The sequence below is a fragment of the Fulvivirga imtechensis AK7 genome (assembly GCF_000331535.1).
GTDB classification, from domain to species: domain Bacteria; phylum Bacteroidota; class Bacteroidia; order Cytophagales; family Cyclobacteriaceae; genus Fulvivirga; species Fulvivirga imtechensis.
On sequence record NZ_AMZN01000014.1, the window covers coordinates 1 to 115,343 of the forward strand.

The 115,343-nt window shown below is 42.8% G+C and carries 93 protein-coding genes (1 of these 93 running past the window's edge); 38 read left to right on the forward strand and 55 right to left on the reverse strand.

Annotated features, from left to right (window positions below):
- The first annotated feature begins 209 nt into the window (after positions 1–209).
- Positions 210–467: a hypothetical protein gene (locus C900_RS04465; protein ID WP_009578434.1), complete on the forward strand. Its 258-nt coding sequence runs from the start codon at positions 210–212 to the stop codon at positions 465–467.
- Positions 468–551: 84 nt separating this feature from the next.
- Positions 552–1,700, forward strand: coding sequence for an adenylate/guanylate cyclase domain-containing protein (locus C900_RS04470; RefSeq protein ID WP_051052772.1), 1,149 nt, complete (start codon positions 552–554; stop codon positions 1,698–1,700).
- A 63-nt stretch (positions 1,701–1,763) separates the two neighbouring features.
- Here the strand turns inward: C900_RS04470 and fabF are convergent, their stop codons facing one another.
- The 11 genes from fabF to C900_RS04525 form a co-directional block, all read right to left on the reverse strand.
- Complete coding sequence (gene fabF, locus C900_RS04475; protein WP_009578437.1) at positions 1,764–3,017, reverse strand: beta-ketoacyl-ACP synthase II; 1,254 nt, start codon at positions 3,015–3,017, stop codon at positions 1,764–1,766.
- Position 3,018: 1 nt separating this feature from the next.
- Complete coding sequence (locus C900_RS04480) at positions 3,019–3,573, reverse strand: TetR/AcrR family transcriptional regulator (protein WP_009578438.1); 555 nt, start codon at positions 3,571–3,573, stop codon at positions 3,019–3,021.
- Between the two features lie 56 nt (positions 3,574–3,629).
- The gene (locus C900_RS04485) at positions 3,630–4,037 is read right to left on the reverse strand and encodes a response regulator (RefSeq protein ID WP_009578439.1); all 408 of its coding nucleotides are present in this window, start codon (positions 4,035–4,037) and stop codon (positions 3,630–3,632) included.
- Positions 4,034–5,044, reverse strand: coding sequence for a PAS domain S-box protein (locus C900_RS04490; RefSeq protein WP_009578440.1), 1,011 nt, complete (start codon positions 5,042–5,044; stop codon positions 4,034–4,036). Before C900_RS04490 ends, C900_RS04485 begins: the two co-directional genes overlap by 4 nt.
- Positions 5,045–5,883: 839 nt before the next feature.
- Positions 5,884–8,874 carry an AsmA family protein gene (locus C900_RS04495; RefSeq protein ID WP_009578442.1) on the reverse strand — a complete coding sequence of 997 codons (2,991 nt, stop codon included), beginning with the start codon at positions 8,872–8,874 and terminating at the stop codon, positions 5,884–5,886.
- Positions 8,875–9,284: 410 nt separating this feature from the next.
- Positions 9,285–9,647: a hypothetical protein gene (locus C900_RS04500; protein ID WP_157493893.1), complete on the reverse strand. Its 363-nt coding sequence runs from the start codon at positions 9,645–9,647 to the stop codon at positions 9,285–9,287.
- Between the two features lie 51 nt (positions 9,648–9,698).
- Positions 9,699–11,138 (reverse strand): aldehyde dehydrogenase family protein, encoded by a 1,440-nt coding sequence (locus tag C900_RS04505; protein ID WP_009578444.1) that lies wholly within the window; start codon positions 11,136–11,138, stop codon positions 9,699–9,701.
- A gap of 128 nt (positions 11,139–11,266) precedes the next feature.
- A complete protein-coding gene (locus C900_RS04510; protein ID WP_009578445.1) occupies positions 11,267–11,953 on the reverse strand; it encodes an OmpA family protein in 687 nt (228 codons plus the stop codon).
- A 19-nt stretch (positions 11,954–11,972) separates the two neighbouring features.
- Entirely contained in the window at positions 11,973–13,988 is a 2,016-nt protein-coding gene (locus C900_RS04515; RefSeq protein ID WP_009578446.1) for an OmpA family protein, read from the reverse strand.
- 176 nt (positions 13,989–14,164) lie between these two features.
- A complete protein-coding gene (locus C900_RS04520; RefSeq protein WP_157493894.1) occupies positions 14,165–16,459 on the reverse strand; it encodes a patatin-like phospholipase family protein in 2,295 nt (764 codons plus the stop codon).
- Positions 16,460–16,555: 96 nt separating this feature from the next.
- On the reverse strand, positions 16,556–17,857 hold the full coding sequence (locus C900_RS04525; protein WP_009578448.1) for a peptidoglycan DD-metalloendopeptidase family protein: 1,302 nt from the start codon (positions 17,855–17,857) through the stop codon (positions 16,556–16,558).
- Positions 17,858–18,021: 164 nt separating this feature from the next.
- Here C900_RS04525 and C900_RS04530 point away from each other — a divergent pair, with 164 nt between their 5' ends.
- Positions 18,022–18,813 carry an SDR family oxidoreductase gene (locus tag C900_RS04530; protein WP_040495665.1) on the forward strand — a complete coding sequence of 264 codons (792 nt, stop codon included), beginning with the start codon at positions 18,022–18,024 and terminating at the stop codon, positions 18,811–18,813.
- Between the two features lie 21 nt (positions 18,814–18,834).
- Here the strand turns inward: C900_RS04530 and C900_RS04535 are convergent, their stop codons facing one another.
- From C900_RS04535 to C900_RS04555, 6 genes are all read right to left on the reverse strand, one after another.
- Complete coding sequence (locus tag C900_RS04535; protein ID WP_009578450.1) at positions 18,835–20,946, reverse strand: protein-disulfide reductase DsbD family protein; 2,112 nt, start codon at positions 20,944–20,946, stop codon at positions 18,835–18,837.
- A 222-nt stretch (positions 20,947–21,168) separates the two neighbouring features.
- A complete protein-coding gene (locus tag C900_RS04540; RefSeq protein ID WP_009578451.1) occupies positions 21,169–22,533 on the reverse strand; it encodes a dipeptidase in 1,365 nt (454 codons plus the stop codon).
- A 247-nt stretch (positions 22,534–22,780) separates the two neighbouring features.
- Positions 22,781–25,123: a PAS domain-containing protein gene (locus tag C900_RS28105; RefSeq protein ID WP_009578456.1), complete on the reverse strand. Its 2,343-nt coding sequence runs from the start codon at positions 25,121–25,123 to the stop codon at positions 22,781–22,783.
- Positions 25,124–25,872: 749 nt separating this feature from the next.
- Complete coding sequence (locus tag C900_RS30810) at positions 25,873–26,004, reverse strand: hypothetical protein (protein ID WP_009578457.1); 132 nt, start codon at positions 26,002–26,004, stop codon at positions 25,873–25,875.
- 236 nt (positions 26,005–26,240) lie between these two features.
- Positions 26,241–27,122: a glycosyltransferase family 2 protein gene (locus C900_RS28110; RefSeq protein ID WP_009578459.1), complete on the reverse strand. Its 882-nt coding sequence runs from the start codon at positions 27,120–27,122 to the stop codon at positions 26,241–26,243.
- 86 nt (positions 27,123–27,208) lie between these two features.
- Positions 27,209–28,528, reverse strand: coding sequence for a homoserine dehydrogenase (locus tag C900_RS04555; protein ID WP_009578460.1), 1,320 nt, complete (start codon positions 28,526–28,528; stop codon positions 27,209–27,211).
- A 225-nt stretch (positions 28,529–28,753) separates the two neighbouring features.
- Between C900_RS04555 and C900_RS04560 the strand changes: the two genes are divergently transcribed.
- From C900_RS04560 to C900_RS04570, 3 genes are all read left to right on the forward strand, one after another.
- Positions 28,754–29,866, forward strand: coding sequence for a Gfo/Idh/MocA family protein (locus tag C900_RS04560; RefSeq protein WP_009578461.1), 1,113 nt, complete (start codon positions 28,754–28,756; stop codon positions 29,864–29,866).
- A gap of 183 nt (positions 29,867–30,049) precedes the next feature.
- On the forward strand, positions 30,050–31,303 hold the full coding sequence (locus C900_RS04565) for a 4-hydroxy-3-methylbut-2-enyl diphosphate reductase (RefSeq protein WP_009578463.1): 1,254 nt from the start codon (positions 30,050–30,052) through the stop codon (positions 31,301–31,303).
- Between the two features lie 126 nt (positions 31,304–31,429).
- Positions 31,430–32,170, forward strand: coding sequence for a phosphatase PAP2 family protein (locus tag C900_RS04570; protein ID WP_009578464.1), 741 nt, complete (start codon positions 31,430–31,432; stop codon positions 32,168–32,170).
- Here the strand turns inward: C900_RS04570 and C900_RS04575 are convergent.
- Positions 32,150–34,168 (reverse strand): tetratricopeptide repeat protein, encoded by a 2,019-nt coding sequence (locus C900_RS04575; protein WP_009578465.1) that lies wholly within the window; start codon positions 34,166–34,168, stop codon positions 32,150–32,152. The genes C900_RS04570 and C900_RS04575 overlap by 21 nt on opposite strands.
- A gap of 157 nt (positions 34,169–34,325) precedes the next feature.
- On the opposite strand from C900_RS04575, the gene C900_RS04580 reads away from it, so the two are divergent.
- Entirely contained in the window at positions 34,326–35,732 is a 1,407-nt protein-coding gene (locus C900_RS04580; RefSeq protein WP_009578466.1) for an MATE family efflux transporter, read from the forward strand.
- A gap of 17 nt (positions 35,733–35,749) precedes the next feature.
- Here the strand turns inward: C900_RS04580 and C900_RS04585 are convergent, their stop codons facing one another.
- Positions 35,750–36,505, reverse strand: coding sequence for a LytR/AlgR family response regulator transcription factor (locus C900_RS04585; protein WP_009578467.1), 756 nt, complete (start codon positions 36,503–36,505; stop codon positions 35,750–35,752).
- 10 nt (positions 36,506–36,515) lie between these two features.
- Positions 36,516–37,646 (reverse strand): sensor histidine kinase, encoded by a 1,131-nt coding sequence (locus tag C900_RS04590; protein WP_009578468.1) that lies wholly within the window; start codon positions 37,644–37,646, stop codon positions 36,516–36,518.
- Between the two features lie 63 nt (positions 37,647–37,709).
- Here C900_RS04590 and C900_RS04595 point away from each other — a divergent pair, with 63 nt between their 5' ends.
- The 5 genes from C900_RS04595 (at position 37,710) to C900_RS04615 (ending at position 46,183) form a co-directional block, all read left to right on the forward strand.
- Positions 37,710–38,075: a VOC family protein gene (locus C900_RS04595; protein ID WP_009578469.1), complete on the forward strand. Its 366-nt coding sequence runs from the start codon at positions 37,710–37,712 to the stop codon at positions 38,073–38,075.
- Positions 38,076–38,330: 255 nt separating this feature from the next.
- Positions 38,331–38,759, forward strand: a complete 429-nt coding sequence (locus C900_RS04600) for a DUF1761 domain-containing protein (RefSeq protein ID WP_009578470.1) — start codon at positions 38,331–38,333, stop codon at positions 38,757–38,759.
- Positions 38,760–38,791: 32 nt separating this feature from the next.
- Complete coding sequence (locus tag C900_RS04605) at positions 38,792–39,190, forward strand: DUF1761 domain-containing protein (protein WP_009578471.1); 399 nt, start codon at positions 38,792–38,794, stop codon at positions 39,188–39,190.
- A 221-nt stretch (positions 39,191–39,411) separates the two neighbouring features.
- Positions 39,412–45,000 (forward strand): PKD-like domain-containing protein, encoded by a 5,589-nt coding sequence (locus tag C900_RS04610; RefSeq protein WP_009578472.1) that lies wholly within the window; start codon positions 39,412–39,414, stop codon positions 44,998–45,000.
- On the forward strand, positions 44,990–46,183 hold the full coding sequence (locus C900_RS04615) for a PorP/SprF family type IX secretion system membrane protein (protein WP_040495669.1): 1,194 nt from the start codon (positions 44,990–44,992) through the stop codon (positions 46,181–46,183). The genes C900_RS04610 and C900_RS04615 overlap by 11 nt, the downstream gene beginning before the upstream one ends.
- 286 nt (positions 46,184–46,469) lie before the next feature.
- Here the strand turns inward: C900_RS04615 and C900_RS04620 are convergent, their stop codons facing one another.
- The 4 genes from C900_RS04620 to C900_RS04635 form a co-directional block, all read right to left on the reverse strand.
- On the reverse strand, positions 46,470–47,429 hold the full coding sequence (locus tag C900_RS04620; protein WP_009578474.1) for a calcium/sodium antiporter: 960 nt from the start codon (positions 47,427–47,429) through the stop codon (positions 46,470–46,472).
- Between the two features lie 233 nt (positions 47,430–47,662).
- Positions 47,663–49,012 carry a cell envelope integrity protein CreD gene (gene creD, locus C900_RS04625; RefSeq protein ID WP_009578475.1) on the reverse strand — a complete coding sequence of 450 codons (1,350 nt, stop codon included), beginning with the start codon at positions 49,010–49,012 and terminating at the stop codon, positions 47,663–47,665.
- A gap of 52 nt (positions 49,013–49,064) precedes the next feature.
- Entirely contained in the window at positions 49,065–49,367 is a 303-nt protein-coding gene (locus C900_RS04630) for a winged helix-turn-helix domain-containing protein (protein ID WP_009578476.1), read from the reverse strand.
- Positions 49,364–49,987, reverse strand: a complete 624-nt coding sequence (locus C900_RS04635) for a hypothetical protein (RefSeq protein WP_009578477.1) — start codon at positions 49,985–49,987, stop codon at positions 49,364–49,366. Before C900_RS04635 ends, C900_RS04630 begins: the two co-directional genes overlap by 4 nt.
- A 176-nt stretch (positions 49,988–50,163) precedes the next feature.
- Here C900_RS04635 and C900_RS04640 point away from each other — a divergent pair, with 176 nt between their 5' ends.
- Positions 50,164–51,498 carry a cation:proton antiporter domain-containing protein gene (locus C900_RS04640; protein ID WP_009578478.1) on the forward strand — a complete coding sequence of 445 codons (1,335 nt, stop codon included), beginning with the start codon at positions 50,164–50,166 and terminating at the stop codon, positions 51,496–51,498.
- A gap of 150 nt (positions 51,499–51,648) precedes the next feature.
- Here the strand turns inward: C900_RS04640 and C900_RS04645 are convergent, their stop codons facing one another.
- Both C900_RS04645 and C900_RS04650 read right to left on the reverse strand, forming a co-directional pair.
- Positions 51,649–52,056 carry a hypothetical protein gene (locus C900_RS04645; protein WP_009578479.1) on the reverse strand — a complete coding sequence of 136 codons (408 nt, stop codon included), beginning with the start codon at positions 52,054–52,056 and terminating at the stop codon, positions 51,649–51,651.
- A gap of 161 nt (positions 52,057–52,217) precedes the next feature.
- A complete protein-coding gene (locus tag C900_RS04650) occupies positions 52,218–53,177 on the reverse strand; it encodes a YpdA family putative bacillithiol disulfide reductase (RefSeq protein ID WP_009578481.1) in 960 nt (319 codons plus the stop codon).
- Between the two features lie 145 nt (positions 53,178–53,322).
- Between C900_RS04650 and C900_RS04655 the strand changes: the two genes are divergently transcribed.
- A complete protein-coding gene (locus C900_RS04655) occupies positions 53,323–53,778 on the forward strand; it encodes a GNAT family N-acetyltransferase (protein WP_009578482.1) in 456 nt (151 codons plus the stop codon).
- A gap of 2 nt (positions 53,779–53,780) precedes the next feature.
- Positions 53,781–54,506 (forward strand): MBL fold metallo-hydrolase, encoded by a 726-nt coding sequence (locus C900_RS04660; protein ID WP_009578483.1) that lies wholly within the window; start codon positions 53,781–53,783, stop codon positions 54,504–54,506.
- Positions 54,507–54,686: 180 nt separating this feature from the next.
- On the opposite strand, the gene C900_RS04665 is transcribed toward C900_RS04660, so the two are convergent.
- The 4 genes from C900_RS04665 to C900_RS04680 form a co-directional block, all read right to left on the reverse strand.
- Entirely contained in the window at positions 54,687–55,895 is a 1,209-nt protein-coding gene (locus C900_RS04665) for a serine hydrolase domain-containing protein (protein WP_009578484.1), read from the reverse strand.
- A gap of 10 nt (positions 55,896–55,905) precedes the next feature.
- A complete protein-coding gene (locus tag C900_RS04670) occupies positions 55,906–56,418 on the reverse strand; it encodes a DUF998 domain-containing protein (RefSeq protein WP_009578485.1) in 513 nt (170 codons plus the stop codon).
- A gap of 295 nt (positions 56,419–56,713) precedes the next feature.
- Entirely contained in the window at positions 56,714–57,847 is a 1,134-nt protein-coding gene (locus tag C900_RS04675) for a helix-turn-helix domain-containing protein (protein ID WP_009578486.1), read from the reverse strand.
- Between the two features lie 62 nt (positions 57,848–57,909).
- Positions 57,910–58,425, reverse strand: coding sequence for a RidA family protein (locus C900_RS04680; RefSeq protein ID WP_009578487.1), 516 nt, complete (start codon positions 58,423–58,425; stop codon positions 57,910–57,912).
- 126 nt (positions 58,426–58,551) lie between these two features.
- Here C900_RS04680 and C900_RS04685 point away from each other — a divergent pair, with 126 nt between their 5' ends.
- Positions 58,552–59,121, forward strand: a complete 570-nt coding sequence (locus C900_RS04685; RefSeq protein WP_009578488.1) for a DNA-3-methyladenine glycosylase I — start codon at positions 58,552–58,554, stop codon at positions 59,119–59,121.
- A complete protein-coding gene (locus C900_RS04690) occupies positions 59,118–59,360 on the forward strand; it encodes a Kazal-type serine protease inhibitor family protein (protein WP_009578489.1) in 243 nt (80 codons plus the stop codon). The genes C900_RS04685 and C900_RS04690 overlap by 4 nt, the downstream gene beginning before the upstream one ends.
- A 221-nt stretch (positions 59,361–59,581) precedes the next feature.
- Here C900_RS04690 and C900_RS04695 read toward each other — a convergent pair whose 3' ends face one another.
- On the reverse strand, positions 59,582–60,022 hold the full coding sequence (locus C900_RS04695; RefSeq protein ID WP_157493895.1) for a hypothetical protein: 441 nt from the start codon (positions 60,020–60,022) through the stop codon (positions 59,582–59,584).
- Positions 60,023–60,103: 81 nt separating this feature from the next.
- On the opposite strand from C900_RS04695, the gene prfA reads away from it, so the two are divergent.
- Genes prfA through C900_RS04710 form a run of 3 tightly spaced genes read left to right on the forward strand, consistent with a single transcriptional unit; the run spans position 60,104 to position 63,059 of the window.
- Entirely contained in the window at positions 60,104–61,177 is a 1,074-nt protein-coding gene (gene prfA / locus C900_RS04700) for a peptide chain release factor 1 (RefSeq protein WP_009578491.1), read from the forward strand.
- A 35-nt stretch (positions 61,178–61,212) separates the two neighbouring features.
- On the forward strand, positions 61,213–62,631 hold the full coding sequence (locus C900_RS04705; protein ID WP_009578492.1) for a choice-of-anchor Q domain-containing protein: 1,419 nt from the start codon (positions 61,213–61,215) through the stop codon (positions 62,629–62,631).
- 5 nt (positions 62,632–62,636) lie between these two features.
- Positions 62,637–63,059 (forward strand): secondary thiamine-phosphate synthase enzyme YjbQ, encoded by a 423-nt coding sequence (locus C900_RS04710; RefSeq protein WP_009578493.1) that lies wholly within the window; start codon positions 62,637–62,639, stop codon positions 63,057–63,059.
- 4 nt (positions 63,060–63,063) lie between these two features.
- On the opposite strand, the gene C900_RS04715 is transcribed toward C900_RS04710, so the two are convergent.
- Positions 63,064–63,603, reverse strand: coding sequence for a hypothetical protein (locus C900_RS04715; protein ID WP_009578494.1), 540 nt, complete (start codon positions 63,601–63,603; stop codon positions 63,064–63,066).
- 85 nt (positions 63,604–63,688) lie between these two features.
- Here C900_RS04715 and C900_RS04720 point away from each other — a divergent pair, with 85 nt between their 5' ends.
- Together C900_RS04720 and C900_RS30215 are read left to right on the forward strand one after the other, a co-directional pair.
- Positions 63,689–64,264 (forward strand): LemA family protein, encoded by a 576-nt coding sequence (locus C900_RS04720; protein WP_040495721.1) that lies wholly within the window; start codon positions 63,689–63,691, stop codon positions 64,262–64,264.
- 240 nt (positions 64,265–64,504) lie between these two features.
- Complete coding sequence (locus C900_RS30215; protein ID WP_009578496.1) at positions 64,505–64,723, forward strand: hypothetical protein; 219 nt, start codon at positions 64,505–64,507, stop codon at positions 64,721–64,723.
- A 662-nt stretch (positions 64,724–65,385) separates the two neighbouring features.
- On the opposite strand, the gene C900_RS04735 is transcribed toward C900_RS30215, so the two are convergent.
- The 3 genes from C900_RS04735 to C900_RS04745 are packed head-to-tail and all read right to left on the reverse strand — an operon-like array spanning position 65,386 to position 69,087.
- Positions 65,386–67,821 carry a bifunctional UDP-N-acetylmuramoyl-tripeptide:D-alanyl-D-alanine ligase/alanine racemase gene (locus tag C900_RS04735; RefSeq protein WP_009578497.1) on the reverse strand — a complete coding sequence of 812 codons (2,436 nt, stop codon included), beginning with the start codon at positions 67,819–67,821 and terminating at the stop codon, positions 65,386–65,388.
- A gap of 49 nt (positions 67,822–67,870) precedes the next feature.
- Entirely contained in the window at positions 67,871–68,743 is an 873-nt protein-coding gene (locus tag C900_RS04740; protein ID WP_009578498.1) for a GNAT family N-acetyltransferase, read from the reverse strand.
- 5 nt (positions 68,744–68,748) lie between these two features.
- The gene (locus C900_RS04745) at positions 68,749–69,087 is read right to left on the reverse strand and encodes a tRNA-binding protein (RefSeq protein WP_009578499.1); all 339 of its coding nucleotides are present in this window, start codon (positions 69,085–69,087) and stop codon (positions 68,749–68,751) included.
- Positions 69,088–69,174: 87 nt separating this feature from the next.
- Here C900_RS04745 and C900_RS04750 point away from each other — a divergent pair, with 87 nt between their 5' ends.
- From C900_RS04750 to C900_RS04760, 3 genes are all read left to right on the forward strand, one after another.
- Positions 69,175–69,585 carry a hypothetical protein gene (locus C900_RS04750; RefSeq protein WP_040495679.1) on the forward strand — a complete coding sequence of 137 codons (411 nt, stop codon included), beginning with the start codon at positions 69,175–69,177 and terminating at the stop codon, positions 69,583–69,585.
- Between the two features lie 52 nt (positions 69,586–69,637).
- A complete protein-coding gene (locus C900_RS04755) occupies positions 69,638–72,085 on the forward strand; it encodes a TonB-dependent receptor (protein ID WP_009578501.1) in 2,448 nt (815 codons plus the stop codon).
- An 84-nt stretch (positions 72,086–72,169) separates the two neighbouring features.
- Positions 72,170–72,763 (forward strand): hypothetical protein, encoded by a 594-nt coding sequence (locus C900_RS04760; protein WP_009578502.1) that lies wholly within the window; start codon positions 72,170–72,172, stop codon positions 72,761–72,763.
- Between the two features lie 182 nt (positions 72,764–72,945).
- Here the strand turns inward: C900_RS04760 and C900_RS04765 are convergent, their stop codons facing one another.
- The 7 genes from C900_RS04765 to C900_RS04795 all read right to left on the reverse strand — a co-directional run bounded on the left by C900_RS04765 (position 72,946) and on the right by C900_RS04795 (position 83,006).
- Entirely contained in the window at positions 72,946–73,674 is a 729-nt protein-coding gene (locus tag C900_RS04765; protein ID WP_009578503.1) for a 1-(5-phosphoribosyl)-5-[(5-phosphoribosylamino)methylideneamino]imidazole-4-carboxamide isomerase, read from the reverse strand.
- A gap of 487 nt (positions 73,675–74,161) precedes the next feature.
- Positions 74,162–74,650, reverse strand: coding sequence for a hypothetical protein (locus C900_RS04770; RefSeq protein ID WP_009578504.1), 489 nt, complete (start codon positions 74,648–74,650; stop codon positions 74,162–74,164).
- A gap of 431 nt (positions 74,651–75,081) precedes the next feature.
- On the reverse strand, positions 75,082–77,154 hold the full coding sequence (locus C900_RS04775; protein WP_009578505.1) for an OmpA family protein: 2,073 nt from the start codon (positions 77,152–77,154) through the stop codon (positions 75,082–75,084).
- A gap of 1 nt (position 77,155) precedes the next feature.
- Entirely contained in the window at positions 77,156–78,196 is a 1,041-nt protein-coding gene (locus C900_RS04780) for a PorP/SprF family type IX secretion system membrane protein (protein WP_009578506.1), read from the reverse strand.
- Positions 78,193–79,287 carry a PKD domain-containing protein gene (locus C900_RS04785; RefSeq protein WP_009578507.1) on the reverse strand — a complete coding sequence of 365 codons (1,095 nt, stop codon included), beginning with the start codon at positions 79,285–79,287 and terminating at the stop codon, positions 78,193–78,195. Before C900_RS04785 ends, C900_RS04780 begins: the two co-directional genes overlap by 4 nt.
- Positions 79,288–79,398: 111 nt before the next feature.
- On the reverse strand, positions 79,399–82,137 hold the full coding sequence (locus tag C900_RS04790) for a PKD domain-containing protein (RefSeq protein ID WP_040495682.1): 2,739 nt from the start codon (positions 82,135–82,137) through the stop codon (positions 79,399–79,401).
- A gap of 101 nt (positions 82,138–82,238) precedes the next feature.
- Entirely contained in the window at positions 82,239–83,006 is a 768-nt protein-coding gene (locus C900_RS04795; protein ID WP_040495684.1) for a hypothetical protein, read from the reverse strand.
- Between the two features lie 159 nt (positions 83,007–83,165).
- On the opposite strand from C900_RS04795, the gene lysA reads away from it, so the two are divergent.
- A complete protein-coding gene (lysA, locus tag C900_RS04800; protein ID WP_009578510.1) occupies positions 83,166–84,398 on the forward strand; it encodes a diaminopimelate decarboxylase in 1,233 nt (410 codons plus the stop codon).
- Positions 84,399–84,496: 98 nt separating this feature from the next.
- Here lysA and C900_RS04805 read toward each other — a convergent pair whose 3' ends face one another.
- A complete protein-coding gene (locus C900_RS04805) occupies positions 84,497–85,447 on the reverse strand; it encodes a pyridoxal-phosphate dependent enzyme (protein ID WP_009578511.1) in 951 nt (316 codons plus the stop codon).
- A gap of 329 nt (positions 85,448–85,776) precedes the next feature.
- Positions 85,777–88,572, reverse strand: a complete 2,796-nt coding sequence (polA, locus tag C900_RS04810) for a DNA polymerase I (protein ID WP_040495686.1) — start codon at positions 88,570–88,572, stop codon at positions 85,777–85,779.
- 655 nt (positions 88,573–89,227) lie between these two features.
- Between polA and C900_RS04815 the strand changes: the two genes are divergently transcribed.
- Complete coding sequence (locus tag C900_RS04815) at positions 89,228–90,082, forward strand: DUF4349 domain-containing protein (protein ID WP_009578514.1); 855 nt, start codon at positions 89,228–89,230, stop codon at positions 90,080–90,082.
- Here the strand turns inward: C900_RS04815 and C900_RS04820 are convergent.
- Positions 90,079–91,290, reverse strand: coding sequence for a 7TM diverse intracellular signaling domain-containing protein (locus C900_RS04820; protein ID WP_157493896.1), 1,212 nt, complete (start codon positions 91,288–91,290; stop codon positions 90,079–90,081). The two genes, C900_RS04815 and C900_RS04820, sit on opposite strands and share 4 nt — an antisense overlap.
- 229 nt (positions 91,291–91,519) lie before the next feature.
- Positions 91,520–91,978: a DinB family protein gene (locus C900_RS04825; protein ID WP_009578516.1), complete on the reverse strand. Its 459-nt coding sequence runs from the start codon at positions 91,976–91,978 to the stop codon at positions 91,520–91,522.
- Between the two features lie 72 nt (positions 91,979–92,050).
- Between C900_RS04825 and C900_RS04830 the strand changes: the two genes are divergently transcribed.
- A complete protein-coding gene (locus C900_RS04830; RefSeq protein WP_009578517.1) occupies positions 92,051–93,706 on the forward strand; it encodes an amidase in 1,656 nt (551 codons plus the stop codon).
- 484 nt (positions 93,707–94,190) lie between these two features.
- A complete protein-coding gene (locus tag C900_RS04835; protein ID WP_009578518.1) occupies positions 94,191–94,814 on the forward strand; it encodes a GyrI-like domain-containing protein in 624 nt (207 codons plus the stop codon).
- 38 nt (positions 94,815–94,852) lie between these two features.
- Here the strand turns inward: C900_RS04835 and C900_RS04840 are convergent, their stop codons facing one another.
- Positions 94,853–95,689 carry a helix-turn-helix domain-containing protein gene (locus C900_RS04840; RefSeq protein WP_009578519.1) on the reverse strand — a complete coding sequence of 279 codons (837 nt, stop codon included), beginning with the start codon at positions 95,687–95,689 and terminating at the stop codon, positions 94,853–94,855.
- A gap of 32 nt (positions 95,690–95,721) precedes the next feature.
- Complete coding sequence (locus C900_RS04845) at positions 95,722–97,008, reverse strand: serine hydrolase domain-containing protein (protein WP_040495688.1); 1,287 nt, start codon at positions 97,006–97,008, stop codon at positions 95,722–95,724.
- Between the two features lie 206 nt (positions 97,009–97,214).
- Between C900_RS04845 and C900_RS04850 the strand changes: the two genes are divergently transcribed.
- Positions 97,215–97,757, forward strand: a complete 543-nt coding sequence (locus tag C900_RS04850) for a cysteine hydrolase family protein (RefSeq protein WP_009578521.1) — start codon at positions 97,215–97,217, stop codon at positions 97,755–97,757.
- Between the two features lie 417 nt (positions 97,758–98,174).
- Here C900_RS04850 and C900_RS04855 read toward each other — a convergent pair whose 3' ends face one another.
- On the reverse strand, positions 98,175–98,522 hold the full coding sequence (locus C900_RS04855; protein ID WP_040495690.1) for a DUF3800 domain-containing protein: 348 nt from the start codon (positions 98,520–98,522) through the stop codon (positions 98,175–98,177).
- A gap of 21 nt (positions 98,523–98,543) precedes the next feature.
- Positions 98,544–100,277: a M14 family metallopeptidase gene (locus tag C900_RS04860; RefSeq protein WP_040495723.1), complete on the reverse strand. Its 1,734-nt coding sequence runs from the start codon at positions 100,275–100,277 to the stop codon at positions 98,544–98,546.
- 53 nt (positions 100,278–100,330) lie between these two features.
- On the opposite strand from C900_RS04860, the gene C900_RS04865 reads away from it, so the two are divergent.
- Entirely contained in the window at positions 100,331–100,915 is a 585-nt protein-coding gene (locus C900_RS04865) for a nitroreductase family protein (protein WP_009578524.1), read from the forward strand.
- A 110-nt stretch (positions 100,916–101,025) separates the two neighbouring features.
- On the opposite strand, the gene C900_RS04870 is transcribed toward C900_RS04865, so the two are convergent.
- Positions 101,026–101,571 carry a hypothetical protein gene (locus C900_RS04870; RefSeq protein ID WP_009578525.1) on the reverse strand — a complete coding sequence of 182 codons (546 nt, stop codon included), beginning with the start codon at positions 101,569–101,571 and terminating at the stop codon, positions 101,026–101,028.
- Positions 101,572–101,715: 144 nt separating this feature from the next.
- On the opposite strand from C900_RS04870, the gene C900_RS04875 reads away from it, so the two are divergent.
- From C900_RS04875 to C900_RS04890, 4 genes are all read left to right on the forward strand, one after another.
- Entirely contained in the window at positions 101,716–102,084 is a 369-nt protein-coding gene (locus tag C900_RS04875) for a DoxX family protein (RefSeq protein WP_009578526.1), read from the forward strand.
- Between the two features lie 127 nt (positions 102,085–102,211).
- Positions 102,212–103,606 (forward strand): ATP-binding protein, encoded by a 1,395-nt coding sequence (locus C900_RS04880; RefSeq protein ID WP_009578527.1) that lies wholly within the window; start codon positions 102,212–102,214, stop codon positions 103,604–103,606.
- A gap of 52 nt (positions 103,607–103,658) precedes the next feature.
- A complete protein-coding gene (locus C900_RS04885) occupies positions 103,659–105,320 on the forward strand; it encodes a response regulator (protein ID WP_009578528.1) in 1,662 nt (553 codons plus the stop codon).
- A 98-nt stretch (positions 105,321–105,418) separates the two neighbouring features.
- Complete coding sequence (locus tag C900_RS04890) at positions 105,419–106,189, forward strand: 3-keto-disaccharide hydrolase (protein WP_221408107.1); 771 nt, start codon at positions 105,419–105,421, stop codon at positions 106,187–106,189.
- Positions 106,190–106,244: 55 nt separating this feature from the next.
- On the opposite strand, the gene C900_RS04895 is transcribed toward C900_RS04890, so the two are convergent.
- Complete coding sequence (locus tag C900_RS04895) at positions 106,245–107,801, reverse strand: alkaline phosphatase D family protein (RefSeq protein ID WP_009578530.1); 1,557 nt, start codon at positions 107,799–107,801, stop codon at positions 106,245–106,247.
- 215 nt (positions 107,802–108,016) lie between these two features.
- Here C900_RS04895 and C900_RS04900 point away from each other — a divergent pair, with 215 nt between their 5' ends.
- Positions 108,017–108,214 (forward strand): pinensin family lanthipeptide, encoded by a 198-nt coding sequence (locus C900_RS04900; RefSeq protein ID WP_009578531.1) that lies wholly within the window; start codon positions 108,017–108,019, stop codon positions 108,212–108,214.
- A 240-nt stretch (positions 108,215–108,454) separates the two neighbouring features.
- Positions 108,455–109,087, forward strand: coding sequence for an NAD(P)H:quinone oxidoreductase (wrbA, locus tag C900_RS04905; RefSeq protein WP_040495694.1), 633 nt, complete (start codon positions 108,455–108,457; stop codon positions 109,085–109,087).
- A gap of 545 nt (positions 109,088–109,632) precedes the next feature.
- On the opposite strand, the gene C900_RS04910 is transcribed toward wrbA, so the two are convergent.
- A complete protein-coding gene (locus C900_RS04910) occupies positions 109,633–110,685 on the reverse strand; it encodes a sigma factor-like helix-turn-helix DNA-binding protein (RefSeq protein ID WP_009578533.1) in 1,053 nt (350 codons plus the stop codon).
- Between the two features lie 431 nt (positions 110,686–111,116).
- Here C900_RS04910 and C900_RS04915 point away from each other — a divergent pair, with 431 nt between their 5' ends.
- Positions 111,117–111,647 (forward strand): DUF4136 domain-containing protein, encoded by a 531-nt coding sequence (locus tag C900_RS04915; RefSeq protein ID WP_009578535.1) that lies wholly within the window; start codon positions 111,117–111,119, stop codon positions 111,645–111,647.
- Positions 111,648–111,973: 326 nt separating this feature from the next.
- Here the strand turns inward: C900_RS04915 and C900_RS04920 are convergent, their stop codons facing one another.
- Both C900_RS04920 and C900_RS04925 read right to left on the reverse strand, forming a co-directional pair.
- Positions 111,974–114,361 (reverse strand): ABC transporter permease, encoded by a 2,388-nt coding sequence (locus C900_RS04920; RefSeq protein ID WP_009578536.1) that lies wholly within the window; start codon positions 114,359–114,361, stop codon positions 111,974–111,976.
- A gap of 144 nt (positions 114,362–114,505) precedes the next feature.
- Positions 114,506–115,343 carry the 3' end of an ABC transporter permease gene (locus C900_RS04925; protein ID WP_009578537.1) on the reverse strand. The gene runs 1,535 nt beyond the window's last position, so the window shows 838 of its 2,373 coding nt (coding positions 1,536–2,373); its start codon lies off the right edge, out of view; its stop codon occupies positions 114,506–114,508.

Consider the following 115,343-nt stretch of genomic DNA (forward strand, 5'->3'; position numbering starts at 1 on the left):
CTTCGGGTGTGCTATACAGGCGTCTGACGACTCAAAACCGTCTGGCGCCGGGTTGCTCACAGCAGTTTGGTATTTGGAACAAGAAGTTTGTCTGACCGCCACAATATTTCAGCTCTTGCTTTAGAAAGCACGGGTACCCCGTCAGCACGGCTCAAAGCCGTCTGACGGATATCAACCGAAGGTCGTTCCAAGCAATTGTATCCACATGTATGAGGAAAACCCTCACCGCATTCAAAACAACACGGCATACATATTTTACGCTGAACGGTTTTTACTATATCAAAGAAAATCAGGCAAATAACCTTATAGATCAAGGACAAGAGGCAGCTTCTGATCATCATAGAAACTATAAACATTTGAAAGCTTTACCCGGTGTCAACCCCATGACTAATTATTACCGGAGAGATCAATCCTACGGGGTAGAAACTTACGCCCGGTTTTTGCTTTTATGTACTGGTATCGAATAAATTTCCCGGAAGCCTAAACCAGAGATTACCTGGGTTTTAGAAAATCTGATAGCAACAAAGCCCTGGCGGCCCGAAGTAAAGGATATGAAAAAGCTTATCTCCAATAATTTAAAAATCAGACTACGAACTGTAGTGTTTATCACCATAGGTTGGATCTTTTTGGGGGTCCTGAACATATATTATAATCATCTGGTACGGCTATCGCAGCAAGCCTTCGAATTCAATGATTATGAACTTGAGACGGTGCTGGTTACTAATGCATTCGCTGTATTCATTGGTGGGCTTGTCGGGGGGTCTCTGATGATATTCTTTTTAAAAGATAAGCTTCGCAGATTTCCATTAGGGCTGGTGATCATTATCAATACCCTTTCATTTATCCTGATCATTGCCCTGGTAAGTATCCTTGCTTTTGTTTTTTACTATTGGCTATTAGCAGGACCTTCTTATTTTGACGGAGATCTCTGGTTTAACCTTGAACAGTTCATTTTCAGTTATGCATTCTTGCTTAACCTGATCGTTTGGACGGTAATTTCAACTACAACCATGGTCATTCTGCAAGTCAATGATAAATATGGAAGAGGCATGTTCCTGGACTCCATTTTGGGCCGATATCATACACCAAAACACGAAGAGCGGATATTTATGTTTCTTGATCTGAAGTCTTCTACAACTATTGCCGAACAGTTGGGTCACAAAAAGTACTTCAAATTGCTTAACAGGTTTTTTGATGATGTTACAAAGGGTGTTATAGAAAGCAAAGGAGAAATTTATCAGTACGTGGGTGATGAAATTGTGATCACGTGGAAAATGAATGAAGGCCTGGAAGGCGCCAACTGTGTTAGATGCTTCTTTGAAATTGAGCGCATAATCAATAAAAAGGCCTATAAATATATGGAAAAGTACAAGCTCACCCCTTCTTTTAAAGCAGCCCTGCATGGCGGAGAAGTAACAACGGGAGAGGTGGGTACCTTTAAAAAAGATATAGTGTTTACCGGAGATGTACTGAATACAACCTCGCGTATTGAAGATAAATGTAATGAATTTGGCGCCAAATTACTGGTATCTGCCGATCTTGTAGCACAGCTACAGTTAGACGGGGAGTTTGAGGCAAAAGAAATCGGAAATGTTGAGCTGCGCGGTAAGCAGAACCCTGTAAAAGTATATACCATTTCAAGGTGTTTTGTCGGTGAGGAACAATTAGAAGATACGGAAGGGGCTTTGAACATGGCATAGTACCCAGCCTGTCAGTATTTTAAGCCGGCTTAAAAAAGCCGACTTAAAATAAAACCTGCCTATTTATTTTCCCTCCCATTTTTTAAACAATGCTATTGCATTATGTCCTCCAAAACCGAAGGTGTTGCTCATAGCATAGTTAATTGTTTTTTCTACCGGTTTGCCCAGGGTAAGGTCAATACCTTCAGGCATTTCGGGATCAACATTAACGGTGTTAATTGTAGGTGGAATGATATTTTCCTGCACTGCCTTTACTGCGGCAATAGCTTCGACAGCGCCTGCTGCACCAAGTAAGTGCCCGGTCATTGATTTGGTAGCGCTGACATGAAGCCTGCTCAGATCATCTTTAAATAACCTGGCAATGGCATTAAGCTCTGAAACATCTCCTACGGGAGTGCTGGTAGCGTGAAGGTTGATGTAATCTATTTCCCCAGGCTTAATTTGGGCATCCTCCAGCGCCATCTCCATGGCCAGGATAGCGCCCAGGCCTTCCGGATGTGTGGCAGTAGCATGATATGCATCATTTGACATACCAGCGCCCACTATCTCCGCATAAATAGTAGCACCCCTTGCTTTTGCATGCTCCAACTCCTCCAGGATCAGTGCACCAGCACCCTCACCCATTACAAAGCCATCACGATCTATATCAAAAGGTCTGGAAGCAGTAGCAGGATCATCGTTTCGGGTCGACAAAGCCTTCATGGCTCCGAATCCACCGATACCAGCTCTGGTGATCGGGGCCTCAGAACCACCTGCCAGCATTAAATTGGCCTTCCCCCATTTGATATAGTTAAAGGCATCCATAACAGCGCTTGTGGAAGATGCACATGCTGAGACAGTACAATAGTTTATTCCCCGGGCGCCATACCTAAGCGCAATAGCCCCGGAGGGCGTATCAACCAATATTTTTGGAATAAAAAATGGGGAAAAGCGTGGACCACGATCAGAATGAGCATATTCTATCACCTCCCTTTCAAAAGTATCTATCCCCCCATTTCCCGAGGCCCAGATCACCCCAAATTTATTAAGATCGATCTTCTCCGGATCCAGGTGACTGTCCTTTACAGCCTGCTCTGATGCTATAAGGGCATAAAGGGTGAATGGATCATTTTTTCTTACTTCTTTTCTGTCAAAATGATCTTCAAGATCCAATCCTTTCAGCTCACAGGCAAATTTTGTCTTAAATAGTTCTGTATCAAATTTCGTGATCGCTGCAGCACCATTTTTGCCGGCAATGAGACTGCTCCAAAAGGTATTGGTATCATTCCCGATGGGAGTCAGTGCTCCTAGCCCTGTTATAACTACTCGTCTTGTCATGTCAGTTAATTGTTAGGTCTAATTTTATCTGGTTTTTAATTTTTTGAAACTTCTCCCCGCCCACTACTCGGGCTATTTGCAAGCCGGCTGCAAGGCTGGTAACTACAACGGAAGCTTTATCTTCTGCCGTACCCTCAAAATGGAACGTCTGTGCTTTTCGGCCCTCCTCTAATAGCTGTGTGAGCCAATCCGTAACTTCCTTAACCATGATCCGGAGAGACTGTTGCATGCTTTCCGGAATAGCCATATAGTCACTGGATAGAGAGCCTACCATGCAAATCCTATTGTTCTTTAGATTATTATCATATATTCCGAAAAACTGATCCAGTTGCTCTATATAATCCAAATGCGCTGTGAGCTTGCTCCACTCGCACAGCCGCACCCGCTCCTGGTCAATTACTGCACAACCTAATATCTCTTTAGACGGAAAGTGATAATGAATAGCCGCATTTTTTACCGACAACGGCTTAGAAATATCATTGAAGCTGAAGGCATTATATCCCTTGCACTGTATAAGATCTTTGGCAATGTCCAATATCTTTTCACGGGTGGTCATCAACACAAACTTACTTATTAGTAAGTAAACAACCAAGTACCCTCCTGATCTTGGGACTATTTTTGCAGGAACAACTCCGATAGCGCCGGAATATTCTTTATCCTTTGGCAGTTATCAACAGTTATTGGCTTTTCTATATAGCCAAAAACTCTTTCAAATTCTTTGGCTTTCTCATGATCCGCTCTGTCTACCGAAGATGTTACGATGATAACATATACCTGATCTGCAAACGGTGTCTCATCTAGTGCATTAAGGAATTGCCAACCATTCATAACAGGCATGTTGATATCCAATAGTACCAGGTAAGCCGTATCATTGGTTAGATTTGCCGAAATACACTCCAGAGCTTCCCTGCCATTAATTGCTGTCATCGGTTGAGCGGATAACTCGCTTTCGGCAACTACATTTTCATGTATAAAGGTGATCACCTCATCATCATCCACAATAAGTGTTTTCAAAGTCATTCTTTATAATTTTTTATAACCTCCGATTTTCTAACTATATCTCTCACAATATCATCGAGTTCTCTGGCTGAACTCATTACCAGCTCCAATATCTCTTTAGGCTCCTTTTTTCCTGTTTTCTTCAGAGAAAGCATATTGAGCAACCCCATCATACGCGCAAGAGGGGCTCGTACCACGTGAGACTGTGACCAGGCAATTTCATATAACCGCTCATTTTGTTCCTCAATGGCTTGCATATACCGTACCCTGTCTGTTATATCCAATGAAAGCACCAGACGCGCCCGATTACCCTCAAATTCAATTAAATTACTCTTGATGTCAACATAAATGAGTTCCCCTGTTTTTTTTATATGCCTATATTCTCCCCACGAGAAGATACCCGATTTCTTATTAGCTTTTACAATACTTTCCACCATTTCTATGTCCTCCTCAGGGCGGATATCTTTGATCGTCATATTCAAAAATTCCTCGCGGCTGTATCCATAGTTTCTTATGGCGGCTTCATTTACATTTAAAAATTTAAGGGTATCTACATCAAAAACCCACATAGGGATTGGGCTGAAGCTAAAGAGACTTTGATACCTTTCTTCGGAGTCCCTCAACTTATGGGCTATGCTTTTCTTCTCCAGGTTATATGCTATACTTTTTGTAAGATAAGAGCCGTTCAAATCACTTTTTCGAAGACAATCCGATATCCCAGGAGAAAGTGTTTTGGCTGTAAACTCCTTGTCACTGCCGCTACAAAGTACAATTACAGGTATATCATTTGCCAATTGACCCAGATCGCTGACCTGTTTTCCGGCAGTATTATCCTGTAGTGATACATCAAGTAAAATAACATCGTAGTGGAAGCCTCGTGTTAAACTTTCCCGGGCCTGATCAAACGTTTTTGCATGATGAATGATGGGTTTTATGATCTCTTCTTTGAGAAATTTTATGATCTGCGATGCATCATCGGCACTGTTCTCAACTAATAAAATAGTAAGCTCTCTTTCAATTACATTCATTAAGGAATACTTTTCATGAACTCCCACCCGCAAAAATGGACATTACGTCTGGGCTTATATAAAAAATTAGATTACATGTTTAATATGATCTGTTTAGTCAAGCGGCTTATTAACAAAAGTTGATTGCCGGATTTCGGGTAAACAGAACCAGCATTGCCGCTCTATCTTTTACTTTACAGGAGTTCGACCTAGCAAAAAACCGACTAAAGGCATGCATCCCAGGAAAATCGCCCCAAAACCCTCTGTTTAGGGTCATCCTCAAGAATGGATGACGCCCATTTTCAAGCATTTATCCAGAACTCACGTTACTTTAATTAAAATATTTTCATTTATCCAAAGAAAACAGCCGCACAAGGATTATTGTTAAAAACTACCTCAGATCCTGGTTGATCCCTGCTGTTCGCCAAATACAATTCTTATCCTTTTAGCTACTTGTAGGAGATTTGTTACATAGTTCTTTAAATGAAACATCACCATCTGGCTGATGCTGATAGACCTTCCCCAATGAACACGTTCAAGGTGGGGATTGCTACATTTCCTTCGCCATAATGTTAATTTGTGAATTTTCCTGGAGACACTACATAGCATCAGCATTTATCGTCCAGGGCCAGTACTTTAGCAAAAAAGGGGAATTAATGATCCACAGGAAAATCCAGTCTTGCTTCTTTCTTACATAAATGCTTTTATAAACCAATTTGAATTTGCGCTGAGACATCGCTCAGGAATGAGTTGCTCCTACCAGAATGACCATTAAAAGAAGTAATCCCATTTACCTGGGATGCAATGATGGGATTACTTCTATGCTTTTGCGATGCCGAATTGTTTGAGCGTGTTCTCTTTTAATTTCCGCCCTTCTTTTTCTTTTTAAAGAGATCCTTGATCTTATCCTTTGCTTCTTCCTCCACTTGCTTCTTCAGGTCTCCATCTTCCGTTTTAGTAGTATCTTTCTTATCCCCTCCTAAAATGTTCCCGATCACCTCTTTGGCCTTGTCGTCCTTCACTTCATCCAGCAGATCGGTGGCAGCACCTTTTACCTCTTCTTTTGCTTTCTCCTTCACGGCTGTTTTTACCTCTTGTTTCTGATCGGTCATTAATAGTTTCGGCTGGGGATTATCATAAGTACCCCCTAGTCCAATTGTAACTGGTATGGTGGAATTAGGATCCGTTTTTCCTCCGGTATAGGATGATACAAAGCTACTGAACTGAGACCCCAGCTTACCGGCGGGTACATCCATTTTCAAATCATAGCCAATGCTTCCATCCAGAGCGGTAGCACCTGAAATAGTAGTTTTATAGTTGCCAAGCTTCACATCAAAAGGCTTCACTTTTAGCTTACCATCCTCAATGGTCACTGACATCAGTACGTCCTTCATCGTTACATTATCAGTATCTTCGAGTTTGGTGAGACTTGTAATGCCTTTTACGATCTTAGAATCACTCAGTGTAGCCTGAGCAACTTTCAGAAGGCCTCCACCGGACACTGACTTAAGATCAGGCATCATTTCCTGATCGAGTAGACCTTTTACATTGAAATCTGTTGACACTGTGCCGTTTACATTTTTTGCAATAGGAGCAAAGCCCTGTACTAATGAAAAAGTTTGATAGGCTTTCTGAATGGAGAGATCCTGTATACCAAGCTTGAAATCATACTGCGGCTTTTCAATATCACGGGCATCATAAGCGCCATTCACTACAAAAGCACCGCCAAGAAGGTTGAATTTCAGGTTGCTTAGGTTAGCCACTCCACCCCTAACGATAATATCGCCCGTTGCATTGGTAATCTCCATGTCCATTACCTTCGCTGTCTTAATATTTGATTTAAGTACGAAATCGATATTCTCAGGTACCTGGATCACACCATATGACGCCTCTTCCTGACCTACTGCAGGTGCAGCCTCCTCTTCCTCGGTCATAAACTCATTAAGATCAAGTAAGGTAGAACTGAAGTTCATTGTGCCTTTTATAGTCTGATTTTCGCCAAACATATAGCCAATGTAGTTACTTATGGATCCATTAATGCTCATGTCGCTTTTACCGACAGTACCTTTATAATTGGAAAGTGTCATCTGTCTGGGATCAAAAGAAGCAGTTGCAGAAGTGATAGTCACATCATAGGGTAGTTCCTTATCAGCATATTTAAAATTTTGCACTGTCACTGTACCGCTGGTAGGGAGTTTTTCATAACGCTCCGCATCAAGATCGGACATTCTACCTGCAGTGCTGATATCAGCGTTGATCTTCCCTGCGAGTGTCATGCCCTCAACAGGGAATACTTTGGTGATCTTTTCCAGGTCGATACCTCCTTTGGCAGAAAGATTCCAGGTATAATTGTCGAGGTTTTCGAGTACCAGATTAGCCTTAAATGGTTCGCCATCCATGACCATACTAAAATTGTTAACGATAGCTTTGAAGTCACTCATTTTACCGGTAGGGTCCGTCACCTTTGATTCAAAATTTACATTTTCGAGAGCGTAAGGAAATTCTGATGTTTTTACATAGCCATCTTTCAGGCTCATGGTAGCATCAATTTTGGGAATTACCTGCTTCACGCTATCATAGATCCCCGAAGCTGTCAGATCAATATTGAAGCTTCCCCTCATGTTCATTCCTTCCATCGGGAACATCGTACTGAGTTCACCGAGATTCAGGTTCCCCTTCACTTCGGCATCCATGTCGTAGTTATACAGATTTTTCACTAACATTTTGGCATCAATCGGGTTTTTGCCAAAATCCATGTGAAACTGCTTGAGGTGAACAGTAGTATTGTCAATATTGCCATCCTTATTATCCACAAGCAGGTCCATGTTGATATTTTTTATGGCCGTTGGAAGATCCGGATACTTAAACATAGCCTCATTCACCTGTAAAGCAAGGTTAAATGCGGGCATATTTAAGCTGTCATATTTACCCTTTACCGCTCCATTAAAGGCTAGTGTCCCCTCAGTTTGTATGTCTCCAAAATCTGCAGTATAAACCCCTGGCACCAGGGACAGCAGGCTTTTAAAAGTATTTTCCTGTGTGCCATAGGTGATGTCCATATCCATGCTGCCATCTTCCAGCAAAGCCAGAAATCCATCAAAACTCAGGCTAAAATCATTGACCTTCACTGCATTTTCTTTAAAAGTATATCTGCTGTACTCATCACTTATGCTCAGCACCATGTTTGCTTCTAAGGTTTTGCCGGAGATATACTCGGTACCGTCAAAATTTACATCTACCGAACCAACCTTGGTATAAGTATTCAGATCAAATACATCCTGAGTAAAATCTCCGCTACCACTGTGCTGAAGGTTCTTTAACTCCATTCTGAAAGGTAAGGTCTGATCATCGTACACCACATGACCGTCTTTTATTTCCCAATGATCTATCCCTATGTTATATTTTACGGCTGCTGTGTCTGCTTCCCCTTCATCTGCCGGTGACGAGGCATCTGCGATAGCAATATCATAGTTCGCGGTTCCATCAGGCAGTACCTTGATAAAAACTTCCGGGTGGTTAAGCTTTATACCATTGATCTTGATTTGATCTCCAAACAGGCTAAAAAGATCAACCTCTACCTCAAATTCCTGAACTGCGAAAAGGATCTGCCCTTCGAACGGGGCCCGGTTGATCACTCCAAAGTTATTGAGCCCTGCTGTTACATTCGGAAAATTGGAAAACAGGGAAAGGCGGAAATCATCAGTATCCCAGACAATATCTGCATTTACCGATTCGGCCAATGCTTTATCTATACTGGCCTTTATGTCGTCTTTAAATACTACCGGAATTATAAATGCTGCCGCCAATAATATCACAACGATACTTGCTATGACAATCAGGACTTTTTTCATGTGTATGTAATTTTAATATTGAGATTTAGTATTGAGTATTAAGACCAAAGTAAGCAATCAATCTTATCGGAGGCCTATTATGTTAAGTATTATTCAGTTCGTCTTATATTAACCAAATTTAATAAAGAATAATGCAATATCTAAGTTAGAAATTATTTAACGTGAGTTCGATATAGTAGAACCGATTAAATTGTATTCTTATAACAAAACAGATCTAAAAGCCTTCTTTTTAAGGTCATTCTGCCTGTCCCGAACTTGCCTTCGGGGAGGCACGAAGAACCTTACTAAGCTCAAGGATACCATTAACAACTTAGGAAGATCCTTCTCCGGAACGCCTTCGGGAAAGGATGACTGCCCTTTTTTAAGCATTTTATATCGAACTCACGCTAATTAAAAATATGTTAGAAATACTAATTGCGATACAGTTTTACCATAATATCATCGGCAAATGCAAGCTCCATATAGCGGGGGGTCTTTTTTACTATCCGGTATTTCAACTCTATATTATTATCTAATCTTTTGAGGGTAAGTTCATTATTATTGGCTCTCCAATAAAAGTTAATATTTGTAGGCTCTTTGACCAGCAGGGAGTGGGGCTGCCCATACACCTTGAGCTGCGCGTGATGATCTTTAAAAAAGACAAGATCTCCCTCAATCTCTTCTTCTCCCAATTGCCACAGTACGCTCCACTTATCATATGAGTAGTCTGTCTCGGAATTTTCCGCACACCCTGATATCAAAACACAACACACTAAAGCTAGTCTTTTCATCATTCTCTCGTTTCCTAAAAGATTAACGATAATGAAAGACAAACATTGTATGTGTTAGAAATACTTAGTCAGAAGTTTTACAATACTTTTTACCCTGTTATTGTATGGTGGGTATACCGTTTTCGTTGTGGTGAAGCCAATCCGTTGCCTGAGCACAGGCTTTTCGTTAGAAAATGCCAGAAAACCATACCATCCATGTGATTTTCCCATGCCACTATTGTTCACTCCACCGAAAGGAAGGTTGGGATGATTGAAGTGTAGCACACACTCATTGATACAAACCGCTCCGGAAGAGGTCGCATTCAGGATCGCTCTCTTATTTTTGTTGCTTTGACCAAAATAATACAGGGCTAGTGGTTTTGGTTTATTATTAACAGTTTGTATAACATCTTCAATGCTTGAATACTCTACTACCGGCAATACCGGACCAAAGATCTCTTCTTCCAATATACGGGCATCTTCGGCAACATCCGTAAGGACAGTTGGCGGAATAAATCGATCCTCCGAGACGAGATTACCTCCCATAACAATGTTGGCGCCTTTTTCCACAGCATCCTTTATCAGTCCGTCAAGCCTGTTGAAATGGTTGTTGTTAATGATCCGGGCATAATCCTTTGACTGTTGGAATCCCTGACCGTCATGGTTAAATAAACGCTGAGATGCCAGCTTAAGCTGATCTATAAACGCGCCCTTTACCAGAGGGTGAATAAGCACATAGTCAGGCGCCACACAGGTCTGTCCATTATTTATAAATTTCCCCCAGGCGATCTTCTCCGCAGTATCTTTAATATTGGCAGTTTCATCAACAATGGCAGGGGATTTACCACCCAGCTCCAGCGTTACAGAGGTGAGGTTTTCCGCAGCCGCCCTCATGACGTGCTTGCCAACAGCAGGACTTCCCGTAAAGAAGATATGATCGAATGGCAATTGTAACAAGGCTTGTGATACGTCCACTCCACCATTAAATACCCTCACTTCGTCTTCCGTAAAAATATCACCAATCATGCTATCTATCAACTCTGAAGTATAGCGAGTCATTTCAGACGGCTTCAGGATTACCGTATTGCCGGCTGCCAATGCCGACACAAGCGGACCTACCGCCAGATTAAAAGGAAAATTCCATGGAGCAATGATCAGGCACACACCTTTGGGCTCATACCTGATGAAGGATGTCGTACCCAGCATAGAGACCGGGGCATCTACTTTCTTTGGTTTTGCCCAATTTTTCAGGTGAAGCAGAGCGTGCTTTATCTCAGTAAGTACCGGATATATTTCAGTGATGTTAACTTCCAGAGCTGGTTTCTTAAAATCGCGGTAAACGGCATCCTGTATGGCCTTTTGGTTTTTTTCAATCCACAACTGCAATTTTTTCAGCCTTTTGGTCCTTTCATTGAGCCTCTCTGTGCGTAGGGTGAGAGCTTTGGCCCGCTGTTTTCTAAAGACCTCGCTGTAGGTATCTATAGATGCTTCCTTCTGATGGTTAGGGTCACTCATAGTTTAAAAATACAAAAAAGAATGATGTCATACGATATCATTCCCTGAAGATTTCAAACGCGTGAATGAAGATTTTGAGGTAGTTGTAAAAGATCTTTCGATCTGGTAAAAATCAGAAGCAAACTTTACTAATTGGATAAAATTCTTACCTCTACCCTTCGGTTGCTTCTTCTGGATTCGTTGTCATCTCCACGGCTAAGCGGCTGAGTTCCTCCAAATGCCCTTGTCTTAATTCTTTTTTTATCTATTCCTTTACCTACGAGATATTCTTTTACAGCTTCCACTCTCTCTTCGGAGAGCTTCATGTTTTGTTTGGCATTGCCACGAAAGTCGGTATGCCCCTCAAGCTGTATGGTAATATTCTCATTCTGTTTGAGCATTTCCACCAATTCATCGAGCTCCTGATGGGAGGCATCAGTAATTTCTGCTCTTCCAAGAGCAAAGATAAGCTTCTCAAGCCGGATAAGCTTGTTTACTCCTGTTGGCTTAAGCTCAATAGTCTTAAAAATCCTTCTGTCGGTAGCATCAGAAGCCTTTATGGTTTCCGAATATGGAGAATAACCGTCTGCTGTGATCATCACAGCATAGTCACTACCATTTTCTATGTTAAAAGAAAACGAATTGCCGGAGAATACGCCAATCTTACTCCCATAGGGCAAGCTTTCATATTTAATCTTTGCCTTAACAGGTTCCCTGGTATCTGCATCTATAATATCCGCCTTCACCATTACCAACGTAGTGTCTTCATTCTGTGCTGCGGCTCCGAAGCAAATACATACGGCAACCAATACACCAAACATTCTATTAAAGCCCATAGACCCTCCTTGTTATTACTTATTCATTGACGATTTGGAATTCTACTCTTCTGTTTTTCCTTCTTCCTTCTGCTGTCGTATTCGGAGCTGTTGGTTTTGTTTCTCCAAAATATTTTATAGCCAGCCGGGCATCATCAGCTCCTTGTTTTACCAGGTAATCACGCACCGAACGTGCTCTGCGCTCTGAAAGCCCCAGGTTGTATGCTTCCGGTCCGGTGCTGTCTGTATGGCCTGAAATGATGATATTCAAGCCCTTGCGCTCCTTGAGCAATCCGGCAACGCGATTTAGCTCAGGAAAAGACTCCTGTTTTAGCGATGCCTTGTCAAATTCAAAGAATACATTATTAAGCACCACTGTAGATTCTTTTTCGATCGGCACCAGGAACAGGCTCATTTCGTCCATTTTGTGTTCAGCGTCTTTTTCATAATTTCTCAAATCGATATTCTGGCTTTCAGCTACAAACCCCTCGGCTTCTGCACGTATGCCGTATATTTCTCCTGCCGGAAGCAAAATTTCAAAAACTCCTGTTTCAGCGTTTGATTCAGCTATACCAATTTCCTTGCCATCTGATAATCTTTCATAGATAATTTTCGCTCCTATGGGCTTATTTGTCTTGGAGTCCAGTAATTTTCCCTTCACTAATATTACCGGCTCAGGTTGTTTAAATACAGGAAGTGCAACCCTGAAAATATCCATATCTTCTTCGCTCACTCCTTGGGAGTAATAAGCAAATTCGCTGTTGCCGGGGATATTAAAAAACAAGTCCTCATATTGTGAGTTGATAGTGGGGCCTAGGTTTTCAGGCTCCGACCAGTTGGTCCAGGTGTCATCGAGCCGCTTGGTAACGAAAATATCACTAGCGCCAAAGCCACTATAACCATTTGAGGAGAAATAGAGAGTTTTGTCATCTGCTGCCAGAAAAGGAGAGGACTCTTCGCCAGCGGTATTGACCTTGTTGGAAATATTCATTGGCTCGCTCCATGAACTATCTTTTTGTAAAAAGCTGACATAGAGATCGCGTCCACCGTAGGAATCTTCCCGCATAACAGACATAAGCAGCACTTTACGATTATTGGCCAGGAAAAAATTAGCCTTTTCAGAATAGTTATAATCATTAATAATATTAAGCGCCACCGGCCTTGACCAGACGCCACTTGCATTGGAACTAACCGATACGCCAGCGGCCATCTTTCCCTTATCCAGGTATTGATTACCGAGTACCAGCAAAACAGATTTGCCATCAGGAGTAACGGAGCTTACAAAGTTAGGACCGGCATTATTTAAGCCTTCACCCATATTCTGCGCCAGCTTCCACTCACCATTCTCATCCAGTTCAGAATACCAGATATCTTCGGGGTCGTCTTCCCCTCCCACATTCTCAGGGTGGTTTTTTCTTGAGAAGTACAAGGTTTTACCATCAGGGGAAAGCAGCGGCTTGAATTCTTTATAGGTACTGTTTACATTCTCGCTTAATCTTTCTTTCAGAATTTCAGGATTGATGAATTCCGGAATACTGATCTCGGGAATAATAGGAATATCTGAGTCCGTGATAGCAATAGCATCTATGCTGTAGTATTCTGGCACTGCGGCTCCATCCATTTCAAGTTTCACCGCCTTTACCTTATAGGGTGTTTCTTCAATAAATACATTGAGCATTCTGCCTTTAAGAGGCACGGCCCTGGGGCTAAAGGTATTTACCAGGTACTCTGTGTCATTTTCGTCATATACAAACACCCTGAAGATAGCGCTCGGATTATACGATTCTGCGATGGCTATCTGCCTGATTTGCAAGGGAGTTTCAAAGCCAACTTTTATAAATTCTTTCTTGTTGGCCCGTTCGGGTGTCCAGGCGTTAGGATTTTCACCGCCTGCCGGGAGCACATTTGGCTTACCCAGAATTTGGCTTGCTGAATATTGAACGGGTGTTAACTCTGATGAAAAGTCAATTACCTCTGAAGCCCATTGTACAGTTTGCGCCTGAGTGTTTAAAAAAGCAATAAATATTAATAGAAGGAGGGGTAGAAATTTTTGCATATGTAGGTAAGAACTGTTTCAAGTATAAATTATCCCGCGGTAAACATAATTAAATTTTTACTTTGTTTCCAAGCACATTGGAGTAAAAGGCCGAAAGTCTACCTCAATTATGGAAATTGTACAAACCTTACATGCAAATGAAGGGGGGTCGATTATTTATGAACAGATGAACAACGTTAATCCATTGATTTGTCATGAAACAGGAGAAAACCTACATGAAGCAATACACCAAATTTGGTTTCTGCATCATCATAATAGTTCATGCTGAGGTTAATAGGACCAATAGGGCTGTGCAGGGTTAATGCGGCCGTACCTGTAAAATAGATGCTATCAATAAAATCATCATAGCCTGACCTGCTCTCATTGGCTGTTGTTATTGATTCCAGGGCCTTAAAAGCATAACCCTCTATACGAAAGTTCAGGTTTGGTCTGATACTATAAACACTTCTCAAGCCCACAGTCAGGTAATTATGCGCCCTGAAGTTCTGCAGCAGCAGTGTTCGGCTATCCTGAAGTGGTTCAAGGGCGGGGGCATTGATCAATGAAGCATAGTAGTTGCTAAAAAAAGGCTGATTGGAGAATACACTCTCCAGGAAATACCCGGTACTATGGTTCCCTGTTTTGAAATATTGCTCCACAGTGGCTTTGGCTCTAAACCACTGATGGCCTTGTTTCTGGGTGGCCTCAATTGCGGACGTGGATCCCGGCTTATACCTCTCTTCCATATTGAAGTAGTCCAGGCTAAGTTTAAAAGCCTTACCTTCGTTAGCATACTGCTTGCGGTTCAGGCTGTTGCGGGATATATAGATCCCCGCACGAAGTCCATTGAGGTCCAGTCTGTCAAGGGTATCAGCGGAGGTAAATGATGAGGTATTGGCAAATCGATCAGTATTGTTTACCCAGGCCGAATTAATAACCCCTTTGAAGTGAGACCCTACCGGAAAGCCAAGATTAATACCATATTTTCTATCAGTCCTTACCAGCAAGGTGGGCGCCCTCTCTTTGATCAGTATGTCATCCGAATCGATATAGTCCCAGCTATTATATGTCAGCTCCGGTTCAATGTAAAACTGGTTAAGTGCGGACAGATCCAGGCGCGACCTCAATTGTGCAGATTTATAAAAGCTGCCGGTATAAAAATTAATACTATTTTTAAGCAGATAATTATCAAAGTAATAGTACTCCATGCCCAGGTAGATCTGACTGATGTTCCTGGTAGCTATAGTTCCGCCTATCTCCACATTGAAATTATTTCTTGGCCTGCCATATATTTCTAACTGGTATGATTCTGTTTCCGCATTAAAAGATATGTCGGGATAGATTGTCCTGAAGAATTTTTCAGATACCAGCCGATAATACCCTGTTTTAATATCTTCGATATAAAGAGGCTCATTTTTATGGAAGTTAAATATCCTGGAAATGTACTTTCGCTGTTTCGAATTAAAGCCATGGAAATGTATAGTATCGAATTTCAACGGCTTGTTTTTGGCCTGGAACTTATTGCGTTTCTCCGCCACAGAGTCACAGGAGGAGGAGCGAGCAACTTTGGCCTTTATTTCATCCATATGGTTCATAGCCCATACATAGCCACTATCTATTAAATTTTGTGCCTTTCCAAAGTCGAAAGATGTATAGCCTCGAAGATCGGGCTCTATATACACTCCTGACCCTGGAATGAGGTCGGGATTTGACTTGTCAAGAAGCATATACAACAAAGACTTGTCTAGCAGACGATCATCTTTTTCAAAGGGGTAATCATTAAAGATCTTAGAAGATACGTTAACACCAATGATCACATCGGGATCAAATTCCTTAATAGCTACATCAACCGGGAAATTGTTGTAAATGCCTCCATCAAAAAGATATTTGCCATCAAGCCTGATCGGTTTGTAAAAGAAAGGTACGGAAAGGGTAGTGCGCAAAGCATGGCTAAGCGAGCCACTATTCAACACTACTTCATTTTGTGTGAAAATGTCAGCGGCTACTATTCTTACAGGCACAAAAAGACTATCAAAGTTATATCCTGCATTAGCCGATGGTTGGGCGAAGGTTTCTGCAAGAGCATAGTTGAGGGAAAGGTCACTGGCAATACTGGAGGTTAATGAAGCGTTAAACGTAGAATCCAGTGAAAGCTTAATAGATAGAAATGCAGCATTAGGTTCTTCCTTACTATAGAAATAGTTATAGCCCTTTTCCAGATCGCCATTTACCCACTTCATGAACTCTGGTGAGGTCATTATTTTCTCGATCTCATCCGCCGGGTAACCGGCTGCATAACAACCCGCTACTATGCCTCCCATGGAGGTACCAACCAGATAGTCGACAGGAATATTATTTTCTTCCAGCGCCTTTAATACTCCCACATGCGCAATGCCTTTGGCGCCTCCTCCGCTTAGGACAAGCGCAACTTTTTGACCATAGCCCGATGTGGCCATGCCAAGAAGTGCCGTCAAAAGAAGGATCTTTGCCAACTGCATATCTTTTTATACAAATTTTGCTTTAAATGTAAACAAAAAAAGCAAGGTAATATTGCCCTGCTTTTTGAATTTTATGCTAAGTAATTCTCTTTATTTCATGCTTGCCATCACTGGCTCTTTTTCTGCAAACTCGATTTGATCCAGCTTGTTGATAAGTACATTTCTTTTAACAATGAAATCTACCATTTTATCTTTAACAACAGGCTCAGAAGGAGGGAGGTCTACCGCCAGAGCATCGATCTGTACTCCGTTTTTCCAAAATCTGTAGCAAAGGTGATTGCCCGTGGCCAGGCCGGTGCTTCCTACATAACCGATAGTTTGGTTCTGTCTTACTCTTGTGCCTGGCTTGATACCGGAAGCGATTTTAGACATGTGCAGATATTGCGTAGTATAAGTAGCATTATGTCTGATCTTCACATAGTTGCCATTGTGCTTGCCAAACTGAGCCTCCACAACAATGCCATCACCAACAGATCTTATCGGGGTGCCTTTAGGCGCAGCAAAATCAGTTCCTCGGTGCGCTTTCCACCTCTTTTGTACCGGATGATATCTGTTACCGGAGTATCTCGAGCTTATGCGGGTGAATTCGAGCGGGTATCGTTGCAATGCCTTTCTAAGGCTGTTCCCTTTTTCGTCAAAATAATCGATGCCGGTACCCTGGTCGTAGTTAAATGCATAGTAGTCATTACCGAAATGCTGAAAGTAAATGGCTTTGATAGCACCAATACCTACTGATACACCATCAACCAACTTGTCCTCATAAATCACTTTGAATTTATCGCCTTTTTGAAGACGGAAGAAGTCAAGCTGCCAGGCAAAAACATCTACAAAGTCATTGGTTAGCTGGTGAGAGAGGCCAAGTTCACTCATGGTAAGTGACAGGTTCGACTCAATAACGCCAGAAACTCCTTTTTCCACAATTTTAACTTCTCTCTGCTTTTTCTCAACAGAAATAGAGTCGCGCAGGTTAAAGATAACATATTCAACAGGGTTGTGTTCGTACACCAGGGCTTTGGCTGTATTAAGAGAATCCTGTTCACATATCAGTGTGTACTTTTTATTAGCCGCAATTTTTCTAACATCAAAGACCTCCTTTGAGATACTGGCCAGCTTAAATATGGCTTCGTTAGAAATGTTATGCTTTGTGAGTATTTCGGAGATATTTTGATTTCTCTTGATCTTATCCTCTATTACAACCATAGAGTCTATCACCAGACCATATAAGGTTTTTGGTTCTACCGGTTCTGGCAGCACCTGATCTGTGTCTGGTTCGGGGGCAACAGCTACCTCACTTTCAGCGGTTTGCTGTGAAACATTAAGCGCGGGAATTAAAAAATAGAATCCAATTGAAAAAAGGGCCAAGATTAGAAGCCCGAAATACTTCTTTGACATGCTGGTTTTAAGTTTAAAAAATTTATGGTAATTGGATGCAAATAAGCACAAATTAGCACGAATTATAAGAAATAAGTAAGAAAAAAGCTAAAATTAGCTTAACATTTTAATCAATTTCTTTTAGTGAATATATGTTATTGCCTGAAAATCAAGTGTTTGTATAAATGAGAACATCAATTAGTATTCTGGGATGCGGATGGTTAGGATTGCCGTTGGGTAAGGTTTTAGCGGATTATGCACATGAAGTAAAAGGCGCCACGACCAGCATTAATAAATTGCCGGTAATTAACAGTGCGGGCATGGAAGCTTTTCTGCTAAAAGGCCCGGGGATAGATACGGATATGGATTTTTTCAAAACGGATGTTTTGATCATTACACTACCTCCCTCTATCCCCGGATATCTGCAAATAGTAGATGAGGTGAGAGAAAGGCTTGTTGTATCCGGCATCAAAAAGGTGATTTTTATAAGCTCGACCTCTGTATATCCAAACACCAATAGCATAGTGGTAGAAAAAGATGCCATAAATGTAGCCTCGGCACATTCCGGTGTCGCGCTATTGGAAGTTGAGGAGGGGTTTAGACAAAGTAAAAACTTTGATACAACTATCCTCAGACTGGCAGGTCTTTATGGTCCCGGCCGGGAACCCGGCAGATTTTTGGCAGGAAAGAAAGGCCTAAGCGGAGCGGATAATCCTGTAAACCTGGTGCATCAGGAAGATTGTATTGGTGTGATTAAAGCAGTAATAGAGCAGGGATTTTGGAACAAGACATTCAATGTGTGCGCTCCTTCACACCCTACGCGGAAACAATTTTACACACTGGCCTGCAAGAAAATGAACCTTGAGCCACCAACCTTTTCAGGGGAGAAGGCACCCTATAAGATGGTGAGTGCTGAAAGGCTTTTAAGAGAAACCGGCTATAAATTTCAGCGCCCGGATCCACTACAGGATTTGTAACCCGACCAATGGATGTGAAAATCAATTATTGTAAATCTGGTCGTACTTCTCTTTGCCCTTATTGAGAAATTTAATGAAGTTCCGGGCGCTCCTGTCATAGGTTACCGGCTCCACCAGCACCTTTTCATCTTTACCCACCAGCACGTAAAAGGGCTGTGCATTATTTTTCAGGTTAGTGATCTGCAAATCTGCATTTTGCTTGCCAATAGTCTTTTTCACTTTTCCGTCATAGCCGGAGGTGTACCATGCTGATTCCGGCAGTTCAGTTTTATCATCGACATACAATGCTACAATAACATAATCTTCTTTTAACCTGCGCAATACCTCGGGGTCGGACCACACCACGGCCTCCATTTCCCGGCAGTTGGTACAACCATGCCCTGTAAAATCAATAAAAAGTGGCTTGTTTTGTTGCCTGGCACACGCTATCGCCTGGTCATAGTCGAAGTAGCCCCTGAGCCCGTGAGGCAGGTGCAGAAAATCGCCATACTTTGGTTCGCCACAGGCTGCATATTCAGCCTCATCTGTCTGTCGCGTCATACTTATCAGATCAAAATCATGAGTATACATTGGTGGCAGGTAACCCGCCAGCGCCTTTAAAGGAGCTCCCCACATGCCTGGGATCAGATAAAGCACAAATGCAAAGGTACCAATGGCCATCATCAGCCTGGGCACGCTGATCACTTCCAGCTTACTATCATGTGGAAGCCTGATCTTACCCAATAAGTAGAATCCCATCAAAGTGAAAATAACGATCCAGATGGCTATATTCACTTCGCGGTCCAAAATGCCCCAGTGAAAGGCCTGATCAGCAATGCTCAAAAATTTAAAGGCCAGGGCCAGTTCTATAAACCCAAGCACAACTTTTACTGAGTTTAACCATCCTCCTGATTTTGGTAAGTTGCTAAGCCAGCCAGGGAAAATGGCAAAAAGGGTGAATGGTATGGCAAAAGCCAACGAAAAAGCAAACATCCCGAGGATCGGCTTGAGTACCTCGCCCCCGGCTGAACCTACCAAAATGCTTCCCACAATAGGGCCGGTACATGAAAAAGATACTAGCACGAGTGTAAATGCCATAAAGAAGACTCCCAACAACCCTCCTCTATCCGCTTTTCTGTCCATTTTGTTAACAAAAGAGCTTGGCAATGTAATATCAAACAACCCAAAAAACGAAAGTGCAAAAATGATAAATACGGCAAAGAAGATCAGGTTGGGCAACCATTCTGTGCTCAAATGGTTGGCCGTCTCGGGCCCCATAAGTGGCGCTATGGCAGATCCGATGATAGTGTAAATTATGATAATTGAGAACCCGTAAATAAAGGCCTGGCCGGCCCCCCTTCCTTTTCCGGTAAAGTAGGTAACGGTCATCGGGATCATCGGAAAAACGCATGGGGTTAGCAATGCAGCCAGCCCTGCTACAAACGCGAAGATCATAAACCAGATAATCGATTTGTCTTTGTCAGTTTTCACTACCAGGGATTCATCCAGCACAGGCCCTGTATTTTCTCCGGATGAATAGCTATCTGCAGGCTCAGTTTTTTTTGGGCTGGGTTCGTCAATTTTATTTTCTTCTTTCTCTGGAACAGTAGTTTTTTCAGCGCTTTTCTGTTCCGCCTGCTGCCGTGGTTCTTCATTTTCCGGCAGGTTTTCTTTTGGCTGAGTTTTGATGACCTGGAAATCATCAAAAACAAAATCATGATCAAAAGGGATACATTTGCCATCTATATCGGAGCAAACCTGAAATTCATAGTTCCCTTCCACTGTAAGATCAGGGCTTAACACCCTTATCCTTTGCCGGAATTCACCGGTATTTTTAAAGATCCTGACGGTACATTCAAATACATCGTCATACTTTTCTGTGGGATTAATGGCGCGAAGATCTCCTATCAATTCATAGGTATCATTTGGTTTAAATGTAAACGTAGTAACCATTGGGCCACAATCGGGATCAAAGTCTGATGAATACAGGTACCAGTTTTTGTCAATCTTTGCTTTAAAGATCAGTTCAATCTCATCACCAACCTTAACCTCTTTTCGGCTAACCTCCGTATTCCATGAAGATGGCTCCAGTATTTGTGAAAAAGCAGCCACGGAGGCAGCACAAAAGGCCAATAAAAAAAATATCTTCTTCATTTTATATTCTATAAATTTTATTCTTCCATCCTTACGTCAATGCTATAAGGGTGGATCTGAATCCGGGCATGTCTAAAGCTTACGCACATTACAGCAAGTCAAATATGCAAAAGAATCTTGAAGTTAAGTACGCAGGTTCAGAGAGATTGGTTCGTTGAGCTCTAAAATTTCCTTGAACGGTACTGCCATAGCCGTAGAGTTATGGCTATGGCAGTCCTTTATCTATTTCGCCTTAGCGAAGTGCTTGTAAAATAAGGTGATAGTTTCTATCCCTTTGAAGTAGTTAAAAAGGCCATAATGCTCGTTGGGCGAATGGATAGCATCCGAATCGAGCCCAAAGCCCATCAGCACTGTATCCAGTCCCAGTTCTTTTTTGAACAGCGACACTATGGGAATGCTGCCTCCATCTCTGGTCGGAATAGGTGTTTTTCCAAATGCCTCCTCAAAGGCAGCGCTGGCAGCCGCATAGGCCGGTGAATCCGTTGGTGTAACAGCGGGCTCACCACCGTGGTGTGGAGTTACCTTCACTTTCACCGACTTAGGAGCAATGGCACTGAAGTGTTTGGAGAAGAGCTCGGTGATTTCCTTTGAACTTTGGTCCGGCACCAACCGCATGGATATTTTAGCATAAGCTTTGGAGGGCAGTACCGTTTTGGCCCCTTCACCGATATAACCTCCCCATATGCCATTTACATCCAACGTAGGACGGATACCTGTCCGCTCAATTGTAGTGTATCCTTTTTCGCCTTTGATATCGTTAATGTCCAGGTCCCTTTTATATCCGTCCAGATCGAAAGGCGCATCATTCAGGGCCTTCCTCTCTTCAGCAGACAACTCTGCTACTTTGTCATAAAATCCAGGAATAGTAATGTGGTCGTTCTCATCTTTGAGCGATGTTATCATTTCACAAAGTACGTTAATAGGGTTGGCCACAGCTCCACCATAAACACCCGAATGGAGGTCGCGATTCGGCCCTGTAACCTCTACCTGGAGATAGCTCAATCCGCGCAGACCAACGGTAAGTGATGGCGTGTCGTTAGCGATCATAGATGTATCTGAGATGAGAATAATATCTGCAGCCAGCTTTTGTCTGTTCTCTTTTACAAATATTCCCAAATTATCAGATCCGACCTCTTCTTCGCCTTCGATCATGAACTTCACATTACAGGTAAGGGAACCGGTAGCCATCATAGTTTCAAAGGCCTTTACATGCATATACATCTGCCCTTTGTCATCACAGGCCCCACGTGCATATATTTTTTCATTTTTGATGACAGGCTCAAATGGAGGTGAGTCCCATAGCTCATAAGGGTCTGCCGGCTGCACATCGTAATGCCCGTAAACAAGTACTGTCGGTAAATCCTTGTCTACAATCTTTTCTCCGTACACAATGGGGTGCCCTGCTGTTTCACAGATCTCTGCCTTGTCTACACCTGCCTTTTCCAGGCTGTTTTTAACGAACTCGGCTGTTTTACGGACATCACCTTTAAACTTGCTATCAGCGCTGACTGATGGTATACGCAGCAGATCTAATAGCTCATCAAGAAATTTTTGCTTATTGTTTTCTATGTATTCGTGGGTATTCATGGATCTATTGTTTTTGAGGCTGTAAAGGTACTGGAAATGGTTAAATTAGCCAATCGAATACCTGTCGAAGCGAGACAGCCTAAAAAGCTCATCCTGTAAATACTTATGGCCTCCGCTAATGGCTTCGGCCGTCAGCGAAACACCATTTCCTCAAGGCCGTTCAGGCAACTGTCATTATCCATGAAATCAACTAAAAAGTTGTTGGCTACTTCGGAATGATGATAAGTTGTGAATTTTCTTAAAGACACTATTTAATAGAAGGAATGATGATTTTAAATGTGGTTCCCTTTCCAATTTTACTACTTACACTGATCTTGCCACCAAGCTGATTTACCGACTGCTTAACAATATACATCCCCAAGCCTGAACCTTCTGATATTTCCGTGGCTCTGTAAAACATATCAAAGATCTTGTCGAGTTGGCTTTTATGTATTCCTATACCATTATCTTCAAAAGTAGTGGTCAGCTTTGAAGCGGTAAGCTTGGCGTCTATTTTCAGGTAGCTCAATTCTACATTGGGATTAATATATTTATAGGCGTTGGAAATAATATTACTGAAAATAATCTTTAATCTCAGGGGGTCACTGATCAATGCTTTGTCTTTGCCTTCAATCTTTATAGTGGTTTTCACCTTGATGAAATTATCCAAGTACTCCAGGTCCCTCACACAGCTTTCTATTAATTCTTTAAGGGCGAGCTTTTGAATTTTTACTGATGTCCTGCTGGCTTTGGCATAGTTAAGCATAGACCTCACAAATTCATCCAGTCTCAGGATGCTCTTTTCAATACGCCCGAGGTATTCTGTCTGGTGTTCCGGATGACGGTCCAATTTGGCAATATTTACCAGACCTAAAATTGAGGTAAGAGGAGACCTGAGATCATGCGAGGTTTTGTATACCAGTTGGTCAAGTTCAAAATTACGATCGGAAAGCTCTTTTAGCGCCAGATTAAGCTCCTCTTCACGCGTTGCCAGGGCCATGTTCTGCTTGCGCAGTTCTTCATTAAGCTGTGTGAGCTTATCTTCAGTCTGTTTTATTTCGGTAATATCTCTTACAGCGCCATCGAATACATCCTGCCCTTCAATACCCTTTGTCAATGAGCAACTATACAAGCCCCAGAAAATCTGCCCATTCTTTTTCTGCAGCTTCACTTCCTTATTTCTAACGAACCCGTCCTTTATTATTGAATTAATGATCTCCTGCCGTGACCCCACATCGGCATAAAGCTGATTAGGGTCAATGTTGACCATCTCTTCTTCAGAGTCGTAACCAAAAATATCCACCAGCGCTTCGTTGGCAAAAACAATACCTCCCTGTATGGTAGTTCTGAAAATACCCTCTGTTATGTTTTGACTAATGGACGCCAGCAGTTGTTCACTATGCTTCGATTTCGCTTCTGCTATTTTTTGAATGGTGATATCCCTTATCGCACCATCAAAGTAATGTTCTTTGTCAACAGTTTCTATTAATGTGCTACTCATCAGTCCCCAGAATTCAGACCCATCGCTTCTTTTGAATTTTACTTCAATATTGTTTATTGCTTTATTTTCAAGTATCGTTTTATGAACTTCCCTTCGCTGATTTTGATCTACATAAAGGGTGGCTGATCTTACTTTGTTCAGTTCCTCCATGGAACCAAACCCGAACATTTTAAGGAAAGCGTTATTTACGTACTTAAATTTTTGGCCGGGAATACTCCGGTATATCCCTTCATTGATGTTTTGATTGATATTTTGGAGCAACTGATTATTTTCCTTCAGTTGGTCTTCTGCTATTTTTTGCTTAGTGATGTCCTTAAAATTAGAGATGATCCCCTGTACATCCGGCTTATGCAACAGGTTGGTGAGGGTGGCTTCAGACCATAAATAGTGCCCTTTTACATGTTTGAGACGAAAGCGATGGCTTACACTTTTCCCGGGTTTACTCAGTACTTCTTTAAATTTTTCCCGGGTGGCTTCAAATTCCTCCGGGTGAATAAAATCCGTACCAAGCTTGCCCACAAGATCTTCCTCTTTGTAACCTGCTATATTTTTTATCGAGGGGCTTGCATAAATGAGTACCCCCTGGTCATCATATAACACTATACCTTCATGCGCATTTTCGATCAATGCCCGGAATTTTTTCTCGCTGGACTCCAGGCGGTTTTGATAGTCAATTTTTTCCGTAAGGTCTTTTGACGAATACAACAGGTGAGTACAGTTGCCATCATTATCAAGTATGGGCGTAATTATCGATGAATAATGATGCATTTTGCCTTTGTACATAATTTCCTCTGTAAAGGCATGTTCCTTTCGGGTTTTGATCACCAGCTTATAGTGGCTTAAAATTTCCCCTGCCTGCTGCTGAGTCAGGTGATAATCATTAATAATTATATCCCGTATCTCCTTGCCGATAAATTTCCTGGCATTCAGTTTTGGATCGAATGCCCTGGCGGCACGATTATAAGAAGGGTTGACAGCGAGGATGTAAAGCTTAGTCTTTTTACGGACTTCGAGCAAACAAATCAGGTCGGAGGAGTTTTGAAAGATTAGTGAAAGATACCTGTTTTCATCACCTAAATTATGGGCTAATTTGTTGTCAGGTAATTTCATTCGTAAAAAAATAATACAACACTAAAGCTACAGATTATATGTCGGCCGATACAACAATATACAAAGTAATATTCAAAAATTACAGTGTTGAGCTGGCAAGAGTCATAAAGACCCCAATTAATTTGAATTAAAAATCCCACAAGCGGTATTCCTTCTGGGCTTGTGGATAAGTTTGTGATTATCAGTCAACCTTTGTGTATAAATACCTGCTTTTGACCTTAAAATATTGTGGAAAAGTTGTGGGAAACAATGTATGGATTTTTTTTGCAGGCAAAGATATAATACCGACCTTAGATGTACCAAGTAAGAGATAAACGGCAGGCACAAAAGAGTGCCAGGTAAGTATTGCAAAATTCGCGAAGTGTGGTTTCCACGAGTTACGGTCTGGTACTGATAATTTGAAATGGCTAAAGTCACAGAGAAACAGCTTCATAGAATGGTCTGGTCTGTTCTATTCTACTATAGAATAGCAGCATCAGATTTGGAAAGGCTCAACTGAAGGGGTCCCGGCTTAGCCGGATGGCCTGAAATTGCTTTAGCTGCAGAAGGTTACTTTTCCGAGTATGGATCCTCCATATCATTTGAGAGTTTGCCGGAAAGCCAGAACCTGAACTTATGCTACGCAATGTTCGCAGGGAAAGCCGGTAACTGTAGCTTGGCATGTACCATAACTCCGGTTATGAAAAGCATGAAATGGGGGTTTTTCCAAGAGAAAGGCTCCCATTTTTGTTTTATTGAATGTTGAAATCTTAGATCCAGGGATCAGGCCCCCGGCTTGAAGTGATCAGCAAGTAATTCTCAATATGCCTGCGCCACCTCACCCACCAAAAATCCTGTACTTCTACTACTATCTGTGCTTCCCTCTCCTTTCTCGCCTTCACGAAGCTTTTCAGCGGAGCAAGGGAGGAGAAGGCGATTCTGCCGCGCTAGTGATGGATTAGGTGTAAAACAGACCTGGCTATTTCGCAGACCAAACTTTTGACTTTTCAGGTCCCTAACTTTTCCGCCTTATCCGAAGTCAGGCTTATATATCTGTTGGGGGGATCCTGAATACTTTCTCCGCTCTGCGAAAACTTCACAATGATGGTGGTAATTTAAGAAATCAAATTCCCTGTTTTTAGCCATCAAGTTGATGCTGTTTTCTCCATATTTCGATCTGTGAACCCTTTCTCCGCCAGAATTTCAATCGCGCCGGGGCCATATTCAACCGAACCATTATTTCTCTTATTTTATCAAAAATTTGAAGCTGGAACCGCGATAAAGTTATTGGTTTTCCTAATTCCTCATGAGCGCGGATAAGCATGCCCGATAACTCCCGGTTAATAAACGCCGGATCTTCCTTTATCTTTTTGAAATAGAGTTCCTGGGGTCCCTTATCATGATAGTTTTCCTCATCCCAGAGAAATTTCAAAGAGGTAAGAGAAGGTACTATTTCAAATCTTAAATTTTGTCTATATGCACTTCTGAAAAAATCCACACGGGGGTCTTCATAAGTTTCATAAAAATCTTTCCAGTAGCCAATCTTATTGATCACCTCGCGTTTATGTACCACGGCAATGGTTTCGGGAAGTCTTGGCATAGTAGGCAATATAGGAATATCTGGTTCTGATAATTTGAATGAATAGATCCATTCTATAATGGCGAAAACAATGTCTGCATTCGAATTTTCAATATGGTTGACACAATCACTAAGATGATTGGGTAACCATATATCATCATGATTCAGATAGGAAATGTATTTCCCGCTTCCTCTTCTGATGGCTTCATTATTAGGCCGGGACTGATAGCCGGAATTTTTCGGCAGATTATACCAGTTAACCCTCGGGTCCTTTAAATAGGGCTGAAGAACCTCTTCAGTATTATCAGTACATTTATCCCCGATCACCCATAACTCAAAATTTTCATAGGTTTGCCACAATACACTTTCAACAGCATACTTCAAGGTCTCCGGTCTGTTATATGTGGCTATTGCCACAGTAACCAAAGGTTCATTTTTCATTCGTTTACACACTTTTAATATTTAGTACTTCATAACACACTTTAAAAACTCAGTTCTGACTTAAAATCAATGTTGTAGCGTCATTTTTAATATAGGACCTCCTGCGATGCAAATGGGTACTCCATTTTTATATCTCCTTTAATTTTCAATGTTTCAAAATAAAGCTCAAAAGCTTCACTCTGACTTTGAAAATCAACGTCCTTCATCAGTATTCTTTCGTCCTTTTTATAATCCTTTTTTAATACAACATCTTCTGCAATGCAGATGGGTACACCATCCTCACCGAAATCTTCCAGATTTTCGATTAATCCATAACAAGCGAAACCGCCAGCGCCATCAATTTTATCTCCTTGCTTCAAATTCTCCTTTGCATAGCAAAACACATTCGTTTTTATCCCATATTTTGGTTTAAGCCGTGAATTTCCATATAGAATAGCTTCAGCAACACATTTTAAAGCTTCTATATGGCGCAAATGATAGGGTCTGTAAAATAAATAGTATGGCCCTGAGCCCATATCAACAGGGAACCAGTCGAGTGTAAATTGTTGATATTCCTTATCCGTATATCCGACAGCAAAAACTCCCCCTTTTGGCTGTGCGCCAAGGATGTAATCGACCACCGGTTTTTTATCCTCATATAAGGAATCAAAGTCGTAATGCTTGAAAATATCGTTGATATGATCCATCCGGTGACCATACATTCCCGGTACAGGCGTCCGAAGATCTAAGGCATTGGCTATTACCGACATTTCAACACAAAGTTTGGAGCCATCGGTAAATGACGAGGTCATTTTATGGTCTAATGACCGCTTATCGGCTTCAGGTGCTATTTTGGCCGGGTTGGTATACCGGTCAAGATACCCTTTGATGTTTCCCGCCATCACTAAGTCAAAGCCATAAAAAGCAAGGTCATCGATCAGTATTTTCATCGATGCCGGCTGATCACCATCCGCCACGGTATATATCAGGCCTTTTTCTTCAGCTTTTTTCATTATTAATGGACCATACATCACCTCCGCTTCATGGTTCATCATTACAATATGTTGGTTGTATTCAATTGCTTTTAAGGCATGTTTTGCGCCCGCCAATGGATCATTTGTAGATTCAATCAACACATCGATCTCTTCACTGGAGCAGACCAAAGAGCAGTCATCACAAACAGCAAGGACTTTTCGTGCAATAGCAGAATTTAATTCAGAAACGGTATCAACAATTTCATATGTAACACCCAGCCATTTTGCACACCCTTCCGCCTTTGCCAGGTTTCTGTTTGAGATGGCTGCAGGCCTGAATCCGGGTGTTATATGACATTGAAATGCCAATCCTTTTCCCATAGAGCCAATACCCGTAATGCCAACTTTAATCTCTTCGGGCAATGCTTTTAACTGAGTTATTATTGTCTCCATTAATTATTATTTATTACAGATCAGCATATGTGAAGAAAAACACCTGACGTAAAGGAATGTTCAACACTCTGGTATTCATAACCTTCAGATTTAACTTCATAGCCTGCACAACAGTTGAAAATATAAGAAACTCCGGTTGACAGCTATGGTGAGCCCGATGGCACAAACGACTCGATAAGGCATGGCCCATTGTGCTGTTTCGTAGTTTATTACTAACTTTTGCGGATGAAGTACTTTTTTATACCTCTTTTTCTCTGTATCATTTTCTTCTATAAAACAGAGGGAGCGACAAGGAGCCAAAACGGTCCCGTTCGAATAGGCATTATTGGCTTGACGCACACACATGTTCATTGGATCTTCAATAGTGCAAACAAGGGTGAAATAGAGATTGTTGGAATTGTTGAGCCCGATGAACAACTGGCCATGCGCTATGCTGAACAATATAAATTTCCGATGGGGAAATTATATAAGACTATTGCTGATATGCTGCAACATGAAAACCCTGAAGGGGTAACTGCATTTGGCACTATTGCCGAACACCTGAAAGTAGTCGAAGTGTGTGCCCCCAGAGGGATCCATGTTATGGTTGAAAAACCTCTGGCAATCGACATGCAACAGGCAAGGAAAATGCAAGCTCTGGCAATAAAACATAATATCCACCTTTTGGTAAACTATGAAACATCCTGGTACCCTACAGTCCAAAAGGCTAAAACCTTGTTAGCATCGGACAGTATCGGCAGTTTGGTACAATTAATCATACGAGATGGGCATAGGGGGCCTAAAAATATAGGGGTCAATAGTGAGTTTCTGAATTGGTTAACAGACCCCAGGCAGAATGGTGGAGGAGCTATCATGGATTTTGGGTGCTACGGGGCTAATATCGCCACCTGGATACTTAATGGCAAGCGCCCACAGGCGGTTACGGCAGTGACACAACAACTGCAAAAGGAAAATAACCCTTTAGTAGATGATGAGAGTACCATAATACTTACATACGACAACTGCAAGGTTACTATACAGGCTTCATGGAACTGGCCAATTGGCCGTAAAGACATGGAGGTGTATGGGAGAAAGGGTGTGATCTATGCCGACAACCGGAATAATTTAAGAGTAAGGATTGCCAAAGGTTATGACGGATACGATGAAACTGCTGCAGTATTGGAAGAAATGGATGCTCCTCATGATGATCCGTTTACATTTTTTGCAGCCGTGATCAGGAAAAAAATGAGCATTCCCGATTATGACCTGTCGTCTCTTGAAAATAGTTTACTGGTTCAGGAAATATTAGATGCAGCTCGACTTTCCGCTGAAACAGGAAAAACTATACCACTAAAATAACGGTATAACATTTTGGAAAGCTAAACTATTGAGATACCAGGAGGTGGTAGCGAACTACACCTACTCCCTCTACTGGCTTGCTTACTTCCTTTACAAAGGCAAATTTTAATGGCCTGAAAATACTGATCCGGTCACAAAATCTCTTCGCTTCTCTCCCATTTGTTAACCCGCAAATCATTATTTTTGCACCGCAACAAAACATTAAGTGCTATTAAAAAATTTGATATCCCTGAATACTACCGGTCGTCTATAACCGGGAAAATAAAGGAGGCCAGACGTGTAGCTGACCCTCGTAAAAAGGATTTTGCACCAACCGAATTGGATTTTGGACCTGTTAAATTCTACATAGCGAGACATTTCGGTTTTTGCTATGGCGTAGAAAATGCCATTGAGATCAGTTACAAAGCGCTGGAGGAAAATCCTGACAAAAGGGTATTCCTTCTGAGCCAAATGATCCATAATCAGGAGGTGAACAAAGACCTGCAAAGCAGGGGTATTGAATTTATTATGGATACCGATGGCACACAGTTTATTCCCTGGAATGAGCTAAAACCTGAAGATATAGTAATCATTCCTGCCTTTGGCACTACGCTGGAAATAGAAGAAATACTAAAGGAAACCGGCATAGAGGTACAACGCTATAACACCACCTGCCCCTTCGTGGAAAAGGTATGGAAGCGCTCTGAAAAACTGGGGAAAGAGCATCATACAATAATCATTCATGGAAAGCACAACCATGAAGAAACCAGAGCCACCTTCTCACATAGTTCACAAACTGCTCCTTCAGTGATCGTAAAGGATATGGCTGAGGCAAAAATGTTGGGAGAAGCAATAAAAGGCAATATTTCAAAGGCCGAATTCTTCAAGCTCTTTGAAGGCAAGTATTCGCAGGGATTTGACCCGGACAAGCATTTTGACAAACTGGGAGTAGTGAATCAAACTACCATGCTGGCTACTGAAACACAGGAAATTGCAGATTACATAAAACAGGTCATCATCGAAATGCATGGTGAGAATAGCTATAAGCACCACTTTGCCGATACACGAGATACCTTGTGTTATGCCACTAATGACAACCAGGATGCCACCTATGGCCTGCTTGAAGAAGACGCTGACCTGGCCATAGTGGTGGGCGGGTACAATAGCTCCAATACCTCACATATTGTGGAGCTGTGCGAAAGGAAGTTTCCGACTTTTTTTATCAACTCAGAAAGAGAGATCATTTCAAATGATGAGATACACCACTACGACTACCACAATAAAAAGAAGGTTGAAACTATTGGCTGGCTTCCCGCAAAACCGGAGGTGAAAATTATATTGACCAGTGGCGCCTCCTGCCCTGACACTTTGGTGGATCAGGTGATGCTCAAAATTGTAAGCTTTTTCCCGGGAGCACGTGGTCTCGAAGGTGTAATGGATGCGCTACAGATCCGCTGAAGAGCTAAACAACCAACGATCTTCCTATGTTAGATAATGCAAGGGAGGGATGACTGACCTTTTGAGCCATACTTAGCTTCATTGGGCAAAAAGCAGTAAAGGCTTCAGTTAAAAAATTAAAGATTTATGATAACTGCAGTTCGTAGATTCGTACGTGAGCTTAAATGGCACAAAAATGAATATGTGCTTTTTATTGTTTCGCTGATCATCCCGGGGATTATTTGCCTGTTTGCGCTCAATGCGTTCCTGGAGATCACAGAGAGGCTGCAGGCACAGCAATTAGTGAAATTTGACGACCTTATAACTGAATTTGTCTATACCTTCCGCAGCGATACCACCACGAGTATTGTTAAATTCATCACAGACGTTGGTGATGTACAGGCATATGCGATCATCATACCCTGTGTTGCAGTACTGCTTTACTACCGGGGTCATCATCGATGGAAATTATCCCTCCAGGCTACTATTGTTTTATTATCAGCCACCTTTCTCAATATTGGGATCAAAAGCCTGATCAGCCGGCCACGCCCTGTTGAAGACATGCGTTTGGTGATAGCCCATTCATATAGCTTCCCCAGCGGACATGCAATGAGTGCAATCGCTTTTTACGGCTTTCTTATCTATCTCACTTATAAATATGTGCCTAATATGGTCCTTAAAATAGGGCTTATTCTTATTCAGTTATCTCTAATATTAGGTATCGGCCTGAGTAGGGTATATTTAGGCGTGCATTTTCCGACTGACGTGGTTGCCGGTTTTGTGGCCGGACTATTCTGGCTGATCATTTGTATAATTGTCTTTAACTTCATCAATTTTTACAGGACCAGACGCGCCAGAAAACAGGGGCTAAATCCGGACACCAATTAACAAAATGTCATCTGTTTGTTCATTGTTACCCTGCCATCTTCTTATCTCAGCTTCTACCATTTTTAGCTGCTCAGACATGGGTTGATGAGCAATGCTTTTTAACAGCCCTCTGAAGCGGGGATACATAAATTTTTTATTGGCCTCACCCCCGAACTGATCCACTATACCATCAGTAAACAGGTATATCGTGTCCTTAGGTTTCAGCTCAAGCTCATGCTGCCTGTACTCGCGCTTTTCGTCAAACATCATTCCCCCAACAGGGTAGTAGTCACCTTTTACAATATTAAGCTCGTGATTGTGAAAGTAATACAATGGTCTTTTGGCCCCTGCAAACGAAAGTTTTTTCGTTGTTCGATCAAACAAGCAAATGCCTATGTCCATACCATCGTAAGTCTTGCTCTGCAGGTGATTATATTTCAGGTTTTTAAATATCCGCTGGTTTAATTCTTTTAGTATAATGGCGGGTTCCAGCATTTTTTCTTCATTTACTATCTGGTTAAGAAGAGAATTTCCCATAACATTAAGAAACGCAGCAGGAACACCATGCCCCGTACAATCTACTGCTGCTATTATCACCTGGTTTTGTTCCTCTGCAAACCAATAAAAATCCCCGTTGACGACATCTCTAGCTTTTGTGAGCACAAATGCATCTTGAAAAACGGATTTAAGCCTTTCATTTTCGGGCAGGATAGCCTCCTGTATGTTCTTCGCGTACAGAATACTATCCATAATGTTTCTGTTCTTCTCGATGATTTCCCGGTTTTTCTGCTTGAGTATCCTGTTAGTCCGGTTTTTATATACATTTTTTCTGTACTGCATCACTACTATGAACAGACCCATTGCCAGTATACCCCCAAGAAAGTATAGCAGCAACTCGCTGTTATTAAGCCTAAGATCTTTGATCTCAGACTCCTTTTTAAGTAATTCTATTTCATTTTGAGAGCTCTTTATCTTATAGTTGCTCTCTACTTCAGCAATTTTTCTGCTTTGATCATCATTAAATATCTGCTGATCTACCTTGTTATACAATTTATGATACCGAAGGGCCTGCTTATAGTCACCCAGCGAATCATAAATAGTAGACAGGCCCTGGTAATTTTTTTTCAGTATAAGCCTGGCATCAGCTTCTTTGGCCATTTCTATGCTCATGGAATGTTTTTCAATGGCCCGGTCGTACTGACCAAGGGCGCTGTTGAGGCAGGCAAAGTCATAAAGAAATGCAGCTTTCATATACCGGTCATCCGTTTTATCTATAAGCATTACAGCCTGATTGTAGTAATGTTGAGCTGAGTCCAGGTTGCCTATTTTATAGTGGTAGTGACCAATACTTCCCAATGAGATGAAGATACCATAATAATCCTTATGTTGACGGTCAAGTACGAGCGCCTTTCTATAATAATTGATGGCTGTGCTGTGATCGTTTAGTCCTTCACTGTAAGCGGCTCCCAAATTGTTATATGAAGATGAAAGCGTGCTCAGATCATTGTGCTTTAGTTTCAGGGCTACAGATCTTTCCAAAAAACCAATACTTTCGCTATAGCGATTAAGCTCCTTGAGTAGCAACCCCATGTTATTATATATACGGGAGAGCGCCACCTCATCACCACGTGACTCATGAAAGGCCATTACTTTGTAAAAACAACTGAGTGTCTTCTCATAATTGCCCATGCCATAATATATGATCCCCAATGAATTGGTGGCATCAGTCTGAAGTAGTTCATAGCCACCCGCCTTTGACAACTCTATAGCTTCCTCTACCACTTTTATCGCCTCTACCACATCATAATCACTCAGTCGCACCCCGAGGGCTCTCATAGCTTCTATTCTCAGGGAGTCATCTTCCGCAACTTCTACCACCCCCCGAAGGCTGTCAATGGCCGGTGTCTGCGCATGCAAAAGGTTAGTAAAACAAAAAAAACCAGCTATTGCGACATAAAAAATGACGGTTTGGAACAAATTATCGGTTATTATTTTGTTTTTTAATTTTTTAAGGGTCATAATTGCCAGGCAATATAAGTCTTTTCCTAAAAAAAGACCCAAATTTTAAAGCCCATGAACAGCGTACCGGCCTTCATTTTTTAAGAAGATGTTTTTCAGAAGATCGATCTTTTTAAGTCAATTTTAGTCTTATCTATCATTCTTTTAAACCGGTACTATGTATTCCTTTCAAAAATTTTTGAGGAAATTTATTTCTTCTTTCCTAATTGCCATTAAGGGCTCCGAAAAAAATTTCACTTCGGGCAGTATCAATAAAGCCATATTCATGCTTTCGATCCCAATGATCCTGGAAATGGTGATGGAATCGCTATTCGCTGTGGTAGATATCTTTTTTGTGGGTAAGGTAAGCGTCAATGCCATTGCCACTGTAGCGCTCACCGAGTCGGTGATCATGATCGTATATGCCATATCCATAGGTTTGAGTATGGCAGCTACCGCTATGGTAGCCAGACGTATAGGGGAAAATAAGCCTGAAGAAGCTTCAGTTGCCGCTGCTCAGGCTATTTTTCTTACCATTGGCATTTCTATAGTTTTTAGCCTGGCAGGATTGCTTTTTCCAAAGCAGATATTGACACTGATGGGTGGTGAAAAAGACCTGGTGGAGGAGGGTTATCGCTATACAATGATCATGCTGGCAGGCAATATCACCATTATGCTTCTTTTCCTGATCAATGCCATATTTCGGGGGGCTGGTGATGCCTCTATAGCTATGCGGGTACTCTGGGTATCCAATGGTCTTAATATTATCCTGGATCCGATTTTGATCTTTGGCCTTGGTCCGATTCCGGCTTTTGGTGTGGAAGGCGCTGCTATCGCCACTACCATAGGACGTGGCATTGGGGTGCTTTTTCAGTTGGCATCCATTACAGGAGCAAAAAGTATAGTGAGGCTGAAAATGAAACACTTACGCGCTCAGTGGGATATTATCCGGAGGATAGTTAAAGTTTCGGCAGGTGGTATAGGACAGTATATGATAGGAACGCTCAGTTGGCTATTTATGGTGAGAATAAGTGCTGTCTTTGGAGCAGAAGTACTCGCTGGCTACGCCATCGCCTTCAGAATTATTATGTTCACCATTTTACCATCGTGGGGCCTGAGCAATGCTGCTGCCACACTTGTAGGTCAGAACCTTGGTGCCAGCCAGCCTGAGCGCGCAGAGCGTTCCGTTTGGAAGTGTGCTTTTTATAATATGATATTTTTGGGGTTGATCTCAGTGGTGTTCATCGTATGGGCAGAGGAGTTTGTGGGTATATTTTCATCAGAGACTGAAGTGGTTAAATACGGAGCCCTGGCGCTGAGGATCATCTGCTGCGGATATATCTTCTTTGCCTATGGCATGGTAATAGGTCAGGCTTTTAATGGCGCTGGCGATACAAAAACGCCAACTGTCATCAATTTCTTTTGCATGTGGCTTTTTGAACTGCCATTGGCCTACCTGCTGGCTGTAACAGCGGGCTTCGGCCCTCAGGGCATATTTCTGGCCATAGCCATCGCGTCTACATTACTGGCGGTAGTGAGTGTACTGGTGTTTAAAAGGGGAAAATGGAAACTTGTGGAGGTGTAAAACCTCAAAAGTAGCCATCAGAAAGTTTCTATCCAATACCGGAAGTTGGGGGCATTTTCCTTGCTCACACACACTTCCTCCCGGGTAGGCGGGTGGAGCTGTAGCAACACTTTGCCACTGTCTGACTTAAACTTCTCAATGGCATCAATATGTACAAGGTATTTGCGGTTGGCCCGGAAAAAATATTCCGGGTCCAACTCCTCCTCCAGCTCCGTCAACGTTTTGTCAATAATGTATTTTTCACTGCTTTTACTCATCAGAAAAACGAGCTTATGTTCTGTGAAGAAGTATGCAATATTTTTTATGGAAACAGAAACATAATCAATACCACGCTTAACAAGCAGTCGTTTCTTTGACGATTTATTCTTTCCCATGCTTTCTTCAAAGAGCTTATTGAACTTATATTGCACGAAGTGGGACTCCAGCTTTCTCACCTTTTCCAGCGCCTTCTGCAGGCGATCTTCCTGCAGTGGTTTTAGCAGATAGTCAATAGAATTATGCTCCAACGCCTCCAATATGTATTGGTCGTATGCGGTGGTAAAAATAATGGGAAACTGTACCTCGACATGATTGAAGATCTCAAAAGACACATCATCAGCTAACTGCACATCTACAAAAGCCAGATCGGGTGTTGTATTGGTACGAAGCCAATGGACCGCTTCTTCAACGCTCTGAATGGTATCCAGAACAGTAATTTCGCTATCTGTTTTAAGCAACATGTCAGTGAGCTTCTGGGCAGCCGTTGGTTCGTCTTCGATGATTAAAACACGCATAAGTTCATTTTCAATTAGATATTGGGAGCATGGGCAATTGCAGTTCGAAGTTGTCAGCACTTACTACCTTATTGACACCCATGCCCGTAATAATTTTAAACCGTTCATCGAGGTTGGTCAAGCCTATCTTCGATGAATGCTGGAGCGTCTTTTTAGGTTTTATTTTATTGGCAATGCGTAAATAATTCTCCAGCAGGTTTACCTCTACCTGCATCGGGCTCCTTTGTGAGATCTCATTGTGCTTCACTACGTTTTCGAGGGCTATAAAGATGGATATCGGAGGAATCAGGTAAGCGCTTCTGGAACTTTCTTCAATATTAAAAAGGACTTGAAGATTTTTGTCAAATCTGAGGTATAAAAGGGAGAGATATTTGTCCAGAAAAAGCAACTCATCCTGCAGTATTACCAGCCGCTGATCTTTATTTGACAGGATGTAGCGGTATACTTCTGCCAGGCTTTGGGTAAACTCTTTTGCTCTTGAAGGGTCTGTGTCGATAAGATATGAAAGGCTGTTGAGCGAATTGAACATAAAATGAGGGTCTATCTGGTTTTTTAGAGCCTCCAGCTCTGCCTGCACCCTGGCTCTTTCAAGCTTTTCCCCTTTTATTTTATCCGATTCCCGTTGCTTGATCAGGAAAACCGTCTCATAAATATGAGTGATAAAAATAACGCATATTACGCAAACAACCGCTGTTATTTTAATTACACCCCAGTCAACCAGGCCTCCTGTTAACCTGTACCATCCTAAAAGCATAAACACCACCAGTGGCGCGGTGTAGAAAACATTGGCCCCTAATATCATGATTATCTTTTGAGCGGGGTTGATAAACCAGTTGTACCGCTCCTCCAGTCTGAAAAGCAGCCAGCGGTTACCCTGCCAAATAAAAAAAGAGATAAGTATGAAGTAACCATATGCCAGCATCAGGTAGGTTATTGACCGGTCATTGCTCGTAACCAACCCGGTGGCATTCGGTATTACCACACCAAAAAACTGGATGCCAATGATCCGTACCAGTTTATCGTTAATGTTAATTTTATCATCCACCGCTTTAATGCAAAAGTTTTCCTTTTCAACAGACAGTTTTTCCGCTTCAGGTTTAAAGGCCGGTTTGCCATTGTTAAAAATACTATTTTCAATCATCAGTTCACAGCAGAGGGCTTTTAGTTTTCAGTGATGAAACTATGACAATCAAATATATTATGTATGGCACGAGTAGTACACTTCGAAATTCCTGCGGCAGATCCGGAGGTTTCGGTTCGATTTTATAAAAATGTTTTTGGTTGGGAATTCAGCAAATGGGGAGATGAGGAATACTGGCTGGCCAAGACAGGGGAGGATGATCTTCCTGGTATTAACGGAGCTATCATGAAGCAGCGCGATCCTGCTCAGCCTGTTGTAAATACCGTTGAAGTTCCCGATCTTGAAAAGGCCATTGAAGCGATTGAAAAGCACAAGGGGCAAATAGTGGCACCAAAGATGGCTGTTCCCACAGTGGGCTGGCTCGCCTACTTCAAGGATCCGGGTGGCTACATTAGTGGAATCATGCAGATGGATGCTAATGCTAAGTAGTGCCTCTAAGAAAACGCTAATGTCTGCGTTACGCTCGTCCCAAAAATGCTCACGTACCTCAGTACGCTCCGCTTTTTGGAACTTCGCAAGCCTTGACCTTGACGTTTTCTTAAAGCCACTTGGCGTTTTCTTAGAGGCACTAAGTACAATGCTCTGCCGAAGGATACTATGCAAAGACGAGCTTGACCTTGATGCTTTCTTCAAGCCTCCTGGAATTTTCTTACAAAACACTAAATAACCAAAGTAAAAACAGAAATGACTAAAAAATTACGAATCAATCATGCAGCCGTTTGGGTGGCGGCTGTTCTTGCCCAGTTTGTCCCTCCACTTATTTATTCCGAGTTGTTTTTTGGTATTCGTTGGGCAGAATTAAATAAAATTACTGAAGATGATTTTCAGAGCTTTGACATGGCGACAGGGCTTATTCTGGCACTGGCCGCAGCCGTGGTCACTATTTATGTAATGGCCTGGCTATTTACAAAGATCAAAGTAGAGTCCGGTCTTGAAGGTTTAAAAATTGCCTTGCTGATATGGCTGGCATTTGTATTTGTGGAAGTGGGCATTCAAAATCACTTTTCATTGCGACCCTTTGAGCTGACGCTGATTGATGAAGTAGTGGTATTGGTAAGGTATGAAATTGCAGGGGTGCTACTCGGTGTGTGGAGAAAGTATTCGGAAGTTTAATTTTTATGGAACAACTTAAACACTAAATAATCATGGAAGAAGTATCAATTAACTGGCTGGCCGTTTTGGTGGCCACACTCTCAACCTTTGTTATCGGAGCCATCTGGTATGGGCCGGTCTTCGGGAAAAGATGGATGAAGGAAAACGGCTATACCGAAGAAGATCTCAAAGATGCCAATATGGGGAAAATATACGGGACAGCCTTTGTTCTGGAGCTATTCATGGCCATCAACCTGGCCTTTTTCCTCAACGGCCTGAGCATTCAGGAAGGTGCTCTGTACGGTTTTCTGACCGGCTTTGGCTGGATAGCAATGGCACAGGGTGTTAACTATTTATTTTCAAGAAAAACAATAACCCTCTGGTTTATCGACAGTTTTTACTTTGTGGTAACCTTTACATTAATGGGGGTGATATTGACAGCCTGGAAATAGCCTGGTGTCTATATTTATCAGATAATGCTTGCCCTGACGATCTGCGATGATTGGTCAGGGCAAAATTTTTTCTTAGAATTCCTGATCCACATATCAGCCGCGTGCAATAACAGTTCGCTCCGAACGGGTATTTTTCCCCTTTATACCTACCGCGGTTACTAAAACACTGATTTTCATATAAAATGATATTCAGTTTTACTATATTCAAGCCAATTTTTGTGATGAAACCAATAACTATTTCAGGACGTTCTCTGTTTCTGCTTTTTGTTGCTATGGCTTTGGCAACAATTGAAACCTTTGGCCAGCGCGTATATTGGACCCAAGGCACTCAGATAAGGAGTGCAAACCTCGATGGTTCCATGGTCATAACTCACTACACCCACCCGGATCAGCCTCATAAAATATCAATAGATCACACTAATAATATTGCTTTCTTCCTAACCTTACCGGGACAAGGTGATCTTTACCGGATCCCGTTGTCTACATTTACAGGCCCTACATTAATATACAGTTGGGGAGCCATGACAGCAGGGCTAAACATAGCTCATCACCCTGGCGATGCTAATGTTTATATAAGCTCATTTGTAGATAGTGATCCCGGACTAATAGAATATAGCGCATACACTGATCAGGACTGCTGCCAATTTCCCACCACATTGAACATTGGATCATATAGTGGCGATGTCTTTCATGATATAAAAATAGATACCGATGGTGAAAACGTGTATGTGTCAAATGAATTTGATGGCGTAATTTATAGTGTAGGAACATTTGGCGGACCATTAACGACTGTTATACCTTCCGGAGCCGGAGAGGCTTTCGATTTCGATTTTGGCGCAAACGAGATTATTTATGAAAATCCAACCAACGATCAAATTTTAGCTGCTGATAAGGATTCGGGTACCGGAGGTTATACCAAGATCAGCAGTGGTCTTTCAGACATCAAGGCCATAGCTGTACACCCAGACGGGCGTCTTATTATATTAGATGCCAATACCATCAAAACGGCTAACAGCGATGGTTCTAATCTATTTCAGATTTTGACCGGCCTTACAGGCGCTACAGACCTTTCTCTCTCCGAATGCTCCGACCCTACCATTCAGGCATCGGCCGTTTCTGCTAACAGCACCACTCCTACATCAATTGATCTGAGCTGGACGAATGGAAATGGTGACGAAGTATTGGTTGTAGGTAAACAAGGGACAGCGGTTAGTAGTGGACCTAGAGATGGCATATTGCACGCTCACAGTTCAGTATTCGGTTCGGGGGATCATTTAGGACTCAGCAACTATGTAATATATCGTGGTACCGGAAATAGTGTGTCCGTAACCAATCTCGACCCGTCAACTACCTATCATTTTGCGGTTTATAGCTTAAATACCTTCGGAGCATGCTACCGCACGCCAGGAGCGACAGCCTCTACCACTACTTTAGCTCCTCCATCACCCCAAAATGTCAGTTCTGCACTCACTGACGATTCTTATCCTGCAGGTTCGACCATTTCTGTAGAAGTCACTTTTGACCAGGCGGTTGATGTAGGTGGCACGCCAAGGATATTACTTGAAACCGGCACAACAGACAGGCATGCGACCTATGTGGGTGGCTCCGGCACTACCACATTGACGTTCCAATATGTAGTACAAGCAGGCGATGAATCCACAGATCTTGAGTATGTGAGTGCAAGCGCATTAGGGCTCAACGGAGGTACGATTGTCGCTGCATCTGACAACACCACAGCAACGCTAACGCTACCTACACCGGGCACTGCAGGCTCCTTAGGCACCAATAAAGATATTATAATAGATGGTGTGTTACCTACTGTTTCATCCATTGCTGCATCTCCAAATCCTGTCACCGATGCCGATGCTGGAACTGGAACATTTACTCTTGCCATAGTTTTCATCGAGAATATGGATGCAAGTGTGTCACCATCTATCACGTTCCCCACAGAAGACCCATCTGCAACATTAACATTCAATTCGGGAAGCTGGTCAAGCGGCACTACTTATGAAGCAGTATACGATGTTGCAGACGCGGAGGAAATTATTGCAGATATTGATATAGTCATCACCTCTGCTCGGGACCTTGCGGGAAATATAATGAATCCACATAGTCAGGCTGATGTTTTTTCCATTGACATGTGTACTCTGCCGGTTATTACACTGCAACCAACTGATAAGACCACCTGTGCAAATATCGCCACAGGCTTTTCAGTGACTGCCACAGGCACCTCACTAACTTATCAATGGGAAATGGATGATGGCGCAGGTGGTGTTTTCAATGCTATATCCGATGGCTCCCAATTTCAAAATACCACAACAGATCAGGTAGATATCCTGGACCCGTCAGCACTGGACGGCTATAGATTCCAATGCGTAATAACAGAGAGTGGCAACTGCTCCACTACTTCAAATATTGTCACGCTTAACGTTGATCCGCTGCCATCAACCTCCAATGCCGGAGCAAATGATGCTGTTTGTGGTACCAGCTATACCCTGAGCGCTACTACTCCGGCAATTGGAACCGGTACCTGGTCAGTGGTCAGTGTTCCCGGTGGTTCTCCGGGAGTGACTTTTAGTGATGTTACAGCTAACAATGCAACGGTCGATCTTAATACCTCATTTGTATATGGCGCTTATGAATTTCAATGGGAGGTGACTTCAGGAATTTGTGCGTCATCCATCAGTACGGTGCAAATTACCTTTAGTGAAGCCGGTACATCAAATGCCGGAACAGATTTTACCGCCTGCGGAAGCACCGACTTTGCCCTTTCAGGCACGATAGGAGGCTCAGCAACAAGTGGCCATTGGCGTGTAGTTACAGGAGCAGGTACGCTTACCAGCTCTGGATCAGCTACCGGATCATCCATTTCAGGCCCTGCGATCAATGACAGTTATACTCCGGGGACCGCCGATTATGGTACGACCGTTTCTTTTGAACTAATAGCTGAAGACCCGGACGGAGCAGGAGCTTGTATAGACGTAGTAAGTCCTTTAAACGTCAATATAATTGAGCCTCCGGTTATAGTACCACAGACGGTAACGGTATGTAGCGGGACAAATACCGGGGTTACACTTTCAGCCTCTCCAGGTACTATCAGTTCTTATGAGATAGTTGATATCGTAGCAGATGCAGGACTAAACGCTGCTACGGGAAATGTTACCGTTGGCTCCGGATATTCCTCTGGCGCTATTCAAAATGATGTATTTACAAACACAACAACCGGCACTTTGGTTGTGCGCTATGACATTCGAGCCACAGCAAGTGGCCCGCCTGCCTGCGTTGGACCGGTACAAACAATTACTGTTAATATAAACCCACAGCCTGTAGTAGACCCGAATCTGTCTACATCTGCTTGTTCAAATACCCCGACGGGACTCGTACTGAGCACCGCTCCAGGGTCAGTGGCTGCTGGCGGAGGTTATCATTTGATAAATGTGGCGATACCTGGTGGTGTAACAGCTAATGCCGGTAATGCCACAATAGACTCCGGGCTTCCGGCAAACGCCCTAAGCAATGATTCTTTTTCAAACGGCACTTTATCTTCTCAGGTAGTACAGTACACCGTAGCGCCGATAAGCACTAACGGATGTGAGGGAGATGCTGTGGTAATAAATGTTACTATTGACCCTGCACCACAAATGAATACAGCCTTATCCACAGTATCAGCTTGTACCGGTAGCCCGCTAGGTGTTACGCTCTCCACCGCCGGGACGTCAATAAGTGCATCAAATTATGACATTACAGGTATTTCGGTGGATGCCACCCTAACGCCAGGAGGTAGCAATGCTACAATTGGAACCGGGAAAGCCTCCAGCGCTATTGCCAATGATGTGTTTACCAACAGTTCTTCCAGCATTGCCAGCGTTGTATATACCGTAGAGCCTGTAGGTGCCAATGGGTGTCACGGTGATCCGTTTGTCATTACAGCGCAGATAAGCCCCGCCAATACCGGTGCCATCGCCACCCCTGCAACTCAAACTATTTGCAGTGGTGAGACTACAGCGATTTCGCTATCAGGCGCTGATTCCTATAGCTGGACAGTAACTGCTCCTTCCGGTATATCAGGAGCATCTTCTGGAAATGGCAACACAATTGCACAAACGCTCCAAAACAATAACACTTCTACGGCAACCGTGACTTATACAATTACCCCTGTGGAAAATGGTTGTGCCGGCAATTCATTTACAGCAACAATTGCTGTTAACCCGCTGCCTCAGGTATTTCAGCTTTCAGGTGGAGGAAATATTTGCACCGGAGAAACTGCCAGCATTACACTGAGCGGTTCGCAAACCGGTACTACATACACTTTGTTGAGAAATGGTTCTACCGTAGTCGAAACGATGACAGGTACGGCTGGCGCCATCAATTTTACTGCCCAGTCAGCAGCCGGAAATTATACCGTACAGGCAGAAAATAGTAGCACAAGCTGTATTAGTAATATGACAGGAACTGCTACCATAACAGTAAGCACTCCCCCATCAGCCGCAGTGCTGAGCGGTAGCACTGCCATTTGTCAGGGAAGCGCTGCTCAACTCACATTAAATATCACAGGAGGCACGGCCCCATACACTATCGATATACAAAATCTTGGGGTAATCAATTTCACGGGCGCCCCAATAAGTGTAAGCCCGACAGTTACCACCAACTATTCACTCAATTCAGTTGTGGATGCTAATAATTGTAACGCCACAAGCATTGATAACACTGTTGTAACGGTGCAGGTAGACAACCCACCTACTACCGCGACTGTGGGTGCTGATGTTGAAGTTTGTGATGCTACATTTGCTAATTTGGGAGGTAATAACCCTTCAGTTGGAACAGGTCAGTGGAGTGTTGTTAGCGGAACAGGGTCAATTAATAATATAAACTCCCCGAACTCAGGGGTGACAGGGTTGGGCCTTGGCGTCAACGTATTTCAATGGACAATCTCCAATGGTACTTGCTCTTCATCCAGTGCGACCATAACCATTACCAGGAATGAAGGCCCATCCGGTAGGGGGATTGTATCTTCCGGTACCGGAGGTGCCCGTTTTTGCCAGAACGACCAGAATATAACGTTCAGTGTCTCCGGGATCAGCAATGCCACTTCCTATATCTGGAGTTTGCCGGCAGGTGTTATTCCTGTGTCAGGTACTGTTGAAACTTCCTCTCCTTCAATAACGGTTAACCTGAATAATGCTCAAAGTGGGCCGGTTGAGGTAATCGGCAAGAATATGTGCGGCAGCAGTCCTGTTTCAAGCCCTTTGAATATAATCATACTGGCAAACCCTGACGTTACGATAGTTAACGAACCTGAAATAATTAGTGGGCGCACTACAACCTTTAATATTGAGGGGGGAACAGACATTACACAGGTTTTATGGCAGTTTGGTGATGGCGGCAGTTCTTCGGAGCTAAGTCCTGAACACACCTACAGCACACCAGGAGGCTATACTGTAGTGCTGGAACTTGTCAATGATCAAGGATGTAGCAGCTCTATTGAAAAGCCTATTACCGTTAATGGCTTGGAACCGATAAGTATTAATAGTATTAAAAATGCTATTACACCAAATGGTGATGGCGCCAATGACCATTTGATTATCGAGAATATTGAAAACTACCCTGACAATACTGTAACCGTTTTGGATCGATGGGGGGTTGAGATCATCAGGCTTGAAGGATATAAAAATGATTGGGACCTGGCTGTGGGAGGAAAAATAATTCCGGCAGGTAACTATTTGTGCATTGTGCAAATACGGGAAGGAGACAATACGGAGCGTAAGGTGGTAACCCGTACAATAACAGTAGTAAAAGGAAATGTTGAATAATTTGACCAGAGCTTTACTTTACACACTTACTGGTTTCTGTCTATTGATCTGCAACACATCGAGGTCACAGGATATTCCTTTGTATAGCCAAAAGCTTACTAATTCATTATTATATAACCCTGCCACTGCAGGAAGCGATTTTGGCTCTCTTACTTTTTCGCATAGAAAGTTTTGGTCCGGCATCGATGAAGCGCCTTCTTCTAACCTGCTTAGCCTGCATACTCCGTTTGCATACCATAAATTCGGGGTGGGGGTCAATCTTTTTAGTGAGAAGCTGGGGATCTATGATCGACTGACCGCCACAGGAGCTTTTGCTTACCATATCAATTTTACGGATGAAACTGCCCTGTCTATGGGTGTTTCAGCGGAGTATAACAGCCTGAAAGTCAGTACGGCCAGGCTGGATGTGCTTGATCAGACTGACCAATTGCTTTTTGGAGAGGACTTCAATACCAACAGTATTGATTTTTCCTTTGGGCTAAACCTGAAAACAAAATATTTCAATATTGGTGGGGCTGCCAACCGCATTAGCACCGGACTGGGCTTATCGGAAGAATCTAACCAACTGTCGCCATTCTATAGCAGCTATATTAATTTCAAGCTGCCTCTTGCCGGAGAAAGGGACCTGCTCGAACCTATTTTAACCTTTCGGCAGCTTTCTACCAAGTCTAATCAGTATGACCTGGGACTTTACTATACTTTCAAAAACCTGATTACGTTGGGAGGAGGCTACAGATCCAGTTTTGTTTCCAATACCTCGCCCCAATTAAGCGCTACTGCTGCTTTAAGAATAAAAAACAAGATAATAATCGGGTACACCTACGAGACATTCAGCGGGCAATACAATTCGAACCTGGGAAACAGCAGTGAGATCACACTAAGATTTGACTTCAGGGATCAGGGCTACAGCAAGAATTATAAAAACTCGCGGCAAATCATGAACAATTCTTTGGCCTTTAGAAGGAAAACCCTTACGCAGTCAGCCTCAACAGCCAGGAAAAAAGCGAAAAATCATTCTAAAAAGCTCGAAAAAAGATTAAAGAAAAACTACCTGAAGTCACCTAACTTCAGGATGAACAGTAGTAAAAAGTTGCATACCAAGAAGGTGAAAAAGGTACAGAAGAAGCGTTACAGCAAAAAGAAGCATCGCTATAAGCGAAGCAAGAAAAAAGGATTCAGATAGGAGATAAGTTTTTTGAATTTAAGTAACGTGAGTTCGATATAGTAGAACCGATTAAAGGTGTGCATACTGAAAACAGAGCAAACAAGCCTCTATTAAGATCACTCTGAATGAAGAATCTTACTAAGTTCATGAGACTAGAGTATCTCATTTTGTAGTTCGTATTGACGCTCTTCTACTCAATACTTACGACTCCGTACTCATGACTTTTTTGTCAATTGCCGGCTAATAAAGCTTTTAGGGATGGGATGGGATGGCCGAGAGTTTTATCATGAACTTACATTAAGTACTATCCCCGTTCAATCAGAAAGGTAATATACCACCCATAGGCAATAAGAAAAAAGAATCCTTCCCACCGGCTAATGATGGGCCGTCTACCTATTACCACTGCCAGAATAAGGGCTGTACTGGCCGCAATGATCATAAATATGTCCGAATTACTAATAACATCATAAGGTATGGGTTTGATAGAAGCACTAAGGCCCAAAATCCATAAGAGATTAAATATATTAGAGCCCACCACGTTGCCCACGGCTATATCCGTATCCCTTTTAAAGGCTGCCACCACGGACGTAACCAACTCCGGCAAAGAGGTGCCTATGGCAATAATAGTTAATCCAATAAAAGATTCACTCATACCAAATAGCCTTGCCAGGTCCACAGCGCCATCCACCACCCATAAACCACCAAAATAAAGGCCTACACAACCGAGAATGATGTAAATGAAGGACTTAACAACCGGCATTTCCTCAAACTGTTCACCAGAAAGCTCGCTCTTTCTCTGTTTTGAAACGATGTACACGTACCCCATAAAAAGAGCAAAAAAGAAGAGTAGGATCACCCCATCATACTGACTGATCCTGTAATCATTGGTCTTTCCAAAAAGAGAGGCATTTGCCAAAAAGCCTACCAATAACGCGGCTGTCAGGGAAAAAGGCACCTCTATAAAATAGGTGTTTTTAGTGATGGGTAGCGGGTTGATCAATGCAGAAATGCCTAATATCAGTAGTATATTGGCTACATTACTGCCCAGCACATTGCCTACGCCAATATCAGGGGTATTATTGTAGCTGGCAATAAGGTTGACCAGCAATTCGGGAAGCGAGGTACCAAAGGAGACTATTGTCAATCCTATCACCATACTGGAAATATTCATCTTCCTGCCAATGGAGGTCGCCCCCTCTACCAGCAGATCCGCTCCTTTGATTAAAAATATAAAGCCAACAATGAAAAGGATGTAAACCAACATAGGATATGTCTAAAAACGAGCTTCTAAAAATAGCACATTTTTTATGTCTTGGGTAAATATCACAGTCTTTTTTCCTGAAATGGTAAGGGAGAGGGTTGAGTGGAGAGCAAAATTGTTTAGACTAAGCCAATCTTTCTGAGTCTAAATTTAATCGCGGAAAGTTACAGTAGGCAGAAGCAGTGGGTAAAATGTAGAAAGGGCCAGTTCAGTAACTATTGAACTGGCCCTTTTTATTATATAGAGGTTTCCGAAGAAGACCTATAACTCAACTGATACCAATTAATATTCCTTGATAAGTACATTAGTGACGCCAGAGTCAGGAATAATCCAAGGCTGCCTACCAACAGAGCAAAATCCTGCAACTGCAATATCACAAATATGAAGAAGTAGATCACGGTAAGCAGAGAAGCCACCAGAACAGTCAGTTTGGTAGTCTTGAATACCCCCGCGACATAAATGGTAATTAACCCTACTACCAGTATTGAAGAGATCAGGTACGCAATGTTAAAGCCAAAATGCTCCGAAATTGATAGTAGAAGAGTGTAAAAAAGCACGATAGTGAGTCCGATCATAATATATTGAAAGGGGTGAAACTTCTTTTTATTTAATATTTCAATAAGAAAAAAGATGATGAACGACAGCGCAACGACCAGGAGGGCGTATTTAGCAGATCGCATGTTCTTTTGATACTCATCCACGGGCAAAATAAGATCTACCCCAAAAGCGGAGCCGGCAATACCCTGAGCATTTCCCTGCCACTGCTGAGGATAATTTCTGTTCACGTCCAATACCTCCCACTCGGCTGTGAAGCCATTATCGGTAATTTGACGATCGTCTGGTAAAAATTTGCCGCTGAAGCTGGGATTGCCCCATGAGGAGGAAAGCTTCACCAGTGTTTCTTTGCCTACAGGTATAAAACTTAGCTGCTTACTACCATTAAGGTCTATATCAAATTTGAATTTGTAGCTCTTCGAAGAGGAGATATTGGTGCGACTGGACAACCCGGAAGACAGCACATCATGATCAGGTATACCGGCTTCTATGGGGATTTTCTCATCATTCCAACGCAGCGTCATATTTTTCTGTATCCCTGACATATCCGGTATACCGATGGAAATATAAGCCTCTTCCCAAAGCACATCTTCATCTGCTATATTCCAGATAGAGAAATTCGGTCTGTCAAAGCTTCCTGAAGCATTAAGTTTCGTATTGTAAAGCACTACTTCATAAATTCCCCGCTTTCTCTGCTCAGGATTGATAGCTCCCGTTATGTTCAACAGTCTGGGAAGAAAATGAGCCCTGTGGACAGAATATTTCAATTCCTCATTCTTGGTTTTGTAATACACCTTGTAAGGAACGGTGAGCACCGGTCCTGAAATCGTCTGTTGGCCTCCCCATTTGCTGCTGACCTCTTCTATGGCGGCTTCACGGTTAAGCTGGCGCTCAAATATCAGGGATTCAATACTGGATGCCGGAATAAGCAGCATCAACGCTATAATACCAATAGATATAAGCTTGACCATGATGGAATTCCTGATACCATCACCGATCTTCGAAAGGACATTTTTGTCTGTATTTTCCATTGTGATTAATTTAAAAGTACTTTGTATTTCAAAGTTAGTTATTAAAATTTTTTTATTTAAGTTGTTCTTTGATCAATTCCTCCAGAGCCGCCAGATGTTTTTCAAATGCTCGTTTACCAATCTCGGTAGCGCGGTACCTCGTGTTTGGCTTTCGGCCGACAAAAGTTTTGTTCATCTCGATAAACTTTTCCTTTTCCAGAGCTTTCAGGTGACTGGCAAGGTTACCGTCTGTCACCTCCAGCAGATCCTTAAATGCATTAAACTCAACATAATCATTGGCCATCAGTGCTGACATGATGCCAAGCCTGATACGGTTTTCAAAAGCTTTATGAAATTGATTGAGATACTGCTTCACTTTTCGTACTTAAAATACATAATCGAACCATACACAATATGCATTACTCCAAAACCTATAGCCCAAAACACCAGGCCATAGCCTATGAAGTAGCTGCTCGCTAACCCCAGTGCTATTTCACAGAATCCTAAATATCTAATATCAGTATAGGTGTATTTACTGGCGTTTATCAGGGCCAGTCCATAAAATATAAGAGTGACCGGAGCAATTAGTCCAATTACGCCTTTGCTGAAGAGAATCAGTATAAAAATTCCACCTGTTACGAGTGGGATAAACAGATTGACCACCATACGCCTGGCAGTAGCGTCCCATATTTTATGGTTATTCTTCTTGGCTTTAAGATATGAAAACCAAATGGCCGTTCCGATGGCGAGTATAAGAATGACACAAGCCAGTATGATCAACTTAAACACATTGGAAGAAAGCATACTCTCTGAGATGCTCTTATAGATCAACTCATCAGAAAAATAAAAGATCTTGTACGCAATATATGCTCCAATCAGGGCATAAACGCCTGCCAAAATACCCGAAACCCCGCTCAGTGACATAAATCGAGACGATCGCTCCATGATATTTCTGATCTGGGAGATATCTTCAATATAATTTGATCCTTTATTCATCTGCTTAGATGGTTAAAATTATGTAATTTTCACGTTCGGTCGTTATATGATCTGCCAATCGTAGCCTAAACACGAAGGTATAAAAAGCACTTTGAATTACAAAGTAGAACGAAATTTATCTTTCATCGGTTACGTAAAATCAATCTTTTATTATAATTGGGGTTCAATTTTAATATATGGAAATTTTTAATTCATACACTGCGGTGATCACTATTTCGGTAATTGTGATCATGTCTTACTTTTTTAATATCATCTCTGAAAAGACAAACATTCCCAGTGTATTGCTGCTCATTTTATCAGGGGTGCTTATCAAATTGGGGCTAACCTACTTTGGTATCGCTACAGGGGACTCACTTTTCAACATACTGGAAATACTGGGCATTATTGGTTTGATCATGATCGTGTTAGAGGCCTCGCTGGACCTCGAGCTAACACGGGAAAAATGGCCGTTGATCTGGCAATCTTTTACGGTAGCATTACTGTCTCTGCTGGTCTGCTCATTTGCCATTGGCTGGCTGATCAACTACCTGCTTATCGACAGCTTCTTTATTTCATTAATATATGCGCTACCATTGTCTGTTATGAGCAGTGCCATAGTTATTCCATCGGTAGGAGAGCTCCTTAATGAAAAAAAGGAGTTTATGGTGTATGAAAGTACCTTTTCCGACATCCTCGGCATTATGTATTTCTACTTTCTTATCGGAAATGCCGATAGCGATAGTGTCCGAACCGTAGTTTGGGATGTTTTCTCCAACATTTTTATCACCATTGTGCTGTCTGTAGCTATCAGCTATGCCCTGGTGTTTATTTTTCAGAAAGTCAGAACCCAGGTTAAGCTATTTCTATTAATTGCAGTACTGCTGCTACTTTACTCTATTGGTAAGTTGTTCCATTTGTCTTCGCTTCTGATCATACTTATTTTTGGGCTTGTGCTTCATAATCACAAAATATTTTTCCAGGGTAAGCTTAAAAAGCTTATTCACATCCCCTCGGTCAAAGGTATATTGAATAATTTCCACCTCATCACTATAGAATCTGCATTTGTAGTGAGAACCTTTTTCTTTGTCATATTCGGCATCACTATTAGTCTGGGGACCTTGCTGAACTGGGAGGTATTGTTTATTAGTCTGACTATTGTAGTAATTCTCTTCGCAATACGTGCCATTTTTTTACGACTGCTCAGAGGCAAATCGATAGCTCCTGAGGTATTGATAGCCCCAAGGGGATTAATAACCATATTATTATTCTTCGCCATACCTGATGAATTGCAAGTCAATACGTTCAGTGCAGGTATTTTGCTTTACACGATATTAATTTCAAGTGTTATCATGGCCATGGCGCTGATAGCCAGCGGTAAACATATAGAGCCGGTAGATGCCATCCAGATGGCGTACTGGAAGGAGGTAGACAAAGAGATAGAATCCATTCCTGAATCAGAAAAGAATAAGTCAGTTGAAGAAAAGGTAAAAGAAAAACAAGATCAGGAGACCAGTGAACAACAAGTAGGTTAAAATTATTGCGGTGCTTTTGGTTCTGCTACTGCTCATCCGGCTACCAGGCTGGACTGGTAAGATATCTTTGAAATGAAGGTGTCTCAAAAGACCAGTCACTAGAATGACTTTCGGTTTTGAGTTTGGTCTTTTGAGACAGCCCCGCAAGCATTATGCTTTCAAAAGCTTTTTAGCTTTATCAATTTTTATCTGCAAATCATCTGTATTGGCATAAAAATCTTTTTCTTTAAGTGTAAGCATACTCTTTACGTAGTTGGCAATGGCTTTGTCATACAACTTATTCACCATATAATAATCGCCTGCCACTTCCAGTCCTAATGCGCTTTCCTTAATTGAAAGTGAGGTATCAAGCCATCCCTTTGCTTCGGTAAGATTCACATTTTTTTTTATGCACATATGTGCCGCTTTTGCCCGTGCTTCCCAATCATCCGGAGCTGCATTAGTTACTGTAGCTCTAGCCTTCTCGATTGTCTTTTCTCCCGTATCTGCAAACAGCAGAGGTGCCGATAGCGCCATTCCAAGGACAACCAGCGCAGAAATTTTCATTAAAGTCTTCATGAGTTTTTGATTTTAATTTGTTGTTATTCCAAAAGAGATACATCATCTGTGCCAGGATAAAGTTCAGGCTCCAAAGCGCCAAAAACGCATAAAAACAAATCAAAAACCAATTTGGGGGAATAGAAAAGATACACCTGGTGTGCGCCAGCGACCACTCTCCTTTAGCGCTTTGTTATCAAAGCATCCATAATAATCTCCGCATGTACCCTGGAGTTTTCTATAAACCACTTATTAGTTTTCAATCCTCCACAAACGACTCCCGCTAAAAACAGGTTGGGTACATTAGTCTCGTTCGTGTTTTCATTATATACCGGAGTGCGCATCTCATCTTCGTTAAATTGAATGCCCAGGTTTTCCATAAATTCAAAGTTCGGTTTATAACCGGTCATGGCCAGAACAAAGTCATTTTCCAAGGTTTTGGGCCCCTCAGGAGTGATAATTTTCACCTCATGTTGTCTGATTTCGGTGATCTCAGCATTGAAATAGGCTTTTATTGAACCTTCTTTTATCCGGTTTTCAATGTCAGGCTTCACCCAATATTTTACAGAATCTAACAGTGCCGGTTCGCGCACTACCATAGTTACATCTGCTCCTTTTCGGTACGTTTCCAGCGCTACATCCACCGCGGAATTGGCAGCACCTACTACAATAATTTTTTGCCTGAAGTAGGGGTGGGGCTCATCGTAATAATGTTTTACCTTCGAAAGGCCCTCTCCGGGTACCCCCATTAAAAAAGGAAGGTCGTAAAACCCTATGGCTAACACAATGGCCTTAGTCCGGTATTCATTCCTTGATGTGCGTACTAAAAAATCTTCCCCATCTTTCTTAGCATCCTCCACAGGTTCATATAGCCTGACATTTAATTCCCAATGTATGGCCACTCTCCGGTAATACTCTAATGCTTCAAACCTATTGGGCTTGTTGCCATGCGATATAAAAGGCACATCTCCAATCTCCAGCCGCTCAGATGTAGAAAAGAAAGTCATGTTTAGTGGATAGTTGTAGATGGAGTTTACCAGACAACCTTTGTCCACAATGAGGTAGCTCAGATTTCGCTTTTTAGCTTCTATGCCACAAGCTAATCCTATAGGGCCTGCGCCGATAATCAAAACATCATACATATCTGTAACCTTTTATATTTTCCCAAGTATTCTATACAACAATAATAGGTCAAAAGGTTATAAAACTCATGGTAAATAGGAACTGCTGAGTTGAAAGCGTCTCTTCGGGGTCGCTTTTTTATTTTTTAGGTGCTATCTTTATTAAATGATCACAGTAAGAGCTGCTAAATATAAAGAACTGGACACCATAGTCAATTTTCAGGTGAAAATGGCACGAGAAACAGAAGGTCTGGAATTGGATCAAAAGCAGCTAAAAAAAGGTGTAGAAGCAGTTTTTGAAGATTTCAATAAAGGCGCCTACTATGTTGCCGAGGACAGTGACCGAATAGTGGCATGCCTCCTGACCACCCCCGAATGGAGTGAATGGAGGAATGGCACCGTGCTATGGATCCAATCGGTATATGTGATCGAAGATTACCGGGGGCAGGGTGTTTTCAGAACAATGTATGAGCATATTAAGGCAATGGTAGAGCACGATGATGATATGAAAGGGATCAGGCTTTATGTTGAAAAAAACAATCTTAGCGCGCAAAAGGTATATAAAGCCATTGGAATGAACGGTGATCACTATCAGTTTTTTGAATGGATGAAAACCTTTTGACTATGAAAAATATATGCACTTGTTTACTTGTCTTTCTATGCTTTGATGCCTATAGCCAGGATTTTGAAAGGGATGTAATTGAGACCACCAAAGGACCTTTAACCATCACTTTCATAGGCCATGGCTCATTGATGATGGAATACCTGGGTGACATCATCCACATTGACCCTTCGTCAAGAGAAGCCGAGTATGCCGAACTACCTGACGCTGACCTTGTGCTGATCACCCACCACCATGGCGACCATTGCGACCCGATAGCTTTTGAACCTATAGAAAAGAAAAACACTACAACATTTCTTACCGCCTTGGCAAAAGAGAAGCTGGGTAAAGGAACTATCGTAAATAATGGTGAAACAGCCACATACAAAGACATTAACATAGAGGCCATACCGGCTTATAACCTGGTACACAAGCGTGACAATGGAGAATTCTTCCATCCAAAAGGCTGCTGCAATAGCTATGTGCTTACCATTGGCGGCAAACGTATTTTTATTGGTGGCGACACGGAAAATACTCCCGAAATGAAAGCGCTAAAGAACATCGACATTGCCTTTTTGCCTATGAACCTGCCTTACACCATGACCCCGGAAATGGTAGCCGATGCAGCAAAAGCTTTCAGACCTAAAATTCTATATCCTTATCACTATGGGAAAACAGATACTTCCATTATTGTTGATCTGTTAAAAAATGAAAAGGATATAGAAATCAGGATCCGTAAGATGTCTTAATCAATGTCTGTAAGAAAACACAACTTATCGTCATTGCGAACGAAGTGCGGCAATCCCCTCTTCCTTGGCGTGCTTTAATAGGGGATCGCTTCGATTCCTCCCCGTGGCAAGCCCGGGGACAGGCGCGATGACGGCGAGAGTTTTCTTAGCACTAATTAGTCGGCTTAGCAAGCCGACCTGCTAGTCTGATTCCCGAAGAAAAGCTTCTGCGATTGAAAAAGCATATTTTGAAAAACTACTATACTCGGGAGGCTTATTCCTGTTCATCGCTAGCGCTACCACCATATTGTATTCAGGAAATAGCACGAGGAAGGCTGTGGAACCCATGGCTACACCACCATGATGAGCCACAGGGGTAAGTTTTTTTCCGTCAAACAGCGAATGTTCAGGTTCTACCCTCCAGCCTAACGCATAGCCTTCTTCATTGATGCTTCCATCATTCAGCTTTTGAGGTGTGAATAATATGTCTATCGTACTTTTTTTCAGAATTTCGTCATTCAACAGAGCATTTCCCAACCTGACCAGATCGGAAGGACTGGAAACGAAGCCTCCGCCAGCCCATTTGTTGCTGTTGTTTACAGGAAAGGCAACTTTGTACTGACCTTTTTCCACATCATAGAAAGTAGCTCTTTCATCGATTTGCATGGAGACATGGTCTGCAGCAGTATGTTTCATGCCAATAGGAGTAAATATCTCACGATCTACATAATTAAGAAAAGGAATGCCGGCCGCTTCTTCCAAGGCTGCACTGAGCAAAGTATAGTTATAACTACTGTAGCTATACCGACTTCCCGGCTCAAACAATAGGTCATCATGCTGAAAGACATCAACACTTTCTTCAATACTTTCATATTCCTTATTGTTATAGTATTCAAATGCCGGAAAGCAGAGGCACAAGCCATAATTTCTTATTCCGGAAGTATGAGAGGCTAGTTGCCGGATGGTAATGGGTGTCTCCATAGAAACATAGGATGCATAATACTGCACAGGTTTATCGAGTTGCAGCTTCTGTTGTTCGAGGAGTTTGCCAAGCGCGACTGAGGTAATGGCCTTGGAAACGCTTCCAATCCTGAATACGGTCTTGATATCCGCCGGGTCCTGTTTGTCTATGTCTTTATAGCCTTTTGCTCGCGCCCAAACCAGTTTATTGCCGATACCCACTGCTACCGAAATGGCAGGAGCCTGTAACTCTTTGCGGGCTTCGGCTAGCATTTTATTGGCCCCATCAACTGCGGACACAAAGGCACTGTCCATCACGTGACTTTCTGCGTCAGTTACTTCATTTGGTAACGGTTGCCAACCGACATTGTAGGTAAAAATGGGTTCAAAGAAGAAGTAAACAAGCATTATGATCATGGGGATCATGCCCCACAGTAATAATTTTTTCATTTCGTTAAAATTAGAATGTTAGATGTATTAGGATTCCAAACAGCAAAAGCTCCGCTATACGTTGAGCAACCCCTCTGGCCGGGTTTTGAGGAAAAGAAATAAAGATCAGACAGATAAAAATGATACCGGCAACTAGCGAGTAATCCTGTCCCTGAAATAAGAAATAGATGCCACCGGCATATTGTACAAAACCTGCCAGGTTGTGAATATGCTGCCTCCAGCTACCTTCTATGGGAGACCCGGGGTCGCAAGGGAAAAAAGCTGCCAGTGCGTAGCCAATACTCAGGCAGATTGAGAGCCCCTGCAGTACTTCATTTTTACTGGCTATCAACGCGAACAGCATCAAACTCAAACCCACCGGGAGGAAAAGACCGTAATTGGCAAGCTTGAAAACCACAGAGCCTCTTTCACCCAATTCACTGATGGTATGTTTGAGGTGGTTATAGCTTTGTTTTTTACTACCCAGGTACACTACGCCCAACAGCAGGTATACACTCATTGAAATTGAAACCAATGTTGCCATCTTTCGCATTTTTGGAAACACAAAAATCTATCGAATGATACCGTAAAGCGTTCGAACCTATTGGATTGAACCTTTTTTGGCTGCTTTTTACTAATTAATTAAACTGAGTTCGATAGAAAATGCTTAAAAAAGGGCGGTCATCCTATCCCGAAAGCTTTCGGGAGAAGGATCTTCCTAAGTTGTTAACGGTATCCTTGAACTTAGTAAGATTCTTCGTGCCTCCTTAAAAAGAGGTTTTTTAGGTTTGTTTTGGATACGAATACAATTTAATCGGTTCTACTATGTCGAACTCACGTCAACTACTAACCGACTTATAATATTGTGAGGGCGTTTGACCGGTAAATTTCTTGAATATAGTATTGAAAGAAGTTTTGGAGTTAAATCCGCATTCAAATGCGATGCCCAGTAGTGTAAGCTGCCTGAAGGCAGGGTCGTGCATTTTTTGTTTTACTTCAGCTACACGATAGCTGTTTACAAAATCAAAGAAATTTTGATTTTGTCTCTTGCTAAGTATCTCGGAAAGGTGATTAATCGATATGTCCAGTTCCCTGGCCAGATCGCGGGCGCTGAGTTCTCCATTCAGGTACGGCTTGCTCTTAGTCATCAACTGCAGTAGTTTTTGATGATAAGTTGCTGCCTGTTCGGGAGTAAGGCCGGACCTCTCGTAAGCACCGGTTTTTTTTACATGATCGGGAGTTTTCCATTCCAGGTTGGAAAAGACAGCGGTCTGTTTAAAGCCAAAGTAGCCCATGACAAAAATGAATGCCAAATTAGCGAGGGCAATGGCCGTTTCAAGATGCTGCACCGGCATCCGGTCACTCCCGATGCTGAGTATGCTTAAAGGAATTAGCACCGCCGCGGGTAACACCCAAATGTAAAACAATACATTAAGCCATCGTAGGTTAATGTGTTCAACTGATGAAACATTATCATGCGTTCTTTTGCTATAATCACGCAGTAAAATGTAAAACCATACCATGAAAAACGGCTCGATGAGCAGAAATAAAACCACAAAAATAGCCCAGGGAATAGATAGCTCATGGTCGATGTAAAGCCATCCTGTTTCAGCAGAAATATGACGCCCCTCAAAGCCGATAAAATAATAGTACAGGAACATTAGCACATACCCTAGAAAGGGGGTGAATATCCATAGCACTTTTTTGCGAGACAATGGTCTGCCTTTTGTGAGTGCATAGATGTACAAAAAAAAGACGGGAGCATGGAGTAAGTAAGTGCTTTTCGTTAGCAATAGCCATACCGAGTGCCGAAAGAGGTCGAGGGAGTTTAAATAAAAATAAACCTGAGAAGTCAGTGAAAAAAGAAGGTAAAAGATCAGAAATCGATCTGCCTCAAGCTTACTTTTTTTGCTAAGCATCAGGCTCAGCAATAAGGTGGTCAGAACAATTCCTGAAATGATTAAAGCTCCCATTAGCCTGCAATATTATAGTTTGCCGGATAAATTATGGGTATTGCGATATAACTTTTTCCCTTTTACTCCACCTCCACCACCATATCAATCTCCACCGTAATATTTGAAGGCAACGATACCATGCCAACCGCAGCTCTGGCGTGCCGTCCTTTATCCCCAAATACTTCTACGAGCAGGTCGGAACAACCATTGATCACCTTGGGCTGATCATAAAAGTCGGGTGTGCAATTGACCATGCCAGTCACTTTTACTATTCGCACCACTTTATTTAGGTCACCAATCTCTGCCCTGAGCGTGGAAAGCAAAGAGATGGCGGCCAGTCGTGCTGCTTCCCTGCCCTCTTCCAGACCCAGGTCTGCTCCTACTTTACCTTTTACACTTGTACCATCTGCCTTTGAGGGACCGTGGCCGGAGAGAAATACGAGGTTGCCCGTTCGCACAGCTTTTACATAGTTGGCGATGGGTTTGGTAGGCTCTATCAGTTCTATACCTAATTTATTCAACTTTTGCTCAGGATTTTGGGCCAGGGTTGTGCCCACAAGCAGCAGGCATCCGATAATAATAATGGTGTGTCTCATATTTTTGAAGGAATTATTATAAGATTGAATTTAGTGATTTTTTTAAAAGAGTTAAAAATCTTATAACCACCGGGCCGTTTCAACGTAATAATCTCAATACTCAAATCTAATATTACTACTAATCCTATGAAAACACGCTGCGGGTGGGCTCATGGCCAATTTGATGAATATGTAAAATATCACGATGAAGAATGGGGCGTGCCAGTGCATGATGATCGTGTACATTTTGAATTTTTAATACTGGAAGGAGCACAGGCCGGCCTTAGCTGGGCAACTGTTTTGAAAAAACGGGAAGGCTACAGACAGGCTTTTGCCGACTTTGATCCGCTAAAAGTGGCTGCATATAATGAAGATAAGATCCAGGAACTGCTTAATTTTCCTGGAATAATAAGAAATAAACTAAAGGTGCGCGGAGCTGTTAATAATGCACAGCGCTTCCTGGAAGTTCAGCAGGAGTTTGGCAGCTTCGATAATTATATCTGGCAGTTTGTTGGTGGTTCTCCCATCGTTAATCAAAGAAAAAATATGTCAGAGGTACCGGCTACCACAAAAGAGTCCGATGAGCTGAGCAAAGACCTTCAGAAGAGGGGGTTCAAATTCGTAGGAAGTACAGTCATTTATGCCCATATGCAAGCTTGCGGGCTTGTAAATGACCACGCTGTGGATTGTTTCAGGTATAAAGAGCTAGTACAATGAAGAATTTATTGATTATTGCTATCGTTTTTATCGCTTTTGGTTGCGCTGGCAGCAAAAAGGCTGAGGAGTGTATCGATATATCCAAAATTGACCCTGAGGCTGTTTGCACCATGCAATATGACCCTGTCTGCGGCTGCGACAATAAAACCTACGGCAACGAATGCGAAGCAAAAAAAGCGGGGGTCATCTCATGGACAAAAGGTGAATGCGAACACGAAGAGAATGTGAGTGAGAGGTAGAGAAGTCGGAAGTCCGAAGTAGGAATCAGCGAAAGCGGAGAATGAAGGAACCGGAATGAAAAGTTGGCAACCGGCAGCAGTGCGTAAAAGGTTTTTTGGTGCTCGCTAATCGGTGGGGTGGCTCCACTTTCATCGGATGAAAGTCCTCACAATTGCAAGTCTCATCGAATGAGTGAAGTCCGAAGCTAACTGTCAAACTGAGACCTCAGGACTCAGAACTGCTATAGCGCCAGGACCACATTTTTCTTTGGAATATCGATAAGCCACACGCCTTTCAACTGCTCTTCTTCTATCACAGGAACGGAATAGATCAACGTATCCCCGTTTTGTTGAACGTTATCTTCCAACTGCGTACCTGCCGGTGCATGGATGTATGCTTCCCAAATGCCTTTGTATTTTTCAGGCAGTTCGGCATTATTGCTATCTGCAAAGCGAACCCTGACATTATTCTTTTTAGCAACAGCGCCACTGTTGGTGCTTCTCAACTGTTTTACATATTCTCTCCCCAACTGATATGCTTTTTCAAAGAGCTCCTCTTCCGATACCTTTTTTATTTCCCTGTTCTCCATCTCCTTTTTCAGGGCTTTGCGTTGTTCATCAGACAGGGAGCCTCCACAACCGGTTATCAACAAAATCAGACAAAAGACTACAATTCTCATCATTCTGGAGCCATTCATTAATATTTTACAAAGCTACAATTAATCGCCCCTATTTATTAATTTTGTTGAATAATATTGACAGGTATGATTCAAAAACTTGAGGAAATAAAACATCGGTTTGAGGAAGTTGGACAGTTGATCGTGCAGCCAGACGCCATGGCTGACATGAAAAAGTACTCTCAGTTAAGTAAGGAGTACAAAGACCTTCAAAAGATAGTGGCAAAATACGATGAATATAAAGATGTTCTTTCAAATATAGACAATGCCAAACAGGTGATCAGAACTGAAAAGGATGAGGAATTCAGAGAGATGGCCAAGATGGAGCTGGACGACCTGGACCCAAAAAAAGAAGAGCTCGAAGAGCAGTTAAAAAAGATGCTGATCCCAAAAGATCCTAATGATGATAAAGATGCTATCCTGGAGATCAGGGCCGGAACAGGTGGTGATGAAGCAGCTATTTTTGCGGGAGACCTTTTTAGGATGTACCAAAGGTTTTGTGAGCGCGTAGGCCTTAAGCTTACTGTGCTTGACCTCACAGAAGGGACCAGTGGTGGATATAAAGAAATTGTAAGTACCGTATCAGGAGAAAACGCATATGGCACCTTGAAATTTGAGTCTGGCGTTCACAGGGTACAGCGAGTGCCGCAAACAGAAACCCAGGGGAGGGTACATACCTCCGCAGCCACTGTAGCTGTGCTGCCCGAAATGGATGAGGTGGAAGTGGATGTTGATATGAATGATGTCAGAAAAGATACATTCTGCTCATCTGGTCCAGGAGGTCAGTCGGTGAACACTACCTACTCAGCGGTGAGGCTTACACACATTCCATCGGGCATAGTGGTATCGTGTCAGGACCAAAAATCCCAGATCAAGAACTTTGAGAAAGCCTTGAACGTACTACGTTCAAGGCTGTATGAAAGAGAGCTGGCAAAGCATAACGAAGCTGTAGGCGCTCAAAGAAAGTCTATGGTAGGCAGCGGTGACCGATCTGACAAGATCAGGACCTACAACTATCCCCAAAGTCGTGTTACGGACCACCGGATTAACTATAGTCAGCATAACCTGCCCGCTGTAATGGATGGTGAAATTGATGAGTTCATCGAGCAACTCCACCTGGCTGAAAGCGCGGAAAAAATGAAGGAACGTGCCGGAGAATAAAATTTCTACATCCAAATAGTGTTAAAATTTTCTACGTGAAACACTTGTCTGCTGTCATATTACTCTTAGCCGCATTTTGGGCCTGTACGCCCGAGGAGGAAAAACTGACATACGACAGCAGTGCTTTTTTACGGTTTTCAACGGATACCGTGTACTTCGATACAGTGTTTACTACAGTAAATCAAGATATAAAAAACATCACCAGAAGGCTGAAAGTGTACAACGATAGCAAGAATGCCCTGAAAATAGAGCATATATCGCTGCGTAAACCTACTTCTCCATATACCATTTATGTTAATGGTAAAACATCCGGTGAGTTCGAATCTGTCAGGCTGCTTGGAAAGGATAGCCTCTTGATATTGGTACAGGTAGCCATTAATCCCAAGGATACAAACCAGCCTTTCATTGTTACAGATGAGATCACATTCCTGACCAATGGTAACAAGCAGGATGTTAAACTGGTGGCCTGGGGGCAGGATGCTCATTTTCTGAAGGATTCAGTGCTTGCCTGTAATACCACCTGGACCAATGACAAACCTTATGTCATTTTTAACTCCGTACTCGTAGATACTTTATGCTCGCTTACAATAGAGCCAGGTGCAAAAATATACTCTCACCTCGGCTCTTACGTATTTGTAAAAGGAACAATAGATGTGCAGGGAGAAGCGAATAACCGCGTACTGTTCAGCAACGACAGGCTGGACCTTAAAAATGCTCCCGGTCAATGGGGAGGGATTATATTCTTGCCGGGAAGTAAAGCCAATCTTATCGAATATGCAGATATTCGAAATGCGGAGGTAGGCATCTACCTGGGAACGCCGGATGATGATACTGATCCTGACCTTATCATAGGCAACTCCACAATAGAGAATATTGGGGGTAACGACAAAATTGCCGTTAACGGAGGGTTGGTTTTACCCGGCTATGGCCTGCTGGCCATTACGTCAGATCTCTATGCATACAACACACTGATTAACAATTGCGCCATTAACACGGTGGGAAACTATGCGGGTGGCAATTATCGCTATGAACACTGCACTTTTGCCAATTTTTCCTATGACTTTTTTCGTGAAGATCCTGCCGCGGTTTTTTCTGACAATCTGGTAATCAATAACGATGCTTTGTTGGTTAGTGATATACGTGTAGACTTGGTAAATACAATTATTTGGGGAAACCTCAGGGATGAAATTTTGTTAAGCAATGGAGGTGAGGCGGCATTTACGTTAAACATGACCAATAATTTACTCAAGTCAACGAATGCGGAATTTGATATGAACAATAATATCCTTAATAAGGATCCTAAATTTTTTGATTCCAGAGAGTATCAATACATACTGGATACCTTATCTCCGGCCAAAGACGCTGGGATCGACATAGGTGTTGCCACTGACCATAACGGTAGCCCCAGGGATGCTCAGCCAGATATAGGTGCATTTGAAAGAATTGAAAATTAAGGGGTATGAAATTCTTCCAAAAGGAAATTACGCTTACTGCCCGTCCACGGGGCTTTCATCTGATCACAGGTATCATTGAAGAATCAATACCGGAAATCAGACGCATTAATGCGGGAATGCTTCAGGTTTTCATTAAGCACACATCGGCTGGACTCACCATCAACGAGAATGCCGACCCGACGGTACGGGCGGATTTTGAAAGTCACTTCAATAAGATGGTGCCTGAAAATGCCCCTTACTACAAACACACCCTTGAGGGACCGGATGATATGCCCGCCCATTTGAAGGCTGCTCTGCTTGGGAGCTCAGTAAATATACCCATTACCGAAGGACGCCTCAATGTCGGCACCTGGCAGGGGATATATTTATGTGAGCATCGCAATTCAGGTGGCAAGCGTGAACTGGTGATTACTGCTTTTGGCGAATGACATCTTAATAGATGCGCGTAAGGCGATAGTAATCCGCAACTGTGATACGAAAAGCTTCCCTTTCGGTGGGATCTTGTAAAACAGGTACTTTCGCTCCATGGATTTCAACTTTGAACCCGGCCCTTTTCAGCATCGCCTCGTAGACCTGTGAGGCAAACTCCAGCATTCCTTCCCGGTTATAGTTTTCCAAAATGATTTCACCTTGTTGATTTTGTTCAGCTTTCCAAAATATTTTCACTTTGTCCTGGTCGCGCAACATTTCATTGGGCTCAACCAGCAAATAGGCTTCATCGCGGGTATAGTTTACGACAATGGCAAGATTCAGCAGGGGGTGTCCGGCTTCTTTTATTCTGTCCTCATAGCGAAAGACATTCATCTTAGCTACTTTGTTTTCTTCCAGATCATAATAAGATTGGCGTACATTTTTAAAGAAAAGCTCAGTGTCATCTCCTGTTTTGAAGCTAAACTTCTCCCTGTCGACAGTTTTGTCACGATCTAATTTGCAGGAGGTCATCAGGATCAAAAGAAAAGCAAAATACTTCATTAAATTCTTTTTAATTGTAAACTTACAAAGTTGTTGATAAGTTTGATTTAGTTTACTTTTAACATTGATACTGAAGATGAGCAATATGAAAAAATATATTCCATGGATAATAATAGCCGTTGTGATTATATGGCTATTCTCTGCATATAATGGTCTGGTTAACAAAGAGGAAAATACCGAGGCTGCCTGGGCACAGGTTGAAAATGTTTACCAGCGAAGAGCTGATCTTATCCCGAACCTGGTAAATACTGTAAAAGGTGCGGCTGATTTTGAAAAAGGAACACTTACAGACGTGATTGAAGCACGTGCAAAAGCCACGTCCATTAATGTTGATCCTTCCAATCTTTCACCTGAAGCGATCCAACAGTTCCAACAAGCGCAGGATGGCTTGTCCTCAGCCTTGGCAAGGTTGATGGTCGTGGTAGAGCGCTATCCCGAGCTAAAAGCAACGGAAAACTTCAGTCAGCTACAGGCCCAACTGGAAGGAACCGAAAATAGAATTGCTGTTGAGAGAAGAAGATTTAATGAAGTAGTCAGGGAGTACAACACCTCCATACGCAGGGTGCCCGGAAATATTCTGGCCGGAATCTTTGGCTTCGAAAGAAAAGGCTATTTTGAAGCAGAAGAAGGATCCGAGAAGGCACCTGAAGTGAAGTTTTAACTAGTGTCTCTAAGAAAACGTCAATGTCTGTGTTACGCTCGCCCCAATAATACTCACGTACCTCAGTACGCTCCGCTTTTTGGGACTTCGTCCCGCCCTTTGGCGGGAACGTTTTCTGAAAGCCACTTAGGGTTTTCTTATAGACACTAATTAAATTGTTTAAAAAAACTTTGTATTTCAGTTAAACTTCCTTGACAATTGAATTTGTTTTTAAGTTAAATAAATTCCTTATATTGTAATATGAAGCAGTTTAAGATACATAGTAAGTCTAATGGTAAATTGTACATTAAACCATCAGAAATTTTTAACAACGATGATGGTAAGGCTATGGTAAAAAGGCTAAGAAACTCTTCGATTTACAAATCAATTAAAAAGCTTAAAGGAGGGTCAGCCGCAGCCCAGTGCATGCCATTTAATCTGTTAATATTTCCGTTAATAGGTGGGGCTATTGTTTTTTGATACTTTCTCGTTTCACAAAGTAACAAAGTATCATCACCAACGAATAGACAGGCAAAAGCTACTATTCAATTCTATAATCGCCGGGAGTCTTTTTACTAATCGCTGCAACAACAGTTACAGGTACAGCTACACATTATTTTCCCAGCGTAAGTTTTAAGGCCAAATCTATATTTCCCCTGGATCTACCTTATCTTGGTACTACTTTTCTGGCATTATTTTAGGCATAATACTGGCTGTACTTAGTAACGTTTTTAAAAATGAAGCGAAATCGATCATTAATGCCATCGACAATTTTGGTAATGAACTTGAGCTTCTTACTAAAGCGTCCTGGGAACATGGTATACTTCTAAATATATCCCTTAAGTCTGGAAAAGCTATGTCGGTTGGGTTACTACGTTGCAGAAGCCTTCAAAATCAACTTATATCACACTTCTTCCTGCGTTTAGTGGATATAGAAGTTCTGAAACCAAAGAATTAACTTTTACCCCCCAGTATCTTGACTTGTATGCGGAATTCATCAAATCTGGAAAATATCAAAGCCTAAATGACATGAATTTTCAGATAGTAATTAACACAGATGAAATCATATCAACAAGTATATTTGACATAGAGGTGTATGAATTATTTAATAGTGATAAACGGAAGGTTAACTAGCCTAAATTTTACCCTGTGAAATAAACTCTCTTCACCCTTTGACTAACGTTAGTCAGTATCTCATAAGGGATAGTATTTATCTTCCTGGCCACTTCCATAATCGTCAAATGCTCTCCAAAAATTTCCACTTCATCTCCTTCCCGGGCATCGATACCGGTAATATCGATCATGGTCATATCCATACATATATTGCCTATCACTGGCGCTCGTCTTCCTTTTAGCCATACTTCACCCACTCCATTGCTGAAGGCTCTGCTAAAACCATCTGCATATCCAATGGCAATGGTGGCGAGTTTCATATCATTTTCGGCTACACCTCTTCTTCCATAGCCAATTGTTTCTCCCTTTTTTACCTCTTTTACCTGCGAAATGATCGTTTTTAACCTACTGATAGACTGTAATTGATCCTGCTGCTGGTTGGTGGCTTCAAGACCATATAGACCTATCCCCAAACGGACCATATCGTAATGATATGCAGGGAAGCGAATGATGCCGGGTGAGTTGAGCAGATGACGAAGGGGATCAATGGCCGCACCGTTAATAACCTGCGTTGACATGGCGTCAAACTTCTGAGCCTGTCTTTCGGAAAATTCGTTATGAGTAGCTTCGTCAGAACCAGCCAAATGACTAAATATACTCCTGACATCAATATTTTTGTTCTGTTGCAATATGTCTACCAACTGTTCGATATCCCCTTCTTCAAAACCAAGTCTATGCATACCTGTATCCAGTTTAATATGCACGGCCACTGCTCGACCGTTCAAAAAACGGATCAGTTTATTGAGTATATTGAAGTTATAGACCTCCGGCTCCAGCTTGTACTGCAGTAGCTTATCAAAGCTGTCTTCACTGGGATTCATGACCATTATAGGAAGGTGGATACCATTGGTCCTAAGTATGACGCCTTCATCTGCATAGGCAACACCCAGGTAGTCCACACGATGAAACTGAAGCAGGTTGGCCACTTCAAGACTACCACTGCCATAGGCAAATGCTTTTACCATTACCATCAGCCTGGTATCCGGCTTAAGTTTAGACCGGTAAAAATTCAAGTTGCTGGTCAGGGCATCCAGGTTAATTTCCAGTTGTGTCCCGTGTATCTTTTCCTCCAGAGCATTTACAATATGCTCAAACGCAAATATTCGGGCTCCTTTTACCAGAATAATCTCGCGGTGGAAGGAGTTCAGATCATGTTTTTTTAGAAATTCTTCTGTCGTTTCATAAAAACGAGCCTCCATGTGGAACAAGTGCTTGTATCGAGAAAGTGAGGGTCCAATGGCTATCAATTTTTGAATGTCGGCTGCAGTCAGCAGGTCACTCACATTTTGATAAAGTGCTTCCTCAGGAAGACCGGATTGCAAAATGTCAGATAATATAATTGACCTGCCGACCTGTTGTTTTTGGTGCGATAAAAATTCCAATGCTACCTGTAGTCCACCCAGATCATTGTTGTAAGCATCATCCACCAGGTAGCAATTATTGATGGCCCGCTTAAGCTCAAGCCTCATACGCACCTGCAAAAGCTGGTTCAATCCTTCCTGGATACGATCGACATCATAACCAAGATATACCATAAATGCTATGCAGTGCAGGCTGTTTTCTATAGAGGCCTGATCTACAAAAGGGAGCGTGTACTTCAGGGTCTTTCCTTCGTATTTCAGTAGCACGTTGGTATCTAATTCCCTGATCTGAAGGTTCTCTATTCTAATATTACTACCGGGGTGATGTCCCCAGGTAAAGCCTTTTTCATAGAGCACACGATCTATCTCCAGGTAGTCTTTGCAATAAATAACTATCGGTGTATTCTTAAACAGCAGCGCTTTTTCTTTCACTTTTTCTGTTATAGACGAAAAGCCCGAATCGTGGGCCGATCCGATGTTGGAAAATATGCCTATTGATGGTTTAATTATGGCTTCCAGCCGCTCCATCTCTCCGGGCCTGGAAATGCCCGCTTCAAAAATTCCTACCTCATGCCTGCTTTCAATATGCCAAACAGACAATGGCACACCTATCTGCGAATTGTAGCTATGCGGATTTTTAATCGTTCTTTTAAAAGGAGCAATAAGCTGAGAAAGCCACTCTTTTATGATGGTTTTACCATTACTCCCGGTGATTCCTACCACAATTAAGCCAAACTGACCTCTGTGGAAGCGTGCCAGTGCCTGCAGTGCCGCCAGGCTGCTCGGGACCTTCATAAAATTAGCGTCTTTAAATTTCTCCAGCGATATATCCTGTTCTACCACAAATTGCCGCACCCCCTGGTCATAGAGAGATAAAATATATTGATGACCATCATGTCTTTCTCCCTTTATGGCAAAAAAAACACCTCCTGCGGCAAAAAAGGACTTTCTGCTATCAGTAATCAGGTATTTAATTTCGCTATTCTCGTTTAACGACAGAATTTCACCCCCTGTAATACCGGGGAGGTCTTTAAAGTGGACCATAAGCTAAAATTATAATGCCTTTAAATTAAAGAAAGAATTTGATAAGCTATTATTCCAGCGGAAGGATCATTTCATACTGATCTATTTGATTGAGAAAGCCCAGATTCAAAAAGAAATCTTGTGTGACAGATGCATTCTTCTCTACATTGATAACCGTCAGATGCTTTTGCTGGCAAGTGGCGAATATGTACTGAATGATATTAGCGCCCACCCCTTTGCCACGCATCTCCGGCGACACACCCACCTGGCTGATCCGTCCGAAGGCCGGCTGATATATAGCATATCCAATACATCTTCCATTGTGATGGGCCTCTATGATCGTTTCATTGGCAAGGTTATCATTGATCATCAATGACGAATCAAGAAAGGATGGTTTCTGCTCAGCAAAAGATTCGTACACATCCCAGTTGGGCAGTTTAACACTAAATATCTCCAAAGGTATGACAGGAGGGCGCACTTTAAAATGTTTGTTTTCCAGCTTAAAGCAGCGATAATACTTAGTTTTTTGAAAACCGATGGCGCTGTAGGAATTTATCGCTCGTTTATTATGCGTTAGCACTTCCAATACACACTGTTTGATCTTTCTTTCCTTAAACATAGGTATTAGGAAATCATACATTTGCGCAGTTGCTTTATGGCCCCGATAAGCAGGACGCACGCCTGTTCCTCCATTATAGGCGGTAAGCTTATTATCATAATAGTTGATCGTGGTAAAAATAAAGCCGGCAAGAGTATCATCATAGGCAAAGGCTCCGGCAGACAATGTAAAGTTGATCCTTAACTTTTCGACAAATTTGCGCACAAACTGCTCCTTGGTAAGCCTGAAGGGTATAGCATAATCTGAAAATGCATCCAGAAAGGCAATATACATTTCAGTAAGATCGACCGGTTTAAGGCTTCTTATATACAGCGATTTTGCCATAGTTATTAATGCAATTTAGCACCATTAGGTATCCGTTTCTCCGGTACGGCCAGTATGATATCCCCATTTTCATCCGAAAAACCAGTGATCAACACTTCTGACAAAAACGGTCCGATCTGCTTTTTAGGAAAGTTCACCACACAGATCACCTGTCTGTCAAGCAGACCCTCTTTGGTATAATGATGCGTAATCTGAGCGCTGGATTTACGAATTCCGAGTTCGGCCCCCAGATCTACCCATACTTTATAGGCAGGTTTACGTGCTTCCGGGAACTCCTCCACATGGGTAATTGTTCCAACCCGGAGGTCAACTTTTTCAAAATCATTCCAGTTGATCGTCTGCATGAGACAAATATAGGATAACACCCTGAGACAAATTTCAAACGTTGTAACCTTTTAAAAATATTTGCGTATATTAGGACACCTTAAGCCATGAAAGTACGGGCACTAAAATATTTCGTTATAGCATCTATCGCTGGCGTCTGTTATAGCAATCCACTATCAGCGCAGGAGGGAGGCTTTATGTTTGACGATGACGGTCAGCAAGAAAAAATAGAAACACTGGCTACTCCCGGCTCCGAGCGTGTTTATAAGCCCAATACAGGTGGCTCCGGCAACAACACCGTGAAAAAATCAGCCGGGCAAAATGAAGTCCCTTCCCAACAAAAAGAATCGACAACTACCACAAAAACAGAGGCAAAAAAGCCTGTTACAAAAGAACCTGCTTCCAATCCTGCCATAGATACTACAAACAAAGAGGAAGATCCTGACTCAATACTTTCCTTTAATTTTTTGCACTACATTATTCAGCGGTATAAATTTTCAGACGTCATCGACCAATAAAAAATCTTCACTTCTTGAGAATTTTTAAATTCGTATTTGCAACTTTGTTGCAATGATACCCCAAGTTAACTTTTCGACTAACCTTTTCCTGGCTACTCTGTCCATTGGATTATTGTTGACCGGCCAGTTGCAAGCTCAGCACGAATGCGAAAAAGACTGTAGCTGCTCCATATCGGGCCTGGTAGTGGATGTATCCACCGGAGAGCCCATTCCATATGCTACAATACAGGTCAGCAACGGCAATCAAAAAGGAGGCCTGACAGATCAAAATGGGAGATTTCTTATCGATGGATTATGTCATGCCGAATATGACATTACAATTTCTCATGTTGGATATAAAAGTGTAATCCACCACCACGATATCTACCACCCCAATCTGGAAGTAAAAATGGCCACCAACGAGATGATCCTTGAAAGTATTATTGTTGAAGGCGAAGCGATGGAGACAGGGTTGGAATCATTGTCGATATCTAAACTTTCCGGGAAAGACCTTGATCGGTTGAAAACTGAAAAGCTTGGAGAAGCCTTGGCAAATATTACCGGTGTTTCTACCTTAAAAACCGGACAAAATATAGTAAAGCCGGTAATCCACGGATTGCATAGCAATAGGGTATTGATCATTAACAATGGAATAAGGCATGAAAGTCAGAGCTGGGGACAGGAGCATGCTCCCGAAATAGATCCGGCTATGGCGGATAACATCAGTTTGGTCAAAGGAGCTGCGGCAGTGAAATACGGACCAGATGCGATGGGTGGGGTGATCATTATTAATCCTCCAAAAATGGAATTATCTACGGGTCACTTGCATGGTGAAGCAGGTATAACGTCAGCCAGCAATGGCCGCTCGCTAAATGCCGATCTGTTGTTGCAGGAGGGATATAAAAACTTCGCCTGGATGGCTCAGGTATCAGGACTTTACCAGGGCGACCTGTCAGCTCCGGATTATCTACTTACAAATACCGGAGCAAGGGAGTTAAGCTATATGTTAGGCGGACACTACCATAAAAGAAATCTTGATATCAATATTTACTACAGCCATGTACGGCAGCGGCTTGGCATTTTGCGGGGTTCGGTAGTAGGTAATTTGAATGATCTGCAGTTGGCCGTGGATGCTGATGAGCCGTTTTACACCCGCTCTTTTAGCTACGATATTAATACGCCCTACCAGGAGGTTAGCCACGATCTGATTAAGGCTGAAGGATCGTACATTCTGCCCACGAGCAAAATAAACTTTCAATATGGTTTCCAGGTCAATAAACGTCAGGAATTTGATGTAAGAAGAGGGGCTAACAACGAACGTCCGTCTATTGACCTCGAATTGATGACACACTCTCTAGATATTGACTGGCTTCATCCTGAGTTAGGAGACTGGTCGGGAAAAATAGGAGGGCAGATGCTGTACCAGGATAACAATAACATTCCCGGAACCAATACCATTCCTTTTGTTCCTAACTATAACAATAGCAGGGTTGGAGTCTATGTAGTAGAATCGAAGTATTTCAGAGCGCTCCATTTTGAGGCAGGTTTAAGATATGACTACCAAAGTACTTCTGCGAGAGGCAGGAATACCAATAATGATATTTACAGTAATAATTTCAGCTACCACAGCCTGACAGGTCTGGTGGGTATCAGTACCCCGTGGGGACGTCATACAAATCTCCAGATGAATATTGGTTCGGCATGGAGGCCTCCAAATATCGCTGAGCTGTATAGTTTCGGCAAACATGAATACACCATCGAGTACGGTCTTTGGAGATCAGAAATAGATGAATTGGGTCGTCCGGTAAGCTCCGATGTTGTTTATAGTCAAGATACAAAGCCGGTTGATAATGAATTGGGATTTAAATGGATAACTACAGTTAATCGCTCCATGGGAAAGAGCAGCCTGGAGGCATCGGTATACGCTAATTACCTAAAAAATTATATTTTCACAAAGCCTGGGGGTGTGACCTCAACAGTACGTGGGCCATTTCCCTACTATGTTTATCTGCAAACGGATGCCTTCTTCTATGGGTTAGATGCCAGTGTTATCATGCAACATCCCAACAGGTGGAAATCCCGAATAACAGGCTCATACTTAAACGCCAGGGATATTGAAAATGACGATTATTTTGTTGGCATACCGTCTAACAGGCTTAGTTATGAGATCTCCCACCAAAAGAAAATATTTGGATTAGAGTTTGACGGAAGTATAGAAACCCGGTACGTTTTTAGGCAGTATAATGCCCCAAGAACCATATCAATACAAGAGATTATCTATGCTGATGCCAGCAACATCAATCTTTTTGAAGCGGATGACTCCAGCTTTGATTTTCTGGATGCCCCCAATGGATACCTGCTACTCAATACACACCTGGACATTACCATCCGTCAACTGGTGTTGGGCATCCAGGTCAATAATATACTTAATGCCAGCTACAGGGAATACACCAATTTGCTCCGGTACTTTGCTGATGAACCGGGAATCAACTTCAAATTTTCCGCTCGTTACAAATTTTAATGTAAATTAAACATAATTGCATTTGCATCGTTGTTGCATTTGTATATATTTGTATAAGCAAAAAATTTTAAACCTTATAACCAAATGAAGTCAACAAAGTATTTTCTAAGTGTATTTATTTTATCCGCTCTTTTCATTCTGGCCGGCTGTGGAGATGATGACGCCCCCGAGGCGGAAAATGAAGAAGAAGTTATCAATGAAGTGTCGTTAGTTTTCACCCCTGTAGATGGTGGCACTACTTTAACATTTAACTATGTTGATCCTGATGGGGAAGGTACTGCTGCACCAACACAGGATAAAATTACTCTTGCTGCAAATACAGAATACACCCTAAATGTTTTTCTTAAAAATACCGTAGGTGATGCTGATGAAGATATAACTGAAGAGGTAAGTGAAGAGGGAGAAGAGCACATGCTATTTTACGGGTGGACAGAAGGCTTGTTCGCAACTCCTGCAGGAAACGGCAATATAGATAATCGTTCCGACAACGTGGCGTATGTTGATTTTGATGTAAATGGACTGCCTGTTGGTTTGGAAACCAAGTGGAAAACAGGAGATGCCGCTACGGGAAGTTTTCGCCTGGTGCTTAAACATCAGCCTGATGTAAAGTCAGCCACCTCCACTGTCAGCGATGGAGAATCCGATATAGACCTGGATTGGGAAATTGAAATACAATAAAGCTGACTTATAGCAACTTTTGGTTTAGGTTGAAAATAGTCAGTCAAAGGCCGCTCCTTAAAGGAGCGGTTTTTTTTTGAAAAGATATGAAGTTCTGCTTGCAGGGCGAGCAAAACAGATGCGCGCAGAAATGCTACTTACAGGATATACTTTAACCCTCCAACAATAACTACAACAAACGATCAGGCTTTTACAAGAAATTCCTCCAATTCTTTGAGCTTAATCCTTCCCTCATAATAGGCCCTTCCGAAGATTACGGCAAATACGCCCATGTCATTAAGGCGTTTGATGTCATCCACATTTCTGACTCCACCGCTGGCTAATACGCAAATGTCCGGAAATTTATCCTGAATACTTTTGTACAGGTCGAAGGCAGGCCCCTGCATAACACCATCTTTATCAACGTCCGTAGTTTTTACGTATTTCAAGCCTCTGGAATAGAAATAGTCGATGTGTTCAAAAATGTCTATCTCAGTGCTTTTTTGCCAACCTCTAATGGCTATTTTTCCGTTAATGGCATCAGCGCCAAGCGTGATTTTTTCGCGACCATAGGAAATGATCCACGATGAGAAGAGTTCTTTACGGCTCACAGCAATGCTGGCCGCAGTTATGTAGCTGGCACCATATTCATACGCCTTGCTTATATCACCGTCAGTGTGAATACCTCCCGTGAAATCAACTTTCAAATTGGTATGCCCTGCTATAGCCTCCAGAATATGATAATTCACAGGTTGCCCCCTTCTCGCACCATCCAGATCAACCAGGTGAACTACCTCAATACCATGATCTTCAAAATTCTTGGCCAGGTCTACCGGACTTTGATCATACACCTTCTCTTTAGAAAAGTCTCCCTGCTGTAGTTTGATTACTTTTCCGCCATTTATAACAATAGAAGGTATTATCTGGATCATAAGGTTCTGCTTTTTTAGATGTTGGTTTACTCCACAATATTACGTATTCCCGAACATGTTCGGAATAGTCAATTATTAATAAATCTGTAATAAATCCCCTGCGTTTCTTTACAATAGCACTTATATGGTTTCCAAAAGGGGGGAGTTGTTAATATACTGAAAAAAATTAAGGTTTACAAGCGTAACCCTAAGATCCGGCTACCTGCATTTGTAAGTTTTTAGGCTTTTAAGGTGTCTTTTCAGGCAAGATGCTGCATAGCTGACACTATAGATATGAAACCTGGCGAGCTTCTAAAGAAGACTCAGGCATAAGGGTAAGAACCAGATAACTCCCTTCTTTTTCCGAACGAAAATATTGGTTTTGGCCTTCCATTTTTTCAAGTTAATATTACAAAGGGAGCTGCTCTAATGTCTGGGTTATCCCAGTCTGAAATCCTATCAATTAAATTTCCACATATTTGACAGCCCCCAATATATGATGACTTATTTATTGCTGCAGGCATGCCGGTGCCACACCGCAGATTATTCCTATACAACTGCCAACCGGATAATCATCGCAAGTTGTCGGACACACCGGGAGTGGATTACCGTTGCCTTTCCTGCAGTACGTAGTAGATGCTGAAACATTTATATGGGAGAAGTCAATATATGAATAGATCTCCTTTTCTACATCCTCCTCTTCTACTTTTAATAATTCAATTTTTTGAACGCCCTTCAAAGTGCCCATAACCAAATAATAGTATCCATTCCTTTCGGAATACTGAACATTTACGGCATCAACTTCGTCAAACAAATTGAAGAATTTCGTCTGGATGTCCGCTCTCAGATCACTGTTTTCTGTCGTACGGATAAATTCCTTATCCAGAAATGCTGTCACCTCTTCTGACAAACCTTCCGGATATTTTGATGCACGCTCTGTCAACACAAAAGAAAAGGCCGTAAAGGCCACTACGGTTAATAAAATTAGATTTTTCATTCTTTGTTGGTTTTAGTTAATGAAAATTTAAAATAATACCCTACACGGATAATTTACCAGAATATACACATTATTCTTAAACAATTATCGATTAAGTACTATTTATTTAAGAATTACATTCTTTGACGCAATAGAAATATGAAATCCATTATAGCTACTTACCCTTAAACAGATTCGCCAGATAAGTGAGGGACAAAACGGAAGAAGAGAATAATTTATAAGTAGTGTTTGTAAGAAAACTCACAACTTATCGTCATCGGTAACGAAATGCAAAAATCCCTCCCCCTAAGTGTGCCATAAGATCGCTGGGATTACTACAGATGACAATAAGAGTTCGGTTCTATTACTATATAATTTAGAGATCCACAGATCAAATGTGAATTGGGAAAAGCTCATAATCTGTCGACTGCCTCCTGTCTTATTACTTCGACCTACTCCTCCAAAAAAACAACTTCTGTCCTTCTATTCAACCTACGTCCCTCAGGGTTATCTGAGCCGTCAGGGTTTTCATTGGGTGCGATGGGCCTGTCTTCACCATAACCGACTGCCACCAGCCGCTTGGCATTAATGCCCTTGTTGATTAGATGTTGACGTATGGCCTCTGCCCTGCGTTGAGAAAGGTCGTGGTTGTGCTGTGCATCACCTTTACTATCTGTATGACCTGCTATTTCTATGTGAGTAGTAGGGTGACGCCTCAGGTAGCTTTCCAACAGGTTCAGGTCCTGATGTGCTTCCGGTTTGACCTCTGCCCGGTTGAAATCAAAATATATGTGCTCCAGCACTAGTACCGTACCTTTTTTGACCTCCATTGCCAGCGATTCTTTCGACAAAACTTCCAGCTCCTGGTGGCCTATTTTATCCAGTTTTTCCCTCCACTTCATACTCCTTTCCATGGCAATTACAATGGTGTCGGCTTGGTTACCAGAATCATTTACAACATCTTTGTAGCTGGTTTCCAAACCTTCTCTGACTCCTGCCAGCTTCAATTGCTCATCCAGTTTAAATTTGATAGTGAAATGACCATCAGCATCACTCATGGTTACCCAGCGAATGCTGTCGGTATCTTCCCCTTCCGAAGATAATACATGGCCGATGTTCACATGGGAAAGACGCACATGTATAGAATCTGCCAATACTACAATACCCGGGCGCTCGTAGACCGGCTGTTTCTCAACCATGAATATATCATCACAGCAATTGCTGCCAAATACAGAGACTGCACCATCGCGATTAGAGACCAGTGAGCCGTCAATTTCCGGTATCCTCCAGGAAAAATAGGTGTCATCAAAGCCTGAATTGACCCCAATGCCCATATTCACCGGATTTTTCCAGCTTTTCATTCCTCCATATGCTTTGAAAACATCATAACCACCTAGCCCAAAATGATAATCTGAACTGAAGTAAAGCTCTGAGGTCTCGCTATGAAAATAAGGTGTCACTTCGTTGCCTGAGGTATTGATAGCGCTGCCACAGTTGATGGGTGTATCCCATTCTCCTTTATTGTTTTTAACACTATACCAAATGTCCATTCCACCACGACCGCCATGACGGTTAGAAACAAAATACAGCACCTCGGTGACATATCCCTTTCTTTTTATTTCCCCCAACGAAGGCTGTGTACTGGTTGACGAAACATGATTAATTCCATTTTTAAGTTTTTCCGGTTCACTCCACCTGTCTCCATTCTTTTTTGCCATGTACAATGCGCACCTGATCTCATGAGACGGGCTCTCCTGACAGACACTATAAATAAATTCTTTTCCATCGGCTGAAAAACTGCCATTTGCTGCATGGTAAAGCTCGTGATTGAAATGCTCAAACTGCTCAGGTGCCTGCCATTGGGTATTCTCCTGCCTGGCTATATACAGCCTGCTCAGGTGCGGATGCAGCTCAGACCCGTCAGACTTCAGGAGTGTATCGGACTGCATGGAGGTATATAGCAAAGTGTGAGGGTCGATCCAAACGGGGCCAAAATCCGAATATGCGCTGTTAATCTGGTTCGGCATTCGCACGGTAGAGTATTCGTTTGGGTAAGATGCTGCTATCATCTCCTTAGCCAACTGACATGATTTTATGTTAGCATTGGCCATCCGTTTGAGCTCCCTGTAGTCAGCATGTAAAGGCTTTAATCTCAAAAAATCCAGGAATACTTTACGTGCAGCATCATATTTTCCAATTGCCATCAGGCTATTGCCCAGATTAAAGAAGGCTTTATAATGGCTATTTCGTTGTCCCTTTTCTTTCTCGAGCAATTTCAACAGCTTTTCGTAAGCATCCACAGCCTGGTAGTGATCACGTACATGATAGACCGCGTTTCCCAAATGATGCCAGGCTTTGATATTCTTCGGATCGTGTTTTACTACCTGTTGATATAATGGTATGGCTGCATAAAGATCTCCCTTGTTGTAACTTAACTCAGCCTCCTTCATCATATCTGACACCTGCGCCAACACAGGGAAAAAACCGAAAATACTGCTAAGGAATATGAGAACTATTCTTTTCATACTAGAAAATTCTGCAAGGGACTATGTAAGAAGCTGTACTTTTCCTTTTGTTACCCCTGTAAACAAGTGAAATCTCAAAAACTCCCGGTTTTCCGGAAGCGCCTTCCTGTACGGAAGCTATATTTGTTAATCCTGCAATGGAAAGATCATAGCTGGCATGGATCTCCAGGTTTTTAATGCCGGCTCCTGCATAAAAAGTCACGTATTCTTTCCATTGACCGAGTACGCCTATATTAAGCTGTACTTGTTTTTGCGGAGAAACGAGATATTCGGTAACTACTCCGCTGCTGACTTCGGTATTGTTTCGCTGGTTGTTGATCAACCACCGGGGCACCAGTGATACGCGGTCATTAAGTTTGTATCGAACCCATCCCGAAACCACACCCCGGTTCAGTGCACGGGCAGAGGCCGAATCGAGCAGGAAATTCTCTTGTGGCGCTATCAGGTTAAGTGCGGACACGGAAACTGATGTCTGCCATTTTCTGTTGATAAAAAATTTGTAAGACACTCCACCTCCGGCATCATAGTTGGCTGCGTTATCACTGCTAAATGACTCTCCATTAGGGGCTTGAATATCAGGCATGAATCCATCAAACTGGCTTTCAAACAGCAGCTTCTCTATGTTAACTGCACTAAACGCATAGCTGAATACGCCTCCAATCGAGATAAGGTGGCGTCCATGAAAATCCAGAGGATGGTGATAGGCCAGCGAAAGACCCACTTTTTGATGTTGCATCAGGTTGTCTCCTAAATGATCATCCACCGCATAGATCCCTACACCCCAGAAATCTCCTGGCATCAAACCTCTTGAAAACTTCATGTCTCCCGAAATACCAAAGGTGGTGAACTCAGCATTGATGCTATTCCACTGTTGCCGGTAAATGCCTGCCACCCTGTAATCCTGAGCAAAATTTCCGGTAGCTGCCGGGTTGAGGTAAAGGGGAAAGTTAAAGAACTGAGAAAATTTTACTTCCTGCACCTGGCTATGACCTTGTGAAAAGGAAAGTAATACAACTACAACTATGGAAAAGCCTGCTCTCATCTCAATAGTGTTACATTTCTTTTGAAATTGAACTCTTTGCCGTAAGCGCCTAAGGCTTTTACATGGGCCACATAAACTCCCTGCGGTTGCGAGCGTCCATTATAGGTGCCATCCCAGGCAGCATCCACATCTCCTTCCGCACTAAAAACCTCCTGCCCATACCTGTTGTACAATTTGTAGGTATAAAGCTGCTTTATCCCCTGGTGAAGTAGCTTTAGTTGATCGTTTTTGTCATCATTATTAGGACTAAATGCCGTAGGCAGATCGAGGTAAACGTTAAGGTCGAGCATTAGTTGCAGGGTATCGGAACAGCCAATGGTATTCATTACAGCATGTTTCAAAGGATACCGGTCTATTTTATCATAGGTATGAATTGGATCCTTCTCTTCAGTGACATTTCCATCACCGAAATCCCAAAAATAGGATACAATATCCCCTTCCGAAGCATCATACATCTGCACTGGAATAAAAGCCTCTACAAATGGCACTGGAATTTCCACTCCCGCAGTAGGCGCTTGCTTGATCAAAACCTTTTGGGTCAGTGTGTCGCGACATCCCAAAGAAGAAATTGATATCAGGCTTACCGGGAAAACACCCGATTCTTCAAAGAAATAACTGGCATCCGCAGCATCATCTGTTGACCCATCCGGAAAAACCCATGTATAACCTGCTATGGCGCCGTCACCGGGGGTGGTAAGGTTCCTAAAATGCATAGTGGTACGGGCACAAATGGTGTCAAAGTCGAAATTGATCTGGGGCGGAGAGATGATGTCAACATTCCTGGTTACGGATCGTTCACAACCGGAAAAACTGTTGATCACTGTCAAAGTAACAGGGTAAGTCCCTCCTTTATTAAAAGCATGGGTGATCATAGGTATGGGTACCTGTCCCTCTTCAATAGTTCCATCTCCAAAGTCCCAACGATAGTCGGTAATATTCTCCAATGTATCTCTGAACGCCTCGTTAAATGTCAGGTATTCCTTGGCACATACTTTACCAAATTCAAAATCTGGTGTTGCTACTCTGTCCGCAAAGCCTTCGATTGCATCAAAATCAATACACCCATTAATATCCCTTGCGGTAAGAGCCACACGGTAGTTCGTTCTCTCTTGAAAGATGTGATTGATGCTAAAATCAGTATATGTGGTACTGTTTCCCGTCTTTTTGTTAGTAATGCGCCATTCAACGGATTCTATGTCATCCTATGAATCGAAGGTGAATGTCGTTTTCTCTCCCTGGCAAAACCTGTTTGTTGAAGAGACAATCGATACTGTCGGCCTTGCGTTGACCTGTATTTGCTCATTAAAATCGACAATACAATCAGAGGTAGCAAGGGGATTATTATTGTAGATAACCTGGAGCGCGATATGATATTCTCCTGTAGCGGTGTAATTGTGGTACACGTGCTGTACTGAATCGGTCGATCCGTCTCCAAAGTCCCACACATAGCTATTAATATGTGCTCCGTTAGGTCCATTTCCTGAAATCCCCGAGCCGAGACATATAGAATTTTCGGGAAGCACCTCAAATTGATTATCGATAGAAGTGTTATACACAGGCCAGGAGAAAGTGTTTTGACATCCATCAGAATCTTCTATACTCAGGCGTACAAGATAGTCCCGCTCACTTGAAAAATGATGTGCTGGCTCTGCAATTGATGATGTATTGTCGGCTCCTGATCCCGGATCATCAAAATTCCACGCATAGCTGGTGATGGTATTGGTGTGTGCCACTGAAGTATCATGAAACTTAACGATATCTCCCGTTTCGCAATAAGGATCATACTGAAATTGGGCAGCAAGAGGATAAATCACTGCGATCCCATCAGAATAGCTACAGCCAATATCATCTGTTGCTGTTACCACATAGGTATTCGCTTCACTAATGGTGATGTTCTCAGTAGTTTCCCCGGTGTTCCAGTAGTAGCTGATAGCGCCTGTGCCACCTTCCAGAATTTCAGTGGCCAGCAATGAATCCGGGTTGCTACATATCAGGAAAAAGCTCTCGGGTATGATGTTCACCCTGGGGCTTGGGAATATTTCCAGCGTTTCCGTAACGCTATTAGCACAACCATTGGTGTTGATACCGGTAACAACAATATCATATGAACCCGCCACATAATACACATGCCTGTTGGTATAACAGTCTGGGTTTGTTAGTGGATTACAACCGTAAGAAGTACCATCGCCAAAATCGTAAAGAATAGAATCCAGCCTGTTGCATAACTCCGCGTCAGGCAGGGTTACCTGAATTTCAATATTATTATAGGTACAATAGCCCTCAATATTAATGCTATACTGAGGTGGATCGCAAATGGTGATAATTTGAGTGGTTTCGTTTTCGCATGGAGGAGAATCATCGTCTGACACCGTAAGACTAACCTCATAATCTCCGGATGCAGAGTAGGTATGTTTGGGATTTTGCTCTGTTGACTTAGCGCCATCGCCAAAATCCCACAGCCAGTTGGTGATATTATTGGTGTTTGATGAATGAGTAGAGCGATCGGTAAATTCTACGGGGGTTCCAATGCATAGAGGGCTGGCCGTAAAAGCGGCAGCTATCTCTCCTGAAAAAGTAATAACATCCGTGAAAGAACACCCTGTACCATCTGTTACGGTGAGGCTATGAATACCGATTCCCACCTCTAGAGATGTCCCGGTAGAGCCATCACTCCACATGTAGGTATAATTGCCGTCACCTCCCGTTACCGTTGGTGTCAACGTTATTGTTTCATTACATCCCAAATCCTGACTGGCGCCAAGATCAAAACTTGGAGTGGCTCTTACTTCTATGGTGTATGTTTTTGTTGCAATTCCGGGTTGCGGGCACACATTATCACTCACCTGCACCACAAATTGGCGGGTACCAACATCACTCTGAGTTGGAGTCCAGGTGATCTGTCCTGTGGGAGACGTAGAATTATTGTGATCTACATGAAATGTTGCCGAAGGCCCTTCGAGCAATGTTATCGTCAGGTTGTCATTATCAGCGTCTGTAGCATCAAAGGTCACATCCACGAACTCTCCCGCACACACACTTATTTTATCCGAATTAATGCCGTTAAAATCAGACAGCACGGGAAGTGTATTGCTACAATCAATACTGGTAAATTGAATGCCTCTTTTTACCCAACTTATCAACTGGCCATTGCGATATTCCTCCACCTTAAAGTCGGTGATCCCCACCTCCAGCATCGTGGGATTGAAGGTCAGGTCACCACTACTGACATCCAATGTGGCGTCATTGGCAAAAGTCATGAAACTTGAGGCGTCATATCCGCTGGCAAAAACTACTTCGGTTTCAAAGTTGCTCTTAGGCGCAACGAGAGAGTAACGTAGCTCGTCCCCATCGGGATCTACGGCCACGTTATTGAAGGTCTGCTCCTGATTGATACACACCGTAGCCACCGGTGAGCCATCAAAAACAACTGATTGGTTACATGGCGCTACCTTGCTGTTCATGGAAGCCTCTATGAAAAAATCTTCAGCCTCTGGTACTACCAAAGTCGTGATCACTTCGCTTCTTGCGGGACGTTGCCAGAAAAATCGCCAGTCTTCACTGGCACCATAACTGCTGAGGTTGACCGTTCCTTTGTAAACAACCCGCTCTACACCTCTGCGTGAGCCGCCCGAGCAGTCTGTGGTCACAGCATCACAAAAAAGCTTTACTTCGGTTGTGGAGTGTTTATTTACATTAAAACTCAGTGGGCTCTCCGGAACAATAGAAAGGTCAGTAGCATAGTATTTGATAGGATAGTAGCTTTCCAATATGGCCTGCGAACCACACTCGCTATACACCGTTAATGTGATCTCATACCTGCCAGAGCCCAAACACCTGTAACTGATATCACCGCCAATAATGTGCGTAGCGTAAGCCTCCCCAAGGAAAAGGAAACAAATAAACAGGAAAAGCGTCCTTTTGATAATCTTAGTTGCCACCATCAACTACAATTGAGGGCGCAATTAAGGAATAATTAATGATAATTGTAATTTTTTTAGCAAAAAATTTACATTGATAGTGTTTTGGGCCGGGTTTTCATATATTACCCACAATCAATATCTTCAAAGGAGGAGCTCCAACAGCGCGGTAAATCGTCCAGATAATGTGTGGGTTCAATGATAGAGCCATTCTTCTTTTCCAAATGCCATTCAATAGTTACCGGTTGCTTATTCGCTTCTATGTTATAATAAGCACTAAACGGCTCTTCTCCGGTAAATACATATTGAATGAAGTCACCCTTATTTACCACATATTTCATGTCAGTTATTTCACCATCACCGTTGCTCTTCCAGTGTATGTGTAGAGCTGGGGCATTGTTTTCCGGGTTGTCATAAATGGTCCACTGGCCAGATTTCAAATCGTGAGAAGATACTCCTTCCATCCACATAAAGCCCTCAAAATTTCCAGGTTGCGAAATAAACATTTTCCACGCCTGATCCGCTGTATCTGCCTCCACCGCATGAATTTCTGCCTGATAGGTTTCGCTATTTGTATTATATTCATAAGACCAGACCCATTCTCCGTTTGTATATTCTGCTTTTTTCCCATCTGAAGCCAGAAAAGCATTTACCGGAATTGCCAGATCCATAGTCAGAATATTTTTCCAGGAGGCAACATGGGTACCAGCCCTGTGCGCATGACCTAATGAGTAAGTTCGTCCATCTGCAGCCGAAAAGGTCTCAAAGTTCATCATCACAGTAGTGCCCGCTGGCAACTCAGGAGCCGGCCCTGATTCGGGGTCATCATCCGAACACGAAAAGATTCCAAAAGCAGCCAACACGACAATGATTCTACATGAAATACTTTTCATCCATCATTTTTTGGTTCTTTAACACCTGGGCCCTTATCTTGTTTATCTCAAAAACCTGAACATCAGGTGAATGAAACTATTCTCCTTTAAATGGTTGATTTCTCCCGTTTTTGGGTGTGATGCTTTTGTTTTTATATATTTGGCGAATATTTTTAAACAATGGATATAAAAAACAACACCTATCAGGTACAGGGTCTGGATCTGGTTAAGGTTGTCAAAGAGTTTGACAGCCCCTTGTATGTTTATGACGCTGATAAAATTGTAAGCCAGCTTCAGAAATTGAAGAATGCTTTCAGCAATCAGAAGATACGGGTGAAGTATGCCGTAAAAGCGTTGTCTAACATATCCATTCTCAAATTACTAAAAAAACACGGTGCCGGTGTTGACGTGGTTTCTGTCCAGGAAGCCAAGTTGGCCTTAAAAGCCGGATTTGAACCTGGTGATATCCTGTTTACACCTAATTGTGTCTCTTTTGAAGAGATACAACAAGGAGTGGATATGGGGCTGATGATCAATATTGACAATATTTCGATACTTGAACAATTCGGTCATAAGTACAGAAACTCTGTCCCCTGCTGTGTGCGATTGAACCCACACATCATGGCCGGTGGGAATACCAAGATCTCTACTGGTCACGTGGATTCAAAATTCGGCATCTCTATCTACCAGCTACCGCACTTGCTTAGAGTTATCAAGACCACCAACATTGATGTCATAGGTTTGCACATGCATACAGGTTCAGACATACTCGATGCAGATGTTTTCCTCAAAGTGGCTGAGATCTTGTATGGAGTGGCCCGTGAGTTTCCTAATCTTGAATTTGTTGATTTCGGAAGTGGTTTTAAAGTGGGTTACAAGGAAAACGATATTACTACCAATGTTTATGACCTTGGAGTGAAATTGGGTAAATCCTTCGATGATTTTTGTGAAACCTATGGCCGAAAATTAGAAATGTGGTTTGAGCCCGGCAAATATTTGGTGAGCGAATCCGGCTATTTCCTTGTTCGAGCCAACGTGATCAAAACTACTCCCGCTACAGTTTTTGTGGGTGTAGATTCCGGCATGAATCATCTTCTGCGGCCAATGATGTATGATGCCTATCACGAGATCATTAATATTTCCAATCCAAAAGGCATTCAGCGAGTTTATAGCATTGTAGGCTATATCTGCGAAACAGATACTTTCGGCTGGGACCGAAAGCTGAACGAAGTTCGGGAAGGCGATATTCTGGCGATAAAGAATGCGGGTGCCTATGGCTTTAGCATGTCTTCCAATTATAACTCCAGGTACAGGCCTGCCGAAGTACTGATCTATGAGGGCAAAGCACACCTGATCCGCGAACGGGAAACGATGGAGGATATTCTGAGAAATCAGGTGGAGATTGATCTATAATTGGAAGTAGGCAACAGGCAGAAGCAGTGGACAAATTAAGCGTCAGACGGTCTGGAACCGTTCAGACGCTTAACATAATCCGAAAACATACACCCCCACTAAAAAGGCAGTTTATTCACGTCCACATTACCCCCGCTGATGATTATGCCCACATTTTTGCCCTGAAAGCGATCTTTATTCTTCAAAAGAGCAGCAAATGGTACTGCTGATGAGGACTCAATGATAATTTTCATTCGCTCCCAGATCATTTGCATACCAGCAATGATCTCTTTGTCTTCTGCAAGGACAATATCCCCCACGTACTTTTTTATGATCTCAAAAGGCTTTTTGCCGAGAGAGGTTCTCAGCCCATCTGCTATTGTAGTCGGGTTAGTCTGAGGTATCAGTTCCCCTGATTTAAATGAGCGGTAAGCATCGTCAGCCCCCGCAGGCTCGCAGCCTATAACGCTGGTGGTTGGGGACAAGTAATGTGCCGCCAGTGACGTGCCGCTCAATAATCCACCACCTCCAACAGGAGCTAGCAAATAGTCAAAGATCACGTCAGTATCTTCAATAAGCTCTTTAGCAGCCGTGGCCTGTCCTTCAATGATACGATAGTCGTCATAAGGATGGATCAGAATAGCGCCTGTTTCTTCGATCACCCGTTGTAAAGTATCTTCCCTGGCCTGTAATGTCGGTTCGCATTCAATTAATTCTGCGCCATACCCCAAAACAGCGGCTTTCTTTACTTCAGCGGAATTAGAAGGCATCACAATAAAAGCTGGAATACCATTTTCCCGGGCCGCCAGGGCCACCGCCTGCGCATGGTTGCCGGAAGAGTGGGTGGCTACACCTTTACTACGCTCAGCAGCGCTCAGCGATAAAACGGCATTCATACCTCCTCTGGCTTTAAATGCGCCTATCTTCTGAAAATTCTCACATTTAAAATAGAGGTTTGCTCCTGCAACGGCGTTTAGGCTCTTACAAGAAAAAACCGGTGTCCGGTGAATGAAAGGGCTTACTCTTTCATGGGCTTCGGAAATGGAGCTGAGATCAGGAATAGCAGACATGCAGCGAAAATAGTCGTAATTTTTAACACTTCCGAGCTTTTCCAGCCTCTTCAGGGAAAACGCCTATACACTATCCGAGCATGACGAGGATCAGTACAGCTATGGCAATCCCAAGAAATAACAAACCCACCTGTGATGTCTTCTTCATAACCTTCACTGTTTTTCAAAACAAAGGTCGTAACAGATCTTTTCAGGTAAAAGTGAAATGGAGTGAACGGTGGTAAAACCGAACTGAAACGGCAAAATTGCCGACTGAAGCCGGGCAAGCAAGTTCCCCACCACCCGGAAACCTTCTTTGAAGCAGGATTTTGGCGCGGAACGTAAATACTCTAGTGTGCCTTCAGCCAGTTTTCTCCTATGCCCGCCTCAACCTCCATGGGCACCTCCAGGTCTACCGCAGACTTCATCAGTCTTATCACGTTCTCCCTAACCAGATCAGCCTCCTCTTTCGGAACGTCAAAAACCAATTCGTCATGTACCTGCATGATCATTCGGGCCCCCAGCTTTTGCTCTTCAAGCCATTGATGGATGTTCACCATGGCAATTTTAATGATATCAGCAGCGCTGCCCTGAATAGGCGCATTGATAGCATTACGTTCAGCATACCCCCGCATGGTGGCATTTCTCGAGTTGATGTCTCTAAGGTATCGTCTCCTTCCGAGAATTGTTTCTACATATTCATTTTCCTTAGCCTTATTGATGGAATCATCCATGTATCGCTTGATCGCGGGAAATTCCTTGAAGTATGCTTTTATAATATCGCTGGCTTCAGAGCGGGCAATGTTAAGGTTCTGTGCCAGGCCAAAAGCTGAAATCCCGTAGATGATACCGAAGTTCACCTCTTTGGCTTTCCTTCTCATATTAGCGTCTACTTCATCGACCTGTACATTAAATACCTTGGCGGCTGTGGTAGCGTGAATATCACGTCCACTTCTGAAGGCCTCGATCATATCCTTATCCTGAGCAAAGGAGGCCGCTATACGCAGTTCGATCTGCGAGTAGTCAGCAGAAAGCAACACATGGTTTTCATCTCTCGGAACGAATGCCTTCCTTATTTCCCTGCCCTTTTCTGTCCGTATCGGGATATTCTGCAGGTTAGGATTATTAGAGCTCAATCGGCCGGTTGCTGCAACAGCTTGACCATAGTCGGTATGTACCCTGCCATCTCTCCGGCTGATCATCTTAGGAAGCGCATCAACATAAGTAGATTTGAGCTTCTGGTATTCTCTGAACTCAAGGATCTTACGCGCTATCTCATGTTCGGCAGCAAGGCGGCTCAATATTTCCTCACCGGTAGCATACTGCCCCGACTTCGTCTTTTTAGGCTTTTCGATCAGCTTCAACCGATCAAAAAGTATCTCTCCCAACTGTTTTGGCGATGCAATATTAAACTCGCATTTAGCCATGGCAAATATCTCTTCCTGTGCTTTTAGACACGCTTCCTGAAGCTCCCCGGACATTTGTTCCAGCGCATTTTGGTCTATCCGTACCCCTTCGTGCTCCATGCTTGCCAGCACATAAACGAGCGGGTGCTCTACTTTATCCAAAAGTTTATTCAGGCCCTCTTCATTGATCTTTTTAGAAAGTACGTGCTTAAGCTGCAATGCCATGTCTGCGTCCTCTCCCGCATACTCAACTATGCTCGCAGGACTAATGTCTCGCATGTTTTTCTGCCTTCTTCCCTGCGGCCCGAGCACTGCCGTAATAGGCACAGTCATATAATTAAGATATTGCTCAGCCATCATATCGAGGCTGTGCTTTGTTTCCGGCTCGATGATGTAGTGCGCTAACATAGTGTCAAAAAGCCGTCCCTGAACACAAATGCCATATTTCCTTAGTGCCAGAATATCGTATTTCAGGTTTTGCCCTACTTTTTTGATATCTTTATTTTCCAGAACATGTTTAAATTCCTGTAAAACACTGGCTGCCTCATCAAAGTCTTCGGGAATAGCAACATAGTGCGCTTCTCCTTTGATGTACGAAAAAGCAATTCCTACTATTTCTGCCTCTACAGCATCAATATTAGTGGTTTCGGTATCAAAGCATATCTCCTCCTGTAGCTCCAGGAATTCGATCAGCGCTTTCCTTTTTTCAGGTGTATCTATGAGGTGATAATCATGGTCAACGGTTTTTATAGTATCCTTTTCTATTATTACGGTCTCAGAAACCTCGATAGCTGCTTTGCTTTCCTCACTGAACATTGATAGCTGGCCGGTAGTGGACGCTACTTTTTTACCTGAGGCCTCCTCACCGAAGATACGTTTAATGACCGTTCTGAATTCCAGCTCCTCACAAATCGTGCGCACCTTTACCTCATCAGGTCCTTCGTACAGGAGCGCCCTTTCGTCAAACTCTATAGGCACATCGGTGTGAATAGTGGCCAGCCTTTTAGAAAGAATACCCTGATCTCCGTAGGTTTCAACATTTTCTCTAAGCTTTCCTTTAAGCTGGTCTGCATTCTTTACCAGTTCCTCTACAGAACCAAAGTCTCTGATGAGCTTTGAAGCCGTTTTAGGCCCTACTCCAGGAATACCGGGAATGTTATCAGAAGCATCGCCCTGAAGCCCCAGCATGTCGGTTACCTGGTGTACATTTTCTATGTCCCATTTCTCACAAACCTCCTTTGGCCCCAGTATATCAACAGCATTGCCCATGTAAGCGGGTTTGTACAGGTATACATGCTCTTCAACCAACTGTCCGAAATCTTTATCGGGGGTCATCATATACACCTCAAACCCACTTTTGGATGCTTGTTTAGCGAGTGTGCCAATAATATCATCAGCTTCATATCCATCACACTCGATCACGGGAATATTAAAAGCTCTGACGATGTCTTTTACCACCGGGATCCCCGTCTTGATGTCCTCAGGAGTCTCTTGCCGCGTAGCCTTATAAGCTTCAAATTCCTCGTGTCTAAAAGTAGGAGCAGAAGTATCAAAAGCCACCGCAATATGGGTGGGTTTCTGTTTTTGAAGCACTTCAAGCAGGGTGTTTAAAAAACCGAACATAACCCCTGTGTTTACGCCTTTTGAGCTTATTCGGGGACTTTTACTAAAAGCAAAGTGTGCACGGTAAATGAGCGCATATGCGTCAAGAAGAAACAGTTTTTTTTCGGGCTTACTCATAACCGGTAAAGTTAATTAATTGCAGTTACCTATAACAAGTTTAGACGTAATTAGTCCGTAATTAGTGTTTGTAAGAAAACTCTAAGTGGCTTTAAGAAAAGGTTCCCGCCAAAGGGCCATAGCCGTTAACTTAAGAGAATAACGAGCCCCCAGAGGGGGTAAATCTTTGTAGCCCGGGGTGAAGCCCCGGGTTTAAACGAGAAGTTGAGTGTGCCATAGGAAGGCCCAACCATGGAACACAGGCTTCCTTGGCACACATGGCAGGAATGAGTTCGAAGCATTTACCTTAGTAAGCATGGATGCGCCAAAATAGCCTTCTCATCTTCCCAAGCTTGAATGTGGCGCATAAAAAAATCTAATCCTATCCCGGGGCTTCACCCCGGGCTACCAATATTGCATCCCTACCGGGATGCTTAAGTTAACGGCTATGGCCAAAGGGCGGGACGAAGTCCCAAAAAGCGGAGCGTACTGAGGTACGAGAGCATTTTTGGGACAAGCGTAACGCAGACATTGGCGTTTTCTTAGAGACACTAATTAAACTGGGCTTTAGTGCTGTTGAAAACCGGCTAACCAAAAAAAATGTGACTTTTTTACGACCGGTGATTATGGAATCATAAGATCTTCAGCATCATGTCAGAAACAAATAATCAAAACTATGAAAAAGATACTCTATTTTCTCTTCATTATGCCTGTAGCCATTGCTTGTAATAAATCTACTGAGGGTGATATAGCCGCTGACAGCTATGATATAGAAATGATGGAATCTGTTCCCGAAAAAATTTATGCTGCTGGTGCAGCGAAAGATGTCCGATTTGCAAGCAACCCTCAACAGATAGAGCGAAAGGTGATCAAAACGGCTAATCTGAATATACAGGTAGCCAACCTGGATTCAGCGAAAACCAACATTGATCGTATTGTGCGGGAATATAATGCGTATGTAAGCGCTGACAATCGCGATAATAATAATTACCGGTTTACATTGAATATGACGATCAGGGTACAACAGGATCAGATGGAAAAAATGGTCCAGAAAATAGAGGAACAAGCTTCTTATGTCCACTATAACAATATCAACGCACAAGATGTAACTGAAGAATTTGTCGACCTCAACATCCGGTTGAAGAATAAAAAGGCAGTGGAAGAGCAATATGTGAAGCTACTACAAAGGGCTAATAAGGTGGAAGACATCTTAAAGATCGAAAATGAACTTCGCGTAATCAGGGAAGAAATTGAGGCTAAGGAAGGGCGACTGAAATATTTGGAAAGCCAGGTGACCATGTCTACTATTCATTTGACCGCTTATCAGGATGTATATCATGTGGAAAGGGCTCCAGCAAAAAGCTTTTTGCTTAAAATAGGAGATGGACTGAGCGGCGGATGGGACCTGCTAAAAAATATTGTAGTGGGGCTTGCTTACATATGGCCGATATGGATAGTTGGCGGGTTGTTGACATTTATGGCAGTAAAGAGGATCAGGAGGTACAGAATGAAAAGGACTAAAGTTGTTTAAGCCCGTCTTAGCCTTCGCTCGAAGCTGCTGGCTTTTTCCTTTTCCAACACGTGTACTTGCTTATATGCGCCTACAAAATGATAAGCCAGTACCAGGGAGTTCAGGAAAAATATCATTAAATATCCCAAATTAAGGAACACAAGGTTGATCTTAACAACAAGCGCATAGGCCGTAAGCTCATAAGCAAAAAGGCCTATGCCTATTATTATACTTGCAGCGCTAAACCATGCTTCAAACTGCTTTTCATAAATAGCACGACTAATGACAACCACAGCATAAAGCAAATTAACTGCTATGAAAAACTGGTACGCAGGCAGCAGTTGGGTAAAAAATACAGGAGGCAAGATAACCGTAAGAGAAATAATACAGTAATTGATAGTGATCAGGATGTATTTGTACAGGGCTTTCATCCCATTAGGGAAAACACTACTGATAAATAGCATTCCCCAGAGCATGCTCAGGTAAAGAGATATATACTCTACGCGCACCGCCAGCCCCCAGCTCGTACTCTCAAAAAAAGATGTAACGAGATAAATGTTTGAAAACAGAGACCTGATACCCCAAAACAGGCATAAGGCCCCAAAATACATGGTAGCTCTTTGTCCTTTTCTTATCAGAAAGAATACCAGGAAAAATGCCCCCAGGATCAACAGCCCGCCAACCAGCAACATATTGGCAACTACTGCCGTTTCCCGGTCTTTGCTGATGGCCTCCGGTGTACCCAGCTTCAGACTCTTGTGCACGCCTCCTCGAGCATGATGAAAGTTTGACACCTGTAAAATGATCTCAATGGTCTCTCCCGAAGCTTCAAATGTTTTTATCACAGGCTCCCACTGTGGTTTTGCCAGGGAGGCTTCTGTACCCACATTACCATTTGATGAAAGGATAACTCCATTTATCCACAGCTTATAATTTGTATATACATTAGGAATGGAAAGGCTCAAAAGCTGTCGCTCTGAATCATTCCTTAATAGCAACAAACGATAAGTGGCATATCCTTCAGGGGCAAGCTCTTGTAGTCCGGCATATTTATTATTCCAAACTTCTGGTACAGCGAAATAATGAGGATCGGGGTCTGCAAAGGCTTTGAAATCATCCGGGGCAAGAAGTTGCTTCCAGTAAAATTCCCATTCGCCATCTAAACTGACTAAACCTGCCTGATTGAAATCAACCAATGATATATCCAGCTTTCCTTTGCGGGCTGGCATAGTTTGCTCTGCCTCTGCCATATTGGTGAAGAAAAGGACAAGGAAAAAGCCGGCTGCTAACCTTGTGATGAATGGTACGGGGGGACACATTTCACAAAAATTTCAGTTAACCACCGCGCAAGCTAATACAAGTTGTGGTTTTATCCTACTCAAAAACACGATAAATGGTACATGAACTAACTCCCTCTAATCCAGCACCTTTTGAGAAATGTGAGAGATTTGTCATTGTTTATTTCTGTCGGGCATAGGCAATATAATCCGTCACGGGCGGTTCTATGCCTTCTTCCTTCAGCAAGGAAGCTATTTGCCCCCGATGGTAGGAGCTATGGTTGATCACCTGATTGATAATTTCTCTTATCGTATTTTCGAATTTCCTGCCATTTGAGTTTTTATAAAAGACCATCTCCTCGAAAGTCTCAAATTTATGGGTGTCGAGGTAGTTAAGCCAGTTGCTGGAGCTCTCTTCCGTCATGCTCCTCAACTCTCTAAGTTTATATTGTTCCCATATGGGAAAAGGGGAGGTGGGAATATCCTTGATCCTGTTGAGCCAAACGATCTGCGCTGACAGCAAATGACTAAAAAGAAGCAGGAGCTTTTCATTTTTAAAATCACTTTGTTCCAGTGTGATCAAAACCCTTTGGTTAGCCCAGTCATTGTATTGAAACAAGTCACGAAAATGTTTTTTCATCGGTCGGTGGTTATATTGGAATGATGCCTTTAAAAATATAAATTGGATTGTTTTTAATTCCCGTACTAAAATATGAAAAATCCGATTCTTTTTGCAGCCATAGCTTTTTTGTTGTTATCATGTGTAAAGCAGGAAAAAGAGCCTGCAGAGGGTGCCATTGATTCTCTGGCTTACGTGGAACCCTACCTGGGGTTGTCTTTTACGCAGTCCAAGAGAGATTCTCTCAGAGAAGGACTGCGAGAGACAGTAAGCGATATTCGAAAAATACATGCCTACTCGCTGGAAAACAGTACTCCTCCGGCTATCAGCTTTAATCCTATTCCTGTGGGGTTTCAGATCAATCAACTGCAGCTCCCCATAAACTGGCGGCTCCCTTCGGATGTAAAATTTCCTGTCAATGAGAATGAGCTTGCGTTTTATACCGTTGCTGAACTTTCCGTGTTGATAAGAACCGGTCAGATCTCTTCGGAGGACTTAACCCTATTCTTTCTCGGCAGATTAAAACAGTACGGTGATACATTGCAGTGTGTTGTTACTTTAACCGAAGAGCTTGCCCTTGAGCAGGCTAAACGTGCCGATGCTGAATTGGCCAATGGCAAATACCGTGGGCCCCTGCATGGAATACCTTATGGAATAAAGGACTTGCTGGCCGTTGAAGGTTATAATACCACCTGGGGGGCTACACCTTATAAAAACCAACAGATCGATGGAACCGCTGCGGTCGTTAAAAAGCTGGAGGAAGAAGGAGCCGTATTAGTTGCAAAACTTACGTTGGGAGCCCTTGCCATGGGCGACATCTGGTATGGAGGAGTGACAAAAAATCCGTGGGACCTGAAGCAGGGCTCCAGTGGCTCTTCGGCTGGTTCCGCTGCCGCGACCGCTGCCGGATTGGTACCTTTTGCCATAGGTTCTGAAACATGGGGCTCTATTATTTCCCCCTCAACGAGATGTGGGACGACCGGTCTCAGGCCAACCTTCGGCAGGGTAAGCCGCACCGGGGCCATGGCGCTAAGCTGGACAATGGATAAGCTTGGCCCTATCTGCCGCTCAGCCAAAGATTGCGCACTTGTATTCGAGGTAATCAGAGGCAGTGATGGTATTGATCAATCAGTGATAGATGCAGCTTTTAATTTTAATGCCGCTACACCTGCGCATCAGCTAAAGGTAGGATATCTGAAAACGCTCTTTGAGCAGCAATACCCCAACAGCGCCAATGACAGCATTTCACTGGCTGTCTTTCGGGATATGGGTCTGCAGCTACATGAAGTTGAACTACCAGAAGACATCCCTGTTAATGCGCTTAGTATTATCCTTGCTGCCGAGGCCGCAGCCGCCTTTGACGAACTGACCCGTTCAGGCCGCGACAGCCTGCTGGTGAACCAGAAAAAGAGTGCCTGGCCCAACTATTTCCGCACAGCCCGGTTCATTTCAGCGGTAGATTATATCAACGCAAACAGAATCCGGTACGAACTGATACAAAAAATGAATGAAGTTTTAAAAGAATATGATGCCATCATCGCCCCAAGTTTTGGCGGAAATCAGCTTCTCATGACAAATCTGACGGGCCACCCGTGCGTTGTTTTCCCGAATGGGTTCAATGCAGAGGGAAAGCCGGCAAGTATATCCATTATCGGAAATCTTTTTGATGAAGCGAAGCTCTTGCAGTTGGCAGAAGCCTACCAGGCAGCTACCGGGGTAGATGAAATGCACCCGGAGATGTTTAAGTAAAAATTTGCGGACGCAGGCAGTACTCCTCAATAAAAATGAGCCCCCGTTCGAAAGGTTAACTAATGTGAGTTCGGTCATTCTGCCTGTCCCGAACTTGCTTAACTTGCCTCGGGAAAGCACGAAGAATCTTACTAAGTTCAAGGATGGCTGAGGAGATTTCTCGAGGGCCATAGCCGTTAACTTATAAGTATTCCCTTTGAGTTTATCACCTCACCCCTGAACAGGCTGAAGTATAAGCACAGTAGAACCGCCCTCTCCTCCGAGGAGAGGGAATTGCAGACTGCAGTAAAAGCACAGGCTTTTGATGGGTGAGGTGTGAAATTCGGGGCAACGGGAAAGCTATCGAATAAGGCAATGCCGAAGGGTTATTTGAGCTACAGCGTCTGTGTTTCCTATTATTGAAGCATAGCGTCAGGCTCTACTGCCATAGGGTTGTCAGTGGCGTAGTTTTAATTGCAGTCAGCAACTAAAACAACTCAACCAAATGGATAAACTGGACCTTACCAAAAGATACAAAAGCTATTATACGGCTAAAGCCAAGCCTGAAATTACAGAGATCGAGCCCGCCAAATTTCTTTCTATACAAGGAGTAGGCGACCCTTCGGGAAGTGATTTTGCTGACAATGTTCAAGCGCTTTATGCCACTGCTTATGCTATAAAATTTGTTTGTAAAGCTCTGAATAAAGATTTTGTCGTGTCCAAATTGGAGGGATTATGGTGGTTTGATGAACAGAAGTATAAAGGCTACACCATGGAAGAAGCGCCCGTGAAGATACCAAGGAGCGAGTGGGGATACAGGCTCCTGATCAGAATGCCTGAATATGTTACTGAACAAATAGTGCAGGAAGCTATTGCTTCGACCGTTGAGAAAAAAGAATTACCACTTGCCCGGGAAATCGAATTGTACCCTATGACGGAAGGAAAGGTAGTGCAGATGCTGCATGTGGGCCCTTTCAACAAGGAAACCGAGACGCTACTACAGATGAACGAATTCATACAGGAAAATAATTTCGACAGGAATGGCCTCCACCATGAAATTTACCTGTCTGATTTCAGAAAAACTGCGCCTGAAAAGTTAAAAACGATTTTAAGGGAGCCGGTAAAGTAATAAATAGTAACGGTAGAGTTACTTTTAAAACTCTGCCGTCAACTAAACTCAGACATTACAAATTCATGGCCTTTAAACAAAAGGATTATTTCCAAAATTGTGGCCGGTATCAATAAGGCAAAGGCTACCGGGGTTAGAATTACACTAATAAAGCAAACCCCTAAAACAATCTCGATTCCCCCGGCATATCCTGATATTGTACCCATACTATCTCTAAGCTTTAGAAGCGCCACACCAAAGGATAAACTCGCAAAACCGGCAATCAGCGATTGGGCGCTACCAATAATAATCGTCAGGTGTTCATCCCCCTCCAAAAATATTTTAAATATGTCTATTATTCCGATTATGACCATTGCACAGATCATAATATAAGAGATAATCTTAAGGAAGTAGTTTTCAAAAATTTTTCCCAAAGCAACAAAACCCAGCATGTAAAGACAGAATGAAATAAGCACCCAAAATTTTACGACCATATAAACAACCTTTCCTGAAAATGTCAGTGAAATGCTTGAATATAGCCAATAATCAAAGAAGCCCTCGCCAATGAGCATGATAAAATACGCCAATCCCGCTATCCAGGAAGTCTGCGTGGCCATCAACAGCTTTTCATTATTTACTTTCCCAATAAGAAAAAACGTATGCAAGGGGTTGCCCATCGGTGCCTTCTTATGCGAGTGCGCGATTAGCTGTTGATAGTCATACCCTAATGTTTTCAGCAACAGCCGAATAGTAGACGTTCGGGGCAGCACCTGCCCCGACTCAATGCGCTGAATTGTGCGCACACCAACATGGCTCATCTCAGCTAATTCGTTCTGGGTCAGATTTCTATTCTTTCGTAACTGAGATATTTTCTCACCAAGTTCGGGCTGCTTCATTTGCTATTGGTTGAACAATTCATTTAAACTAATTAAAATAAATGAATACCCTTCCTTACCGTCCTTCCTCGTTTGATATATATTATCATCAAAAGAAACATCACAATCCAACCTATACCAATTAAACTCAACATTTGAGTTGTTAGAAAAGTAAACATTAGTGTATCTACATTTCCCGTTTTCCAAAACACCCACTGGCTTGCCAGCTTACTAGCCAAAAGTGGATTGCCGGTTTCCAAAATGATTATTCCATCGCCAGTTAAGGGGTCTAAACGTGCAGCAGTGTTTATAGCGGGTTCATTTTTGCCATCATGCCCTATTATGTAAGTGCCTTTGTTGTTACTTGCAAATAGCATAGTACCCAGTCCCCAGATTTCGACTCCCATATAAATGCCGTGTGCTTCTCTCATCTTTTCCACCGTTTCTGGTTTAAGTACCCTCCGGCCAATTGGTTCACTATTTATACCAACCACATGTGCCTGTAAAAACAACTCCAGATCGGATAACGAAGTATACAACGAGCTGGCGGCTAATGATGTAAAACGATAGTGTTCTGCTTCTGTAGAATCTACATCGTAAAAAGCCGCTAGCTGTAACCCTGAAGAATCATTCCATTGATAGGTAGAATGTGTCATGCCTAATGGCTCGAAAACTTTGTTTGTCATGAAAGACGAAAAGGATTGCCCCGTAACTTCTTCTATCAAAAGTTGAAGTAAAGTATATCCGCCCCCAGAGTACTGCCACTTACTTCCCGGCTCATATCCAACTCGTACAGCTCCTCCAGTGCCACGAGAAGCGTCTGAGGCCTTTGTTAACGAAGATTCCAAAGCCTGAGCAGGTCTGCCCTGTGGAAAGCCAGCATACCCCAACCCATCTGTAAGCCCGGCCGTATGACTTAGCAGCCTGCGTACTGTCACGCCATCATTGTCGAAGTCACCAGGAGGAAGTTGCCAGCGGGTGAGGTACTTCGATACAGGCGTATCCAGTGCCAGTTTGCCTTCTTCTACGAGCTTCATAACACCCCAGGCGGATACCCATTTGCTGAGCGATGCCACCTGAAATACTGTATTTCGATCTACCGGTTCGCCAATTGAGTAAAAATATTCGTCATGGACAAAACCGTTTTCAATTAAAGCCATAGTTACATTTCCAATAGAGCCACGGCTGATCTCTTCCTTAGCCGCTTTCATGAAATCTTGCGGAGAACGACTTTCTGTTAAGGGAGCGTGCCACCAACCCTCCACCGTTCCGCAAAAGATAAGTAGGGTCCAGCAAAGAGCTAAGGATAATGTAAGTAAAATGACTTTTAGTATTCGCATTTGTTTTTTAGAAGCAATGCTAGTTTTTGATTCGGATCAAATCAAAAAAACCGGTCGCCACTCGTCCGCCATTTATGCGCCATTCGCATTTGAAGGAGATAAAATGATTTTTTTTAAAAATTTTTGGCAGATTTCCGGCAGCATAACTGACTGCAAAACTTCCCGATTTTATTTAAGTTTATGATACTGAACCATCAACACAGGAAATGCAACATAAAAAAGCCCTGCTCATCATCGACATGCAGAAAGGTTCTTTTACACCTGTCACACCACGTTATGATACAGCCGGTGTTGTTAAAAGAATAAACTTGCTGGCACAATTATTTCGAAAAAACGACCTGCCCGTTATTTTTGTCCAGCATGATGGGACTAAAGGGGGTGCATTTATTCCAAATACTACCGAGTGGGAGCTGCTTGCAGAATTAGATGTGAAAGCCAACGACATCATTGTGAGCAAAGAAGCTAATGATGCCTTTTATCGAACAAATCTTGAAAAGCTGCTCCATGAATTGGAGGTGAACCACCTTGTGGTAACGGGTTGTGCAACAGACTTTTGTGTGGAGTCCACAATACAGTCTGCGCTAACCAAAAATTTTGATATCACCGTAGTCAGCAACGGGCATACCACTGGCGAAAGACCAAGTTTGAGTGCCGAAAAGGTGATCCAACATTATAATTGGATTTGGAAAAATATGATCCCAACAGAAGGGAAAATAGTAGTTGTGGATTTTGACGAGATAGAAGTATAGCATCCTGGTTTGTATTTCATTAGTCGATGAAATCGGCAAAATCTCAAAGTTCCATTAAATCCTAATTCCGGCCAAACAAGCTTTTGATCGGAATGAATAGATACGCCTTTAAGTTCGTTGGGAGCTGGATGTTCAAAAATAAGGAATAAATGGATTACAATTATTGTTATAAATGTGGATAACTAATGTGGATATCGGTTGAATATTGTTGATAAGGTTTATTTACTTTGTTACCAAGTCGACCGGGCAAGTTCCGCTTTAACTTGTCGGGCCGCAAAGAATCCTCGGTTTATGAACCGGGGTTTTTAATTTTGTAACCAGTCAATTTCTGACGATTCCTAACTCATCATTTTTAGAGGCTTCTTTAAGTAGAATAGGCTCAATTCTATTAAATAAATGCTCTACTCCACATTTTTTTTAAACTTCCTTTAGGAAACTCATGCCGATAAAGACAGTGAGAATATTGATTACCTTAGCCGTATCAAAAATAATCAGTATTTGGCTACAAAAATCTCGCAAAATATTTATCCTCTCTGTTTTCCCAATATTCCGATATTCGGTAAGCTTATTTATCCTTATAAGTTCTGAGGCATGAATTTCTGTTCTTTGATTCAATCCATATGTGTTTTTCAAAGACTTTCTAAATTTTTTTAAACGAACAAGATTTTCCTTCCAATCATCCTCAGAAATGATTAAGCCTGAAAGAATATAATGCAGAGAACTATAGGCGTCTATACCCGGGTCTCCACTTTCATCAACATACATCAAATGCATTCTTAGTTTTTCTTATTCCACTAACCTATACACCGGGTACTGTAAATGAGCATTTTCATAATAAGGAGAGCGCTTAAAAATAAAATCCAGTTGGGCATACCAGCTCTCAGAAAACTCTTTATTCTCCTTTTTCTTTGCTTCAAAAGCCTGTTTGAGCTCGGGGTCGTTTTGTAACAGGTCCCAGGCAGCCTCTTCAAAGACATATGGTGAAAAGTGTTCTTTTTGCTGTAAAATAGTATCAAAGAAATTCCAGTTGAAGAAAGAATCCGTGGCCTCCGGCTCAAGTGTTTCCACAAGATACCGGCCACCCGGCTGATCGATGTGAAAAATGTAATCTCCCTTACTGAAAGACATTGTTTTTGTCTCCTTGCTCACCTCGGTACTATTATGAGGATAATGCCCTTCATAGGCAGAAGAGGAAGTATTATACTTTTCAATACGGTATGCTTCTACATTTATTGTCGTATCTCTGCTCAGCAGCGTATATTTCAACCCATTCCATTTTAGCCTGTCGATCACCGCATGCCATCCCTGGGGCACAACATAGCCAACAGGTAAGGTCACTTCCCGGGCAGGTACATAGGTGTTGTAATACGGGATAGTTTTGCTAAACGGTTTATTCCGGTCATAATACAGGCGCTGTTGGCCAGTGACCTTGCTTTCAACCATCGCACCTTCATACCCTTTGAAAGGAATTTCCTTATGCTGTCCGCGGTCAAGCTTCCAGGCTATGGGGTGCCTCTCGCCTGGCTTCATCTTATTGGCCTTGCGTATTCTTTGTATCTCTTTACCTTCCTTTCCGGCTATGTCAATTACAGCCTCCAGAAAATCATAGGTGGCCATTACCCGCACATTAAATGGCTTGAGCATGTGTGTTTCGATCATAAAGCCGAGGGTATTGAACAAAGCCGTGTAGCCTGTAGAGTACGTGGGGTGATCCATAAATTGTGTAATGCCCTCTGCATCAGGTGTATTGTTGAATACATTTACATAAGGCGTAATTTCACTTCCTTTCTTCTTGATCAGCGCTTCAAGCTTTGGTGTAAACTGGTTATCAATGTATCGGCCCATTTCGCTGTTAAGTTTATTGTGTTGTGTAGCCAGATGTGTAATGCTGTATTGATAATCCGCGCCATTGCTCACATGGGTATCAATAAAAATATCAGGTTGTGTTAAGTGAAATATTTCATAAAAAGAACGGGTGTTCTTAGCGTCCGCTTTGATGAAGTCTCTGTTCAGGTCATAGTTACGAGCATTGCCTCTGAACCCATATTCCTTGGGACCATTCTGGTTGGCCCGGGAATGTGAGTTCCTATTCAGCGCCCCTCCTATATTGTAAACCGGAATTACCGCCAGCACTATATCCTTCAGCGCTGCCCGCCTTTCCTTGTGGAAGGCGAAATCGCGCAGCAACATTTGTGAAGCCTCTATTCCATCTGCTTCCCCGGGGTGGATACCGTTATTGATCAGAATAACAGTCTTTCCTTTTTCTCTGGACCTCTCCAGGTCAAAATCTCTGTCCGCATCCAGGATCACAAGATGTAAGGGCAACCCACTGTCCGTTTCGCCCATTTTTCTTATTTGTATATCCGGTGAAGATTGCGCCAGCTTCTCATAAAATGCTATTACCTCTGTATGAGTGCCGGTTTCCTGGCCATTAGATTGTTCAAAAACAGTTTTAATGTCGTTTTGTGCCAACGCAACTACCTGAGATATGAAAAGGATGAGGGTTAGAAGTCGTTTCATTGTTATAAATTTATGGGCGTCATAAAAATAGGAAATCAAAACATTATTCATCTATGGAATTTACAAAAGCGGTCAATGAAATGATCAGGACCAGAAGGTCTATATATACGAATATGTTTTCAGGTGAAGTGGTGGATGACAACATCATTGATGAGATGCTTGAAAATGCCAATTGGGCTCCTACACATAAACTAACTGAACCCTGGAGATTTGTTGTGTTCACAGGTAAAGGTCTAAAGAAGCTAAGCGAATTTCAGGGAGAGCTGTATAAAGCCAGGAATCAGGACCATTTCAAGGAGGATGTATATAATAAATTCAAAAGTAAGCCGTTGGAATGTTCTCATGTCATTGCCATCGGCATGCACCGCGATGAAGAACACAGTTTGCCGGAGGTTGAAGAGGTATGCGCAACCGCCTGTGCCGTACAGAACATGTGGCTCACTGCTTCGGCCCACAGGATCGGGTGCTATTGGAGCACCGGAGGGGTTACTTTTTATGAAGAGGCGAAACCATTCTTCGGCCTTGGTGAAGAGGATCTTCTGCTTGGCTTTTTATACATCGGTGTGCCCAAAACAGGGGCCTGGCCGCAAGGGAGGAGAAAACCTGCTGAGGATAAGGTAAAATGGGTGAAAGGGTAATTGCCGGGTGCTTGTTCCTGGTTACTGGGCGCTGGTTTCGAACTGGAAAATGGTCAATAGTCAAAGTGTCACCTATTGGCCATTGACCAACGACCAATTCACCAGCTAAGCTACTCCAACACGTCCTCTATTTCAGACATTTTTTTGTCAGTAAACTTTCCTGAAGTAGCATAGATGATTTTTCCATATGCATCCAGAACGAAGAAATAGGGAACATCTTTTTTCTCAAACTCAAGAGCATCTTTGTAAGGCTTTAACTTGCCTTTATAAAAAAGGATATAAGGCAATAGTTTGGCATCAATGTTTTTCAAGGCTTTATTCTTGGCAGTACCTGTTGCTGCAGCATTAATCCCCGTAAACATAGGTATGAAGTATACATTTACATCATGCCCGAAACCCGAAAACAAGCCTCCACCTTCGCGAATGAATTTATTGTACACCGGGCTGAACCAGGAGTTGAGATCATCTTCCGATTTCTTTGAATAAGCAAGACCCAGCAAAGTGAATTTGCCTTTGGTAGCTTCAGGAAGCACCACCACCTCATCTTCAACAGTTTCCGCCTCAAGCTCAGGAAAATCGTTTCCAACAACTTGTGCCTCAGACACATAACAAACAGCCAACAACAGAAATAGAACAACAATAATCTTCTGATTCATAGTTTATGATTAAAATGATTCCAATAAAATTACGAAAAATCATGCCAACAATAAAACTGTCGCTCGCACGACTATACAACTAAAACGATACAACCTTTGATGCATTGTTTCGTTAAATTTAATGTTTAAACATTAATTAAAATTATGACAGCAAAAACCAAAAACATTATTGGCTGGGTCCTTGTAGGCCTGCTTTCTCTTTTCATGTTCTTCAGCGCCTACAACAAACTTTCAGGCAACTTTACAGACATGATGGTTTCCTGGGGTTTTTCAGAATCGGAAGTATTTCTAATTGCCGCGGGAGAAATTTTATCAGTACTATTATTCCTGATACCAAGAACGTCATTATTTGGTCTGCTTCTGCTAAGCTCCTATTTGGGTGGCGCTATAGCTACACATATGCAGGCTGCACCTCCGGCAGATAGCTATCTTGTGCCTGCCATTATTCTCGTATTATTCTGGATAGCCGGTTTTTTAAGGATCCCGAAAATTTTATCATTATTTGCCTCTTAATCAAATAAACCCGAAGCTTTGTTTCGGGTTTTATTGTTGTTCCTGCAACACGGTGTCTCTAAGAAAAACACCACATAGTTGAAAGTCAACCTTGATTGATTAATTTAATGGAGAATTTGTTCAGTTTATGGTATATCAAATAATAGAACGACTTCTGGAGATAGACCAATTAAAAGAGGTCCCTCGTAATCAGCTAGAGTGGCTGGTGGAGAAGAGCGATTGTAGAAGCGTAAAGCAGGGCGACTATTTATTTAAAAAAGGCGCCCCAATAGATAAGATGTACATTATTTTGCATGGGCACTTCATACTCAAGATCCAGCAAAACAACCAGTTTAGGGTTATCGGAAGCCTGGAAGAAAAAGCCATCACGGGGGCATTACCTTATTCCCGGGCCAGCATAGCCACAGGCATTGCCGAGGCCGCTGAAAATGCAGAAGTATTAGCCCTTGATAAGACCTATTTTAAAGAGATGATCACAGACTATCATGAACTGACAACGGCTTTTGTCCATGTTATGAGCACGCGAATTCGTCATTTTACCAAATTGCAGCAGCAAAACGACAAAATGATGGCCCTTGGTAAACTCTCTGCCGGTCTTGCTCATGAACTTAATAATCCCTCCGGGGCGGTAATACGTTCTGCCAGAATGCTGCGGAAACACCTGGCCCTGCTACCTGAAGAGTTTAAGAAAGTCATAAAAATAAAAATAGACGATCAGCAGCTTGATATCGTAACAGATTTGTTGTTTGACAAAATAAAGGATGGCGTTCAGCATATTCCATTGATGGAAAAAACTGACCGGGAAGACAGTATTGCCAGTTGGCTTGAAGAGCATGACTTTAATGACGGTTATGAGGCAGCGGAAAATTTTGTCGACTTCAATTTTACCGAAGAAGATATGGATACCATTGCCGAACAGGTGAATGGAAAGGACCTTGTGCCGGTGGTCAACTGGCTTAACCAGGTATTAGCCACGGAAAAGCTTGTAAACGAGATAGAAGATGCATCACAGCGCATCAACGATCTGGTGAAATCGGTAAAAAGTTATACACACATGGACCAGGCACCGGAAAAGCAGCCTGCAAACATTCATACAGGTATAGACAATACGCTGACAATGCTTAACCACAAGCTTAAGAAAGCACACATCAACGTGATAAAAAAATACCAGGAGGATCTGCCAAAGCCGATGATCTACATCAGTGAGCTCAACCAGGTGTGGACCAACCTAATCGACAATGCTATAGATGCTCTGGAAGATGCGGAGCATAAAAACCTGGAAATTCAGACGAAACAAGATGGTTCGTTTGTCAAAATAAATATTGTTGATTCCGGCAAGGGGATACCTGACGAAGTGAAAGATCAGATCTTTGATCCTTTTTTTACCACAAAAGCTATTGGCAAAGGCACCGGATTGGGGTTGGATATTGTGCAACAAATCATCAGCCAGCATAATGGCACTATCGATGTGGATTCAAAGCCCGGACGAACAGAATTTAAGATATGTATACCCATTGCGTAATTCACGAATACTGCTGCTCAGCCTAAAGCTGAAGGCAAAATGCGATTAACGAATGAAAAAACCGATAATATTTGTTCTGGATGATGATACTTCCGTACTGCGGGCGGTGGTTCGAGACCTGAGGGAAGCGTACAAGAAGGAGTATCGCATACTAGCCACAGAATCCGCCCAGGATGCGCTTGTATCTGTAAAAGAACTAAAGAATAAAGGTGAAACGATCGCCCTTTTCCTGTGCGACCAGCGTATGCCAGAAATGCTTGGGGTAGAGTTTTTGGAGGAGGCCAAACAAATATATCCGGAAGCCAAAAGGATATTGCTAACTGCTTATTCTGATACAGAGGCCGCTATCAGGGCCATCAATGAAGTACAACTGGATTATTATCTTATGAAACCTTGGGACCCACCCGAAGAAAGACTTTATCCGGTGATTACTGATCATCTCGATGAATGGCAGAGTGCATACCGGCCTGAATTTCAGGGGATAAAAATTGTAGGCTACCAATGGTCGCCACGCTCCCATATGGTGAAAGACTTTCTTTCGGGCAACCTCATCCCATATCAATGGCTCGACATGGAAACCAATGAAAAAGCAGAGCCACTGATCAAATTTAATGGCCTCGACTCCAAGGACCTACCAGTTGTGATCTTCGAGGATGGGAGTGTGCTGAAAAACCCCGATCTGCCCGCAGTAGGAGAAAAAATGGGCATGCAGGGCATTGCGCAACAGAAGATGTACGATGTGACCATTATAGGAGCAGGACCAGCCGGTTTGGCTGCTGCGGTATATGGTGGTTCAGAAGGACTAAACACGCTACTCATTGAAAAACGTGCTCCCGGGGGCCAGGCTGGTACAAGCTCAAGAATAGAGAATTACCTGGGTTTTCCGAAAGGATTGAGTGGTGCTGAACTCTCCAGAAGAGCCATTACCCAGGCCACCCGGTTTGGAATCGAATTTCTTTCCCCGCAGGAGGTGGTTGACATTTCTTTAAAAGACAATTACAAGATTGTCAAGCTGGCCAACGGCAACGAAATCAACACAAAAAGTATAATTATTACGACTGGAGTAGACTATCGTCAGCTTGAAGCAGAAGGCGTCAATGATTTCACAGGCGCTGGTATCTATTATGGTGCGGCTACCACTGAAGCCAATGCCTGTAAAGATGAGGAAGTATATGTGGTTGGTGGCGGCAATTCAGCCGGGCAGGCTGCCATGTATCTCTCAAATTTTGCAAGAAGGGTCTACATGCTTATCAGAAAGCCGGATCTTAAGTCGAGCATGTCGCAGTACCTGATCGATCAGATAGCCGCCACTGAAAATATAGAAGTGACGGGCCATACTGAGGTTGTCAGGGCGCATGGTACCGACCGACTTAAAGAATTAACGCTGAAGGATGTAAAGACAGGGGAAGAAAGAACAGTTCCGGCCGGAGCATTGCTGATATTCATTGGAGCAAAACCTATAACCGCATGGCTGGGTCTGAATATTGTGAAAGATGAGAAAGGATTCATCGAAACCGGCAACTCACTACACAAGTATGAGACGTTTAAAAAATCATGGAAATTGGATAGAGAGCCATTCCTTCTGGAAACTTGCAGCCCCGGAATATTCGCTGCCGGTGATGTGCGTGCAGGGGCTATGAATCGCGTGGCCAGTGCGGTAGGCGAAGGCGCTATGGCCATTAAATTTATCCATGAGTATCTGGCTGAGATTTAAGGGAACCAGTCAAATGCGATTGTTTATAACCTTTTAAATATCTTTATTGAAAGCAGGACCGGTTTTTGACCTTTCAATATACTAAGACGACAACGCTTATGGACGTACAACTTCTATTTATGCTGAAAACGGCTATTGTAACTATGCTATTTGGCATTGCTGCTTATTCATCGCATGCTCAGGACTCCAAAAAACCTGCAGAAATGACTCCCGAGATGACCGAGCAGTGGGAGCCTGAACCTCAGGTAGTTACTCCCGGAACAAATAACGCTGCAGCACCTTCCGATGCCATTATTCTTTTCGATGGCAAGGACCTTTCAAAGTGGAAGTCTAAAAATGGTGAAGGCGATGCTGCCTGGCCAGTAAATGACGGTTATTTCACGGTGGGTAAAGGTGATATCTCTACGAAACAGGGATTCAGAGACTTTCAGTTGCACCTGGAATGGAGCGCTCCCGAAAAAGTAGAGGGCGAAGGACAGGGTAGGGGCAACAGCGGAGTATTCTTACAAGACCGGTATGAAGTACAGATCCTGGATTCTCATAATAATCGCACCTACTCCAACGGACAGGCGGGCAGTATCTACAAGCAGTATCCTCCTCTGGTGAATGCCATGAGAAAGCCGGGTGAATGGAATTCGTATGATATCATTTACACCGCGCCTCGTTTTAATGAAGATGGTTCACTATTTTCAGAAGCACGGGTAACTGTGATCCACAATGGTGTGGTGATCCAGAATAATGCGGTAATCCGAGGTGCCACTGAATATATCGGACTACCAAAATACAAAGCACATGGCAATGCACCTATTTCCCTGCAGGATCATGGAAACCCTGTAAGGTTCAGAAATATCTGGATAAGGGAACTGTAAATGGTTAAGTGTTATTGTTATTCGTAATTATTCGTAATTCGTAATTCATCAATCGTCAATTGAATTTCAGCTTATTGCTGCCTTTATCTACAGTAACAGACATGCCTAATTTCTCCGAAGAAGACGGTTCGCGCAGAGTTTCTACAAAAAACCACTGCGCTCTGGCGCTGTCGGGAAACAGTGATAGCACCATATAACCGTGGTCGCGCAGGTTGGCATATTTCAAATGAGGGTTAACTGGTGTGTTGACAATCTTTTTCTCATGAAGCAGTACAGAATCGGTAGAAAACCGCTCGTTTGAATTGGACGAATTGATACTGGTGGTGCCGAACTCAACAGCAAAAGCTCCTTGCCCGGAAATGGGGTCATAGTCGCTAAAAGGATTTACCGTGACTTCAAACGCCCATGACGAATGGGTATCACCGGTCACGAATATCACATTCCCGATGTCATTCTTTTTTATAAAGTTGGCGATCTTTTGCTGTTCCGCAGGGTAACCATCCCATGAATCAAGATTGATGTTGAATGTTTCATGCCCCCAGTTCAGGTATGAATAAATAACCTGGTTACCAATCACCTTCCAGGTGGCATCTGCACTTTTCAACTGACCGGTAAACCATGACATTTGCTCTTCTCCTAACATGCTCCTAGCTTCACTTTCAAATTCAGGGTCCATCACACTATCTACAGGTGCTGTTCTACCCGCCAGTCGCTCATCCAGCATGATGAGCTTTGCCAGATTGCCATACTTAAAGGCCCGGTACAACTGGTTGGAAGGCCGCACAGGAAGCCATTCATAGTACGCCTTTCTAGCCGCGGCTTTTCTTTCATCGTAATCACCTTCCCCCGGCTGATGGTTCTGCGCTCCCTCCGAGTAGGAATCATTGGCAATTTCATGATCATCCCAAATGGTGATAAAGGGATGGTTTTGATGTGCCGCCCGGAGGTCCGGATCCAATCTGTATTGTGAATAGCGTAAGCGATAATCTTCCAGTGTTACAATCTCATGCGGGGGGAAATGCTTCCTGCCAATGGTGGTGTCTCCATAGCCTCCAACAGGATACTCATAGATGTAATCCCCCAGGTGAAGTACCGCATCCAGATCTTCCCTTTCGGCAATATTTTTATAAGCATTAAAGTAACCCCATTCATAATTACTACAGCTCGCCACAGCAAATTTGAGGCTGTCTACCATGGTTTCGGGTACTGTTTTCGTACTTCCGATAGGAGAAACAACACCTAATGCCTTGAAACGGTAGAAGTATCTGGTGTTAGGACTTAACCGGTCGACATCTATTTTCACCGTGTAATCATTCCCGGGGCCTGTGGTAGTCTGTCCTGAATTAATAATTTCACCGAAGCTTTCATTTGCGGCTACTTCCCAAACTACTTCAAGGCTCTGAACCTGCTCTTCCGGGGTTACCCGCGTCCAGATAATCACCCGGTCGGAAAGCGGATCGCCTGAGGCAACACCATGATAGAACGGTTTCAGGCTATTTTCGAAATACTGTGCGATACCCGATCGGGAATGAGATTCACTTTCATTTTGCCGGGCTGATTCGCAGGAAATCAAATAAACTGTCAACAACAGGAGGGCCAATGGATACTTCATAAGCTTGGATTTTTCAGAAATTTACAAGATATGGTTTACTTGTGTGTTAAATTGAGGTGAAATTTATCGTATGGCTACATCCTCCCGGAAAAACCCCCTTTATTTCAAAAACAAAGTGGTTGTAGACCTTTTGTAGACCCATCAAGTTTCCTTCTACAGCATTTTCTCAACAATTTCGTCATGATATTTTTTTATAAACCTTAACTTATTTTATTATGAAAAAGTCAAAAATGAAGTTGAATGAGCTTAAAGTGAAAAGCTTTACTACCGAGATCGAGGAAAACGCTCAGAATAATGCCAAAGGAGGAACTGATGTAGTATTGAATACTCGTCCTATGTGTGGGCTGATCAGCATATTCTTTGTGTGCAACATTGCTGATCCGTTGCATACATGGCACGCTGAATGCCCGTGATAGAAATTTAAAACGTCTCTTAAAGAGGCCGTCTCACAAGCCTGCTTCTAACGTCATCCTCTCCCCTGATTGGTTTCTACGCTTTAGGGGAATTCCAAATCAAGTTTGGAATGGCGCATTGGCTTGTAAGACGGTCTCTTTTATTTTAAAACCTGCAAAAAAGTAGCGTTAACCAAAAACAAAGTGAGACCCAAAGTGCTTAAAGTAATAAAAGACGTTTAAACATGTAACTCTAACATTATGGCTAACACAAAACTCGCTATCATATACTACAGCGCCACAGGTACAAACTACCAAATGGCCAAATGGGCTGAAGAAGGTGCAAAAAACGCAGGTGCCGAAGTAAAAATGTTGAAGATACCGGAAACCGCGCCTGATCAGGCGATAGAAGCAAACGCTGCGTGGAAGAAGCACTACGACAAAACGAAAGATAATCCCAAGGCTACACTAGACGCCCTGGAATGGGCTGATGCATACATTTTTAGCATACCGACCCGGTATGGTAACCTTCCCTCTCAGGTGCAGAGCTTTATAGATACCACCGGAGGGTTATGGTTTCAGGGTAAGCTTTCCAACAAAGTAGTGAGCGCCATGAGCAGTGCTATGAACCCACATGGCGGGCAGGAAAGCACCATTCAATCGCTTTACAAGACCATGTGCCATTGGGGAGCCATTATCGTTCCTCCCGGATATACCGACAAAGTGACCTTTGCAGCCGGAGGAAATCCATATGGAACAAGCGTAACGGTAGACCAGGATGGTAATATGAAGGAACATGTTCGTGATGCAGTTGTACACCAGGCAAAGAGAACTGTACAGGTGACGGAATGGGTAAAAAAAGGGATTAGCGCCAGTCGTCAGGTATCTGTTTGAGGCCAACGCCATTGGGCGAAGAACCCCTCTCAATCAGGCAGCATCCCAGGATGCAACATTGGTAGCTCAGAGTCCCCAATGCTTATTAAGTTAAGAAAGAACTCTTATTAGAAGTACAGTCATCTCGAGACTTAACATTTTTCACAAAAATGCACAAAATGAGATGACGAATTGTTCTGTTGCAAAGCCTGCAGCGAAAGAAATGGGATATCAACTTGTTACAAATCAAACATGTTGAATAATACGTTATCGGTAGGCATCAACAAACTTGGCAGTTGATTTTGCTTATAATAACAGTTACCCGAACGGCCTTGAGGAAATGGCGTTAAGAATTTCAATGCCACATGTACATGTAAATCACACTGTTTGGGGCCCGTTTTTTTCACGGGGTGAGTTTGTGATCTGTCATCGCAGGCATTGAAATTTAGCCATTTACTCACAGCCTTGACTTTTTTTGTTATCCCCGAAAGCTTTATTGAAGCATCGGGATGAAAACCAGAGTTAAAACCTCAAAAAATAGCGAAACTACTAACGCCCTGAATTCCTTATCCCTCCACTTCCTCAAGCTTGAAGAGAAAGCCGCTGAAATCATCCTCTGGCTGAAGGCATAACTTCTTTCTTAATCGGTATCGAGCCATTTTCACACTCTGTGGTGAGATGCCAAGGATGGCTGCAATTTCCTTGGAAGACATATTGAGTCGCATAAGAGCGCATAACCTGAGCTCATTAGCTGTCAACTGTGGATAACTTCCTTTGAGGCACCTGAAAAAATCCTGATGCACCTGCTCAAAATAGAGTTTGAAATGTTCCCACTCACGATCCACGCTTGTTCCCTGCACCGCTTTATTTTTTAGTTTATAAAGGTCTGGGATCAACCTGCTGCCGTCTGCCTTTTTACAAATAGATTCCACCTCCTCTTTCATGGACTTTATTAAATTGTTCTTTTGTACAAAGTTGAGTGTGAAACTCGTAAATTGACGTGCCTTAAGGTCGAGTTCCTGCTGCAGCCGGGCTTTTTTCAATCGTAATTCTTCCAGTTCTGCTTCCTTTTCGTTTTTTTGCAAAAGCTGATACCTAAGCCTTAGGTGCTGCTTTCTTACAAAATAGAGCGCAGCAGCGAGCAAAACTGTTATTATACTAAACAAAACATATTTCGAAGCCTTCTGCCGTCTAATTTCTGCATTCTTGATCTCAATAACTCTTGATTTCAGCTTAAGGTCTGTGGTCATATCACGGATAACCTGTGCCTTGCCGTATTCGTTGTCAACCTCTTCGTAGAGCTCCAGTGAAGCTATAAGGTGGTTTGCCGCTCGTTCGTAGTGAGCTTGTTTGATATATGCCTTGCCAACGCCATGATGCAGGAGTGCCAGTTGGTCAACATCAGAAAATCTCTCCGCTATTTCTATTCCTTTTAATCCAAAATCCACTGCCTTGGCCGGATCTTGTTTTTGAAAAGCATTACATAGTTCATTGAAAATAGTTGCTTTCCGGTCATCCGCGGCTGAATAAAGCTGACGCTCAAGCACTCGCGCACGCTGATCTCCTGCAAAAGCCAGAGAATAAGTAAAGAAGAACACAAAAATAGCAAAGGATTTCACTTCCGGGGTAGTTTAGGTGAATTATTAACTGCTTATTCCCTTATACAGTTGGCCATCGGCCCTCCGGCTTTTCAGTGCTGGGATGTTTTCTGAATTTTCACCGGAGGAGCCAACGGCTAAGCTGCGCCTAACTAAATAATTTGTTAGTAGAAACAGGAATACAAGATGTATTTACCTCCACACCCCCGTCCTCGCCCAAATGGTTAAATGGATCGTTTTCATGGTTGTTGGTTTCATTCTTTGTGAATTAACTCTTTATTTAAGACTCTTTCCCGGCCGATTTATGTAGCGTCCATTCTGTTTGATAAAACCCCTTTTTGAATTGATGTTGTTAACCTTGAGCATCAAAAAATCCTGACTATTATCAGTAACCCCAATGATGCCCATCACCGTTATAGGTAATAAAGGGTTATAACTTTGAAAATAAAAAAATGCGCTTATTATTCACTGTTTTGTCTTTATTGGCCCTGGCCTGCGCAGAAGTAAAAGTGCATACCAGCTACGACACACGTGTAGACTTTTCTAAATATAAAACCTGGTGTTGGCTCAATGGCTGTACCCCAAGCTACGAAGGACCTCGTTTTTTGTATGATAGTAGCTCCATTGAAAATGTTGCCAATACCATTGCTATTGAAATGCAGGAAAAAGGCTTCATTCAGGGTGATGAGAGCGCTGAGCTGATGCTAGACTTTCATATTGTATTAAAAGAAGATTCATCCATGGCCGCCTGGGTCCACGAAGAAGACCTTCCATTCTGGGATTCGTATAAAGAGCCCGGGCCATACTATCATTTTTTAAGAGGCTCTCTTATCATAGATGTTATCGACAGAGAGCGAGGCCAGGTGATCTGGAGGTCTAATGCCGAACGCCTGATGGCGCTCACACCAGAAATGGAAAATGCCGACATTAAAAGAGGGATCAAAAAAGCCTTAAAGTACTTTCCTCCTCAAGAAAAGAAATAATCTTCGGGAGCCCTTGATAATTCTTTTTTTTAGAAAACAAGCGTTTTTTCTGCTTTAGAGAAGTTTCAGCAGCATGTGACTGGCAGTTGTGACCTCATAATGCATCAGTTTCGCCAATTTTTGAGGTTTCTACTCCGGTTTTCATCCCGATGTTTCAATCGGGACGAAACAAAAGAAAAAGGTGCCACGTGCAAAGCCCGTTCTCCCCACTAAACGCTCATGGCCAGCCCTTAAAGCTGCTTACCCACATGCATCAAACGGGCCGCGCTGCACGTGGACGTCCCGCCCGCCTGTGGATCCATTAATTTTCAAGGAAAGCCAATCTTCTATTCCTCCTTTAAAGCGTCTACCGGATTTGCAATTGCTGCGCGAATTGTTTGCAGAGCAACTGTTATCCCCGCCAAAACCAGTGCCAGCATGAGCGCAAATATAAAACTCCATGCATTTAAAGGAATCCGGTACGCAAAGTTAGTCAGCCAGTCTTCCAGCAAAAACCATCCAAGAGGTATAGCTAAGAAAGCAGCGATAATAACTAAAACAAGAAATTTTCCTGAGAGAAGGCCCACCACCTGCCGTACCGAAGCACCCAGCACTTTACGGATGCCGATTTCCTTATGCTTGGCTTCTACATGAAACGATACCATGCCATACAAGCCTATACATGCTAAAAATACTGCCAACACCGAAAAAGAGTTGACCAATGCCGTAAACTGCTGATCAGCGCGATATAATTGCTGAATATGATCATCGATAAATCTATAATCAAACGGCATATCAGGATTTATTTCAGCCCAATCTCTTTCCAGCGAGGTCAGTATTTCACTTACCGAGCCTGCTTTAGCCTTGATGAAAATATAGTCCTGGTAAGCTCTGGGCACATAAAGTACCAGCGGAGTGATCTCTTCATGCATGCTGGCGTAGTGAAAATCCCTGACAACACCGATCACTTCTCCTTCCCAGGTATCATTGAGTAATAGCTTCTTTCCAATAGGGCTATCCTCCCAACCCAACATTTTAACAGCCGACTCATTGAGGATAAAGTTGCTGCTGTCATTGGCAAATTCTTCAGAAAAATCTCTGCCGGCAACAAATTCAAGATCCATCACCCGGCCGAAGTCATAATGTGCTCCGAAAAGGCTGATGCGGTTGCGCGATTCATCATTACCCACTTCCTGAACCGGAACTCCACCATTTTGCCCGTCAAAGAGGTTTCCCGCTGCGGTCACTTCCTCCACATATGGATTCTGACGCAAGTGATCTCTGGTCGAAATATATCTTCCGTGCAGCTCTTCCCCCACCATTTGCACAGCTATTACCCTGTTTTGGTCAAAACCCAGATCCCTTTCACTCAAATATTTCATTTGCCTGCTCACCACCAGGCTGGCAGCAATCAGGCCTATGGTGATGAAAAACTGAAACACGACCAGTACATTTTTTACAGGGATGCTGCTGGTCTTCACATTTAGCCTTCCTTTCAATGCTCTGGTAGGCGAATACCCTGAAAGAAACAGGGCGGGGTATAATCCTCCTGCAAGCCCAACTATGAGGATCAGCAACAGATATAGTGGCAGGCTCTCCAGGTGTACACCAACGGCCATGTCCATATCATTTTTTAGCAGGTTGGAGATTGGAGCTGAAAATATTTCAAGCAGCGCGACTGCGAGGAACAGGCTGCCGAGCGCCAGCACCAGCGATTCTGTGATATGCTGAAAGAATAGAACGGTTCTCTTTGCTCCCAGCGTTTTTCTCACACCAATTTCCCTTATTCTCTTTAGGGATAGTGTTGTGGATAAATTCGTAAAATTAAAAACAGCTATTCCCAGGATCAGTATGGCAATAGCCAAGAGGCCATACACGTAAGTAATGTCACCTTTTGGCGCTGTACCATCACGCTCGGTAATCTCTTTTGATCTAAGGTGAATATCGCGGACGGGTTGCAAATCCAGGGCTATACGTTCTGCAGTTTCCTCACCCATATGACTGGCAATGAAATGATGAAGTTTCGGTGTCATTCCTGCTGTGTTCGCACCTTCATGCAACCGCACGTAGGTTGGAAAAGAAGTCCATCCCCAGCTCTCGAGCGTGACGGGATAACCGTGCGGCACTTCAAAGGAGCTGAACGAGATCAGCATGGCAAACTGCAAATGGCTTTTGGCCGGGGCGTCTCCAATTACGCCCGTGATGCGCACAACCAGGTCGTTGTCAATCGAGATCGTTTTGCCGACCGGATCTTCTCCTGCAAAATATTTTTCTGCCAAAGTATTCGTGATCACAGCGGAATTTTTCTGATCCAGCACGCTTGTGGGATCACCGGCTAACAACGGAAAAGAAAATACATCGAAAAAAGTAGAGTCAACATAGAAGATGTGATCTTCATAAAATCGCTCCTCACCAATGCGAACCAGTACATTATCGGCATGGCGCAGTCTTACGGAAGTCATTATTTCAGGTATCTCATCCACAAGAGCGGGACCCATGGGAGGAGATATGGCCGAGGCCCTGCGGACTTCTGTTTGCCCTTTCGACATCAGGTTTACCCGGTAAATATCACCGGAGTGTTCATGAAAATTATCGAATGACATCTCCTGGCGCACATAGCTGACAATCAGCAGGCAACTTGCGAGGCCAAGAGTAAGACCTAAAAGGTTGATCAGCGTGTAAAGCTTGTGCCGGGATAAAAATCTAATAGCGAATTTGATGTAGTTCTTTAGCATAAGATGTCGTTTTTGTGCTTTCTGAGCCCTAAGACTCCGTTTTTAACGCTCCCCTAACCCCTCTCTAAAAATTAGAGAGGGGAAGTTCAAATCACAGATTTGAACGGGGGTGAGTTTATAAGGCCAAATGCATCCGGTCCATAGTTATTCTTCTTTTAACACATCCACCGGGTTGGCCATGGCGGCTTTCACCGACTGCATGACCACTGAGGCCAGGGCAATGGCCATGGCTACCAGTAATGTCAGTGCGAATACTTCAACGCCAATGGATACTTTGTATGCAAATTGATCGAGCCACTGTCGTGAGAAATACCACCCCAGAGGCCATGCCACCAGGTTGGCAATGAGCACCAGCACGAGGTAGTCCTTCACCAGCAGTGATGTAATACTTTTTATGCTGGCGCCCAGCGCCTTTCTTATTCCAATCTCTTTCAGCCTTTGATTGGCCGTAAATGTTGCCAGCCCGAAAATACCCAGGCAGGAAATGAAGATGACAATACCGGAAAATATGGTAAATAACCGGCCCTGCAACTGCTCCGTTTGGTAGAGTCTGTTAAAATTCTCATCTAAAAATTCATAGGCAATAGGATAACCCGCACTATGTGCTGACCAGGCATTTTCAATGTACTCCACCGCGTCTTTCACATCCCCCTGGATCTTGATGGCCATCATCCTGCCGTTGGTACGATTGGTGATCATCAGCGGCTCGATGCCGGCTTTTAATGAGGAGAAGTTGTAGTCTTTCACCACACCGACCACCGTTTTGGGTATCGAGTCGAATGAAATGGACAGCCTGCGGCCGATGATCTCATCGTTGGTCAGGCCTGTTTCGCGAACGGCTCTTTCATTGAGCACGACCACCTGGTTGTGATCTGCGGCATGGTCTTTCCTAAAGCCCCGCCCAGCTACTATCTGGAGGCCAAAGCTTCTGAAATAGTCGGCATCGGCAAACAACGTTCTGAACCTCGGATTTTCGTCAAGC

Bases quoted from the DNA above. Each gene is read 5' to 3' on its own strand.
- C900_RS04650 (WP_009578481.1), bottom strand. From the start codon at position 53,177: ATGTATGATGTTTTGATTATCGGCGCAGGCCCTATAGGATTAGCTTGT.
- C900_RS04635 (WP_009578477.1), bottom strand. From the start codon at position 49,987: ATGAATAAAGGATCAAATTATATTGAAGATATCTCCCAGATCAGAAAT.
- C900_RS04675 (WP_009578486.1), bottom strand. From the start codon at position 57,847: ATGGGAGCTTTAATCATTTCAGGAATTGTTCTGACCACCTTATTGCTG.
- C900_RS04850 (WP_009578521.1), top strand. From the start codon at position 97,215: ATGCAACATAAAAAAGCCCTGCTCATCATCGACATGCAGAAAGGTTCT.
- C900_RS04765 (WP_009578503.1), bottom strand. From the start codon at position 73,674: ATGATCCAGATAATACCTTCTATTGTTATAAATGGCGGAAAAGTAATC.
- C900_RS04470 (WP_051052772.1), top strand. From the start codon at position 552: ATGAAAAAGCTTATCTCCAATAATTTAAAAATCAGACTACGAACTGTA.
- polA (WP_040495686.1), bottom strand. From the start codon at position 88,572: ATGAGTAAGCCCGAAAAAAAACTGTTTCTTCTTGACGCATATGCGCTC.
- lysA (WP_009578510.1), top strand. From the start codon at position 83,166: ATGGATATAAAAAACAACACCTATCAGGTACAGGGTCTGGATCTGGTT.
- C900_RS04915 (WP_009578535.1), top strand. From the start codon at position 111,117: ATGCGCTTATTATTCACTGTTTTGTCTTTATTGGCCCTGGCCTGCGCA.
- C900_RS04880 (WP_009578527.1), top strand. From the start codon at position 102,212: ATGGTATATCAAATAATAGAACGACTTCTGGAGATAGACCAATTAAAA.
- C900_RS04690 (WP_009578489.1), top strand. From the start codon at position 59,118: ATGAAGAATTTATTGATTATTGCTATCGTTTTTATCGCTTTTGGTTGC.
- C900_RS04525 (WP_009578448.1), bottom strand. From the start codon at position 17,857: ATGTCAAAGAAGTATTTCGGGCTTCTAATCTTGGCCCTTTTTTCAATT.
- C900_RS04655 (WP_009578482.1), top strand. From the start codon at position 53,323: ATGATCACAGTAAGAGCTGCTAAATATAAAGAACTGGACACCATAGTC.
- C900_RS04845 (WP_040495688.1), bottom strand. From the start codon at position 97,008: ATGCGAATACTAAAAGTCATTTTACTTACATTATCCTTAGCTCTTTGC.
- C900_RS04640 (WP_009578478.1), top strand. From the start codon at position 50,164: ATGGAAATTTTTAATTCATACACTGCGGTGATCACTATTTCGGTAATT.
- C900_RS04755 (WP_009578501.1), top strand. From the start codon at position 69,638: ATGATACCCCAAGTTAACTTTTCGACTAACCTTTTCCTGGCTACTCTG.
- C900_RS04745 (WP_009578499.1), bottom strand. From the start codon at position 69,087: ATGCAGACGATCAACTGGAATGATTTTGAAAAAGTTGACCTCCGGGTT.
- C900_RS04740 (WP_009578498.1), bottom strand. From the start codon at position 68,743: ATGGCAAAATCGCTGTATATAAGAAGCCTTAAACCGGTCGATCTTACT.
- C900_RS04605 (WP_009578471.1), top strand. From the start codon at position 38,792: ATGGAAGAAGTATCAATTAACTGGCTGGCCGTTTTGGTGGCCACACTC.
- C900_RS04590 (WP_009578468.1), bottom strand. From the start codon at position 37,646: ATGATTGAAAATAGTATTTTTAACAATGGCAAACCGGCCTTTAAACCT.
- C900_RS04670 (WP_009578485.1), bottom strand. From the start codon at position 56,418: ATGGCAACATTGGTTTCAATTTCAATGAGTGTATACCTGCTGTTGGGC.
- C900_RS04815 (WP_009578514.1), top strand. From the start codon at position 89,228: ATGAAAAAGATACTCTATTTTCTCTTCATTATGCCTGTAGCCATTGCT.
- C900_RS04575 (WP_009578465.1), bottom strand. From the start codon at position 34,168: ATGACCCTTAAAAAATTAAAAAACAAAATAATAACCGATAATTTGTTC.
- C900_RS04515 (WP_009578446.1), bottom strand. From the start codon at position 13,988: ATGCAAAAATTTCTACCCCTCCTTCTATTAATATTTATTGCTTTTTTA.
- fabF (WP_009578437.1), bottom strand. From the start codon at position 3,017: ATGACAAGACGAGTAGTTATAACAGGGCTAGGAGCACTGACTCCCATC.
- C900_RS04530 (WP_040495665.1), top strand. From the start codon at position 18,022: ATGAGAACATCAATTAGTATTCTGGGATGCGGATGGTTAGGATTGCCG.
- C900_RS04620 (WP_009578474.1), bottom strand. From the start codon at position 47,429: ATGTTGGTTTACATCCTTTTCATTGTTGGCTTTATATTTTTAATCAAA.
- C900_RS04480 (WP_009578438.1), bottom strand. From the start codon at position 3,573: ATGACCACCCGTGAAAAGATATTGGACATTGCCAAAGATCTTATACAG.
- C900_RS04805 (WP_009578511.1), bottom strand. From the start codon at position 85,447: ATGTCTGCTATTCCTGATCTCAGCTCCATTTCCGAAGCCCATGAAAGA.
- prfA (WP_009578491.1), top strand. From the start codon at position 60,104: ATGATTCAAAAACTTGAGGAAATAAAACATCGGTTTGAGGAAGTTGGA.
- C900_RS04835 (WP_009578518.1), top strand. From the start codon at position 94,191: ATGGATAAACTGGACCTTACCAAAAGATACAAAAGCTATTATACGGCT.
- C900_RS04495 (WP_009578442.1), bottom strand. From the start codon at position 8,874: ATGAAAAAAGTCCTGATTGTCATAGCAAGTATCGTTGTGATATTATTG.
- C900_RS04660 (WP_009578483.1), top strand. From the start codon at position 53,781: ATGAAAAATATATGCACTTGTTTACTTGTCTTTCTATGCTTTGATGCC.
- C900_RS04825 (WP_009578516.1), bottom strand. From the start codon at position 91,978: ATGAAAAAACATTTTCGTGACTTGTTTCAATACAATGACTGGGCTAAC.
- C900_RS04715 (WP_009578494.1), bottom strand. From the start codon at position 63,603: ATGAAGTATTTTGCTTTTCTTTTGATCCTGATGACCTCCTGCAAATTA.
- C900_RS04790 (WP_040495682.1), bottom strand. From the start codon at position 82,137: ATGGTGGCAACTAAGATTATCAAAAGGACGCTTTTCCTGTTTATTTGT.
- C900_RS28105 (WP_009578456.1), bottom strand. From the start codon at position 25,123: ATGAAATTACCTGACAACAAATTAGCCCATAATTTAGGTGATGAAAAC.
- C900_RS04780 (WP_009578506.1), bottom strand. From the start codon at position 78,196: ATGAGAGCAGGCTTTTCCATAGTTGTAGTTGTATTACTTTCCTTTTCA.
- C900_RS04595 (WP_009578469.1), top strand. From the start codon at position 37,710: ATGGCACGAGTAGTACACTTCGAAATTCCTGCGGCAGATCCGGAGGTT.
- C900_RS04610 (WP_009578472.1), top strand. From the start codon at position 39,412: ATGAAACCAATAACTATTTCAGGACGTTCTCTGTTTCTGCTTTTTGTT.
- C900_RS04890 (WP_221408107.1), top strand. From the start codon at position 105,419: ATGGACGTACAACTTCTATTTATGCTGAAAACGGCTATTGTAACTATG.
- C900_RS04505 (WP_009578444.1), bottom strand. From the start codon at position 11,138: ATGAGTGACCCTAACCATCAGAAGGAAGCATCTATAGATACCTACAGC.
- C900_RS04870 (WP_009578525.1), bottom strand. From the start codon at position 101,571: ATGAATCAGAAGATTATTGTTGTTCTATTTCTGTTGTTGGCTGTTTGT.
- C900_RS04685 (WP_009578488.1), top strand. From the start codon at position 58,552: ATGAAAACACGCTGCGGGTGGGCTCATGGCCAATTTGATGAATATGTA.
- C900_RS04830 (WP_009578517.1), top strand. From the start codon at position 92,051: ATGAAAAATCCGATTCTTTTTGCAGCCATAGCTTTTTTGTTGTTATCA.
- C900_RS04795 (WP_040495684.1), bottom strand. From the start codon at position 83,006: ATGAAAAGTATTTCATGTAGAATCATTGTCGTGTTGGCTGCTTTTGGA.
- C900_RS04485 (WP_009578439.1), bottom strand. From the start codon at position 4,037: ATGACTTTGAAAACACTTATTGTGGATGATGATGAGGTGATCACCTTT.
- C900_RS04760 (WP_009578502.1), top strand. From the start codon at position 72,170: ATGAAGTCAACAAAGTATTTTCTAAGTGTATTTATTTTATCCGCTCTT.
- C900_RS04775 (WP_009578505.1), bottom strand. From the start codon at position 77,154: ATGAAAAGAATAGTTCTCATATTCCTTAGCAGTATTTTCGGTTTTTTC.
- C900_RS04500 (WP_157493893.1), bottom strand. From the start codon at position 9,647: ATGATGAAAAGACTAGCTTTAGTGTGTTGTGTTTTGATATCAGGGTGT.
- C900_RS04920 (WP_009578536.1), bottom strand. From the start codon at position 114,361: ATGCTAAAGAACTACATCAAATTCGCTATTAGATTTTTATCCCGGCAC.
- C900_RS04570 (WP_009578464.1), top strand. From the start codon at position 31,430: ATGATAACTGCAGTTCGTAGATTCGTACGTGAGCTTAAATGGCACAAA.
- C900_RS04875 (WP_009578526.1), top strand. From the start codon at position 101,716: ATGACAGCAAAAACCAAAAACATTATTGGCTGGGTCCTTGTAGGCCTG.
- C900_RS04895 (WP_009578530.1), bottom strand. From the start codon at position 107,801: ATGAAGTATCCATTGGCCCTCCTGTTGTTGACAGTTTATTTGATTTCC.
- C900_RS04680 (WP_009578487.1), bottom strand. From the start codon at position 58,425: ATGAGACACACCATTATTATTATCGGATGCCTGCTGCTTGTGGGCACA.
- C900_RS04555 (WP_009578460.1), bottom strand. From the start codon at position 28,528: ATGGAGACAATAATAACTCAGTTAAAAGCATTGCCCGAAGAGATTAAA.
- C900_RS04860 (WP_040495723.1), bottom strand. From the start codon at position 100,277: ATGAAACGACTTCTAACCCTCATCCTTTTCATATCTCAGGTAGTTGCG.
- creD (WP_009578475.1), bottom strand. From the start codon at position 49,012: ATGGAAAATACAGACAAAAATGTCCTTTCGAAGATCGGTGATGGTATC.
- C900_RS04840 (WP_009578519.1), bottom strand. From the start codon at position 95,689: ATGAAGCAGCCCGAACTTGGTGAGAAAATATCTCAGTTACGAAAGAAT.
- C900_RS04900 (WP_009578531.1), top strand. From the start codon at position 108,017: ATGAAAAAGTCAAAAATGAAGTTGAATGAGCTTAAAGTGAAAAGCTTT.
- C900_RS04585 (WP_009578467.1), bottom strand. From the start codon at position 36,505: ATGCGTGTTTTAATCATCGAAGACGAACCAACGGCTGCCCAGAAGCTC.
- C900_RS04770 (WP_009578504.1), bottom strand. From the start codon at position 74,650: ATGAAAAATCTAATTTTATTAACCGTAGTGGCCTTTACGGCCTTTTCT.
- C900_RS04600 (WP_009578470.1), top strand. From the start codon at position 38,331: ATGACTAAAAAATTACGAATCAATCATGCAGCCGTTTGGGTGGCGGCT.
- C900_RS28110 (WP_009578459.1), bottom strand. From the start codon at position 27,122: ATGAAAAATGAACCTTTGGTTACTGTGGCAATAGCCACATATAACAGA.
- C900_RS04865 (WP_009578524.1), top strand. From the start codon at position 100,331: ATGGAATTTACAAAAGCGGTCAATGAAATGATCAGGACCAGAAGGTCT.
- C900_RS04510 (WP_009578445.1), bottom strand. From the start codon at position 11,953: ATGGGCTTTAATAGAATGTTTGGTGTATTGGTTGCCGTATGTATTTGC.
- C900_RS04490 (WP_009578440.1), bottom strand. From the start codon at position 5,044: ATGAATGTAATTGAAAGAGAGCTTACTATTTTATTAGTTGAGAACAGT.
- C900_RS04540 (WP_009578451.1), bottom strand. From the start codon at position 22,533: ATGAATACCCACGAATACATAGAAAACAATAAGCAAAAATTTCTTGAT.
- wrbA (WP_040495694.1), top strand. From the start codon at position 108,455: ATGGCTAACACAAAACTCGCTATCATATACTACAGCGCCACAGGTACA.
- C900_RS04735 (WP_009578497.1), bottom strand. From the start codon at position 67,821: ATGGTCCACTTTAAAGACCTCCCCGGTATTACAGGGGGTGAAATTCTG.
- C900_RS04535 (WP_009578450.1), bottom strand. From the start codon at position 20,946: ATGAAGAAGATATTTTTTTTATTGGCCTTTTGTGCTGCCTCCGTGGCT.
- C900_RS04720 (WP_040495721.1), top strand. From the start codon at position 63,689: ATGAAAAAATATATTCCATGGATAATAATAGCCGTTGTGATTATATGG.
- C900_RS04615 (WP_040495669.1), top strand. From the start codon at position 44,990: ATGTTGAATAATTTGACCAGAGCTTTACTTTACACACTTACTGGTTTC.
- C900_RS04750 (WP_040495679.1), top strand. From the start codon at position 69,175: ATGAAAGTACGGGCACTAAAATATTTCGTTATAGCATCTATCGCTGGC.
- C900_RS04855 (WP_040495690.1), bottom strand. From the start codon at position 98,522: ATGTATGTTGATGAAAGTGGAGACCCGGGTATAGACGCCTATAGTTCT.
- C900_RS04645 (WP_009578479.1), bottom strand. From the start codon at position 52,056: ATGAAGACTTTAATGAAAATTTCTGCGCTGGTTGTCCTTGGAATGGCG.
- C900_RS04820 (WP_157493896.1), bottom strand. From the start codon at position 91,290: ATGCCAGCCCGCAAAGGAAAGCTGGATATATCATTGGTTGATTTCAAT.
- C900_RS04695 (WP_157493895.1), bottom strand. From the start codon at position 60,022: ATGATGAGAATTGTAGTCTTTTGTCTGATTTTGTTGATAACCGGTTGT.
- C900_RS30215 (WP_009578496.1), top strand. From the start codon at position 64,505: ATGAAGCAGTTTAAGATACATAGTAAGTCTAATGGTAAATTGTACATT.
- C900_RS04710 (WP_009578493.1), top strand. From the start codon at position 62,637: ATGAAATTCTTCCAAAAGGAAATTACGCTTACTGCCCGTCCACGGGGC.
- C900_RS04465 (WP_009578434.1), top strand. From the start codon at position 210: ATGAGGAAAACCCTCACCGCATTCAAAACAACACGGCATACATATTTT.
- C900_RS04560 (WP_009578461.1), top strand. From the start codon at position 28,754: ATGAAGTACTTTTTTATACCTCTTTTTCTCTGTATCATTTTCTTCTAT.
- C900_RS04580 (WP_009578466.1), top strand. From the start codon at position 34,326: ATGTATTCCTTTCAAAAATTTTTGAGGAAATTTATTTCTTCTTTCCTA.
- C900_RS04885 (WP_009578528.1), top strand. From the start codon at position 103,659: ATGAAAAAACCGATAATATTTGTTCTGGATGATGATACTTCCGTACTG.
- C900_RS04665 (WP_009578484.1), bottom strand. From the start codon at position 55,895: ATGAAAAAATTATTACTGTGGGGCATGATCCCCATGATCATAATGCTT.